Source organism: Streptomyces sp. ADI96-02, from assembly GCF_003846185.1.
Taxonomy (GTDB): domain Bacteria; phylum Actinomycetota; class Actinomycetes; order Streptomycetales; family Streptomycetaceae; genus Streptomyces.
The window spans coordinates 5678910-5787720 of the sequence record NZ_ML123034.1 but is presented as its reverse complement, the minus strand read 5'-3'; the positions used below and the strand labels follow the sequence as shown (position 1 = coordinate 5787720).

At 70.1% G+C, this 108811-nt stretch carries 136 protein-coding genes and 1 pseudogene (2 of these 137 only partly in view); 57 read left to right on the top strand and 80 right to left on the bottom strand.

What is annotated here, in order from left to right; genetic code table 11:
• Together EES43_RS25440 and EES43_RS25435 are read left to right on the top strand one after the other, a co-directional pair.
• Positions 1–121: the 3' end of a PucR family transcriptional regulator gene (locus EES43_RS25440; RefSeq protein WP_124270896.1), read on the top strand. Its footprint begins 1673 nt before the window's first position; the window shows 121 of its 1794 coding nt (coding positions 1674–1794); its start codon lies off the left edge, out of view; it ends in the stop codon at positions 119–121.
• Between the two features lie 163 nt (positions 122–284).
• The gene (locus tag EES43_RS25435; protein ID WP_206430120.1) at positions 285–1070 is read left to right on the top strand and encodes a hypothetical protein; all 786 of its coding nucleotides are present in this window, start codon (positions 285–287) and stop codon (positions 1068–1070) included.
• 79 nt (positions 1071–1149) lie between these two features.
• Here EES43_RS25435 and EES43_RS25430 read toward each other — a convergent pair whose 3' ends face one another.
• Positions 1150–1929 carry a GntR family transcriptional regulator gene (locus EES43_RS25430; RefSeq protein WP_124270894.1) on the bottom strand — a complete coding sequence of 260 codons (780 nt, stop codon included), beginning with the start codon at positions 1927–1929 and terminating at the stop codon, positions 1150–1152.
• Between the two features lie 145 nt (positions 1930–2074).
• Here EES43_RS25430 and EES43_RS25425 point away from each other — a divergent pair, with 145 nt between their 5' ends.
• Together EES43_RS25425 and EES43_RS25420 are read left to right on the top strand one after the other, a co-directional pair.
• Complete coding sequence (locus EES43_RS25425; protein ID WP_124270893.1) at positions 2075–2923, top strand: (2Fe-2S)-binding protein; 849 nt, start codon at positions 2075–2077, stop codon at positions 2921–2923.
• A 191-nt stretch (positions 2924–3114) separates the two neighbouring features.
• On the top strand, positions 3115–4215 hold the full coding sequence (locus EES43_RS25420) for a DUF2637 domain-containing protein (protein WP_124270892.1): 1101 nt from the start codon (positions 3115–3117) through the stop codon (positions 4213–4215).
• A 38-nt stretch (positions 4216–4253) separates the two neighbouring features.
• Here the strand turns inward: EES43_RS25420 and EES43_RS25415 are convergent, their stop codons facing one another.
• Positions 4254–4628, bottom strand: coding sequence for an ATP-binding protein (locus EES43_RS25415; protein WP_124272149.1), 375 nt, complete (start codon positions 4626–4628; stop codon positions 4254–4256).
• Positions 4629–4973: 345 nt separating this feature from the next.
• Here EES43_RS25415 and EES43_RS25410 point away from each other — a divergent pair, with 345 nt between their 5' ends.
• Together EES43_RS25410 and EES43_RS25405 are read left to right on the top strand one after the other, a co-directional pair.
• Positions 4974–5450, top strand: a complete 477-nt coding sequence (locus tag EES43_RS25410) for a guanyl-specific ribonuclease (protein WP_124270891.1) — start codon at positions 4974–4976, stop codon at positions 5448–5450.
• Positions 5451–5534: 84 nt separating this feature from the next.
• Positions 5535–8648 carry an alpha-mannosidase gene (locus EES43_RS25405; protein WP_124270890.1) on the top strand — a complete coding sequence of 1038 codons (3114 nt, stop codon included), beginning with the start codon at positions 5535–5537 and terminating at the stop codon, positions 8646–8648.
• Between the two features lie 64 nt (positions 8649–8712).
• Here the strand turns inward: EES43_RS25405 and EES43_RS25400 are convergent, their stop codons facing one another.
• Both EES43_RS25400 and EES43_RS25395 read right to left on the bottom strand, forming a co-directional pair.
• Entirely contained in the window at positions 8713–10455 is a 1743-nt protein-coding gene (locus tag EES43_RS25400; protein ID WP_124270889.1) for a pyruvate dehydrogenase, read from the bottom strand.
• Between the two features lie 112 nt (positions 10456–10567).
• Positions 10568–12319 (bottom strand): protein phosphatase 2C domain-containing protein, encoded by a 1752-nt coding sequence (locus EES43_RS25395; RefSeq protein ID WP_124270888.1) that lies wholly within the window; start codon positions 12317–12319, stop codon positions 10568–10570.
• 228 nt (positions 12320–12547) lie between these two features.
• On the opposite strand from EES43_RS25395, the gene EES43_RS25390 reads away from it, so the two are divergent.
• A complete protein-coding gene (locus EES43_RS25390) occupies positions 12548–13567 on the top strand; it encodes a helix-turn-helix transcriptional regulator (protein ID WP_124270887.1) in 1020 nt (339 codons plus the stop codon).
• A gap of 36 nt (positions 13568–13603) precedes the next feature.
• Positions 13604–14086 (top strand): DUF456 domain-containing protein, encoded by a 483-nt coding sequence (locus EES43_RS25385; RefSeq protein ID WP_124270886.1) that lies wholly within the window; start codon positions 13604–13606, stop codon positions 14084–14086.
• A gap of 97 nt (positions 14087–14183) precedes the next feature.
• Here EES43_RS25385 and rsgA read toward each other — a convergent pair whose 3' ends face one another.
• Positions 14184–15338 carry a ribosome small subunit-dependent GTPase A gene (gene rsgA / locus EES43_RS25380; protein WP_124270885.1) on the bottom strand — a complete coding sequence of 385 codons (1155 nt, stop codon included), beginning with the start codon at positions 15336–15338 and terminating at the stop codon, positions 14184–14186.
• Between the two features lie 372 nt (positions 15339–15710).
• On the opposite strand from rsgA, the gene EES43_RS25375 reads away from it, so the two are divergent.
• A complete protein-coding gene (locus EES43_RS25375) occupies positions 15711–16211 on the top strand; it encodes a DUF5949 family protein (protein ID WP_124270884.1) in 501 nt (166 codons plus the stop codon).
• Positions 16212–16337: 126 nt separating this feature from the next.
• On the opposite strand, the gene EES43_RS25370 is transcribed toward EES43_RS25375, so the two are convergent.
• From EES43_RS25370 to EES43_RS25345, 6 genes are all read right to left on the bottom strand, one after another.
• Positions 16338–16745, bottom strand: coding sequence for a rodlin (locus EES43_RS25370; protein WP_124270883.1), 408 nt, complete (start codon positions 16743–16745; stop codon positions 16338–16340).
• Positions 16746–16864: 119 nt separating this feature from the next.
• The gene (locus tag EES43_RS25365; protein ID WP_124270882.1) at positions 16865–17089 is read right to left on the bottom strand and encodes a hypothetical protein; all 225 of its coding nucleotides are present in this window, start codon (positions 17087–17089) and stop codon (positions 16865–16867) included.
• 252 nt (positions 17090–17341) lie between these two features.
• Complete coding sequence (locus EES43_RS25360; RefSeq protein WP_124270881.1) at positions 17342–17752, bottom strand: rodlin; 411 nt, start codon at positions 17750–17752, stop codon at positions 17342–17344.
• A gap of 190 nt (positions 17753–17942) precedes the next feature.
• Positions 17943–18233, bottom strand: coding sequence for a hypothetical protein (locus EES43_RS25355; protein ID WP_124272148.1), 291 nt, complete (start codon positions 18231–18233; stop codon positions 17943–17945).
• A 245-nt stretch (positions 18234–18478) separates the two neighbouring features.
• Entirely contained in the window at positions 18479–18712 is a 234-nt protein-coding gene (locus tag EES43_RS25350; RefSeq protein WP_124270880.1) for a chaplin, read from the bottom strand.
• 289 nt (positions 18713–19001) lie between these two features.
• Positions 19002–19403 carry a rodlin gene (locus tag EES43_RS25345; RefSeq protein ID WP_124270879.1) on the bottom strand — a complete coding sequence of 134 codons (402 nt, stop codon included), beginning with the start codon at positions 19401–19403 and terminating at the stop codon, positions 19002–19004.
• Positions 19404–19900: 497 nt separating this feature from the next.
• Between EES43_RS25345 and EES43_RS25340 the strand changes: the two genes are divergently transcribed.
• Positions 19901–20701, top strand: coding sequence for a chaplin (locus EES43_RS25340; RefSeq protein ID WP_124270878.1), 801 nt, complete (start codon positions 19901–19903; stop codon positions 20699–20701).
• 103 nt (positions 20702–20804) lie between these two features.
• Here EES43_RS25340 and EES43_RS25335 read toward each other — a convergent pair whose 3' ends face one another.
• On the bottom strand, positions 20805–22025 hold the full coding sequence (locus EES43_RS25335) for an acetyl-CoA C-acetyltransferase (RefSeq protein ID WP_206430119.1): 1221 nt from the start codon (positions 22023–22025) through the stop codon (positions 20805–20807).
• Positions 22026–22038: 13 nt separating this feature from the next.
• Entirely contained in the window at positions 22039–23046 is a 1008-nt protein-coding gene (locus EES43_RS25330) for a LysR family transcriptional regulator (protein WP_241192533.1), read from the bottom strand.
• A 198-nt stretch (positions 23047–23244) separates the two neighbouring features.
• Here EES43_RS25330 and EES43_RS25325 point away from each other — a divergent pair, with 198 nt between their 5' ends.
• The 4 genes from EES43_RS25325 (at position 23245) to EES43_RS25310 (ending at position 27182) form a co-directional block, all read left to right on the top strand.
• On the top strand, positions 23245–24156 hold the full coding sequence (locus tag EES43_RS25325; protein ID WP_124272147.1) for a CoA transferase subunit A: 912 nt from the start codon (positions 23245–23247) through the stop codon (positions 24154–24156).
• Positions 24153–24962, top strand: coding sequence for a CoA-transferase subunit beta (locus tag EES43_RS25320; RefSeq protein WP_124270876.1), 810 nt, complete (start codon positions 24153–24155; stop codon positions 24960–24962). The genes EES43_RS25325 and EES43_RS25320 overlap by 4 nt, the downstream gene beginning before the upstream one ends.
• Positions 24963–25063: 101 nt before the next feature.
• A complete protein-coding gene (locus EES43_RS25315; protein WP_124270875.1) occupies positions 25064–26611 on the top strand; it encodes a 3-hydroxyacyl-CoA dehydrogenase in 1548 nt (515 codons plus the stop codon).
• A 157-nt stretch (positions 26612–26768) separates the two neighbouring features.
• Positions 26769–27182: a VOC family protein gene (locus EES43_RS25310; protein WP_124270874.1), complete on the top strand. Its 414-nt coding sequence runs from the start codon at positions 26769–26771 to the stop codon at positions 27180–27182.
• Here EES43_RS25310 and EES43_RS25305 read toward each other — a convergent pair.
• The gene (locus tag EES43_RS25305; RefSeq protein ID WP_124270873.1) at positions 27101–27862 is read right to left on the bottom strand and encodes a DUF6597 domain-containing transcriptional factor; all 762 of its coding nucleotides are present in this window, start codon (positions 27860–27862) and stop codon (positions 27101–27103) included. The two genes, EES43_RS25310 and EES43_RS25305, sit on opposite strands and share 82 nt — an antisense overlap.
• Positions 27863–27899: 37 nt before the next feature.
• Entirely contained in the window at positions 27900–29159 is a 1260-nt protein-coding gene (locus EES43_RS25300; RefSeq protein WP_241192532.1) for a YihY/virulence factor BrkB family protein, read from the bottom strand.
• 17 nt (positions 29160–29176) lie between these two features.
• Between EES43_RS25300 and EES43_RS25295 the strand changes: the two genes are divergently transcribed.
• From EES43_RS25295 to EES43_RS25230, 15 genes are all read left to right on the top strand, one after another.
• On the top strand, positions 29177–30820 hold the full coding sequence (locus tag EES43_RS25295) for an acyl-CoA dehydrogenase family protein (protein ID WP_124270872.1): 1644 nt from the start codon (positions 29177–29179) through the stop codon (positions 30818–30820).
• A gap of 333 nt (positions 30821–31153) precedes the next feature.
• Positions 31154–32443, top strand: a complete 1290-nt coding sequence (locus EES43_RS25290; RefSeq protein WP_241192531.1) for a helix-turn-helix domain-containing protein — start codon at positions 31154–31156, stop codon at positions 32441–32443.
• Between the two features lie 91 nt (positions 32444–32534).
• Positions 32535–33131, top strand: a complete 597-nt coding sequence (locus EES43_RS25285) for a GNAT family N-acetyltransferase (RefSeq protein ID WP_124270871.1) — start codon at positions 32535–32537, stop codon at positions 33129–33131.
• Between the two features lie 187 nt (positions 33132–33318).
• Positions 33319–33402: a putative leader peptide gene (locus EES43_RS31885; RefSeq protein WP_346774365.1), complete on the top strand. Its 84-nt coding sequence runs from the start codon at positions 33319–33321 to the stop codon at positions 33400–33402.
• A gap of 115 nt (positions 33403–33517) precedes the next feature.
• Positions 33518–35215, top strand: a complete 1698-nt coding sequence (locus EES43_RS25280) for a nitrite/sulfite reductase (RefSeq protein ID WP_124270870.1) — start codon at positions 33518–33520, stop codon at positions 35213–35215.
• On the top strand, positions 35212–35391 hold the full coding sequence (locus EES43_RS25275) for a hypothetical protein (protein ID WP_124270869.1): 180 nt from the start codon (positions 35212–35214) through the stop codon (positions 35389–35391). Before EES43_RS25280 ends, EES43_RS25275 begins: the two co-directional genes overlap by 4 nt.
• Positions 35388–36104 carry a phosphoadenylyl-sulfate reductase gene (locus EES43_RS25270; RefSeq protein ID WP_124270868.1) on the top strand — a complete coding sequence of 239 codons (717 nt, stop codon included), beginning with the start codon at positions 35388–35390 and terminating at the stop codon, positions 36102–36104. The genes EES43_RS25275 and EES43_RS25270 overlap by 4 nt, the downstream gene beginning before the upstream one ends.
• Positions 36104–36673 carry an adenylyl-sulfate kinase gene (gene cysC / locus EES43_RS25265; protein WP_124270867.1) on the top strand — a complete coding sequence of 190 codons (570 nt, stop codon included), beginning with the start codon at positions 36104–36106 and terminating at the stop codon, positions 36671–36673. The genes EES43_RS25270 and cysC overlap by 1 nt, the downstream gene beginning before the upstream one ends.
• A complete protein-coding gene (gene cysD / locus EES43_RS25260; RefSeq protein WP_124270866.1) occupies positions 36670–37605 on the top strand; it encodes a sulfate adenylyltransferase subunit CysD in 936 nt (311 codons plus the stop codon). Before cysC ends, cysD begins: the two co-directional genes overlap by 4 nt.
• Positions 37606–37607: 2 nt before the next feature.
• Positions 37608–38951: a sulfate adenylyltransferase subunit 1 gene (locus EES43_RS25255; RefSeq protein ID WP_124270865.1), complete on the top strand. Its 1344-nt coding sequence runs from the start codon at positions 37608–37610 to the stop codon at positions 38949–38951.
• A gap of 235 nt (positions 38952–39186) precedes the next feature.
• The gene (locus EES43_RS25250) at positions 39187–40302 is read left to right on the top strand and encodes an aliphatic sulfonate ABC transporter substrate-binding protein (protein WP_124270864.1); all 1116 of its coding nucleotides are present in this window, start codon (positions 39187–39189) and stop codon (positions 40300–40302) included.
• Between the two features lie 39 nt (positions 40303–40341).
• Complete coding sequence (locus EES43_RS25245) at positions 40342–41133, top strand: ABC transporter ATP-binding protein (RefSeq protein ID WP_124270863.1); 792 nt, start codon at positions 40342–40344, stop codon at positions 41131–41133.
• Positions 41120–42046 (top strand): ABC transporter permease, encoded by a 927-nt coding sequence (locus tag EES43_RS25240; protein ID WP_124270862.1) that lies wholly within the window; start codon positions 41120–41122, stop codon positions 42044–42046. The genes EES43_RS25245 and EES43_RS25240 overlap by 14 nt, the downstream gene beginning before the upstream one ends.
• 9 nt (positions 42047–42055) lie before the next feature.
• Entirely contained in the window at positions 42056–42808 is a 753-nt protein-coding gene (locus EES43_RS25235) for a sirohydrochlorin chelatase (protein WP_124270861.1), read from the top strand.
• Between the two features lie 169 nt (positions 42809–42977).
• Complete coding sequence (locus tag EES43_RS25230) at positions 42978–43448, top strand: hypothetical protein (RefSeq protein WP_124270860.1); 471 nt, start codon at positions 42978–42980, stop codon at positions 43446–43448.
• Positions 43449–43503: 55 nt separating this feature from the next.
• Here EES43_RS25230 and EES43_RS25225 read toward each other — a convergent pair whose 3' ends face one another.
• From EES43_RS25225 to EES43_RS25195, 7 genes and pseudogenes are all read right to left on the bottom strand, one after another.
• Complete coding sequence (locus EES43_RS25225) at positions 43504–43887, bottom strand: nuclear transport factor 2 family protein (protein WP_124270859.1); 384 nt, start codon at positions 43885–43887, stop codon at positions 43504–43506.
• Positions 43880–44428 (bottom strand): DUF1697 domain-containing protein, encoded by a 549-nt coding sequence (locus EES43_RS25220; protein ID WP_124270858.1) that lies wholly within the window; start codon positions 44426–44428, stop codon positions 43880–43882. The genes EES43_RS25225 and EES43_RS25220 overlap by 8 nt, the downstream gene beginning before the upstream one ends.
• 139 nt (positions 44429–44567) lie before the next feature.
• Positions 44568–45767, bottom strand: coding sequence for a S8 family peptidase (locus EES43_RS25215; protein ID WP_124270857.1), 1200 nt, complete (start codon positions 45765–45767; stop codon positions 44568–44570).
• Positions 45768–46339: 572 nt separating this feature from the next.
• The gene (locus EES43_RS25210) at positions 46340–47533 is read right to left on the bottom strand and encodes a macrolide family glycosyltransferase (RefSeq protein WP_124270856.1); all 1194 of its coding nucleotides are present in this window, start codon (positions 47531–47533) and stop codon (positions 46340–46342) included.
• 54 nt (positions 47534–47587) lie between these two features.
• Positions 47588–48886 (bottom strand): ABC transporter substrate-binding protein, encoded by a 1299-nt coding sequence (locus EES43_RS25205; RefSeq protein ID WP_124270855.1) that lies wholly within the window; start codon positions 48884–48886, stop codon positions 47588–47590.
• A complete protein-coding gene (locus tag EES43_RS25200) occupies positions 48886–49725 on the bottom strand; it encodes a carbohydrate ABC transporter permease (protein WP_124270854.1) in 840 nt (279 codons plus the stop codon). Before EES43_RS25200 ends, EES43_RS25205 begins: the two co-directional genes overlap by 1 nt.
• Positions 49722–49946 (bottom strand): annotated as a pseudogene (locus tag EES43_RS25195) (sugar ABC transporter permease); the annotation flags it as partial. The pseudogene EES43_RS25195 and the gene EES43_RS25200, both read right to left, overlap by 4 nt.
• A 521-nt stretch (positions 49947–50467) precedes the next feature.
• Here EES43_RS25195 and EES43_RS25190 point away from each other — a divergent pair.
• Complete coding sequence (locus EES43_RS25190) at positions 50468–51085, top strand: GntR family transcriptional regulator (RefSeq protein ID WP_164493263.1); 618 nt, start codon at positions 50468–50470, stop codon at positions 51083–51085.
• Between the two features lie 904 nt (positions 51086–51989).
• The gene (locus EES43_RS25180; protein ID WP_124272144.1) at positions 51990–53225 is read left to right on the top strand and encodes a helix-turn-helix transcriptional regulator; all 1236 of its coding nucleotides are present in this window, start codon (positions 51990–51992) and stop codon (positions 53223–53225) included.
• Here the strand turns inward: EES43_RS25180 and EES43_RS25175 are convergent.
• Entirely contained in the window at positions 53206–53868 is a 663-nt protein-coding gene (locus EES43_RS25175) for an HAD family hydrolase (protein ID WP_124270852.1), read from the bottom strand. The genes EES43_RS25180 and EES43_RS25175 overlap by 20 nt on opposite strands.
• A 61-nt stretch (positions 53869–53929) precedes the next feature.
• Between EES43_RS25175 and EES43_RS30810 the strand changes: the two genes are divergently transcribed.
• On the top strand, positions 53930–54106 hold the full coding sequence (locus EES43_RS30810; protein WP_164493261.1) for a hypothetical protein: 177 nt from the start codon (positions 53930–53932) through the stop codon (positions 54104–54106).
• 328 nt (positions 54107–54434) lie between these two features.
• On the top strand, positions 54435–54659 hold the full coding sequence (locus EES43_RS25170) for a hypothetical protein (protein ID WP_124270851.1): 225 nt from the start codon (positions 54435–54437) through the stop codon (positions 54657–54659).
• Positions 54660–55221: 562 nt separating this feature from the next.
• Here EES43_RS25170 and EES43_RS25165 read toward each other — a convergent pair.
• The 3 genes from EES43_RS25165 to EES43_RS25160 are packed head-to-tail and all read right to left on the bottom strand — an operon-like array spanning position 55222 to position 56197.
• Positions 55222–55578: a hypothetical protein gene (locus tag EES43_RS25165; RefSeq protein WP_124270850.1), complete on the bottom strand. Its 357-nt coding sequence runs from the start codon at positions 55576–55578 to the stop codon at positions 55222–55224.
• Positions 55579–55589: 11 nt separating this feature from the next.
• Positions 55590–55763, bottom strand: coding sequence for a hypothetical protein (locus EES43_RS30805; protein ID WP_164493259.1), 174 nt, complete (start codon positions 55761–55763; stop codon positions 55590–55592).
• 11 nt (positions 55764–55774) lie between these two features.
• On the bottom strand, positions 55775–56197 hold the full coding sequence (locus EES43_RS25160) for a hypothetical protein (protein WP_124270849.1): 423 nt from the start codon (positions 56195–56197) through the stop codon (positions 55775–55777).
• Positions 56198–56545: 348 nt separating this feature from the next.
• Here EES43_RS25160 and EES43_RS31570 point away from each other — a divergent pair, with 348 nt between their 5' ends.
• From EES43_RS31570 to EES43_RS25145, 3 genes are all read left to right on the top strand, one after another.
• Positions 56546–56662, top strand: coding sequence for a DUF6233 domain-containing protein (locus EES43_RS31570; RefSeq protein ID WP_241192529.1), 117 nt, complete (start codon positions 56546–56548; stop codon positions 56660–56662).
• A 42-nt stretch (positions 56663–56704) separates the two neighbouring features.
• On the top strand, positions 56705–57574 hold the full coding sequence (locus EES43_RS25150; protein ID WP_124270848.1) for an ATP-dependent DNA ligase: 870 nt from the start codon (positions 56705–56707) through the stop codon (positions 57572–57574).
• Between the two features lie 215 nt (positions 57575–57789).
• Positions 57790–58059 carry a hypothetical protein gene (locus EES43_RS25145; RefSeq protein ID WP_124270847.1) on the top strand — a complete coding sequence of 90 codons (270 nt, stop codon included), beginning with the start codon at positions 57790–57792 and terminating at the stop codon, positions 58057–58059.
• A gap of 3 nt (positions 58060–58062) precedes the next feature.
• On the opposite strand, the gene EES43_RS25140 is transcribed toward EES43_RS25145, so the two are convergent.
• The 5 genes from EES43_RS25140 to EES43_RS25120 all read right to left on the bottom strand — a co-directional run bounded on the left by EES43_RS25140 (position 58063) and on the right by EES43_RS25120 (position 61167).
• Positions 58063–58347 carry a hypothetical protein gene (locus EES43_RS25140; protein WP_124270846.1) on the bottom strand — a complete coding sequence of 95 codons (285 nt, stop codon included), beginning with the start codon at positions 58345–58347 and terminating at the stop codon, positions 58063–58065.
• Between the two features lie 198 nt (positions 58348–58545).
• On the bottom strand, positions 58546–59721 hold the full coding sequence (locus EES43_RS25135) for a site-specific integrase (RefSeq protein WP_124270845.1): 1176 nt from the start codon (positions 59719–59721) through the stop codon (positions 58546–58548).
• Positions 59718–59993, bottom strand: a complete 276-nt coding sequence (locus EES43_RS25130) for a hypothetical protein (protein WP_124270844.1) — start codon at positions 59991–59993, stop codon at positions 59718–59720. Before EES43_RS25130 ends, EES43_RS25135 begins: the two co-directional genes overlap by 4 nt.
• Positions 59990–60379: a hypothetical protein gene (locus EES43_RS25125; protein ID WP_124270843.1), complete on the bottom strand. Its 390-nt coding sequence runs from the start codon at positions 60377–60379 to the stop codon at positions 59990–59992. The genes EES43_RS25130 and EES43_RS25125 overlap by 4 nt, the downstream gene beginning before the upstream one ends.
• A gap of 242 nt (positions 60380–60621) precedes the next feature.
• Entirely contained in the window at positions 60622–61167 is a 546-nt protein-coding gene (locus tag EES43_RS25120; protein ID WP_124270842.1) for a hypothetical protein, read from the bottom strand.
• Between the two features lie 199 nt (positions 61168–61366).
• Between EES43_RS25120 and EES43_RS25115 the strand changes: the two genes are divergently transcribed.
• On the top strand, positions 61367–62005 hold the full coding sequence (locus tag EES43_RS25115; RefSeq protein ID WP_124270841.1) for a hypothetical protein: 639 nt from the start codon (positions 61367–61369) through the stop codon (positions 62003–62005).
• Positions 62006–62037: 32 nt separating this feature from the next.
• On the opposite strand, the gene EES43_RS25110 is transcribed toward EES43_RS25115, so the two are convergent.
• The 5 genes from EES43_RS25110 to EES43_RS25085 form a co-directional block, all read right to left on the bottom strand.
• The gene (locus EES43_RS25110; RefSeq protein ID WP_124270840.1) at positions 62038–64212 is read right to left on the bottom strand and encodes a hypothetical protein; all 2175 of its coding nucleotides are present in this window, start codon (positions 64210–64212) and stop codon (positions 62038–62040) included.
• A gap of 95 nt (positions 64213–64307) precedes the next feature.
• Entirely contained in the window at positions 64308–64658 is a 351-nt protein-coding gene (locus tag EES43_RS25105; protein WP_124270839.1) for a hypothetical protein, read from the bottom strand.
• Between the two features lie 424 nt (positions 64659–65082).
• On the bottom strand, positions 65083–65427 hold the full coding sequence (locus EES43_RS25095) for a hypothetical protein (protein WP_124270837.1): 345 nt from the start codon (positions 65425–65427) through the stop codon (positions 65083–65085).
• 14 nt (positions 65428–65441) lie between these two features.
• Positions 65442–65783: a hypothetical protein gene (locus tag EES43_RS25090; RefSeq protein ID WP_124270836.1), complete on the bottom strand. Its 342-nt coding sequence runs from the start codon at positions 65781–65783 to the stop codon at positions 65442–65444.
• On the bottom strand, positions 65780–66589 hold the full coding sequence (locus EES43_RS25085) for a peptidoglycan-binding protein (protein ID WP_124270835.1): 810 nt from the start codon (positions 66587–66589) through the stop codon (positions 65780–65782). The genes EES43_RS25090 and EES43_RS25085 overlap by 4 nt, the downstream gene beginning before the upstream one ends.
• 447 nt (positions 66590–67036) lie before the next feature.
• Here EES43_RS25085 and EES43_RS30800 point away from each other — a divergent pair, with 447 nt between their 5' ends.
• From EES43_RS30800 to EES43_RS30795, 10 genes are read left to right on the top strand one after another with little or no spacing between them, the layout of a single operon-like run.
• The gene (locus tag EES43_RS30800; protein ID WP_164493258.1) at positions 67037–67588 is read left to right on the top strand and encodes a hypothetical protein; all 552 of its coding nucleotides are present in this window, start codon (positions 67037–67039) and stop codon (positions 67586–67588) included.
• On the top strand, positions 67578–67970 hold the full coding sequence (locus tag EES43_RS25075; protein ID WP_124270834.1) for a hypothetical protein: 393 nt from the start codon (positions 67578–67580) through the stop codon (positions 67968–67970). The genes EES43_RS30800 and EES43_RS25075 overlap by 11 nt, the downstream gene beginning before the upstream one ends.
• Positions 67963–68442, top strand: a complete 480-nt coding sequence (locus EES43_RS25070; RefSeq protein ID WP_124270833.1) for a hypothetical protein — start codon at positions 67963–67965, stop codon at positions 68440–68442. The genes EES43_RS25075 and EES43_RS25070 overlap by 8 nt, the downstream gene beginning before the upstream one ends.
• Positions 68435–68701, top strand: coding sequence for a hypothetical protein (locus tag EES43_RS25065; RefSeq protein ID WP_124270832.1), 267 nt, complete (start codon positions 68435–68437; stop codon positions 68699–68701). Before EES43_RS25070 ends, EES43_RS25065 begins: the two co-directional genes overlap by 8 nt.
• Positions 68691–68813 (top strand): hypothetical protein, encoded by a 123-nt coding sequence (locus EES43_RS31775; protein ID WP_277426079.1) that lies wholly within the window; start codon positions 68691–68693, stop codon positions 68811–68813. The genes EES43_RS25065 and EES43_RS31775 overlap by 11 nt, the downstream gene beginning before the upstream one ends.
• On the top strand, positions 68810–69202 hold the full coding sequence (locus EES43_RS25060; RefSeq protein ID WP_124270831.1) for a hypothetical protein: 393 nt from the start codon (positions 68810–68812) through the stop codon (positions 69200–69202). Before EES43_RS31775 ends, EES43_RS25060 begins: the two co-directional genes overlap by 4 nt.
• The gene (locus EES43_RS25055; protein ID WP_124270830.1) at positions 69199–69447 is read left to right on the top strand and encodes a hypothetical protein; all 249 of its coding nucleotides are present in this window, start codon (positions 69199–69201) and stop codon (positions 69445–69447) included. The genes EES43_RS25060 and EES43_RS25055 overlap by 4 nt, the downstream gene beginning before the upstream one ends.
• Entirely contained in the window at positions 69444–69764 is a 321-nt protein-coding gene (locus EES43_RS25050; protein ID WP_124270829.1) for a hypothetical protein, read from the top strand. The genes EES43_RS25055 and EES43_RS25050 overlap by 4 nt, the downstream gene beginning before the upstream one ends.
• Positions 69765–69766: 2 nt before the next feature.
• Positions 69767–69958, top strand: a complete 192-nt coding sequence (locus EES43_RS25045) for a hypothetical protein (RefSeq protein ID WP_124270828.1) — start codon at positions 69767–69769, stop codon at positions 69956–69958.
• Positions 69955–70275, top strand: a complete 321-nt coding sequence (locus EES43_RS30795; protein ID WP_164493256.1) for a hypothetical protein — start codon at positions 69955–69957, stop codon at positions 70273–70275. Before EES43_RS25045 ends, EES43_RS30795 begins: the two co-directional genes overlap by 4 nt.
• Positions 70276–70534: 259 nt before the next feature.
• Here the strand turns inward: EES43_RS30795 and EES43_RS25035 are convergent, their stop codons facing one another.
• The 18 genes from EES43_RS25035 to EES43_RS24950 form a co-directional block, all read right to left on the bottom strand.
• On the bottom strand, positions 70535–72310 hold the full coding sequence (locus EES43_RS25035; RefSeq protein ID WP_124270827.1) for a glycerophosphodiester phosphodiesterase: 1776 nt from the start codon (positions 72308–72310) through the stop codon (positions 70535–70537).
• Between the two features lie 21 nt (positions 72311–72331).
• A complete protein-coding gene (locus EES43_RS25030) occupies positions 72332–73345 on the bottom strand; it encodes a hypothetical protein (protein WP_124270826.1) in 1014 nt (337 codons plus the stop codon).
• A complete protein-coding gene (locus tag EES43_RS25025; RefSeq protein ID WP_124270825.1) occupies positions 73345–74514 on the bottom strand; it encodes a siphovirus ReqiPepy6 Gp37-like family protein in 1170 nt (389 codons plus the stop codon). Before EES43_RS25025 ends, EES43_RS25030 begins: the two co-directional genes overlap by 1 nt.
• A gap of 12 nt (positions 74515–74526) precedes the next feature.
• The gene (locus tag EES43_RS25020) at positions 74527–75390 is read right to left on the bottom strand and encodes a phage distal tail protein (protein WP_124270824.1); all 864 of its coding nucleotides are present in this window, start codon (positions 75388–75390) and stop codon (positions 74527–74529) included.
• A 71-nt stretch (positions 75391–75461) separates the two neighbouring features.
• Complete coding sequence (locus EES43_RS25015) at positions 75462–81326, bottom strand: peptidoglycan DD-metalloendopeptidase family protein (RefSeq protein WP_124270823.1); 5865 nt, start codon at positions 81324–81326, stop codon at positions 75462–75464.
• Between the two features lie 14 nt (positions 81327–81340).
• A complete protein-coding gene (locus tag EES43_RS25010) occupies positions 81341–81712 on the bottom strand; it encodes a hypothetical protein (RefSeq protein WP_241192528.1) in 372 nt (123 codons plus the stop codon).
• A gap of 35 nt (positions 81713–81747) precedes the next feature.
• Positions 81748–82176, bottom strand: coding sequence for a hypothetical protein (locus tag EES43_RS25005; protein WP_124270821.1), 429 nt, complete (start codon positions 82174–82176; stop codon positions 81748–81750).
• A gap of 102 nt (positions 82177–82278) precedes the next feature.
• Positions 82279–82866: a phage tail tube protein gene (locus EES43_RS25000; protein WP_124270820.1), complete on the bottom strand. Its 588-nt coding sequence runs from the start codon at positions 82864–82866 to the stop codon at positions 82279–82281.
• Positions 82867–82876: 10 nt separating this feature from the next.
• The gene (locus tag EES43_RS24995) at positions 82877–83308 is read right to left on the bottom strand and encodes a hypothetical protein (protein WP_124270819.1); all 432 of its coding nucleotides are present in this window, start codon (positions 83306–83308) and stop codon (positions 82877–82879) included.
• Between the two features lie 2 nt (positions 83309–83310).
• On the bottom strand, positions 83311–83526 hold the full coding sequence (locus tag EES43_RS24990; RefSeq protein WP_124270818.1) for a hypothetical protein: 216 nt from the start codon (positions 83524–83526) through the stop codon (positions 83311–83313).
• Entirely contained in the window at positions 83519–83818 is a 300-nt protein-coding gene (locus EES43_RS24985; RefSeq protein ID WP_124270817.1) for a hypothetical protein, read from the bottom strand. The genes EES43_RS24990 and EES43_RS24985 overlap by 8 nt, the downstream gene beginning before the upstream one ends.
• Positions 83818–84144, bottom strand: coding sequence for an HK97 gp10 family phage protein (locus tag EES43_RS24980; RefSeq protein ID WP_124270816.1), 327 nt, complete (start codon positions 84142–84144; stop codon positions 83818–83820). Before EES43_RS24980 ends, EES43_RS24985 begins: the two co-directional genes overlap by 1 nt.
• Positions 84141–84479, bottom strand: coding sequence for a hypothetical protein (locus tag EES43_RS24975; RefSeq protein ID WP_124270815.1), 339 nt, complete (start codon positions 84477–84479; stop codon positions 84141–84143). The genes EES43_RS24980 and EES43_RS24975 overlap by 4 nt, the downstream gene beginning before the upstream one ends.
• On the bottom strand, positions 84479–84850 hold the full coding sequence (locus EES43_RS24970; RefSeq protein ID WP_124270814.1) for a hypothetical protein: 372 nt from the start codon (positions 84848–84850) through the stop codon (positions 84479–84481). Before EES43_RS24970 ends, EES43_RS24975 begins: the two co-directional genes overlap by 1 nt.
• A gap of 3 nt (positions 84851–84853) precedes the next feature.
• On the bottom strand, positions 84854–85441 hold the full coding sequence (locus tag EES43_RS24965; RefSeq protein WP_124270813.1) for a hypothetical protein: 588 nt from the start codon (positions 85439–85441) through the stop codon (positions 84854–84856).
• 1 nt (position 85442) lies between these two features.
• Positions 85443–85820, bottom strand: a complete 378-nt coding sequence (locus tag EES43_RS24960; RefSeq protein ID WP_124270812.1) for a hypothetical protein — start codon at positions 85818–85820, stop codon at positions 85443–85445.
• A gap of 32 nt (positions 85821–85852) precedes the next feature.
• Complete coding sequence (locus EES43_RS24955) at positions 85853–86704, bottom strand: phage major capsid protein (RefSeq protein WP_124270811.1); 852 nt, start codon at positions 86702–86704, stop codon at positions 85853–85855.
• A gap of 20 nt (positions 86705–86724) precedes the next feature.
• Positions 86725–87498: a hypothetical protein gene (locus EES43_RS24950; RefSeq protein WP_124270810.1), complete on the bottom strand. Its 774-nt coding sequence runs from the start codon at positions 87496–87498 to the stop codon at positions 86725–86727.
• A 156-nt stretch (positions 87499–87654) separates the two neighbouring features.
• Here EES43_RS24950 and EES43_RS24945 point away from each other — a divergent pair, with 156 nt between their 5' ends.
• The 4 genes from EES43_RS24945 (at position 87655) to EES43_RS24925 (ending at position 93308) form a co-directional block, all read left to right on the top strand.
• Positions 87655–88524: a hypothetical protein gene (locus EES43_RS24945; protein WP_124270809.1), complete on the top strand. Its 870-nt coding sequence runs from the start codon at positions 87655–87657 to the stop codon at positions 88522–88524.
• Positions 88524–89045 carry a hypothetical protein gene (locus tag EES43_RS24940; RefSeq protein WP_124270808.1) on the top strand — a complete coding sequence of 174 codons (522 nt, stop codon included), beginning with the start codon at positions 88524–88526 and terminating at the stop codon, positions 89043–89045. The genes EES43_RS24945 and EES43_RS24940 overlap by 1 nt, the downstream gene beginning before the upstream one ends.
• Positions 89046–90344: 1299 nt before the next feature.
• The gene (locus tag EES43_RS24930) at positions 90345–91601 is read left to right on the top strand and encodes a PBSX family phage terminase large subunit (RefSeq protein ID WP_241192527.1); all 1257 of its coding nucleotides are present in this window, start codon (positions 90345–90347) and stop codon (positions 91599–91601) included.
• Positions 91602–91616: 15 nt separating this feature from the next.
• A complete protein-coding gene (locus tag EES43_RS24925; protein ID WP_124270806.1) occupies positions 91617–93308 on the top strand; it encodes a hypothetical protein in 1692 nt (563 codons plus the stop codon).
• Between the two features lie 70 nt (positions 93309–93378).
• Here EES43_RS24925 and EES43_RS24920 read toward each other — a convergent pair whose 3' ends face one another.
• From EES43_RS24920 to EES43_RS24875, 10 genes are all read right to left on the bottom strand, one after another.
• Entirely contained in the window at positions 93379–93618 is a 240-nt protein-coding gene (locus EES43_RS24920; protein ID WP_124270805.1) for a hypothetical protein, read from the bottom strand.
• The gene (locus EES43_RS24915) at positions 93615–93836 is read right to left on the bottom strand and encodes a hypothetical protein (RefSeq protein ID WP_124270804.1); all 222 of its coding nucleotides are present in this window, start codon (positions 93834–93836) and stop codon (positions 93615–93617) included. Before EES43_RS24915 ends, EES43_RS24920 begins: the two co-directional genes overlap by 4 nt.
• Positions 93833–94093 carry a hypothetical protein gene (locus EES43_RS24910; RefSeq protein ID WP_124270803.1) on the bottom strand — a complete coding sequence of 87 codons (261 nt, stop codon included), beginning with the start codon at positions 94091–94093 and terminating at the stop codon, positions 93833–93835. The genes EES43_RS24915 and EES43_RS24910 overlap by 4 nt, the downstream gene beginning before the upstream one ends.
• On the bottom strand, positions 94090–94335 hold the full coding sequence (locus EES43_RS24905; RefSeq protein WP_124270802.1) for a hypothetical protein: 246 nt from the start codon (positions 94333–94335) through the stop codon (positions 94090–94092). Before EES43_RS24905 ends, EES43_RS24910 begins: the two co-directional genes overlap by 4 nt.
• Before the next feature lie 54 nt (positions 94336–94389).
• Positions 94390–94605: a hypothetical protein gene (locus tag EES43_RS24900; RefSeq protein ID WP_124270801.1), complete on the bottom strand. Its 216-nt coding sequence runs from the start codon at positions 94603–94605 to the stop codon at positions 94390–94392.
• A 117-nt stretch (positions 94606–94722) separates the two neighbouring features.
• Positions 94723–95163, bottom strand: coding sequence for a hypothetical protein (locus EES43_RS24895; RefSeq protein WP_124270800.1), 441 nt, complete (start codon positions 95161–95163; stop codon positions 94723–94725).
• The gene (locus EES43_RS24890; protein WP_124270799.1) at positions 95160–95717 is read right to left on the bottom strand and encodes a hypothetical protein; all 558 of its coding nucleotides are present in this window, start codon (positions 95715–95717) and stop codon (positions 95160–95162) included. The genes EES43_RS24895 and EES43_RS24890 overlap by 4 nt, the downstream gene beginning before the upstream one ends.
• On the bottom strand, positions 95714–96076 hold the full coding sequence (locus EES43_RS24885; RefSeq protein ID WP_124270798.1) for a hypothetical protein: 363 nt from the start codon (positions 96074–96076) through the stop codon (positions 95714–95716). Before EES43_RS24885 ends, EES43_RS24890 begins: the two co-directional genes overlap by 4 nt.
• 70 nt (positions 96077–96146) lie before the next feature.
• On the bottom strand, positions 96147–96644 hold the full coding sequence (locus tag EES43_RS24880) for a hypothetical protein (protein WP_124270797.1): 498 nt from the start codon (positions 96642–96644) through the stop codon (positions 96147–96149).
• 57 nt (positions 96645–96701) lie between these two features.
• Entirely contained in the window at positions 96702–97106 is a 405-nt protein-coding gene (locus EES43_RS24875) for a hypothetical protein (RefSeq protein WP_124270796.1), read from the bottom strand.
• Positions 97107–97243: 137 nt separating this feature from the next.
• On the opposite strand from EES43_RS24875, the gene EES43_RS24870 reads away from it, so the two are divergent.
• Genes EES43_RS24870 through EES43_RS24855 form a run of 4 tightly spaced genes read left to right on the top strand, consistent with a single transcriptional unit; the run spans position 97244 to position 98756 of the window.
• On the top strand, positions 97244–97507 hold the full coding sequence (locus EES43_RS24870; protein WP_124270795.1) for a hypothetical protein: 264 nt from the start codon (positions 97244–97246) through the stop codon (positions 97505–97507).
• Positions 97504–98028, top strand: a complete 525-nt coding sequence (locus EES43_RS24865; protein ID WP_124270794.1) for an HD domain-containing protein — start codon at positions 97504–97506, stop codon at positions 98026–98028. The genes EES43_RS24870 and EES43_RS24865 overlap by 4 nt, the downstream gene beginning before the upstream one ends.
• The gene (locus EES43_RS24860; protein WP_124270793.1) at positions 98025–98522 is read left to right on the top strand and encodes a DUF6221 family protein; all 498 of its coding nucleotides are present in this window, start codon (positions 98025–98027) and stop codon (positions 98520–98522) included. Before EES43_RS24865 ends, EES43_RS24860 begins: the two co-directional genes overlap by 4 nt.
• Positions 98523–98570: 48 nt before the next feature.
• Entirely contained in the window at positions 98571–98756 is a 186-nt protein-coding gene (locus tag EES43_RS24855) for a hypothetical protein (RefSeq protein ID WP_124270792.1), read from the top strand.
• Here EES43_RS24855 and EES43_RS24850 read toward each other — a convergent pair whose 3' ends face one another.
• The 16 genes from EES43_RS24850 to EES43_RS24780 all read right to left on the bottom strand — a co-directional run bounded on the left by EES43_RS24850 (position 98757) and on the right by EES43_RS24780 (position 108128).
• The gene (locus tag EES43_RS24850; RefSeq protein ID WP_124270791.1) at positions 98757–98939 is read right to left on the bottom strand and encodes a hypothetical protein; all 183 of its coding nucleotides are present in this window, start codon (positions 98937–98939) and stop codon (positions 98757–98759) included. It lies immediately after the preceding gene.
• Between the two features lie 39 nt (positions 98940–98978).
• Positions 98979–99431 (bottom strand): hypothetical protein, encoded by a 453-nt coding sequence (locus EES43_RS24845; protein WP_124270790.1) that lies wholly within the window; start codon positions 99429–99431, stop codon positions 98979–98981.
• 66 nt (positions 99432–99497) lie between these two features.
• On the bottom strand, positions 99498–99797 hold the full coding sequence (locus EES43_RS24840) for a hypothetical protein (protein WP_124270789.1): 300 nt from the start codon (positions 99795–99797) through the stop codon (positions 99498–99500).
• Between the two features lie 140 nt (positions 99798–99937).
• Complete coding sequence (locus EES43_RS24835) at positions 99938–100414, bottom strand: hypothetical protein (protein WP_124270788.1); 477 nt, start codon at positions 100412–100414, stop codon at positions 99938–99940.
• 9 nt (positions 100415–100423) lie between these two features.
• Complete coding sequence (locus EES43_RS24830) at positions 100424–100618, bottom strand: hypothetical protein (protein ID WP_124270787.1); 195 nt, start codon at positions 100616–100618, stop codon at positions 100424–100426.
• A 9-nt stretch (positions 100619–100627) separates the two neighbouring features.
• The gene (locus tag EES43_RS31770; RefSeq protein WP_124270786.1) at positions 100628–101059 is read right to left on the bottom strand and encodes a hypothetical protein; all 432 of its coding nucleotides are present in this window, start codon (positions 101057–101059) and stop codon (positions 100628–100630) included.
• The gene (locus EES43_RS24820; RefSeq protein WP_124270785.1) at positions 101056–101502 is read right to left on the bottom strand and encodes a GIY-YIG nuclease family protein; all 447 of its coding nucleotides are present in this window, start codon (positions 101500–101502) and stop codon (positions 101056–101058) included. The genes EES43_RS31770 and EES43_RS24820 overlap by 4 nt, the downstream gene beginning before the upstream one ends.
• 593 nt (positions 101503–102095) lie before the next feature.
• Positions 102096–104099, bottom strand: a complete 2004-nt coding sequence (gene traB / locus EES43_RS24815) for a plasmid transfer protein TraB (RefSeq protein WP_124270784.1) — start codon at positions 104097–104099, stop codon at positions 102096–102098.
• A gap of 34 nt (positions 104100–104133) precedes the next feature.
• Positions 104134–104361 (bottom strand): hypothetical protein, encoded by a 228-nt coding sequence (locus EES43_RS24810; protein ID WP_124270783.1) that lies wholly within the window; start codon positions 104359–104361, stop codon positions 104134–104136.
• Positions 104362–104403: 42 nt separating this feature from the next.
• A complete protein-coding gene (gene traA, locus EES43_RS24805) occupies positions 104404–104916 on the bottom strand; it encodes a plasmid transfer protein TraA (RefSeq protein WP_124270782.1) in 513 nt (170 codons plus the stop codon).
• Complete coding sequence (locus EES43_RS24800; RefSeq protein WP_124270781.1) at positions 104913–106265, bottom strand: DUF2637 domain-containing protein; 1353 nt, start codon at positions 106263–106265, stop codon at positions 104913–104915. The genes traA and EES43_RS24800 overlap by 4 nt, the downstream gene beginning before the upstream one ends.
• 33 nt (positions 106266–106298) lie before the next feature.
• Complete coding sequence (locus tag EES43_RS30790; protein WP_164493254.1) at positions 106299–106469, bottom strand: hypothetical protein; 171 nt, start codon at positions 106467–106469, stop codon at positions 106299–106301.
• Between the two features lie 96 nt (positions 106470–106565).
• Positions 106566–106826, bottom strand: a complete 261-nt coding sequence (locus EES43_RS24795; RefSeq protein WP_124270780.1) for a hypothetical protein — start codon at positions 106824–106826, stop codon at positions 106566–106568.
• An 86-nt stretch (positions 106827–106912) separates the two neighbouring features.
• Positions 106913–107212 (bottom strand): hypothetical protein, encoded by a 300-nt coding sequence (locus tag EES43_RS24790; RefSeq protein ID WP_124270779.1) that lies wholly within the window; start codon positions 107210–107212, stop codon positions 106913–106915.
• A 43-nt stretch (positions 107213–107255) separates the two neighbouring features.
• Complete coding sequence (locus EES43_RS24785) at positions 107256–107495, bottom strand: hypothetical protein (protein WP_124270778.1); 240 nt, start codon at positions 107493–107495, stop codon at positions 107256–107258.
• Positions 107496–107858: 363 nt separating this feature from the next.
• Complete coding sequence (locus tag EES43_RS24780) at positions 107859–108128, bottom strand: hypothetical protein (protein ID WP_124270777.1); 270 nt, start codon at positions 108126–108128, stop codon at positions 107859–107861.
• A gap of 225 nt (positions 108129–108353) precedes the next feature.
• Here EES43_RS24780 and EES43_RS24775 point away from each other — a divergent pair, with 225 nt between their 5' ends.
• Both EES43_RS24775 and EES43_RS24770 read left to right on the top strand, forming a co-directional pair.
• Positions 108354–108593: a hypothetical protein gene (locus tag EES43_RS24775; protein ID WP_124270776.1), complete on the top strand. Its 240-nt coding sequence runs from the start codon at positions 108354–108356 to the stop codon at positions 108591–108593.
• 114 nt (positions 108594–108707) lie between these two features.
• Positions 108708–108811: the start of an NUDIX domain-containing protein gene (locus EES43_RS24770; RefSeq protein ID WP_124272142.1), read on the top strand. 574 nt of this gene lie beyond the right edge of the window; only the first 104 of its 678 coding nucleotides appear in the window; it begins with the start codon at positions 108708–108710; its stop codon lies off the right edge, out of view.

Here is a 108811-nt window from a genome sequence, read left to right as displayed (position 1 = left end):
GCTGCACCTGCACGTCAACACGCTGCGCTACCGGGTCGGGCGAATCGAGCAGTTGACGGGCCGTGACCTTTCCCGGCTGGAGGACAAGCTCGACTTCTTCCTCGCCCTGCGCATGAGCTGACCTCCGGGCCCGGCCGGGAGCGCGCCCGCCTCCGGCCGATTGTGAATTACTTCACCTGACATTGACCTGACCTCTTGGCCCGGCGTGCCGATCCGTGCTGAGATGCGGCCGTACTCGACAGCACAAGGGCGCGCTCGGGGAGGGCAATGTGGCGCATACCGCCATGTCTGGTTCCGGAACGACAGCAGATGACGATCCGCCGCTCCAGACAGCGGTATGGCGACTGCGCTCCCGCGCCTGCTGGTCCGACGCCGCCGCGCTGCTCGAACCGCACGCGGTGCGCGATCCGGCGGCGGCCCTCCAGCGCACGGCGCTGCTGACCGAGCGCTGCCTGTACACCGGCGAGGGCTGGACCGAGGCCGAGGACGCGCTGCGCACCGCCGAGGCGCTGGCCCGGAGCGACGACGAGCGGGGCTCCGCCGCCTGCGAGCGGGGCCATCTGGCCTACGCCTCGACCCTCCTGGGGGTACGGGACCGGGCCGACGAGGCGAGCGTCGCGCTGAGCCGGGCGGCGGCGCTGCTGGCGCCGGCCGCGGTCGGCCGGCCGCTGCTGGACTTCCGGCGCGGGCTGATCGCGCAGAACATCGCGGACTCGCCGCAGTCGGCCCGCGCCGCCTACCGCCGGGCGCACGCCGGGGCCGCCGCGCAGGGCGACGAGCTGCTGCTGTCGTTCACCTGGCGCCACCTGGCCTCCCTCGCCCTGGGCGAGGGAGAGCTGGCCGAGGCCCGGCACGGCTTCACCGAGTCGCTGCGGATCAGGGAGGAGCTGGGCTATCTGGTCGGCACGGCCCCGGCGCTGATCTCGCTCGCCGGGGCGGAGCCCGAGCCGGAGGCGGCCCGGCTGCGCGCCGAGGCGGGGCGGTTGTTCCGGCTGCTGGGCGGGGTGCCGACGTGGCTGGCTCCGCACCTCGGGGGTGTGCCGGGACCGCGGACGGCGGTGGCGCACTGACCCGCGCACCGCGGTCCGCCCGTACGACCAGCACGACCCGTACGGCCCGCACGACCCGTACGGCCCGCGCCCGGACGGGTCAGCCGTCGGACCCGGTGAAGTGCTCGCGCACCAGGGACTCGACGACGGCGAGGTCCTGGGCGACGAGCGCGTCGAGCAGGGCGGTGTGCTCGGCGGCGTCCGCGAGCAGGTCGGCGCGGCGGGTGGCCGGAAGGGAGGCCGGCGGCCACTGGGACCGGCGGTGCAGCCCCTCGGCGATCATCACCAGCTGGCTGTTGCCGGTCAGCGCGAGCACGGCGCGGTGGAAGGCCCGGTCGGACTCGGCGTAGCTCGCCCGGTCGCCCACCGCCGCCGCGGCCACCGTGGCGTCGGCCAGCGGGCGCAGCAGGTTCCACCGGTCGGCCGGGACCGTGCGGGCCAGCCGCAGCATCACCGGGACCTCGATCAGGGCGCGCACCTCGGCCAGCTCGGCCAGCTCGCGGGGGCCGCGCTCGCTGACCCGGAAGCCGCGGTTCGGCACGACCTCGACCGCGCCCTCCGCGGCGAGCTGCTGCATCGCCTCGCGGACGGGCGTGGCGGACACGCCGAAGCGGGCGCCGAGGGCGGGTGCGGAGTAGACCTGGCCGGGCAGCAGCTCGCCGTCGACGAGAGCGGCGCGCAGGGCGTCGAGGATCTGGCCCCGGACGGAGTGGCGCCGCACGGTGTGCGGGGCGGCCGGTCCGCCGTGCGCGGGTTCGCCGCGGGTCTGTTCCGGGCCGCGCGCCTGCTCGGGTATCCGGCCGGACGCCGGAGCGCCGCCGGAGTACGCGCCGGAGGCGTACGGCGGGCGCACGGCCCCGCGCGCGCTGCCCTGCTCCACCCGGACCTCCTCCGTCCGCCGCGGGCCGGCTCGCCTGCGCCGGGTCCCCCGTGCACGATAGAGGGACGAGGCTGCGGTTCAAACATCGATCGCGTCGGGTAAGGTAAGCCTTACCTGCAAACGATCCCGATTCGGTGGTCCCTGCATGACCCTCTCTCCGCTGCTCGCCGACACCGCGACGTCCCCCGTGACCGCCGCGTACGCACGCCTCACCGAGGTCTTCCCGGGGCTGCGCGCCGACGTGCTCGACGAGGGCGCGAGCGCTCCCGCCGGAGCGGGCTGGGTCGGCGCGGCGGAGCTGGCCGCGGGCGGACCGGCCGTGGACGCCTTCCTGGCCTGGGACAACGCCCAGGTGCTGCGGGACTACGGGCAGCAGGCCCGGCCCGACGTGGTGGCGAGCTTCGGCCTCCACCGCTACGCCTGGCCCGCCTGCCTGCTGGTCACGGTGCCGTGGTTCCTGCACCGCCGGGTGCCGCGGATCCCCGTCGAGGACGTGGCCTTCCAGCGGGCCCTGGGACATCTGACCGTACGGGTGCGGGAGTTCTCCTGCCTGCCGGGCGACCCGGCCGCGGACCTGCCCGGAGCCCGGGTGGTCGCGGACGAGGAGGCGCTGCGGGCCGAGGTCCTGGCCGCGCTCACCGAGCATCTGGCCCCGGTGCTGGAGGGGTTCGGGCCCCGTATGCGGCGTGGGAAGCGGGCGTTGTGGGGCATGGCGACGGACGAGATCGTCGAGGGCCTCTGGTACGTGGCGCACCTGCTCGGGGAGGAGCGCCGCGCGATGGCCGAGCTGGAGCTGCTGCTGCCCGGCACCGCGAAGCCGTACGTCGGCACCGCGGGGTTCCGTGAACTGACCGGCCCCGAGGGCCAGTCGCTGCCGACCCGGGACCGGGCGAGCTGCTGCCTCTTCTACACGCTGCGCCCCGAGGACACCTGTGTGACCTGCCCGCGTACCGGCGATGACGACCGGGTGCGGAAGCTCGCCGCCGCTTCGTGATCCACTCCGCCCGTCCGGATGACGCGAAATCGAACGCAACCTGCTTGAAGCGCGAGGCAGTTCGAGAAGATTCCACCCATCGATAGGGCCCGCCACCTCCATGGCGTGCTCTTGTCCCGAAACCCGCTGAGCGGGCCGGCGACTCCGTCACGATGGCGCTGAAACGCCCTACGTGACGCAAGGGACCGCGCATGAGACTGACCGACATATCGCTTGACTGGCTGCTTCCGGGCGCCGTGCTGCTCGTGGGGGTCATGGCGGCGGTGACGGTGGTCGCACGCGGCAGGCGTGCCGCCGGCAAGGCCGCGGCCGACGACACCTGGGAACGCAGCGAGGATCGCCGCAGGCGCAAGGAAGCGCTGTACGCAACCGCCTCGTACGTCCTGCTGTTCTGCTGCGCGGCGGTCGCCGCCGCGCTCTCCTTCCACGGGCTCGTCGGCTTCGGCCGGCAGAACCTCAGCCTCAGCGGAGGCTGGGAGTACCTCGTGCCGTTCGGACTGGACGGCGCCGCGATGTTCTGTTCCGTCCTGGCCGTACGGGAGGCGAGCCACGGAGACGCGGCACTCGGCTCCCGGCTGCTGGTGTGGACGTTCGCCGGGGCCGCCGCCTGGTTCAACTGGGTGCACGCTCCGCGGGGGATGGACCACGCGGGCGCTCCGCACTTCTTCGCGGGGATGTCCCTCTCGGCCGCGGTGCTCTTCGACCGCGCGCTGAAGCAGACCCGCCGGGCCGCGCTGCGCGAACAGGGCCTGGTGCCCCGTCCGTTGCCGCAGATCCGGATCGTCCGCTGGCTGCGGGCGCCCCGGGAGACGTTCGGCGCCTGGTCGCTGATGCTCCTCGAAGGCGTCCGCACGCTCGACGAGGCGGTCGACGAGGTGCGGGAGGACCGCAGGGAGCGGGAGCAGGACCGGCTGCGCCGACGGGACCAGGAGAAGCTGGACCGGGCCCGCATCAAGGCCCTGAACCGGCAGAACCGGGCCTGGGGACGCGGCCGGGTCGGCCACCAGGTGGACGTACCGGCCATCGCCCCGGCTTCGGGCGGCGCGGCGCCGCCCGTCGCGGAGCCTGCCATAGCAGAGCCGGGTCAGCTGCCTCTGCGACCCCGGCCATCCCTGCAAGCCGTCGGCCCGAAGCAATCGGCGGACGGTTCGACCCCGAAGATCCTCACCGCTCCCGACCAGGGAAGTGACCCGCACACCGTCGACCTCACCGCCGAGGACGACACCCAGGCGCTGCCCCGGCTGGACTCGCTGGAACAGAAACTCAAGGATCTGGAACAGCAGTTCGGCTGAGCGCGCGGGGACGAGGAGCCGCCGCGGCGGAGGGTCCGTCAGGCCCCTCCGCCGCGCAGCTCGAACCAGACCACCTTGCCCAGGACCCGCGCCTCCACCCCCCAGGCGTCGGCCAGGCTCCGCACCAGGATCAGGCCCCGTCCGTGCGTACCGTCGTCGGCGTTCGGTACGTACGGCGCGGGGAGGTCCGCCTCGAAGTCCTGGACCTCCACCCGCAGCGCGCCCGGCATCGCGGTGGCGGTGACCACGGCCCCGTGCCGGGTGTGGATCAGCGCGTTGGTGACCAGCTCGCTGAGCAGCAGCTCGGCGGCCTCGATCTGCTCGGTGCCGCAGAGGTGCCGCAGGAACTCCCGCAGCTCCCTGCGGACTTCACCGACCGCCGCCCTCTCGGTGTGGCCGACTCTCCGGCGCAACCGGACCGGCTGGTGCGCCTCGCCCGGTCTCCGGCCCCGGGGGGCGCGCCCCTCGATGACGCCGACCCTCTTCTGACGCTTCACCATTTCCCCCGCCCACACCGTGAACCGACCTCCCCTGACTCGACTGCCGTCGAACAGCTTCACGGGATGCATGCCCCTGTGCGCACACGGTCACGCTTGCCCGGCCCGGGGCGTCGGGAGCAGCACGGGGGCGCCGGGGGCGCACGGATCGACCACGGGTCACACACCTCGGACACACATGCGCTCCTCCGGTTAACTTCCTGGGAATTCCGAGGAGTTGGCGTTGACGCATCGCCTTCTACGCGCGTCATCATAAGGGCCATGCGCATCCCCCCACGGATCACCACGCTCGGCGGCTCCGTCGCCCTCCTGTCCCTCCTCCTCGCCTCCGGACCGCTCACGGCCCAGGCGGCCACCCCGGCCACCGCACCCCCGGCCCGGTCGGCGTCCTCCGTCTCCGCGCCCGCCTCCTCCCCCGCAGCCCTCTCGCCGGCCGCCCTCTCCGCCGCCGCGGTGGGCACCGTCTGCTACTCCGCCCTGCCCGCCCAGGCCCACGACACCCTCGACCTGATCGCGGCCGGCGGCCCGTACCCGTACGAACAGGACGGCACCGTCTTCCAGAACCGGGAAGGCATCCTGCCGAGCCAGGGATCGGGCTATTACCACGAGTACACGGTCGTCACCCCGGGCTCGCCCACCCGCGGCGCCCGCCGCGTCGTCACCGGTGAGCAGAGCCAGGAGGACTACTACACGGCCGACCACTACGAGTCCTTCGACCTGGTCGACCGCGACTGCTGACCCGTCCGGCAGGGGTGCCCCACGGGTCTCGGGGGAAGTGATCCGGAGCCGGACCAGCCTGGCGCCGACCCTCGAGGAGCCGTGATGCACGACGACCGCACGCTGGTGGAGGGCCGCCTCGAACGAGCCCTCCACCAGTTCATCCGCCCCGCCCGCTACGCCGCCCGCGCCCCGCTCGCCGTGTCCGTGTGGCACGTACCGGGCGAACCCGTGCCGGTCGCCGAGGCGCTGAAGGCCGCCTACGCGCCCTTCTCCGCCGGTACGGAGTGGGGAAGCCCCTGGTCCACCAGCTGGTTCCGGCTCGAAGGCGCGGTGCCACGGGAGTGGGCGGGCCGCCGGGTGGAGATGGTGGTCGACCCCGGGTTCACCGGCCAGGGGCCCGGCTTCCAGGCGGAGGGCATGCTCTACGACCGCCTGGGCGTCCCGCTCAAGGGGGTCCATCCGCGCAACCGCCACCTGCCCGTCGCCGATCCGGCCGAGGGCGGCGAACCGGTCGATGTGCTGCTGGAGGCGGCGGCCAATCCCGCCGTGCTGGAACACGGCTTCGAGCCGACCGCGCTCGGGGACGTGCTGACCGCCGGCGACCGGCCGCTGTACCGCTTCACCTCCGCCGACCTCGCGGTGCTGGACGAGGAGGTCTGGCATCTCGAACTCGACATCGAGGTGCTGTCCGAACTGATGGCGGAGCTGCCCGCCGACCGGTCGCGGCGGCACGAGATCCTGCGGGCACTCGAATCCATGCTCGACGCGCTCGACCTGCACGACGTGTCCGGGACCGCCGTCGCGGGCCGGGCCGCGCTGGCCGGTGTGCTGGCCCGCCCGGCTTCGGCGAGCGCCCACCGGATCTCGGCCGCCGCACACGCCCACATCGACTCGGCCTGGCTGTGGCCGCTGCGCGAGACCGTGCGCAAGGCGTCCCGTACGTTCGCCAACGTCACCGCGCTCGCGGAGGACTACCCGGAGCTGGTGTTCGCCTGCTCGCAGGCCCAGCAGTACGCCTGGGTGAAGGAGCACCAGCCGCACATCTGGCAGCGCATCCGGCAGGCGGTCGCGGCCGGCCGGTGGGCCCCGGTGGGCTCCATGTGGGTGGAGTCGGACGCCAACATGCCGGGCGGCGAGGCACTGGCCCGGCAACTCGTGCACGGCAAGCGCTTCTTCCGCGAGGAGCTGGGCGTCGAGACGGAGGAGATCTGGCTGCCCGACTCCTTCGGCTACACCGCCGCCTTCCCGCAGCTCGCCCGGCTGGCCGGGGTGCGGTGGTTCCTCACGCAGAAGCTGTCGTGGAACCAGCACAACAAGATGCCGCACCACACCTTCTGGTGGGAGGGCATCGACGGGACCCGGGTCTTCACGCACTTCCCGCCGGTCGACACGTACAACTCCCAGCTGCACGGCCGTGAACTGGCGCACGCCGAGCGCAACTTCGCCGACAAGGGCCGAGCCACCCGCTCGCTGGTCCCGTTCGGCTGGGGCGACGGCGGAGGCGGCCCGACCCGGGAGATGCTGGAGAAGGCCCGCCGGCTGAGGGACCTGGAGGGCTCGCCCCGGGTGGAGATCGAGAAGCCCTCGGCCTTCTTCGCGGCGGCGGAGGAGGAGTACGGACAGCAGGCTCCCGTCTGGTCGGGCGAGCTGTACCTGGAGCTGCACCGGGCCACCTACACCACCCAGGCGAAGACCAAGCAGGGCAATCGGCGCAGTGAACACCTCTTGCGGGAGGCCGAGTTGTGGTCCACCGCGGCGGCCCTGCGCTCCCCCGGCCACCGCTATCCGCACGAGCGGCTGGACCGGCTCTGGAAGACCGTGCTGCTGCACCAGTTCCACGACATCCTGCCCGGCTCGTCGATCGCCTGGGTGCACCGCGAGGCCGGCGACACCTATGAGGAGGTCCGGGCCGAGCTGGCGGACGTGGTGGCCGCGGCGGTGGCGGCTCTCGGAGCCCCGGACGGCCTGGTGGCCCTCAACGCCTCTCCGTACGGGCGCGAGCAGGTGGTCGAGCTGGACGCCGAGGCGGCCGGGGTACTGCCGTCGGGGGCGCGGACGCAGGAGCTGGGCGAGGGGCGCGTCGCCGTGTTCGCGCACAGCCCGGCACTGGGCGCGGGACTGCTCGACGGAGCGGCCCGGCCCGAGCACCCGGTCGCGGCGGAGACCGCCTCCGGCGACGGAATCGTCCTGGACAACGGGTTGTTGCGGGTGACCGTCGACCGGGACGGCCTCGTCGCGAGGGTGCGCGACCTGGTCGCCGGGCGCGAGGTGCTGGTCCCCGGCGCACGGGCCAACCTCCTGCAACTGCACCCGGACCACCCCAACCAGTGGGACGCGTGGGACATCGACGGGCACTACCGGCGCACCCGCACCGATCTCACCGGGGCGCAGGAGGTGACCCTGGTGGAGGACGGCCCGTTGCGGGCCGCCGTACGCGTGGTGCGCGTCTTCGGCAGGTCCACCGTCGTGCAGGAGCTGCGGCTCGCGGCGGGCAGCCGGCAGCTCGACATCGAGACGGAGGTGGACTGGCAGGAGTCGGAGAAGGTGCTCAAGGCCGCCTTCCCGCTCGACGTCCACGCCGAACGGTCCACCTCAGAGATCCAGTTCGGCCATGTCCACCGGCCGACGCACGACAACACCGGCTGGGACGCCGCCCGGTTCGAGATCTGCGCCCACCGCTGGCTGCGGGTCGCCGAGCCCGGATACGGCGTCGCGCTGCTCAACGACTCGACGTACGGCCACGATGTGACCAGGACCCCGCACCCGACGGGCCTGGGCACCACGGTCCGGCTGACGCTGCTGCGCGCTCCGCACAGCCCGGACCCGGACACCGACCTCGGCACGCACCGGTTCCGCTACTCCCTCGCGCCCGGGGCCGAGGTGACCGACGCGGTGCGCGAGGGGCTGGCGCTCAACCTGCCGTTGCGGGCGGCGGTGGCTCCCGCGGTGCCCTCGCTCGTGCGCACCGGCCACCCGGCGGTGACGGTCGAGTCGGTCAAGCAGGCCGACGACCGCAGCGGGGACGTGATCGTCCGCCTCTACGAATCGGCGGGCGGCCGGGCGCGGACCCGCCTCACCTCGTCCTTCCCGGCCGTCCGCGCACAGATCACCGATCTGCTGGAGCGCCCGCTGCACGAGGCCGTGACCGACGAGGACGGCGTCGTGCTGGAGCTGCGGCCGTTCCAGATCCTGACGGTGCGGCTGACCCCGGCCTGAGAGGCGTCCGGCGCCGGGCCCGGATCTCCCGGGCCCGGCGCCGGACGCGCTCAGGGGGCGGGGGTCAGGGGCGCGGCACGTTGCGGAGGTTGGAGCGGGCCATCTGGACCATCCGGCCCACTCCCCCGTCCAGCACGACCTTGCTGGCGGAGAGCGCGAAGCCGGCGACCATGTCCGCCTTGATCTTCGGCGGGATGGAGAGTGCGTTCGGGTCGGTCACCACGTCCACCAGGGCCGGGCCCTTGTGCCGGAAGGCGTCCTTGAGCGCGCTGTGGAGCTGCTTGGGCTTCTCCACTCGTACGCCGTACGCCCCGGCGGCGCGCGCGACGGCCGCGAAGTCCGGGTTCTTGTTGGTGGTGCCGTAGGCGGGCAGGCCGCCCACCATCATCTCCAACTCCACCATGCCGAGAGCTGAGTTGTTGAAGAGGACCACCTTCACCGGCAGGTCGTACTGGACCAGCGTGAGGAAGTCGCCCATCAGCATGGAGAAGCCGCCGTCGCCGGACATCGCCACGACCTGCCGGTTCAGGTCGGTGAACTGGGCTCCGATCGCCTGCGGCAGCGCGTTCGCCATCGACCCGTGAGTGAACGAACCGATCACCCGGCGCCTGCCGTTGGGCGTCAGATAGCGCGCGGCCCAGACGTTGTTCATGCCGGTGTCGACGGTGAACACGGCTTCGGGATCCGCCAGTTCGTCCAGTACGGAGGCGACGTACTCGGGGTGGATCGGAACGTGCTTCTCGACCTTGCGGGTGTACGCCTTGACGACGCCCTCCAGCGCGTCGGCGTGCTTCTTCAGCATCCGGTCGAGGAATTTCCGGTCGGTCTTGGGCTGCACCCTCGGGGTCAGGCAGCGCAGCGTCTCCCGCACGTCTCCCCACACCGCCAGGTCGAGCTTGCAGCGCCGGCCCAGGTTCTCGGGGCGCACGTCGACCTGGACGATCTTCACGTCGTCGGGCAGGAAGGCGTAGTAGGGGAAGTCGGTGCCGAGCAGGATGAGCAGGTCGCACTCGTGCGTCGCCTCGTACGCCGCGCCGTAGCCGAGCAGCCCGCTCATGCCGACGTCGTACGGGTTGTCGTACTGGATCCACTCCTTGCCGCGCAGCGCGTGCCCGACCGGGGCCTTCACCTTCTCGGCGAACTGCATGACCTCGGCGTGCGCACCCGCGGTGCCGCTGCCGCAGAACAGCGTCACCCGTCTGGCGTCGTCCACCAGCCGGCAGAACGTGTCGATCTCGTCGTCCCCGGGGCGCACGGTGGGCCGCGAGGCGACCAGCGCGTGTTCCACCGTCCGGTCCGGCGCGGGCTTGGACGCGATGTCGCCCGGCATCGTGACGACGCTGACCCCGCCCTGGCCGACCGCGCGCTGGATGGCCGTCTGGAGGAGCCGGGGCATCTGCTCCGGGTTGGAGATCATCTCGTTGTAGTGGCTGCACTCCTGGAACAGCAGCCCCGGGTGGGTCTCCTGGAAGTAGTTCAGGCCGATCTCGCCGGAGGGGATGTGCGAGGCCAGCGCCAGCACCGGCGCCATGGACCGGTGGGCGTCGTAGAGCCCGTTGATCAGGTGGAGGTTGCCCGGTCCGCAGGACCCGGCACAGGCCGCCAGGCCGCCGGTGACCTGGGCTTCCGCCCCGGCGGCGAAGGCCGCGGTCTCCTCGTGCCGGACGTGGATCCAGTCGATGGACGCGTTACGCCGGACGGCGTCCACGACGGGGTTCAGGCTGTCGCCGACGACGCCGTACAGACGTTTGACGCCCGCCCGGGCGAGAATGTCGACGAACTGCTCCGCCACGTTCTGCTTGGCCATGGCCGCGCACCCTTCCCTCGCCTGTGCTCCGTGCACTGTCGGTTGTCCGGACCTCGAAGGCCGAAACGCCGGCGGACGGCCTCCGGAGTCCATCAACACACGGGGTGCGCGGTTACGCCTCCCAGACGGCCGCGCACGTGCGGTCGTCGGCGTACCCCTTGATCCGGAGCTGCGTGTCGGCGAGGAAGGCGGGCAGGCCGGGCGGCGTCGCCGTTCCCCAGCGCCGCGCCAGCTCGGCCGGGAGTTCCGGTTCACCGCGCATCGGCTCGGCGAACCCGTTGCTGCACAGCAGCAGCGTGTCCCCCGGGCGCGCCGCCGAGGCACGGAAACGGAAGGCGCGGGCGGGCGGTGGGACGGGGCTGCCGGTGTGCGAGGGCGGGGGCGGGGCGATCTGGAGGTCCATGGTCAGCCGGTCGCCGTCGGGGCCCTCCTCGCTCATGGCCGCCGCCCGCGCCGTGCTCTCCTCCTCGGGATTCCACGGGTCCAGGTCGTGCCAGACGCCGTCGCGGAGGCGGAAGAGGCCGCCCGCGCCGACGCCGAAGAAGACCCGGGTGCGGCAGGCGGGATCGGCGGACAGCAGCAGGCAGCGCAGACCGGCGGTGTACTCGCCTGCTTCCAGGCCGAGTTCGGCGGCGCGGGCCCGCAGATTTCCGTACGTACGGTCGGTGAGGCGATGCAGTCCGGACGTGAGATCGGCCCGGCGTCCGGCCCTTATGTCCGCGGAGAGCCGCACGTGGCTGCGAGCGACGGCCCTGCCGATCCAGCGGACGGCGTCGGCCGCTGCCGGCTGGGCTCCTTCGCCGGATCGCGAACCGCCTGCCACGGCGATCAGGACCAGGGCGCTCTCGGCGGACCCGAAGCGGGCGGTGAGCAGCGCGTCGCGCCGGGGTTCGCCGCGGAAGCGGGCGGAGTCGCCACGGACGGAGGCGGCGCGCAGGGTGTACGTCCCGTACCGGGCGCCGTCCAGCACGGTGTCGGGGGCGAGTTCGTCCAGGTTCTGCGCGGTGGCGGCGGGCAGGGCGGCGGGCTCGGGGTCGTAGGTCGGCGGCCGGTCGCCGAGGTGTCCGACGACGGGCCGGGCTTCCGCCGCGGCGGGAGCCCCGTCGGCGCCGCCGGGCGGCACGGCCCCGGTCGCGGAGCGGGGGTCGGGTGGTGCGGCGGGCGCGGGGAACGTACGCGGACGGGAAGGGGCGGCGGGCGCGACCGGTGCCTCCCAGGGAGCCGGGAAGCCCGTGACGCGGGGCGGTTTCGGCGGCCGGGGCGGGGATGCCGGTGGGGCGGGGGCAGGAGGTGCCTGCGGGGGCGGCGGGGCCGGTGCGGCCTGCGGTAGCGGTGCGGCCTGCGGCGGCGGGGCGTGCGCGGGCCGGGGAGGCGCGGGCGGCGGGGCCGGTGCGGCGGGCGTCCCGGCCGTACCGGCGTCGCGCGGCTCGGGCACCACGCCCGCCGGGGCGGCGGCCTGAGGACCACGGCCCGACGGCGACCGCTCGGATCCCGTGAGCGGTTCGGATTCCGCATCCGGTTCGCGGCGGGCGTCCGGGACCGGGGCGGGCGGTGGATCCGCCCCGGGCGTCCCCGACTCACGATCCGGCCGCGGCTGCGGATTCGACTCCGTCCGCACTTCCGCCTCCGTTTCCGTTTCCGCTTCCGTCGGCGTGCGTGCCGCCGCGCGCGGCTCACGGCGCGCCTCCACGACGGTGTCACGGCGCGGGGAGACCGCCCGGCCCACCGTGTCCGACGCGGAGTCGAAGCGGTCGTCGAGGCTGTCGGCCGCCCTGCCGGGACCGGTGTCCGAGGCGGTCTCGTCGTACAGCTTCCGCCACCAGTCGTCCTCGTGGGCGGCGGGCTTCTCCCCCTGCTGACTCATGCCCCTTATTGTCCACCGCGGAGCCCGCGCGAAAACGGGACGCGCGCAAAAACCCCGCCGACCGGCTCGGTGCGGGCCGGTCGGCGCCATGGCGCGACAGTGGCAGAGGGACGGGGGGTACGGGGGATGATGTGCCCGGCGGGTTTGCGCCGTGGCCCTGTTCGCCGCGGCCACCGGTCGGAACGGGCGCCGCGATCGGCGGGCACCACATCCGAGGAGGGTCGGAACATGCTGGGGGCGATAGGTCTCGACGAGCGACAGGAAGCCGCGTACCGCGCGCTCGTCGCGGCCGGAGCGGCGGAACTCTCCGATCTGGCACACCGCCTGATGCGCCCCGAGGCGGACACCGAACGCGTGCTGCGCCGGCTGGAGCGGCAGGGGCTGGCCGCGCGGTCCTCGGCCCGGCCCGGCCGGTGGGTGGCGGCCCCGCCCGGCCTGGCGCTCGGCGCCCTGCTCATCCGGCAGCGGCACGAACTGGAGCAGGCGGAGCTGGCGTCGGCGCTGCTCGCCGCGGAGTACCGGTCGGAGGCCGGCGAGCCGGCCGTGCACGACCTGGTGGAGGTGGTGACCGGCGCGAGCGCCGTCGCGCACCGCTTCCACCAGCTCCGGCTGGGTGCGGTCACCGAGGTGTGCGCGCTGGTCACCGGGAAGCCGATCGCGGTGAGCGGGATGGAGAACGAGTCGGAGGAGCGGGCCGCCGCGCGCGGGGTGAGCCACCGGGTGGTGGTCGAGCGCGAGGTGCTCTCCCTGCCGTTCGGGATCACGGAGCTGTCGGCGGCGCTGGGCCGCGACGAGCAGTGCCGGGTGGTGGACCGGGTGCCGACGAAGCTGGTCGTCGCGGACGGGAGCCTGGCGATGGTGCCGCTGACCGGGCGCGGGGCGGAACCGGCCGCCCTGGTGGTGCACGCCAGCGGGCTCCTGGAATCGCTGACGGGCCTCTTCGAGGCGGTGTGGCGCGAGGCGGTGCCGTTGCGGCTGGGCGAGGGCGGCGCGGTCGGCGAGGACGCCGTCGGCCCCGACCCGACGGACCTGGAGGTGCTGTCCCTGCTGCTGGCCGGGCTGACCGACGCGAGCGTCGCCAAACAGCTCGACCTGGGGCTTCGGACCGTGCAGCGCCGGGTGAAGGGGCTGATGGAGCTGACCGGCGTCTCGACCCGGCTCCAGCTGGGCTGGCACGCCTACGAGCGGGGCTGGGTCGCCCGGGACACGGCCCGGCCCGCGACCGCACGGTCCGGCGGGGCGCGCTGACGGGCAGAGCGGTGCACTCTCCGGCAGGCTGGACAGATGAGTGTGTGGCAGCTCGTCGTCGTCGGCCTGGTCATGCTGCTGGGCCTGGTCGGGGTGCTGACGCCGGGGGTGCCGGGCCAGGCGATCGTCTGGGCGGCGGTGCTGTGGTGGGCCCTGACGGACGTGACGGCGACGGCGTGGGCCGTGCTGATCGGCGCGACCGTGCTCATGCTGGTGAACCAGGCGCTCAAACCGCTGCTGCCGCCGCGCCGCCCCGACGAGTCCGGCGCACCCCGGCGCACGTTGATGATCGGCGGGGTCGCCGGAATCGTGGGGTTCTTCGTGGTGCCCGTGGTGGGCGCGGTCCTCGGCTACATGGGCGCGATCTACGGGACCGAGCGGCTGCGGCTGGGCAGCGGCGGGGCGGGCTGGGCGTCGATGCGGTCGGTGATGCGGACGACCGGGTACGCGGTGCTCGTGGAGCTGTTCGCCTGCCTGCTGGTCGTCGGCGGCTGGCTCGGCGCGCTGATCTGGGCCTGACCGCCGCCTGATCCGGCCGCCCGCGCCGGGCGTCCGCGCGCCCCGGTAGCCGCCGCCCGCCGCCACCACCCGCCCCGTACCCGGTCCGGGACCGCCCCTACCGCGTCCGGCCCCGCTTGACCTCCAGCGCGGCCCGGCCCTCGGCGCCCTTGCGCTTCCAGTCCTTGCGGATCTCCGAGCGCAGCCGGGCATCCGTCCTGGCGGCGATGCGCTGGTTCTCGCGCAGGAGCTTGCGGTAGCTGTCGAAACGCCGCTCGGGCAGGCTGCCGTCCGCCAGTGCGCCCCGCACCGCGCACCCGGGCTCGGCCTCGTGGGCGCAGTCGTGGAACCGGCAGTCGGCCGCCAGCTCCTCGATCTCCGAGAAGACCTGCCCGACGCCCGCCTCCGCGTCGTACAACCCGACGCCGCGCAGTCCGGGGGTGTCGATGAGGACGCCGCCGTGCGGCAGCACGAGCAGGTTGCGGGTCGTGGTGGTGTGCCGGCCCTTGCCGTCGACGTCGCGCGCGGCCCGCACCTCCATCACGTCGAGTCCGAGCAGGGTGTTGGCCAGCGTGGACTTGCCCGCGCCGGAGACGCCGAGCAGCACGCTCGTACCGCCGGAGACGACGGCGGCGAACACGTCCAGGCCCTCGCCCGTGGTGGAGCTGACGGGCAGCACCTGGACGCCGGGGGCGACGGCTTCGACGTCCTGGACGAGATGAGACAGGGTGACGGCGTCGGGCACCAGGTCCGCCTTGGTGAGCAGCACGATCGGCTGGGGCGCCCGGTCTCCGGCCCCGAGCCCCTCGCCCAGCAGTGCGGCCCCGCTGGAGCTGGACATGGCGAGCGCGAGGAACCTCTCCAGCCGCCCGAGGTCGAGTTCGACGGCGAGCGAGACGCAGAGGGCGATGTGGTCGATGTTGGTGGCGAGCACCTGGCCCTCGGACCGCTGCGAGGAGGTCGACCGGACGAAGGCGGTGCGGCGCGGCAGCAGCGTGCGGACGAACCGCGGGTCGCCGTCCGCGTCGAGCGCCGCCCAGTCCCCGGTGCAGACGATGCGCATCGGGTCGCGCGGGACGACGAACGCGGTGTCGGCGCGGACGGTGCCGACGGCGGTGACGACGTCGCACCGACCGCGGTCGACGCGCACCACACGCCCCGGCACGAGCCCCTGCGCGGCGTACGGGGAGAAGGCCGCCGCCCAGTCGTCGTCCCAGCCGTACGGAGCGAGCGGGTGGGAGGAGGAGGAAGCCGGAGGAAACGGGAAAGACAAGGGAAACCCTTCACAGGGTGGCCCCGGCGGCGCGCGCTCGGCGCGGAGTCGTGAGAAGTGGTCAGCCGGTGGCCACGGGGATGAGAACGATGTTCTTCGGGTCGGGGGCAGCGCCCGTCGCAACGACAGTCATCAATGTCCTCACCTCCTGCTTCCTCTTGCTCGTCGGCCGCGCGCGGATCTCCGGCGCACGGAACGTCGGCCACTGTAGCCCTCCGCCCTCGGGCGGCGTCAACGGATTTTCCGGCGAGGGCCGGTGGAGGGTCCGAGCACCGGACACGTCCGCGGTTTCACCGGAGTTACCCTGTGATCTCCCTCGATCGGGTGATACGCATGCATAGCGACCGGTCCGTGGCCGTTAGGGTGCCGGACATGACCACACCTCAGACCTCGGCCGGCACCTTCACCCAGGCCCAGTTGGGCACGCAGATCCTCATCGGCTGGAGCAGCGAGCAGCCCGGTGCCGGGCACGACACCGCCTACCTCCTCGCCTACTCCCTCGGCGACGGCCAGGACGGGCCGGTGGTCGGGCAGTCCGCCATGCACGCCGCGCTGGAGCGTGCGGGCCTCCAGATCGGCGGCGCTCTTCAGGACGCGGCGGAGACCCCGGGCATCCAGGCCAAGCTGTTGGTCCAGGCGGGACAGGCCGTCCTGACGATGCCTCACCTCACCGCGCAGTACCCGGCACCCGCCGAGTGGCTGGCCGCCGCCCAGTCCCAGGGCCAGGTCTACGGCATGTTCGCCACCCGCCCGTGGCCGGAGGCCGTTCCCGGGCAGCCGGTGACCGAGGACCAGCTGCGGGCCTTCGCCGCGAACGAGGACGTCGTGCGCACCGCGGCCCACTGCCTTCTCCCGGTCCGCTCCCTGGGCTGACCCGACCGGAGCACGTCGATGCCCACCACCCCCCGTGGAGTGGTGGGCATCGACGTGTGCGCGGTGCCGCGAGGACGAGAACGGGCGGCCGGGAGACGAACTCCGGACCGCCCGCACTCGGTTGCGTCAGTTGTTGCCGGTGCCGTTGCCCGAGAGGACCGGGATGCCGTCCAGGATGTGCGACAGCGGCTCGTCGCCCTTGGCCTGGGTGGAGTTGTCGGCGCACTGCTGGTTCTGCGGGGAGGACAGGACGTCGACGTCCTGGACCGTGATCGGCACGAGGCCGATGAGCGAACCGAGGTTGGCCTTGACCGGCACACCGAGGCAGAGGTCGTTCAGCGTGCCCTGGATGAGCTGGTTCTGGGGGCTCCAGTTCCCCTCGGTCTCGGCGTTGCCGACCTCACGCTCGGCACCGTTGCCGTTGACCGTGGTGGTGCCACCGTCGTTGCCGATCGCCATGGCCGCGGGAGCCGCAGCCGCGGACAGACCGAGCAGGGACACGGCCACCGCAGCGCCGGCCATCATCTTCTTCATCAAGCTTCACCTTTCGGAACGTCCCGTTGTGGAACGAACTGATCAACCGTCGTCGAGGGCATTCGGTTGCGCAGTACCACTCAAATGGGTTCGATCCGGCGCAAGGTCGACGCCGCCGCTCATGTTCCGGCGGACTCCTGCGAGGTGCGCGCGGCGGGCACGAAGCCCGTCTCACACGGACGTACGGGCTCGTGCTCCGGTACGGGCTCGCGCGGGGCGTCCGGCCGGGGTTGGCGTCCTGCCGCCCGCCACTCGGCGAGGAGCCGGTCGAAGATCGGGGTGCCGCCGTCCGGTGCGGGCGGCACGCTGTTCCGCGGTTGCTGCTGCCTGTCGTACGGGTTCATACGACGGGCACTACCCGGTCGGACACGTTCCGTCCGCCCGTACTGCGGCATCCGGCCCAACGCCCCCACCAGGGCCGGCGGACGGCAGGGACACGGTGACGCGCACACGACGAAGGGCCAGTCCTTCCGGGCCGGCGAAGAACGGTCGCCTTGCGGAGGGACTGGCCCCACGGGTGAAGCGTGGTGGGAACGAGCGGGTCCGGGCGTCGCCGCGTCCGGTGAGCGGAGCGGCGACGACCCGGAGTCGCTCGGTCAGTTGTTGCCGGTGCCGTTGCCCGAGAGGATCGGGATGTTGTCCAGGATGTGCGACAGAGCCTCGTCGCCCTTGGCCTGGGTGGAGTTCTCGGTGCACTGCTGGTTCTGCGGGGAGGACAGGACGTTGATGTCCTGGACCGAGATCGGCACGAGGCCGATCAGCGAACCGAGGTTCGCCTTGGCCGGCAGGGCGATGCACGGCTTGTTCAGGGAGCCCTGGATGAGGGCGAACTGCGGGCTCCAGTCGCCGTGGGTGGCGGAGTTGCCGTAGACCTGCGAGGCGCCGTTGCCGTTGACCGACGTGGTGCCGCCGTCGTTGCCGATCGCCATCGCGGACGGGGCGGCGGCAGCGGAGACACCGACGACCGAGGCAGCGACAGCTGCCGAGGCCATAATCTTCTTGATCATGAAAAAGCCCTTCTGGGATGTTCTGATGCCCGCCTGTCCGGCAGCGTCTTGGTCAACCGGGCGTGGCGGGCGGTGGTTATGCTCATTCACCCGAACGATGCTTCTTCTTCCGCGTATACGCGGAGAATGCGGAACAGGCGTCGGAGAAGTGCGCATCGGTGAAGAACCGAGCGGCGCCGTGCCGGGACGATCAGCGGCCGAGCGCCATTCCGCCGAGCAGCGGAGCGGCGCTCTCGGCCACACCGGTGGCCTCGCCGGCCAGCTTGCCGACGGTGCCGTCCTTCGAGACCGTCTGGGTGGTGTTGGCGACGGTGTCGACCAGCGGGTCGACGACCTGCGGCGCACTGTCCATGACCTGGTTCAGGCCGTGGTCGAGGCTGAAGACGGGGGCCGTGACGTCAGTGGCCGCGAAGGCGGGAGCAACCGTTCCGAGGGCTGCCACGGAACCGGCTACGAGGGCGGCGGTCTTCGCGTACTTCACTTTTCTGGTTCCCTTCTGCGCGGCGTCTGCTTCGGCCACGTCTCCGTGCCGCACACAAGCTTTCTTTACCTGTGACTTCTGCCGCTTTCACCCGGGATAACGAACGGGCGACGGACGGGAAACTGCACGGCGGAGAATTTCTCGAAAGCGCGAGAAGCGCGAGCGGGCAACGGAGAGGCCCCGGACGGCAGATGCCGCCCGGGGCCTCGACCGGTCCGGGCGGAAGAGCCCGGCCGGTCTTGTCGTCACGCGTTGACGCAGGTGTTCCCGAAGGACGGGTTCAGCAGACCGACGACGTTGATGGTGTTGCCACAGACGTTGAGCGGGATGTGGACCGGGATCTGAACGACGTTGCCGGACAGCACGCCCGGGGAGCCTGCGGCAAGGCCCTCGGCGCCCGCGTCGGCCATGGCCGGCGCGGCGGCGCCCATCGCCATGAGGGTTCCGGCGGCGACTGCGGCAACCTTGGTGTACTTCACTGTGCGTCCCTTTCTTCGACGGAGTCCGTCACGGTCACGGCTTTCGTGTCCGCCCGAGCAGATCCTGCATCGCTCGTGACTCCGGCGCTGCTATGCATAACGATGAACGGCCGGGATCGAAACTCCTTGAGCACCGAATTCCCGGAGGTGCGCCCGAATGACGCAACGGTCATCGGACAGTCGAGCGGGAAGGGCGGCCCGTCGGCACGGCGGCCGTCCTTCCGGAGGTGACGGGTCCGGGCCGTCCGGGGAGGAACGCCGAAGGCCCGGACCCGGGTATGCGTCCGGATCAGCCGTTGCCGGCGCCGTTGCCGGAGAGGATCGGGATGTCGTCCAGGATGTGCGACAGAGCCTCGTCACCCTTGGCCTGGGTGGAGTTCTCGGTGCACTGCTGGTTCTGCGGGGAGGACAGGACGTTGACGTCCTGGACCGTGATCGGCACGAGGCCGATGAGCGAACCGGCGTTGGCCTTCAGCGGCAGACCGACGCAGGGCTTGTTCAGGGAGCCCTGGATCAGGCCGAACTGCGGGCTCCAGTCACCGTGGGTCTCGGCGTTGCCGTAGGACTGCGAAGCGCCGTTGCCGTTGACCGAGGTCGTGCCACCGTCGTCGCCGATCGCCATGGCCTGCGTCGTGCCGAGACCGAGGATGGAGGCGGCGACAGCGCCCGTCGCCAGAACCTTCTTGATCACGATTAACCCTTCTCGTACCGGTTGCCCCGTAGCGGAGCCCCCTGATCAACTCGGCACCGGGTGTTTGGTTTCGACCATTCACCCGAATGCCGAACTCGGGGCGCGCGGAGGCACTGGGGCGCGTACGGCAGGGGCTTGTTCGCGCCTCGCTCCCCGTCCGCGTTCGTACGACCACCTGTTCGTGGAGGAAGCGCGAGGGGGCCGTCCGCGCTGTTCGCCCGATCGGCCGGACGGAAAGGGGAAGCCCCGCGCGCGGGCCCGGAACAGGCCGGTGTGCGCGTCATCCGTTCGAGTGAATGCACACTTTCCCCTCATCTCCAAGTTTCCCGTGCAGCCTTCGGTCGTTATGGCTGTCGTCCAGCGCGTATGTGTAACGACTTTTCACCATGGCTTCCTTCGGGATCCAGGGACCCGGCACAGCAGCGGCACCGCCCGAGGCTCCGTGGGCGCGAATCCCCGCGCGAAGTCCTCGCGAATGTCCTAAGGAAGGGCAAGTAATGCGACAGGTCTTGAACAGAAGCATGATCGTCATGGCGGCGGCTTCGGGCCTCCTGGCCAGCGTCGGCGGCGGCGCGGCGTACGCCGACGCCTCGGCCGAGGGCGCGGCCGTCGGTTCGCCGGGCGTCGGCTCCGGCAACGCCGTGCAGGTGCCGGTGCACGTCCCGGTCAACGTCTGCGGCAACACCGTCAATGTGATCGCCCTGCTGAACCCGGCGTTCGGCAACGCGTGCGCGAACGTCGGCTCCGGCGGCAACGGCGCAGGCGGCGGTTCGAGCGCGGCGGGCCTGGCGGCCGACTCGCCCGGTGTCCTGTCGGGCAACGCCGTCCAGGCTCCTGTGGACGTCCCGGTCAACGCGTGCGGCAACACGATCAGCGTCGTGGGCCTGCTGAACCCGGCGTTCGGCAACAGGTGCGCCAACGTGAGCGGCCCGGGTACCGACGTCCCGCCCACGGTGCCGCCCGTCGAGGAGCCCCCGGTCGAGGAGCCCCCGGTCGTGGAGCCGCCCGTCGAGGAGCCCCCGGTCGAGGAGCCGCCGGTGAACGAGCCGCCGGTCGAGGAGCCGCCCGTCAACGAGCCGCCCGTCGACGAGCCGCCCGTGGACCAGCCCCCGGTCGACGAGCCCCCGGCCAACGAGCCGCCGGCGAACGAGCCCCCCGCCACTCCCGGCTCCGGCAACCCGGGCTCGCACCTCGCCGACACCGGTGCCGCCGACCTCGGCCTCGCCGCCGGCGCCAGCGCCGCCCTGCTGCTCGGCGGTGTGGTCCTGATGCGTCGTACCCGTGGAGCGCGCGACTGACGGCGCCTCCCGCAGAACGAGGTCCGGCCGGACAGCGGGGACTGTCCGGCCGGACCTTTCGCATGGCGGGCGCACCGGCGCGGCGGGCCGCCCGCCCGCCGCGTCAGCGCGCGATGCGTTCGAAGACGGCGGCGAGGCCCTGGCCGCCGCCGATGCACATCGTCTCCAGGCCGTAGCGCGCCTCGCGGCGGTGGAGTTCGCGGGTCAGGGTGGCGAGGATGCGGGCGCCGGTGGCGCCGACCGGGTGGCCCAGCGAGATGCCCGAGCCGTTGACGTTGATCCGCTGCTCGTGGTCGGTTTCGGTCAGGCCCAGCTCACGGGTGCAGGCCAGCACTTGGGCGGCGAATGCCTCGTTCAGCTCGATGAGGTCCAGGTCGGCGAGGGTGAGACCGGCCCGGTCGAGCGCCGTGCGGGTGGCGGCCACCGGCCCGATGCCCATGGTGGCGGCGGGCACTCCGGCGCGGGCGAAGGAGACCAGGCGCACGAGCGGGGTGAGGCCGAGGCGTTCGGCGGTGCGGGCGTCGGTGACCAGGCAGGCCGCGGCGGCGTCGTTCTGGCCGCTGGCGTTCCCCGCGGTGACGGTGGCCTCCGGGTCGGACTTCGCCAGGATCGGGCGCAGGGCCGCGAGTTGTTCGGCGGTGGTCTCGGGGCGGGGGTGTTCGTCGGCGGTGACGGTCGTCTCGCCCTTGCGGGTGCGTACGGTCACGGGCACGGTCTCGGCGTCGTAGCGTCCTTCGGCGGCGGCGCGGGCGGCGCGGACCTGGGAGCGCAGGGCCAGGGCGTCCTGGTCGGCGCGGCTGACGCCGTACTCCCGGCGCAGGTTCTCCGCCGTCTCGATCATGCCTCCGGGAACCGGGTGGTTGACGCCGCCGGCGGTGACGCGGCCCCGGGCGAGGGAGTCGTGCAGTTGGAGTCCGGGGCCCTTGATGCCCCAGCGGCCGTCGTGGGTGTAGTAGGGGGCGGCGCTCATGACGTCGACGCCGCCCGCGATCACGACCTCGCTGAAGCCCGCCCGGATCTGCATCGCCGCGTCGAGGACGGCCTGGAGCCCGGAGCCGCAGCGGCGGTCGGTCTGGGAACCGGTGACGGTGGCCGGCAGCCCGGCGTCCAGGGCCGCGACCCGGCCGATGGCGGGGGCCTCGGCGGACGGGTATGCGTGGCCGAGGATCACCTCGTCGACCCGGTCGGGGTCGATTCCGGTGCGGGCGACGACCTCCGCGACGACGCGTGCGGCGAGCCCGGCCGGCGTCTGCCCGGCGAAGGCTCCGCCGAAACGGCCGATGGGGGTGCGCAGCGGTTCGCAGATGACGACGTCGAGCGGCACGGCGGGCCTTCCTTCAGGGCGACGGGGACGTTGGGGTGACCCTCGCATCCGGCGACTGAGCCGGTCCAATACCGGATGGGCTCCCGGTCGAGACGGGGGCGGTCTCAATGGGCCGGCCGCTCGGACCGCGCACGGGTGTCGGCAGGGCCTCCTCGGCGGCGTCGAGCACCGCGCGCAGGGCCGCGGACTGGTTGTCGGCGCGCCAGGCGAGGGCCGCCTGGCGGCGGACGGGCGGCCCGGCGAGGGGGCGGTAGACCAGGCCGTTCTGCTGGATGTGCTGGACGGAGGTGACGGTCAGGGTGACGCCCACACCGGCCGCGACGAGCGCCATGATCGTGTACGAGTCGGGCGCCTCCTGGACGACGCGCGGGGTGAACCCGGCGCTCTCGCACGTCTCGGTCATCGCGTCGCGCACGGTGGAGCCCGCGTTGGCGGGGAAGGAGACGAAGGCTTCGCCGGCCAGGGCGGCGAGGGGCACCGCCGCGCGGCGGGCGAGCGGGTGGTCGAAGGGCAGGGCGCAGATCAGCTCCTCCTCGTCGATCACCCGGTGGGCGATCCCCGGCCGGTTCACGGGCAGCCGGACGAAGCCGAGGTCGAGCGAGCCGTCGGCCACCCGTGACAGGGCCACGTTGGCGTAGGTCTGGCCGGTCATGACGAGTTCGAGTCCGGGGTGGGCGGCGCGGACGGCCCGGGTGAGGCGGGGCAGGGTCTCGTGGCTGGAGGCTCCGGCGAAGCCGATGGTGACCCGGCCGTACTCGCCCCGGCCCGCCGCCCTGGCCGCCCGTACGGCGGTGTCGAGGTCGTCCAGGACGGCGCGCACCGGTTCGAGGAAGGACTCCCCCGCGCCGGTCAGCCTCACCGAGCGGGTGTTGCGGCGGAACAGCTCGACGCCCAGCTCCTTCTCCAGCTGCCGGATGCGCTGGCTCAGCGGCGGCTGGGCCATCTGGAGCCGCCGGGCCGCGCGGCCGAAGTGCAGTTCCTCGGCCACGGCGACGAAGGCCGCGAGATGGCGCAGCTCCATGCGGTCCTCCCGGTGCGGCTCGGCGGTTCCGCCGTTCCAGAGCGCGGCGGTCTCGATCCGACCTTAATTCGGTATTGGACAGCCATCAATGGGCACTGAGACGCTGAGGGCTGTCCCTTGATCACTCCGCACACCGAGCCGGGGAGCGCTGTGGAACGGACGACGCCCGGACGGCACGGGCCGGACAAGGTCACCTCGATGCGGGAGGCCGTCGCCGCCTTCGTGCACGACGGGGACACGGTGAGCCTCGAAGGGTTCACCCATCTCATCCCGACCGCCGCCGGACACGAGATCATCCGGCAGGGCCGCCGGGACCTGACCGTGGTGCGGATGACGGCCGACATCGTGGTCGACCAGATGCTGGCGGCGGGCTGCGTCTCGCGGCTGGTCTCCTCCTTCGTGGGCAACTCCTCGGCCGGTTCGCTCGGCGAGCTGCGGCGGCGGATCGAGCGCGCCGATCCCGAGCCGCTGGCGTTCGAGGAGTACAGCCACTACGGGATGGTCTGCCGGTACCTCGCCGGAGCGCAGCGGCTGCCGTTCTATCCGCTGCGGTCGTACGGGGGCAGTGATCTGCCGTCCGTCAACCCGGCGCTGCGCAAGGTCCTCTCGCCGTACCCGGGCCCGGACGGGGAGGCCGAGGAGATCTACGTCGTGCCGCCGGTCAACCCGGACGTCACGGTCATCCACGCGCAGCGGGCCGACCGGCGGGGCAACACCCAGATCTGGGGGCTGACCGGCGTCCAGGCCGAGGCGGTGTTCGCGGCGTCGAGGGCCATCGTCGTCGTGGAGGAACTGGTCGACGACGACGTGGTGCGCGCGGATCCGAACCGCACCGCCGTCCCGGCGCACGCGGTCGACGCGGTCGTCGTCGCTCCGCGCGGGGCGCACCCGTCGTTCGCGCAGGGCTACTACGACCGGGACAACGCGTTCTACCGGGCCTGGCCGGAGATCAGCGGGGATCCGGCGCGGCTGCGGGAGTGGTTGGCGGAGTGGGTGTACGGCACCGCCGACCACGCGGAGTACGCGGCGAAGCTGGGTGAGGAGTTCTGGGCGGGGCTCGCGGTCGGCGAGGCGCTGAGCGGGCCGGTGGACTACGGGCGGCGGCTGTGAGCGGCACGGAAGCGGAGCGTGGGGACGGGCGGGGATCGGGGCCCGGCGCGCCGGTCACCTCCGCGGAGCTGCTGGCCGTGGTGGCCTCGCGCGAACTGGCGTCCCGGCGCGCGGTGTTCGCGGGCATCGGACTGCCGACGCTCGCGACGGAGCTGGCGCGTCTGACGGTCGCGCCGGACATCGAGGTCGTGTACGAGTCCGGCGTCTGCGGGGCGCACCCCTCCCACCTGCCGGAGACCATCGCGGACGCGGTCCTGATCACGGGTGCGGAGGCGGTGCTGCCGATGCCCGCGCTGTTCGGCTCCGTCCTCCAGGGCGGGCGGATCGACGTCGGTTTTCTCGGGGCCGCCCAGATCGACCGGTGGGGCGGTCTCAACACCTCGGTGATCGGCCGGTGGGACCGGCCGTCGGTGCGGTTGCCGGGGTCGGGCGGCGCGGTGGAGGTGATGGCCAACGCACGTGAGGTGTTCGTGGTGATGCGCCGCCACACGCCGCGTTCGTTCGCCGAGGCGCTGGACTTCTGCACCACGCCGGGACCGGAACGGGCGCTGGCCGACGGCGTCCGGCCGCTCGGCGCCGGCGTCACCCGGGTCGTCACCGAACTGGGCGTCCTGGCGCGGGACGGGGTCGGCGACGAGCTGCGGCTGGTCGCCGTGCACCCCGGCGTCACCGTCGAGCAGGTCCGGGCCGCGACCGGCTGGGACCTGCGGACGGCCGGTACGGTCGCGACGGTGGAGCCGCCCGGGGAGGCGGAGCTGCGGCTCCTGCGCGAGGAGGTCGACCCGCGGCGCGTCTACCTCCGCTGAGCCCGTCCCTCCCGTCGTCTCCGCGCCGGTCTCCGTACCGTCGACGTCCTGTCCGCCTCTCACCATCCATGTTCGTCTTCTTCGAAAGGGCGCTCACTGCCATGCGCATCAGGATCATCGGAGCCGGGGCCATGGGCCGCGGCATCGCCCAGTGGGCGGCGAGTGCCGGGCACACCGTGGAGCTGGCGGACGTGCGGGCCGAAGCGGTGAGCGACGCCGTGGACTTCGTCGCCGCCATGCTGGACCGGGCGGTCGCCAAGGGCCGGTCGACCGCCGCCGAGCGGGACGCGGCGGTGGCCCGCGTGGTGCCGCTGGCCGATCCGTGGGCGGCGGGGCCGGAGGTGGAGCTGGTCGTCGAGGCGGTGCGGGAGGACCTGGGCACCAAGGCCGAGGTGTTCGGGAGGCTGGAGCGGGCGCTGCCCGCCTCCGCCGTGTTCGCGACGAACACCTCGTCCCTGTCGGTGACCCGGATCGCCGCGACGCTCCAGGACCCCTCGCGCCTGGCCGGGCTGCACTTCTTCAATCCGGTGCCGCTGATGCGGATCGTGGAGGTGGTGCCGGGCGCGGCGACCCGGCCGGAGATCCCGGGCGTGCTCACCGCGCTGGTGGAGAGCTGCGGGCACCGGGCGGTGACGGTCGCCGACACCCCCGGTTTCCTGGTCAACCACGCCGGGCGGGGCCTGGTGACGGAGGCGCTCGCGCTGCTGGAGGAGTCGGTGGCCGGCGTGGCGGACATCGACCGCGTCGCCCGGGACGTACTGGGCCTGCGGATGGGCCCGTTCGAGCTGATGGACCTGACCGGGCTGGACGTGACGGCCGCGGTGATCGACGCGATCTGGGAGGGCTTCCGCTACGAGGACCGGCTCCGGCCCTCGTACCTCACCGCGAACCGGGTGGCGGCCGGGCTCCTCGGGCGCAAGACGGGCCGGGGCTGGTACGCGTACGGGGAGGGGGCCGAGGGGCCCGCGCCGGAGGCGGCGGTGACCGGGGACGGCGAACGGCCGGTGTTCCTGGCGGGCGGTACGGCGGCGACCGCTCCGTACGAGGAGGCCCTGCGCGACGCCCTGTCGGCGGCGGGCGTCCGGCTGGAGCGGGGCTCCGCTCCGTCGCCGGATGCCGTGGTGCTGGTTCCGGTCTGGGGGACGGCGGCGTCCGGGGCGGTCGGGCGGGACGGGCTGCCGCCCGAGCGCACCCTCGGGGTGGAGGTGCTGCCGGCCGCCGGGCGGCGGCGCGTTCTGGCGGTGACGGCGGCGACGGCTCCGCGGGCGGCCCGGGACGCGCGGGCGGTGCTGGCGCGGGCCGCCGCGGGCGAGGAGCCGTACGCCGTGTCGGTGGTGCGGGACACGGCGGGGACGGTCGCCCAGCGGCTGCTCTCCTCCATCGTCTCGGTCGGCGCGTCGATCGCGGAGCGTTCCCTGGCCGCGCCGGGCGACATCGACGCGGCGGTGACCACCGGGCTCGGCTATCCGGCCGGTCCGCTGGCGTGGGGCGAGCGGATCGGGGCGGCCCGGCTGCTGGACCTCCAGCGCGCCCTGCACGCCACGACGGGCGACCAGCGCTACCGCCCGACGCGGTGGGTCGCCGAGCGGGCCGCGCTGGGCCTGGCGCTGACGGAGCCGGGTGTCTCCCCGGGCGACTGCCTGGGCTGACGGCGGACGGCCGTTCCGTGGACCGCGGCGGACGGCCGTTCCGTGGACCGCGGCGGACGGCCGTTCGGTGGACCGCGGCGGACGGCCGTTCCGGCGGTCTCGGCGGATGACCGTTTCGTACAAGACGGCCGCCGCCGCGCGTTCCTACGGTGGTCCCATGACTCCACGACTCGACGCGATCAGCATCATCACGGCGGACCTGGCCGCCTCGCTCGCCTTCTACCGCCGACTCGGCCTCGACATCCCCGCCGGCGCGGAATCCGCTCCCCATGTCGAAGCGGCGCTGCCGGGCGGTGGTCGCCTGCTGTGGGACACCGAGGAGGTCATCGCCTCCTTCGACCCGGGGTGGCGGCGGCCGGCGGGCGGTGAGCGGCTGGGCCTGGCGTTCGCCTGCGACGGTCCGCAGGAGGTGGACGCGCTCTACGCGGAGCTGACCGCCGCCGGGTATCCGGGGCACCTGGAGCCCTGGGACGCGGTGTGGGGGCAGCGCTACGCGGTCGTACGGGACCCGGACGGCTGCGGGGTGTCGCTGTTCGCACCGGCCGCGGCGTCCTCGCCGGGCGCGAAGTAGGCACCGAGCGTCGTCCCGGCCAGGTCGCGCATCTCGCGGGCGAGGTGCGCCTGGTCGGCGCAGCCCGCGACGGCGGCGGCCTCGGCGTACGGCAGTCCGGAGCGGACGAGGGCGAGGGCCCGCTGGAGCCGCAGCACCCGGGCCAGGGTCTTGGGCCCGTAGCCGAAGGCCGCGAGGGAGCGGCGGTGCAGTTGGCGGGGGCCGAGTCCGACCTGCGCTGCGGTCTGCCCGACGGTCCTGCCGCGCCGCAGCCCGTCGGCGACGGCGGCGGTGAGCGGGTCCGGCGGCGCGGTCTCGGCGGCCCGGTCCAGGGCGAGGCGTTCCAGGGCGGCGGCGGGGTCGGCGGCCCGGTCGATCCGCTCGGTGAGCCTGCGGACGAGGCCGCCGGGCCACAGCGCGGCGAGCTCCACCCGGTCGTCGCGCAGTTCGTGGGCCGGTACGCCGAGGAGGGCGGGTGCGGTGCCGGGCGCGAAGCGGATGGCCGCGCTGGGGCCGCGGTCGGAGGGGGCGACCCGGAAGGCGCGGGTGTCGGGGCCGGCGACGACGATCCGGCCACCGGTCCAGATCAGGTCCATGCAGCCGTCGGGCAGCACGGTGCGGGCGGGCCGCGCCGACGGGGTCCAGGTCCAGACGACGGCCCCGTCGAACCGTGATGGACGCTCCTCGTACCCCTGGCGCACGTCTACGACGACAGGGCCCCGCGACGACACGGGCAGGTCAGGGGGAGAACGGCGACGAGCCGTCGCGCGGGCGGCCGGAGTGCTTCGCGTGGCGGGGGCCCTTGGGCTGCTCGGGCTCCTTCGCGGACCGGTCCGCGTCCTTGGTGTCCTTCGCGTCCTTCGCGTCCTTCGCGTCCCTGGGTTCCTTCTCCCAGGTCGCGTGGAGCCGGGACTTCACGTCGTCGGGCGGCAGGAAGCGGGACCAGCGCTCCGGGAACTCGGAGGGCATGTCGGCCGGGTCGTCGTCCTCGTCGTCGTCCGTTCCGGCCGAGCGGGTCCGGGCGACGAACTCGGCGGCCTGCGCGGCCCGGACGCGCTCGGTGGCCTCGCGGGCGGCGGCGGTGGCGAGCGAGGGCCAGACGTGGTCGATGGCCGCGTTGACGGCGGCGCCGACCAGGACCGCGAAGGCGGAGATGCCGATCCAGAGGAGGACGGCGATGGGGGCCGCCAGGGAGCCGTAGATCGTGGGGCCTTCGACCGTGCTGGTCAGGTAGATCCGGAGCAGGAAACTGCCGAGCACCCACATCGCCAGCGCCACGAGCGCTCCGGGCACGTCCTCGATCCACGGGGAGCGCACCGGGACGGAGACGTGGTACAGCGTGGTGAGGAAGGCGATGGTCAGGACTATGACCACCGGCCAGTACAGGACGGCTATGACCTCGGTGCCCCAGGGCACGAACTCGACGACCCGGTCGGGTCCGACGACGAGCAGCGGCAGCACCACCGCGCCGAGCAGCAGGGCGATCACGTAGAGCAGGAAGGCGAGCAGCCGTGTCTTGACGATGCCGCGGTGGCCGTCGAGCCCGTACATGACGGTGATGGTGTCGATGAAGACGTTCACCGCGCGGGATCCGGACCACAGGGCGATCGCGAACCCGATCGAGATGACGTCGGGGCGGGCGCCGGCCGTCACGTCGTCCAGCAGCGGTTTGGCGAAGTCGTTGACCCCGCGCTGGGAGAGCACCGTCTGGGAGGCGCTGAGGATGTTGCGTTCGATGGAGGCGACGGTGGTGGTGGCCGTCCACTCGTCGACGTAGCCGAGCAGGCCGATCAGTCCGAGCAGCAGCGGCGGCAGGGAGAGCAGGGTGAAGAACGCCGCCTCGGCCGCGAGTCCGAGGATGCGGTACTCGACGCACGAGTTGACGGTGTCCTTGAGCAACTGCCACGCCATCTGCCGCTTGGAGACGTTGCGGTAGAGGACTCGGGCCCGGTGGAGCCGGCCCGATGGCCGCTCGGGTGTTTCCTTTGCTGCCTGCACCTCCTTACCGTATCGGCATGGCAGCCACCACCCACACAGTGACCAATCAGGTTCCGCCGCTGGTCGGCTACGACGTCTTCACCGCCGACCGGGCCCTGTCCGAGGCCGTCGAGCGGCACGTCGGGCCGGACGTCCTGCCCGCGGCCCTGGAGGAGCTCGGCGAGCTCGGCCGGTCCGCGGGCTCCGCGCAGGCCCAGGAGTGGGGGGCGCAGGCGAACGCGCATCCGCCGGTACTGCGCACCCATGACCGCTACGGGCACCGCATCGACGAAGTGGAGTTCCATCCGTCCTGGCACCGGCTGCTCGGCCACGCCGTCTCGGCCGGTCTGACCGACGCCTGGGGCCGCCCCTCGGGCCATGTGCGGCGCGCGGCCGGTTTCCTGGTCTGGACGCAGGCCGAGGCGGGGCACGGGTGCCCGCTGTCGATGACGCACGCCGCCGTGCCCGCGCTGCGGACCGACCCGGCGCTGGCCGCCGAGTGGGAGCCGCTGCTGACCTCGCACGTGTACGAGGAGGGGCTGCGGCCGGCGGGACGGAAGGCCGGGGTGCTCTTCGGGATGGGCATGACGGAGAAGCAGGGCGGCACCGACGTGCGGTCCAACACGACGCGCGCCGAGGCCGTCCCGGGCGACGGCGAGGGGGCGTACCTGCTCACCGGGCACAAGTGGTTCTGCTCGGCGCCGATGTCCGACGGCTTCCTGGTGCTGGCGCAGGCGCCGGGCGGGCTGAGCTGCTTCCTGGTGCCGCGGGTGCTGCCGGACGGCACGCGCAACGTGTTCGCGATCCAGCGGCTCAAGGACAAGCTGGGCAACCGGTCCAACGCGTCCGGCGAGATCGAGTTCGACGGGACGTGGGCCCGCCGGGTCGGCGAGGAGGGGCGCGGGGTGCGCACCATCATCGAGATGGTGGCGGCCACCCGGCTCGACTGCGTGGTGGGTTCGGCGGCGCTGATGCGGCAGGCGGTGGCACAGGCGGTCCACCACAGCGCCCACCGCAGCGTGTTCGGCGGGCCGCTGATCGACAAGCCGCTGATGCGCAACGTGCTGGCCGACCTGGCGCTGGAGTCGGAGGCGGCGACGGTCCTGGCGCTGCGGCTGGCCGCCGCGTACGACGCGGACACCGAGGAGGAGCGGGCCTTCCTGCGGCTCGCCGTGCCCGCCGCGAAGTACTGGGTGACCAAGCGGTGCACCCCGGTGGTCGGGGAGGCGCTGGAGTGCCTGGGCGGCAACGGGTACGTGGAGGAGTCGGGCATGCCGCGGCTGCTGCGCGAGGCGCCGCTCAACTCCATCTGGGAGGGCTCGGGCAACGTGCAGGCGCTGGACGTGCTCCGCGCCCTGCAACGGGAGCCGCGGGCGCTGGACGCGTTCCTGCGGGAGGTCGGCAGGGCGCGCGGGGCCGATCACCGGCTGGACGCGGCGATCAAGGATCTGCTGACCGAGCTGGCCGATCTGGCGGGCGTGGAGGGGCGGGCCCGACGGCTGGCGGAGCGGGTCGCGCTGGTGCTCCAGGGGTCGCTGCTGGTGCGCTGGGCGCCGCCGGAGGTGGCCGACGCGTTCTGCGCCTCGCGGCTGGGCGGCGATGGGGGCGCGGCGTTCGGGACGCTGCCGCACACGCTGGATCTGGCCTCGGTGGTGGAACGGGCGCGGCCGGCGGTCTTCTAGGGGACCGGCGGCCTCCCGGGAGGACCGGCGGACTCCGGGAGAAGAGGCGGTCTCCGGGGCGGGAGGCGATGGAGGGTGGTGCTGCGCCGACACGGCACCACCCTCCCCGCTGGTGCTGCACCGTCCGCCGGACACGGGCCCGGCGTACGGTGTCCTGCCACTCTCGTACGGTCCGGTGGAGCCCCGCCAGAGTTGCAGGGGGTTGCAACGGTGGGGAAACCGCACGTCGGGCGGACGGGGCGGCGGCAGAATGATGTGATGGACCCGGGGACCGGCGGCCAGGAGTGGTGGGCCGCAGGACCCGGAAGCGTTCGGGGGGGAACGGGGGGGACCATGACCGAGTCGCGTGCTGCCGGGATGGTGCGGGTGGTCGGCCGGGAGGCGGACCGGGCGACCCGGCTGCTCCACCGGGCGCGGGAGGCCCGGCTGTCCGGCGAACGGGCCTCCGTCGTGCCGCGGGCGGAGATCGACGCCTCCTGGAACCGGGCGGCGCGCAGCGGCGTCGATCCCGAGCAGTCGCCGGAGAGCGAGCTGCTGGGCGCGGACGAGATCGAACACCGGCGGCGCGGCACGGTGCTCGGCGAGGTGATGCCGCTGCTGCGGGCCGGGCTGGCGTCCATCGCCGACGCCTCGCAGCAGATCATGGTCGTCACGGACGGGGAGGGCCGGGTGCTGTGGCGGCAGGGCGACGCCGGGGTGCTGCGGCGGGCGCACGGCATCTGCCTGGAGGAGGGGGCCGCCTGGAGCGAGACGGCGACCGGCACGAACGCGATCGGCACGGCGCTGGCCACCCGCGCCCCCGTCCAGGTTCACTCGGCCGAGCACTTCGTCCGGGCGCTGCACGACTGGACGTGCGCGGCGGCTCCGGTCCGCGATCCGCGGGACGGGCGTCTGGTGGGCATCGTGGACGTCAGCGGTCCGGCGTCGACCTTCCACCCGGCGACCCTGGCCCTGGTGGACTCCGTCGCCCGGCTGGCCGAGGCCGAGATCCGCACCCGCCATCTGGCGGCGATCGAGCGGCTGCGTTCGGTGGCCGCGCCGATCCTGTGCCGGCTGGAGGGCCGGGCGCTGGCGGTGGACGCGCACGGCCGGCTGGCCGCGGTGACCGGGATGCCGCCGGTGGACCGGCTGCCGCTGCCGAAGTCGCTGCGGCCCGGCCCGGTGTGGCTGCCCTCGCTCGGCATGTGCCGGGTGGAGCCGCTGCCCGGGGGCTGGCTGGTGCGGGTGGCGGACGGCGGGGGCGAGGGACCGCCGCGCCGGGTGGAGCTCGACCTGAGCCGGCCGCGGGCGCTCGCCGTACGTCTGACCGGGCCGCTGGGCGCCTGTACGCAGCCCCTCTCGCCGCGCCACGCGGAGCTGCTGTACGCGCTGGCGGTGCACCGCGAGGGGCGTACGGCGTCCGAGCTGGCGCGGGACCTGTTCGGGGACGCGACCCGCACGGTGACGGTGCGGGCCGAGGTCTCCCGGCTGCGGCGGCATCTGGCGGAGGTGCTCGCCCACCGCCCGTACCGCTTCGGCGACGGGGTGGAGGTGGAGGTGGTCCATCCGGAGCACCCGGCCGACCTGCTGCCCTGGTCCACGGCCCCGGTGGTCACGGCGTCGCGGGCGGCGGCGGAGCCCTGACCGCGGCTGTGGGGGCGGCGTGGGCGGGGCGGGGCCGGGCGGGGCGGGGCCGCTGTGCGGGCGGCGGGCGCGGCATGGTTTTCTGGCCGCCATGAGCAACCCCGTGCCGTCCGCCCCGTCCGTCTCCGAGGTGACCGTGTGGTCGCTGGAGCAGACCTCGCCCGCCGACCTGCGGCCGGCCGCCGTCCCGGAGGGCGATCTGCGGATCGTCCGGTCCGAGATTCCGCTGCCGGAGTTCAGCCGGTTCCTGTACACGGCGGTCGGCGGCGACATCCGGTGGACCGACCGGCTGGGGATGACGCATGCCCAGTGGCGGGAGTCCCTGGAGCGGCCCGGCGTGGAGACCTGGGTGGCGTACGAGAAGGGGACGCCGGCCGGGTACGTCGAGCTGGACCCGCAGGACGACGGCGTCGTGGAGATCCTGTACTTCGGGCTGATCCCGGCCTTCCGGGGCCGGGGCGTCGGCGGCCACCTCCTGTCGTACGGAGCGGCGCGCGCCTGGGACCTGGCGGACCGCTGGCCCGGACGGACGGCGACGCGGCGGGTGTGGCTGCACACCTGCTCCGACGACGGGCCGCACGCGATGGACAACTACCTGCGGCGGGGCTTCCGGCTCTTCGACACGAGGACCGAGACGGCCCCGGACGTGGCGACGCCGGGGCCGTGGCCCGGGGCGTACTCCTCCTGATCGCCTCACCGTTCCGTCGGCGGAGCCTGCTGTCCACGGGCGTTCGGTCGGCGTAGGGTCGGTTTGGACCGGAATGCCGGGGTGGTGGTGGGTGACGGCCACCACAATGTCTCGCATGATGGGACCATGTCGTCCACATAATGGATCGTGGTGGACTGCCCGGAGATGCGCGTGACACGCTTCCGTCATGTTCGGACCTGGAATTGCCTTGGTGAGTCGACGCCACGTCGACCTCGGCCGCATGTCCAGCGCCATCTGTCCGGCGGGCTGAGAGTCCCAGCGCCGCCGCACCCGCACGTACCTCTGCACCGTCCGCGCACCGCCGCGCCTCAGCGCGAGTGTGCCGTTCAGAGCCGCCCTCCCGCAGTCCCGAAGGACGTATCGTCATGGCCGCCACCCCGGAACAGCCTGCGACCACCACGCCCCGCCGCAAGGCCGGACGCCATCGTGGCGAGGGGCAGTGGGCCGCGGGCCACCACACCCCGCTCAACGGGAACGAGCAGTTCAAGAAGGACGACGACGGTCTCAACGTACGGACACGTATTGAGACGATCTACTCCCAGCGCGGTTTCGACTCCATCGACCCGAACGACCTGCGCGGACGCATGCGCTGGTGGGGCCTGTACACCCAGCGCAAGCCCGGCATCGACGGCGGCAAGACCGCCGTGCTGGAGCCGGAGGAGCTGGACGACCGCTACTTCATGCTGCGCGTCCGCATCGACGGCGGCCGGCTGACCACCCAGCAGCTGCGGGTGATCGGCGAGGTCTCCCAGGAGTTCGCGCGCGGCACCGCCGACCTCACCGACCGGCAGAACGTGCAGTACCACTGGATCCGGATCGAGGACGTGCCGGAGATCTGGCGCCGCCTGGAGGAGGTGGGCCTGTCCACCACCGAGGCGTGCGGCGACACGCCCCGCGTGATCCTCGGCTCGCCCGTCGCGGGCATCGCGGAGAACGAGATCATCGACGGCACGCCCGCCATCGAGGAGATCCAGCGCCGGTTCATCGGCAACCCCGACTTCTCCAACCTGCCCCGCAAGTTCAAGTCCGCCGTCTCCGGCTCGCCGCAGCTGGACGTGGCGCACGAGATCAACGACATCGCGTTCGTCGGCGTGGACCACCCGGAGCACGGCCCGGGCTTCGACCTCTGGGTCGGCGGCGGGCTCTCCACCAACCCCAAGCTCGGGGTGCGGCTGGGCGCCTGGGTGCCGCTGGACGACGTGGCCGACGTGTACGGCGGCGTCATCGGCATCTTCCGCGACTACGGCTACCGCCGGCTGCGCACCCGCGCCCGGCTGAAGTTCCTCGTCGCGGACTGGGGCGCGGAGAAGTTCCGCCAGGTGCTGGAGGACGACTACCTGGGCCGCAAGCTGACCGACGGCCCCGCGCCGGAGCAGCCGGCGCAGACCTGGCGCGACCACCTCGGCGTGCACCGGCAGAAGGACGGCCGTTTCTACGTCGGTTTCGCCGCCCGCGTCGGCCGGGTCGACGGCGCCACCCTCACCAAGATCGCCGACCTGGCCGACGCGCACGGCTCGGGCCGGGTGCGGACCACCGCCGAGCAGAAGATGATCGTGCTCGACGTCGCCGAGGAGCAGGTGGAGTCCCTGGTCTCCGGCCTGGAGGCGCTCGACCTGCGGGTCACCCCGTCCCCGTTCCGGCGCGGCACGATGGCCTGCACCGGCATCGAGTTCTGCAAGCTGGCGATCGTCGAGACGAAGGCGCGCGGCGCCTCGCTCATCGACGAACTGGAGCGCCGCATCCCGGACTTCGACCACCCGATCACCATCAACATCAACGGCTGCCCGAACGCCTGCGCCCGCATCCAGGTCGCCGACATCGGCCTCAAGGGCCAGCTGATGCTGGACGAGAACGGCGAGCAGGTCGAGGGCTACCAGGTACACCTGGGCGGGGCGCTCGGCCTGGAGGCCGGGTTCGGCCGCAAGGTGCGCGGGCTGAAGGTCACCTCGGCCGAACTGCCGGACTACGTCGAGCGGGTGCTCGGCCGGTTCCAGGAGGAGCGCGAGGACGGCGAGCGCTTCGCCGCCTGGGCCGCGCGCGCCGGTTCGGAGTCGCTGTCATGAGCGAGCGCGCCGCCCCGTTCCACTGCCCGTACTGCGGCGACGAGGACCTGCGGCCCAACGAGACCGGCCACGGCGCGTGGGAATGCGCCTCCTGCAACCGCGCGTTCCAGCTCAAGTTCCTGGGCCTGCTGGCCCGGGGCGTGCGGCGCGACGACGGCGAAGGAGACCGGACATGACGGACACTCTGCGGGCAGGGGACCTCACCGACCAGGAGCTTTCGGAGCTGGCCGAGCGGATGGGCCGAGAGCTGGAGGACGCCTCGCCGGCCACCATCCTCACCTGGGCCGCCGACACGTTCGGCCCGCGCTTCTGCGTCACCTCCTCGATGGAGGACGCCGTCGTGGCGCACCTGGCGTCCCGGGTGATGCCCGGCGTCGACGTGGTCTTCCTCGACACCGGCTACCACTTCCCCGAGACCATCGGCACCCGGGACGCCGTGGACGCGGTGATGGACGTCAACGTCATCACCATCACGCCGCGGCGGACCGTCGCCGAGCAGGACGCCGAGCACGGCGAGAAGCTGCACGACCGCGACCCGGACCTGTGCTGCGCGCTGCGCAAGGTCAAGCCGTTGGAGGACGGCCTGGCCGGGTACGGCGCCTGGGCGACGGGGCTGCGCCGCGACGAGTCCCCGACCCGGGCGAACACCCCGGTCGTCGGCTGGGACGCCAAGCGCCGCAAGGTCAAGGTCTCGCCCATCGCGCGCTGGACCCAGGACGACGTGGACGCCTACGTCGCCGAGCACGGCGTGCTCACCAACCCTCTGCTGATGGACGGTTACGCCTCCGTCGGCTGCGCGCCCTGCACCCGCCGGGTGCTGGAGGGCGAGGACGCGCGGGCCGGCCGCTGGGCCGGGCGGGGCAAGACCGAATGCGGGCTGCACGGCTGATGACGACTGATCAGGAGACTTCGATGAGCGTGACGGAGACGGGAGCCACGATCTGGCTCACCGGTCTGCCGAGCGCGGGCAAGACCACCGTCGCGTACGAACTGGCGGGCCGGCTGCGGACCGAGGGCCACCGGGTGGAGGTGCTCGACGGCGACGAGATCCGGGAGTTCCTCTCGGCGGGCCTCGGCTTCTCCCGTGAGGACCGGCACACCAACGTGGCCCGGATCGGCTTCGTCGCCGAACTGCTGGCCGCCAACGGCGTAAAGGTGCTGGTCCCCGTCATCGCCCCGTTCGCCGACAGCCGCGAGGCGGTCCGCAAGCGGCACGCGGCCGAGTCCACCACCTACCTGGAGGTGCACGTGGCCACGCCTGTCGAGGTGTGCTCCGTACGGGATGTGAAGGGCCTGTACGCCAAGCAGGCGGCGGGCGAGATCAGCGGTCTCACCGGCGTCGACGATCCCTACGAGGCGCCCGAATCGCCCGACCTGCGGATCGAGTCGCACCGGCAGACCGTGCGGGAGTCAGCGGCGGCGCTCCACGCGCTGCTCACCGAGAGGGGCCTGGCGTGAGCACCGTCACCACCGTGCCGGAGGGCGCCGCCCACCCGTACGCGCTCAGCCACCTCGACTCCCTGGAGTCGGAGGCGGTCCACATCTTCCGCGAGGTGGCGGGCGAGTTCGAGCGGCCGGTGATCCTGTTCTCCGGCGGCAAGGACTCCATCGTGATGCTGCACCTGGCGCTCAAGGCGTTCGCGCCCGCGCCGGTGCCCTTCACGCTGCTGCACGTGGACACCGGCCACAACTTCCCCGAGGTGCTGGAGTACCGCGACCGCACGGTGAAGAAGCACGGGCTGCGGCTGCACGTCGCCTCCGTGCAGGAGTACATCGACGCCGGGAAGCTCCGCGAGCGGCCCGACGGCACCCGCAACCCGCTCCAGACCGTCCCGCTGACGGAGGCGATCCAGCGGCACCGCTTCGACGCGGTGTTCGGCGGCGGGCGGCGCGACGAGGAGAAGGCGCGCGCCAAGGAGCGGGTGTTCTCGCTGCGCGACGAGTTCTCGCAGTGGGACCCGCGCCGCCAGCGCCCCGAGCTGTGGCAGCTCTACAACGGCCGGCACGCGCCCGGCGAGCACGTCCGGGTCTTCCCGATCTCCAACTGGACCGAGCTGGACGTCTGGCAGTACATCGCGCGCGAGGGCATCGAGCTGCCGGAGATCTACTTCGCCCACGAGCGCGAGGTGTTCGACCGCGGCGGCATGTGGCTGACGGCCGGTCACTGGGGCGGCCCCAAGGACCACGAGCCCACCGAGACCCGTCTGGTGCGCTACCGCACGGTCGGCGACATGTCCTGCACCGGGGCCGTCGACTCCGACGCCACCACGCTGGACGCCGTGATCACCGAGATCGCCGCCTCCCGGCTCACCGAGCGGGGCGCGACCCGCGCCGACGACAAGATGTCCGAGGCAGCGATGGAAGACCGCAAGCGCGAGGGGTACTTCTAGCCATGACCACGACCACCGAGCAGTTGTCGGCCACCACCCTGCTGCGGTTCGCCACGGCCGGGTCGGTCGACGACGGCAAGTCGACCCTCGTGGGACGGCTGCTGCACGACTCCAAGTCGGTCCTCACCGACCAGCTGGAGGCCGTCGAGCAGGTGTCGCTGAGCCGCGGCCAGGACGCGCCGGACCTGGCGCTGCTGACCGACGGGCTGCGGGCCGAGCGCGAGCAGGGCATCACCATCGACGTCGCGTACCGCTACTTCGCCACCCCCCGCCGCCGGTTCATCCTCGCCGACACCCCGGGCCACGTGCAGTACACGCGCAACATGGTCACCGGCGCGTCCACCGCGGAACTGGCCGTGGTGCTGGTCGACGCCCGCAACGGCGTCGTCGAGCAGACCCGCCGGCACGCGGCGGTCGCCGCGCTGCTGCGCGTCCCGCACGTGGTGCTCGCGGTGAACAAGATGGACCTCGTCGACTACGCCGAGCCCGTCTTCGCGGCCATAGCCGAGGAGTTCACCGCCTACGCCGCCTCGCTCGGGGTCCCGGAGATCACCGCGATCCCGATCTCCGCGCTGGCCGGCGACAACGTGGTGGAGCCGTCCGCGCACATGGACTGGTACGGCGGGCCGACCGTGCTGGAGCACCTGGAGACGGTGCCCGTCAGCCACGACCTCACCGCGTGCCACGCGCGCTTCCCGGTGCAGTACGTGATCCGGCCGCAGACCGCCGAACACCCCGACTACCGGGGGTACGCCGGTCAGATCGCCGCCGGGGTGTTCCGGGTCGGCGAGGCCGTCTCCGTACTGCCCTCCGGACGCACCACGACGATCACCGGCATCGACGCGCTCGGCGCGAGCGTGGACACCGCCTGGGCCCCGCAGTCGGTGACCCTGCGGCTCGCCGACGACATCGACATCTCGCGCGGCGACCTCATCGCCCCGACCGACGACTCCCCCGCCGTCACGCGGGACGTCGAGGCGACCGTCTGCCACGTGGCGGACCAGCCGCTCTCGGTCGGGCAGCGGGTGCTACTCAAGCACACCACCCGCACCGTCAAGGCGATCGTGAAGGACATCCCGTCCCGGCTCACGCTCGACGACCTCTCCCAGCACCCGGCCCCCGGGCAGCTGGTGGCCAACGACATCGGGCGGGTCGTCGTGCGGACGGCCGAACCGCTCGCGCTGGACGCGTACGCCGACTCCCGGCGCACCGGATCGTTTCTGCTGATCGATCCGGCGGACGGGACGACGCTCTCGGCGGGCATGGCGGGGGCGTCCTTCGCCGAGGCCGCCGCGGTGGCCGAGGCCGCGGCCGACACCGCCGACGACGCCGCATGGGACTTCTGATGGGTACCGACTTCTTCTCCACGTTCGCGAAGGAGGGCGGCCGGGTGGGCAGCGGCGCCCTCGGCAGCGGCCAGGGCGGGGTCGGGCGATGTGCGTGATGACGTACGCGCACCGCTCGCGCGCCCACCTGCACCACCCGCACCGCCCGCACCGCCGAAGACCTGCCGATCTCCCGGACACGCCCCCTGACTGACTGCGGGACGTGAGCACCGGGCCGACGAGAGGAAAGCCTCCCGTGCCTGCCCCCCGTACCACCGTCCGCCGCTCCCTCGCGGCCGTCGCCGCGCTGCCCCTCCTCGCTCTCGCGGCCACCGCCTGCGGCTACGGCTCCGAGGCCAAGGACGAGGGCGCCGAGAAGTCGAACACCTCCGCCGGAGGCGAGAAGCTCTCCGCGGACACCGTGAAGATCGGCTACTTCCCGAACCTCACGCACGCCACCGCCCTGGTCGGCATCCAGGAAGGCACCATCCAGAAGGAGCTGGGCGGCACCGAGGTCGAGTCGACGACCTTCAACGCCGGCCCCTCCGAGATCGAGGCGCTCAACGCCGGTTCGATCGACATCGGCTTCATCGGCCCCTCGCCCTCGATCAACGGCTACACCAAGTCCCAGGGCAAGGGCCTGCGGATCATCGGCGGTTCCGCCTCCGGCGGTGTGAAGCTCGTCGTGAACCCGAAGAAGATCAAGACCCTGGACGACCTCAAGGGCAAGCGGATAGCCACCCCGCAGCTCGGCAACACCCAGGACGTGGCGTTCCTCAACTGGATCTCCGAGAAGGGCTGGAAGGTCGACGCCCAGAGCGGCAAGGGCGACGTCTCGGTGGTCCGCTCGGACAACAAGGTGACGCCGGACGCCTACAGGTCCGGTTCGCTGGACGGCGCGTGGGTCCCGGAGCCGACCGCCTCCAAGCTGGTCTCCGAGGGCGCGAAGGTGCTGCTGGACGAGACGGACCTGTGGCCGGAGAAGAAGTTCGTGATCACGAACATCATCGTGTCGCAGAAGTTCCTCGACGCCCACCCGGACGTGGTCGAGGCGGTCCTCAAGGGCTCGGTGAACACCAACAAGTGGATCAACGAGAACCCGGAGAAGGCCAAGACCTCCGCCAACAAGGCCCTGGAGAGCCTGAGCGGCAAGCCGCTGCCCGACGAGGTCCTGGACCCGGCGTGGGAGTCCATCCAGATCACCGACGACCCGCTGGCCGGAACGCTCGACGCGCAGGCCGACCACGCGGTGAAGGCGGGGCTGCTGGAGGAGCCGAACCTCCAGGGCATCTACGACCTGCGTCCGCTGAACAAGATCCTCAAGGCCGCGGGTGAGCCCGAGGTCGACGACGCCGGTCTCGGCGTCAAGTAGCCCGCCCATCCGCACCAGGATTCCCAGGAGGTGACGACCATGGCGACCACCACCCTCACCAAGGCCGAGGACCGTACGACGGTCGAGCACGCCGCCCGTCTCGCGCACGTCTCCAAGTCCTTCGCCGGACCCACGGGGCAGCAGCTCGTCCTGGACGACATCACCCTCGATGTCGCTCCGGGTGAGTTCGTCACCCTCCTGGGGGCGTCCGGGTGCGGAAAGTCGACGCTGCTCAACTTGGTGGCCGGACTCGACCGCCCGTCCGCGGGATCCATCGAGACCCCCGGCGGGCGGCCGGCCCTGATGTTCCAGGAGCACGCCCTCTTCCCGTGGCTCACCGCGGGCAAGAACATCGAACTGGCCCTGCGGCTGCGCGGGGTCGCCAAGTCCGACCGCCGCACCGAGGCGGAGCGGCTGCTGGAACTGGTCCGCCTCGGCGGGGCGTACGGCAAGCGGGTGCACGAACTCTCGGGCGGTATGCGGCAGCGGGTGGCGATGGCCCGCGCCCTCGCCCAGGACAGCCAACTGCTGCTGATGGACGAGCCGTTCGCGGCCCTGGACGCCATCACCCGCGATGTGCTGCACGACGAGCTGACCCGGATCTGGCGGGAGACGAACGCCTCGGTCCTCTTCGTCACGCACAACGTCCGCGAGGCCGTACGGCTCGCGCAGCGCGTCGTGCTGCTGTCGTCCCGGCCCGGCAGGATCGCCCGGGAGTGGACGGTCGACATCGAGCAGCCGCGCCGCATCGAGGACAAGGCGGTGGCGGAGCTGTCCGTCGAGATCACCGAACAACTGCGTGGGGAGATCCGCCGACATGGCCAGCACTGACATCACGTCCGACCGGAAACGGCCGGACGCGCCGGGCGGACCGGGCGGCGCGAAGCCGGACGACCTGGCCGGTCTGGAGGCCGGGCTCGACGCCCTGGACGCGGTGCAGGTGCGCCGTACGCCGCTGCGCGAGGTGCTGGTCTCCAAGGTGCTGCCGCCCCTGGTCGCGGTCGTCCTGGTGCTGGTGGCCTGGGAGCTGCTGGTGCGGGCCGAGGTCACCGAGGTCTACAAGCTGCCGCCGCCGTCCGCGGTGTGGGACAGCGCCGCGGACATGTGGCTGGCGGGCACGCTGCTGGAGGTCGTGTGGACCAGCGTCTCGCGCGGCCTGCTCGGCTTCCTGCTCGCCGTCGCCATCGGCACGCCGCTGGGGCTGCTGGTCGCCCGGGTGCGGCTGGTGCGCGCGGGGATCGGCCCGATCCTGTCGGGGCTCCAGTCGCTGCCGTCGGTGGCGTGGGTCGCCCCGGCGGTGATCTGGCTCGGGCTGAACGACAAGATGATGTTCGCGGTGATCCTGCTGGGCGCGGTGCCCTCGATCGCCAACGGGCTCGTCTCCGGCGTCGACCAGGTGCCGCCGCTGTTCCTGCGGGCGGGGCGGACGCTGGGCGCCACCGGGCTGCGCGGGACGTGGCACATCGTGCTGCCGGCCGCGCTGCCCGGCTACCTGGCCGGACTCAAGCAGGGCTGGGCCTTCTCCTGGCGCTCGCTGATGGCCGCCGAGATCATCGCGTCGTCGCCCGAACTGGGACTGGGTCTGGGACAGTTGCTGGAGAACGGGCGGAGCAACTTCGACATGCCCGGGATCTTCCTCTCGATCCTGCTCATCCTGTTCGTCGGCATCGCGATCGACCTGCTGATCTTCAGCCCGCTGGAGCGGTGGGTGCTGCGCAGCCGCGGCCTCCTCGTCAAGAACTGAAGGCTCCTGATGTCCCGTCCCGTCCTCCTCGTCATCGCCCACGGCAGCCGCGATCCGCGGCACGCCGCGACCGTGCACGCCCTCACCGAGCGGGTCCGGGCCGAGCGGCCCGGCCTGCGGGTGGAGACGGGCTTCCTGGACTTCAACGCCCCTTCCGTGCCCCGGGTGCTGGAGCGCCTGGCGGCGGAGGGGGCGGGCGAGGTCGTGGCCCTGCCGCTGCTGCTCACCCGGGCCTTCCACGCCAAGACCGACATCCCCTCGGTCCTGCGCGAGGCCGGCGCCCGGCTGCCGGGGCTGCGTATCCGCCGGGCCGAGGTGCTCGGCCCGTCCCCGCTGCTGAACGCCACGTTGGAGCGGCGGCTGCGGGAGGCCGGGGCCGTCCCCGGCGACCGTCCCCGTACCGGGCTCGTCCTGGCCTCGGCGGGGTCCTCGGACCCGGAGGCGATCGCAGTGATCGCTGAAATCGCGCGGGAGCTGCGGCACACCGGTTGGTGCGCCGTGCGGCCTGCGTTCGCCTCCGCATCCCTTCCCCGTACCGAGGACGCGGTACGGGCCCTGCGCGCCGAGGGCGTGCGCCGGGTGGCGGTGGCTCCGTACGTCATCGCGCCCGGCCGGCTCCCCGACCGCATCGCCGCGGGCGCCGAGGCGGCCGGGGCCGACGTGCTGGCCGACGTGCTGGGTCCGGCGCCGGAACTGGCCCGGCTGCTGCTGGACCGCTACGACGGGGCGCGGTCGGCCGCCCGTGTTCCGCTGTCCGCCTGAGCGCGGGCACCTCGTCGAACCGGACCGGGCCGGATCGCATCGATGTGGCCGGTACTCGACGGCCGATGAGGCGCCGTTGACGGGCAGGGGGCGGCGTGTCAGCGTCTCCTCGCGCGGAAGGACCGTGCGCGGTCCCGTCGGCACGGCGGGCGACCGGGAGGGGACGATCATGACAAGACGCGGTTCCGTGAGAGCCACGGCGACGGCGCTGGTGCTGGCCGGAGCGCTCCTCGGCGTGGGAGCGGGGGCTCCGGCGCAGGCGGCCGGCGGTGCGCCCGCCGCACCGGCCGCGGCCCCGCTCCGGCTCCAGGCGGACCCGACGCCCGAGGAGCAGGAGCGGCTGAGGGAGATCGCCGGGGCGATCTGGACCCCCGAGCTGGCGGCCGGCTGGAACATGAACGCCGACGTGGCGGGGGTGCTCTCCGAGGCGACCGACCGCATCCTTCGGTGCTCCGAGGCGTTCGCCCTCGTGCCGCGCCCGGCGGGCTTCATCCCCGGCCTCGGCTATCTCGTCCAGTACTGGAAGAACCTGCGGGACTACTTCCTGGTGGTGAAGGACAACCGGAGCTACCGCGCCTGCGTGGTGTCGACGGCGGCCTACTACCGCTCCATCATCGAGATGGCCTCGGCCGGCATCTGAGCCCGGCGGCGTCCGTACGGCGGGCGGCGCGGGCCGCGGGCCATGCGGACGCCGTTCAGATCTCGGCGGACGCGTCGTCGCTGAACGGGGTCGCCTGGTGGAAGTAGAGCCGCCAGCCCGGTTCGGTCAGCCGCCACAGCGAGCTCCGGTGCGAGCGGAGTCCTTTGGCCTCGGTGTCGAAGGTGAGGTGCACCAGGTCGGAGCAGAGCTGGACGCCCCGCATCCGCGAGGCGGTGAGCGGGCCGGGGCGCGGCGCGTCGTGCGAGATCAGTGACGCGATGACGGTGTCCCGGTCCCAGAGCCGCCCGCTGGTGCCGATCTCCCGGAACTCGGGGTGCAGCAGCCCGGCGAGGAGATCGGCGGAGGCCCGTACGACGGGGTCCAGGAGGCGCAGTTCGCCCTCGATGGCCGCGGCGACGGCGGGTGTCGGCTCAGACACGGGTCATCCTCACGAGTTCGGCCACGGTGTTCCAGTTCCGGGTGGTGGCGGTGAGGCCGCCGGTGGTACGGGGCCGGGCCAGCGCCTCGGCCAGCTTGGAGCGGCCGAGCCCGTCGGGTGCGTACAGGTAGAGGCAGCGGTCGCCGAGCCGGAACTCCTCGGGCAGGAAGGCCGGCGCGTCGAGTTCCGCGAAGCGGCCGGTCTCGGGGGCCCGGTCGAAGTAGGTGACGTGGAGTTGCCTGCCCTCCAGTTCGGCGGCGGGGAAGGGGCAGGCGTCGGCGACCTCGGCCAGGTAGGCGGCGTCGCGCACCAGGCAGTCGACGAAGAAGCCGAACCGTCTCTCGATCGCCGCCGCCAGGGCGGAGGCCAGTGCGTCCTCGTCCTCGATGCCGCTGCGGAACACGGCGTTGCCGCTCTGCAGGTAGGTCGCGATGCCGGTGTGCCCCAGCTCCGCGAGCACGGTGCGCAGTTCCGGCATCGGAACCCTCTTGCGTCCGCTCACGTTGATGCCGCGCAGGAGCGCCGCGTACGTCGTCGTCATGGATCCACACCATAGGACGATCTTTCCGGGCCGCGCAGCCGCCGCGCCCCGTGGGGGAGGGCGCGGCGGCTGCGGTACACGGGGGGAGGGGGGCGCCGGGCGGCGGCGGGGGTGTGCGCCGCCGCCCGGCGGCCGGCTGCTACTCGACGATCTTGAGCAGCTTGTTCGCCGTTCCTTCGGTCGCGTTGGAGATGGCGTCCGGGGTGGCTCCCTCGGTGAGCGCCGTGGCGACCTGCTCCGGGGTGGCGTCCGGGTTGCCTCCCAGGTAGATGGCGGCGGCGCCGACGACGTGCGGCGTCGCCATGGACGTGCCGGAGATGGTGCTGGTGCCGGTGTCGCTGTCGTTCCAGGCGGACGTGATGTCCGAGCCCGGGGCGTAGATGTCCACGACCGAGCCGTAGTTGGAGAAGTCCGACTGCTTGTCGTCGGCCGTGGAGGAGGCGACGGTGATCGCCTCGGGGACCCGGGAGGGCGAGCCCTCGCCGGCGTCGGCGGACTCGTTGCCCGCGGCCACGCCGAAGGTGACGCCTGCGGCGATGGCCTTCTTCACGGCCTCGTCGAGAGCCGGGTCGGCTCCGCCGCCGAGGCTCATGTTGGCGACGGACGGGCCCTTGGCGTTGGCGGCGACCCAGTCGATTCCGGCCACGACCTGCTCGGTGGTGCCCGAGCCGTTGTCGTCCAGGACGCGGACGGCGACGATCTTGGCCTTCTTGGCGACGCCGTGGGCGGCTCCGGCTATGGTGCCCGCCACGTGGGTGCCGTGGCCGTTGCCGTCGTTCGCGTCGTCGTCGTTGTCCACGGCGTCGAAGCCCGAGGTGGCCCGGCCCTCGAAGTCGCCGTGGGTGACGCGGACCCCGGTGTCGATGACGTACGCGGTGACGCCCTCGCCCGCGGCGTCGGGGTAGTTGTACGCCTTGTCGCCGGCGGTCTCGGCCTGGTCGATGCGGTCCAGGCCCCACGACGGCGGGTTGTCCTGGGTGGCGTTGATGCTGAACTTCTTGTTCTGCACCACCTTGGCGACGGCCGGGTCGGCGGCGAGGCGCTTGGCCTCGGTCTCCGAAAGGCCGCTGGCGGAGAAGCCGTTGATGCTGGAGGAGTAGTTCCGCTTGAGCTTGCCGCCGTACTCCTCGGCGAGCTTCGACTTGTCCGCCTTTTCGCCGAGCATCACGATGTAGCTGCCGGAGACCGCGGTCGCGGCGTCCGCGCCGTAGACCGTGCCCATGGGGGCCGGTGCCGCGCCGGCGAACGAGGTGCCGAGCAGGGTGACTCCGGCTGCGGCTGCCACGGCGGTGATCGCGGCGGTCAGCTTGGTCCGGCGGGTGCGCTGGTGCTTGGCCATGAAGAGGGTACTCCTCGTCACTCAATGTGGGGGGATTTGGCCCCCGGCCGGAAGATCTCCGGGGGCTGGCTCGAAACCCTGACCGATTGACGAGCACAGATCAAGACCTCCCCGCAGCGACCGCACGGCCGGTGACGCTGCGTCATAAGAAATCGGCCATGGCCGAACGTCGCCGCAAGAGTGCCTTCGGAGGCGGTGGCGAGCCGCCCGCCGCCAAGTCGGGACCAGCGCGCCGAGTGGATGCCATCGACACGTCGCGCCTGGTCAGAGAGGCGTCAGGGACATATCGCCGAGGTACGGCGGGCGACGGCACCCCGCTGCGGAACGCGCCCCGTACGCCGGCGGAGCGGGCGGGTCGACTCGTGAAGACACGTGAACGTGCGTGAAGGTGTGCGCGAGAGGGGTGAACTCCCGGGTCAGGTCTGTGGAATCGCGAGGAGATGCGTGCAGATGCTCGACCCGGATTCGCGCTACCGACGCCCCCACCGAGCGGCCCCGCCCCGCGAAACCGCTGCTCACAGCGGTGCGGGGCGGGTTTGCGGAACGTCCGGATAGCGGTTGGACAGGTCCGCTCAGCGCGGCAGTTCGGCCTCGATGAGATCCGCCGCCCGCCGGGTGCCGCCCTCCTTCACCGTCTGCTCGCGCACTCGTGCGCACCGCTCGGCCACCTCCTGATCGCCGACCAGGCCGAGCACGGCGGCTCGCAGCGTCGCCGCGTCGGCCTCCTCGAACGGGACGTGCCGGGCGACGCCGAGCGCCCTGAGCCGGTCGGCGTTGTTGAACTGGTCGACGCCGAGCGGGACCGCCACCATCGGCGTACCGGTGGCCAGGCCCTCCTGGCTGCCGCCCGCGCCCGCGTGGGTGACGAACGCGTCCGCCTGCCTGAGCACCGCCAGTTGCGGCACCCAGGGCAGCACCTCGATGTTGCCCGGCACCGCGCCGAGTTCGGCGGGGTCCACGTGCGCGCCGATCTGGAGCACCACGTGCCAGCCGGGCAGACCGCCGAAGGCCGCCACGCACTCCCGGTAGAACGCGGGCCGCTTGGTGTCGGCGGAGCCGAGGGAGACCAGGAGCACCTTCTCCGCCCCCGCCGGCCGCCGCCACTCCCCCTGCTCCGCGCGCTCGCCCTGGCAGGCGCCGACGAAGGTGTACACCTCGCGGTCGATCCGGTCGGCGTTCGGCTGGAGGGCCTCGGGGATCAGGGCGAGCGCGCGGCGCGGCCGGGCCACGTACGCGCCGACGGAGAGCCCGCCCAGGCCGTTCGCGGCGAGCCAGCCCTCGAAGCGGGCGAAGTAGGCACGACCGCGCTCGGTACGCATCAGCTCGGCGTCCGCCGCGTCGCCCACCTCCTCCTCGTACCCCTCCCACGGAACGAGGTTGGGCCACAGGGAGACGGCGGGGACGCCCCAGCGGTGGGCGAGGGCGCGGGCCGGGTAGGACGTGATGTCGTGCAGGACGAGGTCGGGCTCGTCTCCCGCGAAGGCGTCCGCGAGCCGCGGATGGGCTTGCAGGGCGTCGTCGAGGAACGGTTCGACGCAGTCGATCGGCTCGGGGCCCCAGGCGTCGGGGTCGGTGGGCAGGGTGGAGGTGTAGATCACGGGTTCGGCGCCGGTGGCGGCGACCTTCCCGGCGAACGCGGCGGGGATGGCGTAGCTGACGCGGTGCCCCCGGTCCACGAGCTCCCGGATGACGTCGAGGCTCGGGTTCACATGTCCGTGGGCGGCGATGGAGAACATGGCGATGTGGGCACGCGGGGTCGAGGTCATGGATGCACCGTAGACAAGACGATACGTCTCGTCCAATCATTTCCGCGGGCCGGATCAGCGCTGGTAGCGGGCCAGCACCCGGTTGCCGTCCTCGACGAGTCGACCGCGCAGTTCCTCGGCGTCGATCGCACCGCTGTAGTACTCCTGGAGGGCGGGTGTGGCCACCTTGTCCTTCCATTCCGGATAGCCGCGGACGCTCTGGGCGGGCGCGGGGCGCAGATGCCGGGCGAGCGCCGCACCGGTGGCCCAGCCGTGCTGGGCCGTGCGCAGCGAGGGGTCGGCGAGTGCCGCCGTCCCGGTGGGCAGCATCCAGTCGCCCCGGGCCAGGCGCACCATGTTCCGCGGGCGCAGCAGGAAGTCGATGAAGGCCACCGCCTCCTTCTTGTACGGGCTGTCCTCGGCGACGGAGAGCGTCTGCGGGCTGACCCCCTGCGCGAGCCCGCCGCTTCCGGCGGGCAGCGGCAGCACCGTCCAGTCGAACCCCTCCGGGGCCTGCTCGACGATCTGCTGGCGGTAGGCGAAGCCGAGCGGGACCATCGCGTACCGGCCGCCGAAGAACCCGGGCAGGGTGTCGGAGCCGCCCATCCCGAGCGCGGTCCGGGCGGCGCTGCGGTCGGTGTTCACCTGGTCGCGGATGGTCCCGGGCACCACCGCGTCGCCGGCCTCGAAGCGCAGGGCGGCCCGGCCGTCCGCCTCGCGGTGGAAGAGCCGCCCGCCGGCGGTCAGGCCCAGGTTGAGCGTGACGGACACCGGTTCCTTCAGCGGCCAGGCGACGCCGTAGCGCCCCCCGCCCGTCAGCTTCTTCGCGACCCGGCGGAACTCCGGCCAGCTCCACGGCCGTTCGGGCGTCGGGACGCGCGCGCCGGACGCCTTCAGGAGCGCGGTGTTGGCGATCAGGACGCGGGGCTCCTGGAGGAAGGGCACACCGTAGACGCCGCCGCCGAAGGTCGTCGTGCTCCAGGACCGCTCGGGGATGTCGTCGGAGAGCCGGCCGGGCAGGAGGCCGCGCAGGTCGGCGAGGTAGCCGCCGTAGGCGAAGTCGGCGAGGTCGTCGGAGGCATCGTGGATGACGTCGGGCGCCTCGCCGCCCTCGAAGGAGGTGAGGAGCTGGTCGTGGACGTTGTCCCAACTGCCCTGGACGTAGTCGACCTGGACGTCCGGGTGGGCGGCATTCCACTCCTTCACGAGCTGCCGGTTGGCGTCGACGGACTCCTTCTGCCAGGCCAGCGACTGGAACCTGAGCCGGACGGTCCCGGTGGCGTCCTCGCCGTCCTCGCCGTCGCCGCCGGAGCAGCCGGTGAGCAGCAGGGCGAGGACGGCGGCGACGGCGGCACGGCGGCCGGGAGCGCGCATCAGTCCTTCACCGCCCCGGCCGTCATTCCGCCGGTGATCCGCTTCTGGATGACGGCGAAGAGGAGGAGGGAGGGCAGGGTGGCGAGGAACGCGGCGGCGGCGAGCGGCCCGAGGTCGGCCACGCCCTCCGCGCCGAGGAAGTGGGTGAGGACGACCGGCAAGGTCTGCTTCTCCGGGGTCTTGAGCAGGACGAGCGCGAAGAAGAACTCGTTCCACGCGGTGATGAAGGTGAACAGGGCGGTGGCGACGATCCCCGGCGCGAGGAGCGGAGCGACGACCGAGACGAGGGTCCGCACCCGGCCCGCCCCGTCGACGGCGGCGGCCTCCTCCAGTTCGCCGGGCAGGGCACGGACGTATCCGGTGAGCATCCACAGCGCGAAGGGCAGCGACCAGACGACGTAGACCAGGATCAGGCCCCCCAGTGCGTTGATCAGATGCAGGTTCTTCAGGACCAGGAAGAGCGGGATGATCACCAGGACGAACGGGAACGCCTGGCTCACCACGACCCAGCCGGTCGCCGCGGCGGCGAGCCGGGAGCGGTGGCGGGCCATGACGTAGGCCATCGGGGTCGCGATGAGGACGGCGATCAGGGCCGCGGCGAGGGCGGCGGTCAACGAGTTTCCGGCGGCCCTGAGCAGCGGCTGTTCGTCGAACGCCTGGCGGAAGTTGTCCAGGGTGGGGTGCTCGGGGATCCAGGTCGGGTGGAGCGAGGCCAGTTCGCGGGCGGGCTTGAAGGCGGTGGAGAGCAGCCACAGGAACGGGAAGGCCAGGAAGACCAGGTACGCCAGGAGCGCGAGGTACTGGCCGATGCGGGCGGACCTGCTGGTGGGCAGGCTCATCGGTCCCCGCCTCCCCGGAGCCGGCCCGCGAGGTGGCAGGCGAGGATGACGGAGATCACCGCGACCATGACGCAGCCCATCGCGGCTGCGTAGCCGAACTGCCCGTAACGGAACGCCTCTTCGTACGCGAAGAGCATCGGCAGCCGGGTCCGGCCGCCAGGCCCGCCGCTGGTGAGGACGTAGACCAGGGCGAAGGAGTTGACGTTCCAGATGAAGTTCAAACAGATCATCTGACGCCCGCACAGCCTTGAACTTCATGGGGAATTCTCACTGGCAGCTTGGCCTACGCGTCCGAGTTGGCTCTGGGTTAACTGAAGGTAGACCCTTGGTTCACCAAGATCATCTCCCACTTGTTTCCCAGTTTCCCACCGGGAACCCGTGAACAGCAGGCCGGGGCCGGACCGCAGCACCCTTGGAGGCGACTGGAGCGGTCCGGCCCCGGCATCTATTCAACGAACTCCCCGCAACCGAGCTCAGTTTGCGGTTCACTCGCCCAGGTGGATACCCGGCGCGCCACGACGGGTACGCGAGGCCGCCCGCCAGTCGCCACAGGGGGTACTGCAGCTGGCGGGACGGCCTCATCACGACCAACGGGAACCTGAACCCCGTAGCCGAGTCTTGTTTTGTCAACTGCCGCTGGCATATCCCGAACCGCCCGTGGGGCCTTGATATATCAAAGCTCCGACGCAGTTCGTAGGTTCGAACCTCGCTCGATGATCATCAGCCGATGTCAGAGGTTCGCATGCCCGAAGCGGAGTACCGGCGTATCGCCGCTGACATCCGCCGGCGCATCAGGGCTGGCGAGTGGACCGTAGGCCAGCCCCTTCCCTCCCGCAGCGGCATGTCCGGCGACTACGGAGTCCACGAGCAGACGATCAGACTCGCCTACGACCTCCTCCGTCGGAGTGGAGTCCTCGACGGCGAGAGGCGGCGGCACGTCACCGTGGCGCATCCTCCTGCGGTGCGCACTCTCACGAACGCCGACCTGCCGTGGCCGTACAGCAGCGAGACGACCGACACCCGGCTGCGGCCTGCCACTGAAGATTTGGCCGCTCGGCTCGGCGTGCACCCTGGGGCGATGCTGCATCACGAGACGGTGGAGTGCCTTGATCCGGGCGGGCACTCGGCGATGATCGTCTCGTCGTGGTGGCGTGGCCAGCGCAGGCCACACGCCAGTCACGTAGTGGAGATCGGCACAGCGCCGCTGACCGCTGAGCAGGCCCATTCGCTCGGCCTCCTGGTGGACATGACGGCGTTTCGGCTGATTCGGACTCGCCTCGGCGAGGACGGCGGTCCGTTGGAGACGGCTGATCTCATCCTCCCCGTGGATCGCTGGCTGATCAGGTTGCGTAGCCAGTAACGCTTCCGATTTCTGACTTGTGAGTCAGGAATCTCATCGAGCCTTGCTCATGTTTGACCAAAAAACTAGTGCCGGGCGGAAACTGATGGGCCGTCTACATGCCTGCGTCACTGCCCGTATAACCCCTGGCTAGAGGCTGGATTCAGTTTCGGGCAGGGCGCAGCACGGGCCGGCCCAGACCTCGGTGTCCAGGACATGCACTCCATCGCACCCCTGGATGACCCCTGCCGGGAGGGCCCCGACAGTCAGGGGCCGCTTGCACCAGACGCAGGCCCGGCCGGCGGCCTGGTCCCACGTGAGGGATTCGAGTCCGGGGAGCTTCCGGATTGGTGACGGTTCAGGAGCATCTGTCATCGCCTGGCCGCCCCTGCGGATGCATCTTCGAGGGCTGCCCGCAGCGCTGCTGTGTCGGTAAGAAGCCCCTTGTCGCCGGGGCAAATACGCCAGTGCGGGCCGGGCCCTGTTGTGCGACGCGGGGGTGGGAGGACAATGTGCGAGCCCGCACCGAGGATCCGGGCGCCGGGTACATCCGAGTTGCCCCAGGAGTCTGCGGAGCCCGGGGTGATGAAGAAGTACAGGCACCCTTCACGGGGGTCCTGCAGGGCTGCCCCGGACCGGCTGCCGAGGATGGCGACCGCGTCGTAGCCGACGCTCCTCGGGACGCGGACCGCGTCCCAGGTGTCGCCTGCGCCGGCTAACCGGCAGTTCTTGATCGTGTTTGTTGAACTCATCGGGCCTCCTCTGATGCGCTGGTTGATCGTCACCCAAGATTGGCCCGCTGAACCAGGATTTCCGAGGGCCTTCAGAGGACTCTTTGCGGCACCAAAGAGGGCTTTTGTGCGGCCTTCCGGGCGACGACTGGCCTCGCGAGGGGCCTCCTGTGAGACTGGCCGCACACGTCGCGATGGAGGACAGCGTGCCGCTGAAGACAAGCAACACCCGACTCAAGTCCGCCCGACTCGCTGCGGGTTACCACTCCCAGCAGGCCCTCGCCGACGCCCTCGGTGTAGGAGTCCGCCAGGTTCGCCGGTGGGAGTCCGAGGCCCCGCCATGGCCGCACCCCGACCTGCAGCAGGCTCTCACACGGGTGCTCGGTCAAGACCTTGAAGCGCTCGGCTTCACCCCGCCTGCCGGGCATGATCCGGTGCGCCGCACTCTGATCACCGGCACCGCTGCCGCCGTCGGCCTGGCCGCTGTTCCCTCGCAGACCTCGGCGGTCATCCAGCCGGCGTCCGTCGCCACCGACTACGAGGCGGTCACCCGATCGCATCGGCGCCTGTATTGGTCCGTCGCCCCAGCTACCCTCCACCCGGCCGCAGTAGCGCACGCCACCCTCGGGTGTGCTCTACTCCCTGAGTCTGCGGGGCGTACCCGGCAGGCTGTCGCCGCTGCTCTTGCGGAAACGTGGCTGCTCGCCGGCCGTATCGAGTTCTTCGACCTATGCGAGGCTGACCGTGCTGGGGCCACCTGGCACCGGTCACTCCAGGCCGCAGGAGAGGCGGATGACAGCCTCCTCGGGGCGGCGGTCCTCGCCCACAGCGCGTTCATCCCCGCCTGGACGGGGCGCCGCGACAATGCTGTTGAGCGCATGACCGCGGCCCGCACCTACGCCCGCCGCGGCCCCGCCTCGGCGGAGCTGCTGGCGTGGCTGGACGCCGTCGAGGCCGAGTGCGAGACCCGGTGCGGGAACACGCAGACGGCCCTGCACCTGCTCGGGCACGGTGAGGATGTGCTGGCTGCGGGCGGCGATTACGAGTCGCCGGCTTGGCTGGACTGGTTCAGCCCCGTGAGGCTGGCGGCCTTCAAGGGGAACACCCAGTTGAAGGCCGGGCATCTTCCGCAGGCTAGGGCCACCCTCCAGGGCGTGTTGGACAGCCTGCCTGCGTCGGAGGAGAAGCAGAGGTCCGTCATCCTCGGGGACCTGTCGGCGGTCGAGGTGGCGGCCGGGAACCCGGAGGCGGCGTGCGGGTACGCGTGCGAGGCCCTTGATCAGCTGGAGGCGACCTGGTATGCGACCGGGATGGACCGCGTGAGGGATGTTCGTCGAGCGTTGGTCCCGCACCAGCATCAGCAGTGTGTGCGGGACCTGGACGAGCGCCTTTACGGCTGGTCGACGACCGTCAGCGCTCTTGCTCGTTGAACCTGGCGATGAGCGGGGATAGTTCGAGGAGGCTCTCCACCCGGAAGGTGGGGAGCTTCTTCGCTTCCTCGGTGTGCCACTGGATTGTGGCCCAGGGGCCGCGGTGGACGAGCGCGGTGTGCATGCCCGCAGCGACAGCGGGGCGGAGGTCGTTGTCGACGCGGTCGCCGACGTAGAGGATCTCGTCGGGCTCGGCGGGTACGACGTGGGCGACGCGGACGAAAAACTCGGGGTCGGGCTTGGAGGCGCCCCAGTCGTCGGACGTGCCGATGAGGTCGACGTCGTTCGTGAATAGCTCCCGGAGGATTCCGCCGGCGCGCACGGTCTGGTTGCCTGCGATGCCCAGCCAGAGGCCGTCAGCGCGAAGGGCCTTGAGGCTGTCGCGAACGTCGGGGTACAGGTCGGTTTCGTCGAAGTGTTCGGGCTGGCCGGCGGCGGCACGGGCGGCGCGCTGCTCGGCTAGGTCGAAGCCGGGCTGAAACTCTTGGAAGACCTCCCGGTAGTCGCGGCCTTGCGTGATGACGGCCCCGAACATGGCAGCGAACGTATGCCTCGGGACACCCAACCAGTCGGCCCAGGTGCCGTACTCCCGGGTTTCGTCTACTAGGCACTCACCGACGTCGAACACGACTGCACGAATCATGTGGGCATCCTACGAGCTGCGGGGCGGGCTGATTGTCGGTGCCCGCCCGTACACTTCTCGCATGCCCACTCCTCCTGCCTCGCTGCCGCATGTCCGTTCGCTGTCGGCTGTGAACGAGGAGATCCGGGCCCTGCTCTCGAACGGCGGGCTGCTGTCCGTGGAGGGCCGCCGCCGGTATGAGGAGCTGTTGGTGGAGTGGGCTGCGGCTGTGCGCGGCGACGTGTTCGAGGCGGCGTGATCGCCTTGCGGCTGACCGCAAAGTGACGCCCCGACCTGCTGGTTTCATCACTTTGCCACCACTGACTGAGTGATGCGTACAGGCTGTCGGTCGCCCCTCGACCATCTTTCCCAAGTGGGAAGGATGGTGGCGCGACGCACGAACGCCCGCCCTCACGTGGAGGGCGGGCGTAAGGCGAGCGTCTCCGGGGGCCGCTGTCCCGTTCGGTGGACGTCCCCCTGCTGGGGCACCTTACGGGTGGGTCTGGCAGCGGACCCGGCTGATCCCGGCAGACGGCATCAGCATGGCAGACGGCCCGTTGTCAGTGGTGGCGTTTAGGATCCGGCCCGTGGCGAATCCGAGTGAGAACCTGATCAACCTGTGCCGTGCCGCTGTCGACGCGCACCAGACCGTGACAGCCCAGCCGTACACCCCCGAGGGCTGGAAGCCGTGGCTGGAGGCAGCAGAAGCGTTCCAGCAGGCGGTGACCGAGGAGGCCGGGGACGGCAACCGGTTCAAGCTGGAGCAGGCGGCGAAGAAGGCCGTGCTGCACCCGGAACCTACCTCCGAGTAGCGGGCGGGTCGGGGGAAGGGCAGCCCGGACAAGAACGCATTCCCGTGCCACCGTCGAAGCATGGAAAACATCAAGCGGATCTACCGCAGTTCAGAGAGGCGCACCGCGCCCGTCAGAAGGTGCCCTGGGTGCGGGGCGGCAGTTCGCCCCCGATGGAGCAAGCCGCAGTGGGACATGGGTGGCGGCATCGACCCTGAGTACTCGGCCGCATGGCATTGCTTCACGTCAGGCTGCGCGCAGGAAGAGTTCTAAGCAGCCCCGCCCCCGTCCTGGGAGCAGCCAGGCGGGGGCGGGTTCAGAAGCAACACCCTGTTTCGCGGGCCCGTGGGCCCTGGGGTTGGTCTGACAAGCGTACCGATGGGCGCTGACAACCCGTGCTCGATCAGCCCCGGCGTGGCGGGCAACCTTATTGCGGGCCCGCGCAAAATGGTGCCCCCGTCGACGGGGGAGGCGACGGGGGCCCTGCCAGTGCGGCAGGGCAGGCGGGGGTGGGGTGGGCGATACGCTGACACGGCGACGCCCCGGCCAACTAGACCTTGGCCGGGGCGTCGTGCTGTGCGGGCTACTGCTCGAACGAGGCGTAGCCCGGGATCTCCTTCATCACGCTGGCGACGGGCGCCCAAGCGGACTCGTCTACGTCGCCGCGAAGGAGATCGATGTGCTGGTAGCCCCTGCGGGAGACGTACAAGGCGATGCCGCCTTCGGACCAGGCCGCAAGAGCCTGTAGGTCCTGGGGGGAGCGCGCCGCCGGGGACGGGACTGCATTCCTCTTCACCCACAGGTATCCCCGCTCGTCCTGGGACACGTGACCGGGGTTGATCCACCCCCAGGATCCGGCATGGGTGGCGATCTCGCCCACGCTGGGCGGGCAGGGGAAGTCCGGTAGATCCATAGCTCGCGCCTGCTTCCTGTCGCTCATGGTCGTGGTCCTCACTGTTCGGTGATGGGCTTGGCGTTCCGCTGCTCGTTCCAGTCGATCCGCAGGTTCCGCAGTTCCTCGCAGATGCCGTCATACACAGAGCGAGCGCGGTTCAGGGTCTTCTTGGCGTCCGCCACATCGGCTTCCAGGCGGCGACGCTTCTCCTCATGCTCCTCGGGAGTCATAGCTCTTCTCTCTACCAGTCTTGGCTGGGCTTGTTGGCGGCGCGCTTGAACACCTCGACGAGGTCTTCGAGGATGAGGTAGCCGACGACCTTGCCGAAGCCAGGGCCTTGAGCCTGGACCGGCGACTCAAGGGTGTCCGGCCACCAGCCTTCGCGTGCCCCACGGTCGACCGCCCGCTTGATGGCGGCGCTGTGGCCGCGCAGGCTGCTGTCCTCCCCGCTGCGCAGGTCGTCGGCGGAGACGTAGCCGCCACGGTTGGCAGCCTCCTTGATGATGCGGCGCGCATTTGGTGGCAGGGCCAAGTAGAGGCGCTCGGCTCGCTCCTTGGTCCAGGCGGTGTCGGGTTCGATGTCGGCAGCGTGGTCGGCGAGCAGGGCCAAGAGCTTCTTCTGGAAGTCCTCGGTGGGCTGCTCGACGGCGATCGTGATCTTCACCAGTCCTCGTTTCTGCAGACGTGAATTAACACCTGCCTAATGAGGGTAGCGCGACGCCACTCATCTGTCTGCCGTTAACTCACGTTAGTTTTGACTCCGCACGACCAACGGGGCCGACCGCACTAGACTCGAACGCATGTACGATCTGCCGCCCGACCTCGACCGCCTCCGAACCCTCCGCACCTGGTACGCCATGTGGCTCGGACGCATCGACCAAGCCATCCAGGCAGCCGAGCAACACGAACAGCAACGCCAACACAACCAACGCCCCGCCACCCCCGACTGGACCATGAACTCGGCATCGGCGACGGCGCACCACCAGCAGAAGTCCACGCAGGCGGATGCCGAATGGCAGGGAAACGACTCAGGCCCATCACCCGCGACCAAGCGGTCAACGCCATCGCAAACGGCACCCGAGCCTGCATCCACTGCCGACCCGACACAGACCTCGGCATCCTGGAGTAACCCAACAGGCAGCCCACCCCAACCCGGCGCACGATCGGACCCGTGGAGTACCCCATCCGACCCGCCCTCGCCCAAGCCGTCCCCGTCGTCCCCCACGGGCCGGACTGGTGGTACGAGCCCAAATTCGACGGGCACAGGACGATCCTCCGGCGCACCAAGGACACGGTCATCCTCTACGCCAGATCAGGCAGGGTCGTCACCAGCCACTGGATGGACCTCGCCGTCGCCGCCATGCAGCTGCCGGCCGGGACCACGCTCGACGGGGAAGCCGTCGTCTGGCGAAACGGGCGCATCGACTTCGCCGCAGCCCAATCCCGGGCCGCGTCCTCCATCACCCGAGCACGGGCACTCGCCGCACAGCACCCCGCCTCCTACGCCGCCTGGGACGTACTGGAGCACCCCGACTACGGGCAGACCACCGGACTCCCCTACACGGATAGGCGCCAGCTGCTCCTCGACCTGCTCCACGACATCCCGCCGCCCATCCAAGCCGTACCCGCCACCGATGACCGTGCGGTGGCCGTCGCCTGGTACGAAGGGCTCCAGGAGCAGGGGATCGAGGGCATCGTCTGCAAGAAGGGGACGGCCGGCTACCCCGCCGGCCGCCGCGGATGGACCAAGGTGAGGCATGCCGACACCGAGGACGCGCTCGTCGTCGGCTACCTCGGGCCCCGGCGTCGACCCCACCGGCTCGCGCTCGCAGTCGGGGACGAAGGCGGCCCCATTCGTCTCTCCGCGCGGCTCAACCCTGTACTCGCCGGCAGGATCGGCGACGCGCTCACCGCGGCCGACGTCGTTGGGGAGCGGCGGGCCGAAGGGGAGACGTACACCCGAGTCGACAGCGACCTCACTGTCGAAGTCCTCGCCGGCTCGGGCAGGCACGGGACACTCACCGTTAACCGCATGCGGTAAGCGCTGGCGCCCCCGGTACCGTCCACCCCCGCCGTCGTTGACCTGGCATGAGTCGAAAGAAGCGTCTAGAGAGCCGGATAGGAAAGCGGCTCCGGTGCAACCGGTGTGGCTGCTATGCGCCGAAAGACCTCACGTCCAGAGCCGCTGAGAACTGGACCGGAAAGTGGGAGGGGGGCCGGCTGGCGCTTATCCTGTGCCCGCAGTGCCAGACCCCGTTGGAGAACGCGGCAGCCGAGGCGAATGACGCCGAGCTGGCCGTGGCCCGTGCCGACGGCGGGCAGTTCCTGCCGGACCCCGTGCTGTGCATCACCGGCACCATGGAGGACCCCGGGTCCATCCTGTACGGCCGTGATCACCTCCAGCGCATCAGCGTGGCGGGGGAGGCGGAGAACCTGGGCGTCGTTCAACTTCCGCCCGACACACGGTGCGTACCGATCACCGGTGGGGTCATGGTCTATCTGCCTGGCCAGCAAGTCACCCCATAGCCGTCAGGTCTGCCCGTTGTCCGCTGCCGCGTGCCCGACCTGGAAGATTGCCAGCAGCTGATCGCGCTGGGACTCACTAATCACGTCGCACACTGCAGCCCCGTTGAGCAGGAGCGTCATCACGTCAACAGCGACGTGCAGCGACGCGGCAGTCTTCTCGTCAGAGAGCGTCTGCCCCTGCTTCAGGTACATGACCTCCCAGAGCTCCATCATCTGCTGCCGCCCCTCGGCTTGCTGCGCCTTGAAGAGGATCGGCACCACGTTGTCTGGAAGGTCATCGGAGCTCATCAGTAGTCCCTCTGAAGGTGAACGCGGGCAGCCGCTTGGCCTCCCGTGGACAGCCGGGAGGAGCGGCAGGCCCCGCCTGGAACGGGTGTCCAGACAGGCGGGGCCTGAGCAGATCCACACCCTCGGGATGGGGAGCTGCGAGAACCACGATGCACCCGAACCGGCCACAGGGATAGACGTGTGACCGGAAACGGTTGATCAGGCTTCGGCTTCCTTCGCCGCCTGCTCGGCCTTCTTGCGTCGCATGGCAGTGATGGTGTTGTCGGCTTCGCTCCGTGCTGGTTCGACGTAGTGCTTCTGGACGGTGAGGGAGCCGGGCTTCCAGCGCCCTTGCCCTGTGGGGTCTTCTCCGGCTTCGGCGATCTCCTGTGCGGGGCCGCGCCGGAGTCCGTGAGCAGTGATCTTCGATGGGTCGGGCAGGTCCGCGAGCTTGGCGCGGGCCTTGACGATGGCACCGATGGCGTCAGGGGTGAGGAAGTTCTCCTGCGGTCCGCCAGCCCTGTGGCGGATCTTTCCGCCTCGGTTGATGTGCCGGAAGAGCGGGCCGTCGGTGATGTCTTGTCGTCGGAGTTCTTCGAGCCAGGCGCGGACGCGGACTACGGGGCAGGTGGCCGGGTCGTCCGGGTTTGCGGGCACGAAGGTGGTTGCGCCCTTGGCGGACTGGTCGGTCTTGGAGAAGGCGACGAGGACGTGGATGCCGGTGGGTCCGATGGTGAGCTGCGGGATGAGCAGGTGGGCGAGTTCACTGCGGCGGGAGAGCATGCCCCAGCCGAGGGTGAGGAGCGCGGCGTCGCGGGTGGCCTTGGGGTAGTCGGCGTCGGTGTCGCTGGTGCAGGTGGCGGCCATGGCGGCGAGCATGTCGGTGCGGATCGCGGGGGCCTTCTTGGGGGTTCGGCGTTGCACCCATCCGCGCGCGTGTTTGCGGACGGCTTCGCTGGCTTCCTTGGTGCCGGGCTGCTGGCCGTCTTGGTGCCAGGAGCGGATGGCGGACATGGCGACTTGGATGGTGGACGGGGACTTGTCCTGCCGGATGAGGTGTCCGACGTATTCGACGAACGTGGCGGTGGTGCACGGCAGGTGGACGCGGCCGTTGTCGCGGCACCATGTCTCGAACCGGGTCCGTGCGGAGTTGTAGGTGCGGGACGTGTTCTCGGGTGGTGACTGGTCGAGGAGCTTGGCGGTTTCCTCGGTGATCCGGAAGTCGGCTTCGCTGTACGTGGGCTGGTCGGCGGTGGTGGGGATGGGCGCGTTGGGGCGGAGGATTGTGTGCCGGTCGACGAGCGGCCGGGCAGGGTCAACCTCGGGTAGCTGAACGGGGAGGTGGCCGTCGTCCACCAGCTCGGCGTCGACCACCTCATCGGGCTCGTAGGTCACAGGCGATACTCCTCCGAGACACCGAAGACGGCGGTGATCTGACGCCTCCACCGGCAGGGGAACTCGCCGGAGCCACAGGCGCAGCCCGTCGTGGCCTTCCAGAGCAGCTTGCCCGTTTCGGGGTCCTTGGTGACGTTGTCCGTCGCCCAGCCAAGTTCGGGTCGGTGCCAGTGCAGGGCGAGCCGGGCAACCTCCTTCAACTGGCTGATGCCGTCGTGGCGTTTCTCTGCGCGGTCGATGAGGTCCGGCAGAGGGTCGTAGGCCTCGTTCACGCCGCCGCCCGTGCTTGCTCGTAGCGGGCGCGGGCGGCGATGAATGCCTCGTGGCTACCGCTCTCGCGATCGGGGTGGGCGTCAGCCATGGCCCGCTTCAGCTCTGCTAGAGAGGCAGGCTTCGGTTGCTCAACGACGGGTTCGGACAGGTAGACGGTGAGGTCGCTCTCCCACCAGCCGCCCACCCGCTGGACCTTGCCGTCGGCTTCAAGGCGCTGACGGTCAACGAACCGGGTGCGGCCGTTGATCTCGTAGTAGACCCGCTTCGGGGTCTTCTTCACGACGGGGAACGCCACGGCGTGGGGCCGCTGATAGAACCGGGCGTCGTCATGCACGCTGGTGTCGATGCCGTACAGGTACTCGGTGGTCGTTACGTCTGCGCTCATCTACCCCTCCAAGTCTGTCTTGTATAAGGGAAATTATACGAGGCTACCCCCGGTAAGGCCCGCCGTTCAGGGGAAGTTGGTGCCCCCCCTCCACATGACAGCGGCCCCACTCCGAGAGGAGCAGGGCCCGTGATACGGCATATTATCGAGAGTCGAGACGGCCAAGAGGTCGCGCGCCCGCAGCCGTTGAACGACGAAGCGCCCCGCCCTCGGATGAGAGCGGGGCGCGGGTGCGCGGACGGTCAGCCCGCTTCGGGGACTTCGAGGTACCAGCGGCGCTCGAAGCCGACGTCCCCGCTGAAGAAGTAGGCGAAGTGTCGGAGCACGGCGTACCCGGCGGCCCGGTCTTCGCTCGCGCGGCCCGTCTGTAGTGCGGCCTCCGCCCGACCGACGATGTGGGTATAGCAGCGCTCCCAGCCGTCATGGTCAGGGAGTCCTACTCGCGCTGAACACTTCCTCTGGACGAAGGCAAGCAGCTCCGGCCAGTCTTCTGCTGCGTGCTCGTCGGCCCTCGCCGCCTTGTCGATTGCGTAGCCGGAGGTGATGAGCCGGTGCGATAGGGCCTTGGCGCCGGCAACCAGCTCTCGCTTCTCCTCTGGCAGAGCGGTCCGGTCGAAGTCCTTCAGGCGCCGGTAGGTGATGCGGGCGATCTCGGAGAAGGGCCCGTCTTCCAGGTACTTCATCTCGTGGTCCTGGAGTTGACCTGCGGCGAGGAGTGCCTGCTGGAACTCAACGCGGATGGCGTGGTCGCCGAAGAGGTCCGCGACGCGGTCGGAGATCTTGAACATGGTGCTCCTAGCTGTTCTGGCCCCGCGCTGGTTTCAGTGTACGGACTTGGGGCGCCCGGCACCCCACCATGCGGCAGGTCGCCCGCACCCCTCCCCCGCTGTTTGGTCACAACTCCGTCACCACCGGAACATGTGGCACCACGGGGTGTGCGGGGCTCGTTACGGTCGGGCCTCCACGAACCATCCCTGGGGGGACGAGTTGAACACCCGCACACTCACCGTCGCGCTCGCATGCATCGCCACCGTGGCCCTCGTCGGCTGCGACCCGGCAGCCACCGAGCCGACACCGGACGCGCCGGCCGCAACCGAGTCGGCAGCGAAGGCGCCCGCCCCGTCTGCCACCAAGGAGGAAAAGCCGGCGGAGAAGAAGGCGGTGCCGAACTTCGTCGGCATGGGCCTCCAGTCCGCCCAGGACGCAGCCCAGGCCGAGGGCTTCTTCGTCCTCACCTCCCACGACAGTGCAGGGCAAGGCCGGGCGCAGGCATTCGACCGGAACTGGAAGGTCTGCTCGCAGAACATGGCCGTCGGCAAGACCGTCCCGACGGACACCAAGCTGGACTTCGGGACGGTGAAGCTGGAGGAGGACTGCCCCGCCACCGAGGCGAAGGAGCCCGAGGCGGCGGGCGGGAAGATGCCGAACCTCGTCGGGAAAGCCGTGAAGGTCGCTCGGGACGCGCTCGACCCCAGCACCTCCATCACCGTCACCGACGCCGCCCAGGGCCGCATGGTGCTGATGGAGTCCAACTGGCAGGTGTGCACCGAGGACCCCGCCCCCGGGACCGCACTGAACGGGCAGCCGGTCGAGTTCACCGCGGTGAAGTTCGAGGAGAGCTGCTGAACCGGCGGTATCGCCAGAGCGGGCAGTCCCGTCTAGCTGGCCATTTGGATGGCGGTGACCTGCACGGTGACCGGCTGGGCCAGCGTGAGGAGGCCCGTGTTCTTGAGGGTCACCGTGCAGCCGGTCGGCGTTTCGTTGGAGAGCGGCGGTAGGAATGCGATGTTCCCGAGCAGGCTTTGTGCACCCTCGATCTGCACGATTGCCTGGTAGGTCGCGGATGGCATTGGCGAGTCGAAGGTGACGGCAACAGCGGTGGTGGCACCCGCTCCGAGGCTGAGCGCGGGCGTTGCCTTGCCGGTGACGCCGGTGAGTCTGCGGGATTCCAAGATCGTCGCCCGGGTTTCCAGTGCGGTGACCCGGGCTGCGAGCGCGGTCAGTGCGCTTGCCGATGCGGCCCCGATGTCGCCCGCGGTTAAGGCGTCGCTGCCGCCTACTGCGTGGCTGGTGGCGTGCGCAGTTGGATTGCGGGCGTTCGCAAGTCGAGGGTCTGCGGCCTTGACATAGGCTCCGTCAGCCCGGGCCTGCTCTCCGTTCAATGCCGTGGTGAGTGCCCCGTCGGCTCGATTTCTCTCGGCGGTCACAGCTGTATCCGTGTACGCCTTGCTTGCCGCGAGGGCCCCGGAGCCTTCGTAGACGTTGTCGGCTCGGGTCTTCTCGGCGGCGCTCTGCTGGTCGGTGTAGGTTTTCGCGGCGGCGAGCGCTGTTCCCGCTGCTCTGGTGGCCGCACCAGCTGCGTCGTAGGCGCCGTCGGCGCGTGTCATTTCCGTGATGGCTTGCTGGTCCGTGTACCCCTTGGCCGCGGTCAGCGCATCTGCGGCGACCCCCATCGGTTCGTAGCGGTCATTGGATACGGCACGTTCGGTCGCCGCCGAGGCGGCAACAGCCGCGGTTGCCTGTTCCCTGGCGGCGGACTGCACTGTTGCGGCTGCACCGGCGGGGTCGTACCGGTTGTCCGATGCTGCCCGTTCTGCCGCGGCGCTCGCCGTGACCCGATTGTCGATGTAGGTCTTCGCCTGGTCGACTGCGCTGCTTCCGGAGCCGGCCCGTTCGTAGGCGGCGTCGGCGCGTCGCCGCTCGGCGAGCACCTGCGCATCTGTGTAGGCTTCCGCCTCGGCGACGGCGTCCTGCTGGGCTTGAGGTGCTGAACCGACAGGTTCGTAGGCCTCGTTGGCACGCTGCCGTTCCTCCGCGATCATCCCCGCGGCGGCGCTTGTTGCGGACTGCCGTGCCGTCTCCGCCGCGCCAGCCGGATCGTAGGCGGTATCTGATCGGGCGCGCTCTTGGGCAACGGCGGTGTCGACGTAGGTAATGACCTCCGGGCCGGCCTCGCCGTCGGATAGACGCGGTTCGTATGCGGTGTCCGCGCGTACCCGTTCGGCGGCGATGGTCGTTTGTACCAGCGTCTGAATCTGCTGGAGGGCGTCCCCGGCCGCGCCTGCGGATTCGTATGCGGCGTCCGACCGGGCAATCACCCCGCTCACTTCGGCATCGGTGTACCTGCGGGCGGCATCCAGTGCGGCGTCTGCAGCTCCTGAGGTGTCGTATGCCTGGTCGGCTCGGGCTTTCTCGCTCGCTACGGCCTGCGCAATGGTGGCCTCGGCGGTGACGACAGCGTCATGCTGCGCAGCGTCGGCGGCGCCCTTGGCGTCGTAGGTGGTGTCGGAGCGTTCGACGACGGCGGCAATGGCGTCGGCCGTGTGGCCAACTGCGGTGGCGACCGCCGCGGTCTTGGCCTGGGTGGCGGAGCCGGCGGGGTCGGCTCCGATGGCCTGCGGGGTGACCATGGTCCAGTCGATGGGCTCGGCCGGGCCGGGGTCGCCTTGCGGGCCGGGCGGTCCGATGAGGCTGTTGAGGAAGTCGCTTTCGGTGCCGTCGTTGCCTGCTGTGATCCATGCGTCGTAGGCGGAGCCCCCGGGTACGGCCACGTACTGGGTGCGGTCAGGATCGAGCTGCTGAACGGCCCCGAGGTCGACCTCTTCCTGGTCGGCGTCGAGGGTGAAGTGGAAGTGGCGGGGCTGCTGGCCGTTGATCTGCTCGATGCCGAGCCACGCCCACACCGCAGGGTTGGCGCCGTCAACGTTGGTGGGAAGCAGGCGAACCTGCCCGCCGTCCCCGTTGTCAAGCTGCCCGTCGACGAACCGGTACGTGCCGCCACCGGTGAAAACGCCCTGGTGCCCAGGGATACGAATGGCGGGCACGGTCGGCATGAGCTGGAGGGTGCCCTCGCCGGGCCCGCCGTCGGCTGGGGACGTGATGCTGTAGCGGACGGGGACGGAAGGTACGCCCTGGGGGAACGGCATGGTCAGACTCCTGTCCGGTAGTAGTCGTCGACCCGCTCCGGCGGGGCCGGAGGTTCGATGTCCTGCAACCGCATGAGCGCGGTCAGCTCGCTGACGTAGCGCGCGAAGTCCCGGACGAGCGACCGCATTGACCGGTCGCTGTCTTCCACCTTGGCAAGGCGGGTTTCCAGCCCCGATCGGATCTCGCGGAATGCCTCCAGGTCCGCTGTTCTCTGGTTGGGTTCTGCTGACAGGCGGTTCGCTTCGCGGGTATCGGCCGCCGCGTGGCGGGCCGCTCGTGCGGCGATGATCGCGCAGACCACCGTCATGAGGCCGGTGAACAGCGTCCCCGCGAAAATCGCGTTCCCACTCATCTGGCACCGCTCTTTCTGCTGTGCGGCACGGAATGCTCTCGCGTCCTCGATGACTGGAGGACAGCGGCGACGATCGTTAGCCAGAGCAGGCCGGCGTAGAGGCCGCGCTGGTAGTCGCCGACAGCACCCGCTACGAAGTACGACATGGCCCAGCCGAGTGGGGGCAGCAGGGCGACGATGAAGCCTGGCCAGTCCCACGGCGGGCGCAGGAAGGAGCACCCGGCGCAGATGACTCCGGCGCTGATCCAGACCCAGGCCCGGCAGTGGAGGGGGGCGAACTGGAGGAGCAGTCGGAATGGCCGCTCATCGGGGAGAGGGGCGGCTACGACGCCGTACCCCCAGAAGATCCAGGCAAGGGCCCAGAGGAGGAGCCATTGCCCGCGGCGGCCCAGCCGTTGTCGGAGCCACCAGGCCGCCTGTCGCATCAGCCGGCCGCAGGGGTCGTCGACTTGGCGGGGGTTACCTGGCCGCGGGTCATGAGGCCGAGGACGGCGAGGGCGACGGCGTTGAGGGCGCCGACGGTTTCGGCGGAGACGCTGAGCCCGTAGGCGGCGAGGAGGGCGACTCCGGCGGCGACGAGTCCGGTGAACGCGGACGGGGCGATGGGGCGCGTTATGGCTGCGGTCGCCGCGGCGAACACGGCGCTGATGACGGCGACGATCGCAGCGGCCTGTTCGGCGTCGAGTCCGAACTGGAAGGAGACGAGGAGGGACAGGGCGGCGGAGAGGGTGGCGATGATCAGGGCGGGTTCGCGGCCGAAGAGCTTCATGGTGGTCTCGTTTCTCAGATGGGCTGCGCGAGTGCGCGGCAGCCGATGACGGTCCCGGAGGCGTTGCGGACCTCGCGGTAGGGGACGAGCAGGTCATTGCGTCGGCCTGCGAGGGCGAGGGCGACGACGAGGGACACGATGTACTGGTAGCCGTCTCGCTGGGGCGGGAGGTTCTGGACGTTCCCAAACTCGACTCGCTCGAAGGTGATGCTGCGGCTGAGCTCGATCGTGGCGAGGCGTGCGGGCGTCTCCTCCGGTTCGATGGCGAGCCGGAAGAACGGCTTGAGGTCGTCGCTGCCGTCTTCGCGTTCGTCCGCGTACAGGCGGATGGGGTGCGGCGTTAGGTTGAGGATCACTTCGGCACCTGAAGCTTGTCCCAGGTGGTCTTGCCGGGCGGCCACTTGGCGGCGGCCCCGGTGTAGCCGCACTTGCGCTGCCAGGCTTCGTAGGAGTTCACGTCGGCCTGGCCGAGCTTGGGGCCGGGGCCGTCGGTGTACCGGCCGCAGCCGACGGCGACGAGGCGTTTGCCCATGGCGGTGAAGATGGGGGACTTCTTGCCGAGGGCGGGCCGGCTGCCGTTGAGGAAGAAGCTGGCCCCGGGGTACGTCTCGTACTTCGGCGTGCCGGCGGGGGGCTTGGTGCTGGGCTCGTCGTCGCCGTTCGGGCGGGGTGCGCCCTTCTTCACCCAGGCGTAGAGGGGGCCGCCGGGGCAGGCGGTGGCGTACCCGTCGCGGTGTCCCTTGATCTCGTTGCCCGCTCCGTTGTCGCGGAGGAGGTCGATGCCGTCGCGGATCGCGGAGAGCATCGGGGCCGGCGGCTCCGTGAGGCCGCTGCTGCCGACGAGCCCGACTATCGCGTAGTGGGTTTGGTTGAGTGCCTGGTTGCCGTTCGCTCCGGTGCGCTTGCGGAGCCCGCGTCCTTCGAGGAGGTAGCCGTGGGGGCAGGCGGCGTAGTTGTAGGCAACGTCGCTGTAGCCCTCGGTCTTGTTCGCGAGGTGGGACTTGCGGATGTTCTTCCACTCGGTGATGCACGCGTTGTGGTCGGTGAGCAGCTTGGTGCTGACCGGTGTCCCCTCGTAGTGGACCTTCACGCCTCGGGCGGTGGACTGCGACGGCGCGGCGGAGGCGGGCCAGCCGAGTTGGGCTCTGGTGACGAGCTTCATGTGGGTCTCCTGCGTAGCGTCAGGCGTCAGCATGACCGTTGACCTTTGAATCATAGGCTTTCGATTCGCATATGCCTACGATTCCAAGGTTCAGGGGTTATGCTGGCCCCGGGTCGCCGCTTCACCGGTTCACCCAGCGGCGGGCTCCTTCTGGCAAGGGGCGAGCCCGCCGCCACCCTTGCCAATCCCCTTGCCGAGGAGGCACCTGTGCCTGATCCCATAACTGCCGGTGAGCGAGTCTCTGCCAACGTGCGGATGCTGCGAGCCCGACGCGGCTGGACCCAAAGCGAGCTAGCCGCCGAGATGGGGCAAAAGTTCTCGCTGGGTCGTTGCCCGGCGTGTGGTGCCGCCAGCCTGTTCCTCGGTGAGGGCGGTGGCGTCACCTGCGCCCGCATCGACTGCCCCGCGCCGGATGCCGCCGACGACATGCTCGGCCAGGGAGCACCGATGCTGCACCGCGTCGCTGTCCTCGCCAGCGACCTGTTCACCACAGGCGCGCCGGGTCCGGAACGGGAGACCGCACGGAAGTTCCTAGCCGCGCTCCAGCGTAAGGAACCCCGCCTGCTCGACTACGGTTTCTGCTACGAGGAGCAGGGCGAGGAGGTTCACCCGCACCCGGAGTGCGCCATCGGAAGCACCGCACGCCAGCAGCCGCCCGTGGTCGCCACGGCACGCATCCACGTGGACGTAGCCGCCCCCACGACGGCGAACCTGCCCGAGTTCGAGCGCGCCCAGGCCGTGGTCCGCGCCGAGGAGGCCGAGGCCACCATCCGGCGGGTACGTGACGCCTCCGCTTTCATCCGGGCCACCACCCGCACATGGGACCCCGTAGCCGACATCATCGACGCCGCCCTCGACGAGGACGGGGACCCCGTACACGCCCGCGTCGCCCTGGCCGTGCGCACCGTGCTGAACCAGGATCTCCCCAGCGACATGGGCGGGCACGTAGCCACAGCGGTACTGGCCGTGCTCCGCAAGGAGGCGCCCCATGAGTCCTAGGAAGATGCGCCTGGCCGACCTCCGGCGCCTCTCGGACGACGACCCCGACTTCGACTACGGGAAGGTGACGTTCGACGTTACGCCCGGCCTCCATGACTGGATCAACGGCCTACTCGACAAGGCGCAGGCCGCCGCCGAGATCGGATCCGTGGAGGACCGGTGGTGTGCCGCCCACCGCAAGATCCTCGAAGCGCACCCGTACACATCCGAAGTCGTCAGCCCCATCTATAGGGCTAAGGGAGCCGACTTCGGGTGCATCACCTGCCACGTCACCGCAGACGAATACGGCGGCACGGACACCGAAGGGCGCGGGAACTGTCCCACGATCCTCGCCCTCGCCGAAGGCTACGGACTCGACGACGAGGAGACCGACGATGCATGAGTCGACCGGGCGCGTGCCCACCACCTTCGAGGAGTTCCTGGCCCGCGCCGTCGCCCAGCAAGGCAACGGCTTCCGCCCTGCCGCAATGGAGTACGCCCGCCACTTCGCCGCGACCTGCCGCACCAGGAGCAAGGAAGAGAGCCCGGACGACTCCGCCCTGCTGCGCCGCCTCGCGGACCAGATGGACCCAGACCTGCGCCCGGTGCACGTCATCGCCGCGATGGTTCGGGACTTCGAAGCGTGGTGCCGGGACAACCAGCGGTGCCCACGCGACCCGAAGGTTCGCCACGTGACCCGACCGGAACAGCTCCGGGGGATCCGCCGCCAGCGCGTCGAGCTGGGCAGGGGGTACAGGCGTCTCCCCCACTGGCCCGAGCTGGCCAAGCTCATCCGCACCAACGAGATGCTCGCCGATACCGACGCGCTCGGGCTCGCGGGCATCACCAGCAGCAAGGGGGCCGACGATGGCTGACGACCGGGAGAAGGCCGCCTACCAGCGGCTCGAAACAGCGGTTGAGGAAGTCTGCCGCCTGGAGGGCTACCAGGGTGTCCTGACCGAGTGGGTGGTCATCGCCGCGTCCCAGCGGTACGACGAGGACGGCGACGGCATCACCCAGGTCGGCACCCTCCTCCCCAGCGGAGGCGGCGCGATCCCCCACCACCGGGTGATGGGGCTCCTCGACTTCGTGCAGACCCGCATGCGAGCCATGGCGGCAGCCGATGACGACTGACAACCTGCGCACCGTGTGGCTGTTCGGCAAGCAGTACTGGTGGGAGCGGCTGGCCGACGGGCGGCTGACCCTTCAGAAAGCGGCATGGCTCAGCACAGGAAGGAACCCATGAGCAGCAACTTCTACGTCCTCTGCGTGTCCCACGACCCGGCAATCCTGAGCACCGAGCACAGGGCAGGCGGAGACGCCGCCGACACCATCAAGACCGGAAGCACCCTCCACCCCGGATGCGACCTCGTCATCGAGGAAGTCTCCGGCGGACCAGTCGAGATCGGCTGCCCGCCAGCTACCTCTCGCGGATCCGGGCCGCGCTGCTACCACTCGGATGTGCGGTGGGTGGAGGTTCAGTGGCTGCGGATGCTGTCGCGGGCGTACACGTCGGCGGACCCGAAGGTTGCCGACGCGGTGCGGCAAGGCCGGTTCACTTGCTGGCCCCAGGAACGCCTCCACCGGCTCCGAGGCTCACTCGGCATCGAAGACGAAGCGAGGGAACGACCGTGAGCGGCACCTCCGCGCCCGACCCCCACCCGATTCTCGTGGGGCTCTTCTCCGTCCGTCATGCGCCGGAACAGGCCGAGCACGCGGCCAAAACTGTCCTCGAACAGCACGCCCGGTACCTCGCCAACAAGCAGCGAGCCCACTTCGGCGTCGGCAACGCACCCGTCAAAGCGCACTGCTCCGCAGGGTGCGACTTCTGCCGAGGCGTGGCTACCGCCGCCGACCTCATCGACCCGGAGGGAACATGAGCGGCGGCAGCTACAACTACCTGTGCCACTCGTCTGATCTTGAGGACATCAACTCGCACAGGTACGACCTCGAACAGATGGCGGCTCGCCTTGCGGGGCTTGGCTACGCCCAGGATGCAGCCCGTGAGACGGAGGAGCTCCTCCTCCTGCTGCGCCAGTGGGAGGTCCGGGCCGCCACGCGCATGCAGCGCCTCACCGCCGTGTGGAAAGCCGTCGAGTGGTGGGACTCCAGCGACTGGAGCGAAGACCGAGTCCGCGAAGCCCTCGCCGAGTACCGTGGCGAACCACCGACAGCAGCGACGGAGGAGACCCCGTGACCGTGAAGCCCGACTATGAGCGCATCGCCCACCTGGAGCGCGAACTTGGTCTCGCCGAAGCACCGCACAAGCCTCGCCTCCGCCCCGACAAGGTGTGCCTCTTGAAGGGCTGCACCGGCGAGTACGACGAGCTCACAGCCTGGGGATCAAACCTCGTCATCGCCAGGCTCCATCACCACGAGGAGGCCCCGTGAGCTTCCGCCTGGGCGACCCCATCCAGTCGGCCATCAGCTGCCCCAAGCCGGACTGCCAGCGGCTCCTGATCAACGGCGAGGTGTGCGACTGCACCTGGCGTGCCGAACCCGACCCTGACCCACTCGTCGGCCGACTCGTCGCCTTCACGGACCCGAACACCGGCAGAGTCCTCGCAGCAGGCAAGGTCACCGGCGTGGACCGCACCGGCGACGGCATGACGCTCACCGTCGTGCAGTACGAGACTCCGGACGTGCCCCGATCGGACGGAGACCCTGCGACACTCCCGCCCGGCCTGAACTGGCGGGACCACCTGTGACCGGCCTCGGGATCCTCCTCGCCCACCAGCACGCCGAGGCGCTGCCCGTGCTCCTGCCGGAACTGGTCCGGTGTCCACGCCCGACCCGCCGCGAGAGGATCGACCCGGGCTCCGCCTATCGCCTGCTCGTCCGTGACCAGCACCCAGCCCACCACCACTCCCCCGCCCGGCACCCCAGCCGTCTCCGAACCCCGGGCGGCCGTCACGTCCGCCCGCAGCCCAGCGAACGCCGGAACCATCCCCACGACAGCACCTGGGATCACAGCTGGGTCACCACCAGATTCCGCCAGTACGGGCGGGTCGCCACATCAGTGACCGACCCGTTGGACAGCCCAAAGTAGCCGCCCCGGAAAGCCGTATCGGCCACCGGACCCGTCGTCCACCCCGACCCATCCGTCCGCCGAACTTCCACCGTCGTCGGCGTCACATCCACCTGGAAACTCATCGCCGCGTCCGCGACCGGCACAGACGTTGCGATCGTCGACCCGATCTGCGTACCCGTCGTCGAGCCGGCCGCGTGCTTGTTCAGCTGCATCTGCCCATTCGCCCGCAGCACCAGGTGGTACCCGCCCGTGGCGTTCGCCGTCCCGAACCGGTAGGCGTCGTCGCTTTGCTTCCCGAAGTAGATGCCGCCGTGCAGCGTGCTCGCGGGCAGCACCTTGAACTTCATGTCGAACGAGATCCGGTACCCGCCCGCACCAGGACTGATCGGGCAGTACGTCCCCAGCCCGAACGACTGGTTCGGAACTGCGGCGATGCTCACCCAGCCAACGTCCGGGGCCGGGGCGAACGCCAGGGCATACGTGTTGTCGTAGTCGATCGTCGGCGTCCCCCCCGACTCCTTGATCTGCAGATCCCACCGGGACGCAGTGCGCTGCGGGGCCGACGTCGACACGTACCGCGGGTCAGAGGCCATGATGCCGACCACGCCGAGCCCGGTCACACGAGCAACCTGGGAACGCCGGTAGACGGGCCAGCAGAAGACGGGCTTCCCGCGGGCGACGATCTGCTGCACGCGCAGGTCCGTGAACGTGGTCTGGACCCCGTAGTAGTCGATGTACTGGTCCTTGGCGTCAATCGCCGCATCAGAGGTCCCGGCATCCAGGTAGACCCAGGTGCGATACCCGCGGCTCTTCGCCCACGGCAGGCTGGCCGTTCCGATGTGAGCTTTCCAGATCACCGACCTCGGCGCGTGCGGATATGAGGCGTCCAGCATCTGCTGAGTCGGCACTACAGAATCGTTGCCCTTGGGCTCCAGCAGAATCGGCACCTTACCCAGGAATTCGTCCAGAACTTGCCGGAGCGGTACCAGTCGCTGCTCAGCCCATCCCGCTCCGAGCATCGGCCGACTGTTCGTCAGAACCTGCTGCCCGACCTCCTCCGTCGTGTACGTATTGAGGGCGCCGGTGCGGTTCGTGGTGCGGTCCAGAGTGACGTCGTGTATGCACCACAGCTCGCCGCTGGCGTCGACGTTGACGGACACCTCCAGGGGGAAGCCCATGGCGGCCGAGTTTCGGTATCCGATGAGGGTGTGTTCAGGGCGGACCATTCCTCCCCCGCGGTGAGCAAAAAATCTCGGAGCGACCGGGGTTGCTGCGCCGATGAGGGAATCCACTGTCGTGATGGCGTTGGGTAGATACAAGGCTGCGGCGGAGACTGCGGCGCTCGCAATGGCGGCATCCTGCGCCGCGTTCGCCTTGGCTGTCGCGTCGTCGCCGGCGGCGGCGACGAGTCCGCTGAGTTTCGCCGAGACGGTGCTTGCGATGTCGGAGGCGATCATCGTGTATCGGCGTCCGAATCCGAAATCGACGTAACAGGCGGTGACTTCCTCCGGGCCGTAGAACGTGACGGACCCGTCGGAGGCTGAGACGACGCTCGTAATCGGCACGCCGCTGGTGTCGGTCAGATCGGTGAGTTGAACGCCGCCAACGACCGCGTCCCACACGGTGCCGTTGACCGCAGGGCGTAGCAGCAGTTGGTTTCCGACCTGCTGCATGGCGTAATCAGAGGTGGTGCCCCCGAAGAGGTGCCGCATGATGAATTCCTTTACTCGGGGTCAGGCCAGCCAGTAGGAGCCGTCGATGGTCAGAATGTCTCCGGCACGGATGTTCCACGGCTTGTTCGTGTATACGGAGAACGCGTTGGGGACGCCTGTGCTGGACACGCTGTTACTCATTGCGTACCGCAGACGGGCAATTTTCGTTGTGGACGATGTGGGGTAGATGACGGCGCTCCCGATCCCGCCGCCCTCCTCGTTGGCGCTGGTGTACGTCCAGTTGAGAATCGACCGGTGCGCAACTGCAGCAGGAAATCCCGGGGGCAGTGACACCATGATTGGGTCGCTGTAGGCCGGGGGGTTCGCTGTCGCCACAACATGAATGAGCAGATCGACGCGCTTACCACGGACGATGTACCGGCCGATATTGGTGGCCGCAGTTCCCCAGTGGAAGTTCGCGGAACCAGACGACCACTGAGGGGTGTAGGTCCCATCCTCAATCCCTGGTGACGCCAACCACTGCCACCCGATTCCGTCGCCCACATACAGGGTGGACCCCTCTACTAGGAGCTGGCCTGTGATGCTGGGCCTGCGCGTACCGGGGAGGCTAGGCATTGCGCCACGGTCGGTAAACCACCGGCGGTCCGCAACATTCACTGCAGTAACGACGGAGGATCCGGCGGCGATCGTGCACTGAGCGAGCGGCATCTCATATTCGCCGCTCTCGTCGGCGGAGAGGGTCGGGGCGCTGGTGCCGCCGGTCTTGTACACGGCGGTGACGGTTTTCGCGCTCATGCTTGCCCGGAGAACGACCATGTCGATTCGGGCTGCGGCTCCGCCGTTCGCGGTGATGGCGATGGTCTTCGTAGCGTCGTTCTTGTAGTAGAACCCGTTCACGAACGCCTCGCCGGCGGACAGGGTGACGTTGCCGCTGCCGTTTCCGGTGACCTTCAGTGCCGCGTCAGCGGGGTCGGAGGCGTGAACACCGTCGAGCCCCCACCGGCGGGCCATGCGGGACCACTGGGACTGCGTGGCGATCGGAGAGCCGTCGAACGGTGCGCTGAACTCGGCCATCAGGCGGCCTTCCTTGTCTTCAGGCGCCCAACGTCCTTCTTGACCTGGGCGAGGTACTTGTAGATGCGGGCCACGGTGCCGTCGCCGTCGCTCGACCCGACGGCAGCTTTCACGGTGGTGCCGTCACCGGCGGTGCAGGTGAGGGTGACCTCGCGGACGACGTCGGTCATCCACGATTCGCGGACCATCGCGGACACGGTGTCGCCGACCTGGTAGTCCCGCCCGTAGCGGAGCTGCGGAATATCGATCGGACTGATCGACAGCGAGCCTTGCCCGGCCCCCGACGTGAGGGCTTCCTCGGCGGCCTGGTCCATCTGTGCCACCAGGTCGACGGACGCGGTGTCGACGGAGGTGAGGTCGACGAACTGCTCGATGACCAGCCCGGGGAACAGGGGGTCGGCCCGGTCGACGGTTTTACAGGCCCGCGGCGTGGACTGCCCGCCGGCGACGACGAGGGCCCGGGTGCAGGTGGGTGGCGTGGTGGTGTAGCTGGCGTCGGTGAGGTTCCCCCGCCGGAAAGCGAACCGGGCGGTGCCGCTGCGGTCGGTGGGCTCGTACACCTGAAACTGCAGCCCTGAGCCCACCTGGACGACGCGGAAACCGAGCCCGGCCGTGTTGGCCAGCTCGGTGAGGACGGCGAGGAGACCCTCGAACTGGTTGAGCTGCCTGGTGACGGTCGGACCGTGCAGGCCGTTCGCTGCGAGGGTGAGCAGCGGGTTCCTCCGGGACGCCAGCGCCCCAGGACCGGCATTGACGTTGACGAGGGTGCGCATGGCGGTTTCGGTGACTGCGCCGCTGATCTTGTACACCGTGTCCGCCTGTGACCCGATGGCGCTGCCCGGGGCGGGCCAGCAGGTGTAGCGGGCCAGTAGCTCGGTGTCGGACACCCCGCCGACAGTGAGCTTGCCGGCGCCGGAGTCGTCCTTGGATCGGGACCAGTCGACGGTACGGATCGGCCCAGAGTCGACGAGTGTGCCGTCAGCGGTACGGATAATCAGTCCGTTGCCCTCGGCCAGCAAGTTCGCCTTCCCTGAGTCTGCGGAGATCTCCAGGACGAAGGACCCGATTGCGTTGTAGCGGGGGATGACGGTGAGGCTGGTGTAGTCGTCGATCTGCCCGATGCGTTCCAGGGCGGGGTTGCGGACGTAGACGCGAAGTGCGGTGCTCATGGGGTCCTCCTCTCAGGCGGCCAGGTAGCGGGGCTGGTACGTCATCCGCACTGAGGTGTCCGTGGTGGATCCGGCGACGGTGAGGGTGAGTTCGTTGATGCCGGTCTCCAGTGGCCACAGGGCGGAGTCGTCGGAGAGGTCCGGCCACAGGTTGGTGATCCCGTTGAGCAGGGCGGTCTGCTGCCGTTCCCGGGTGTCGATGACGATCGTGTCGACGCCGGTGATCGTGCGGGCCAGGACCAAGGTCTGCCCGGTCGTCACATTGGTGAGGGTGACGGTGGTGGCCGGCCCGGTGATGGTCCACACGGGGAAGGCGTCATCGTCTCCGTCGTTGTCGACGGTGACCGCACCGAGCACCTGGGAGTCGCCGACAACGAGCGGCAGGAACGGGAAGAAATCCCCGCCCGGGTCCGTCCTCCAGGTGGTGGTTACCTCTCCCCCGGACCAGTACGGGGACGGGACGGCGAACACCAGGGCGCTGATGCACCAGCGGGCGCCGGCGGCATCGCGGGACTCGTCCCCTTCCATCCCGTCCTGGTAGAGGACACCGATGCTGCGCTGCGCCCCGTCGGGCTCGGTAAGGGTGAGGGTCCCCTGGCCTCTCTTGGGGTTGAGGGAGCGGATGAACGCCCGACGGCGGGCTTTGTATGCGGCCCGGGAGTCGTTGGCCCAGAACGCGATCGGCAGGGTGATCGTCTTGCCTTCGGCGCGGACCTGCCGCACCTCGTACCCGTCGATCCCGGGGGACTCGTCGGTCGCCATGGCGTACCCAGGCATGTCCAGGCCCTTGGCGCCATGCTGGACTACCCAGCCGCGCTCCCAGTCGGTGAGGAGCGTCGTCACACCACCCGGGTCCGTGAAGGACACCAGGGGCATTTCGACAAGGCGTTGCGGCCACTCCCACGGCGGCTGCGGCTCTACTGGGGCTGAGGCTACGAGGATCGGCATCAGCCGGCTCCGCTCATGACGGGGGCGTGGAGCATTTCGTCAGCGGCGAGGGCGTCGAGGATGCTTCGCTTCGAGGCGACCTCGGTGACGCGGGCGTTGTAGTTGAGGACCCGGTCTCCGCTGGTGTTGTTGACGGTGCGGGTTTCGGTGCGTGACATGGTGGCCGCCGCAGACGAGCGGACGGTGCGGGCCATGGCTGCCGCCGCGTCGGCTGCCCCGGGGATGCTGGCCCGGATACCGCCCTCGAAGCCGCCGCCGAAGAACCGGCCCAACTGGTCGGCGACCTTCGACGGGCTGAAAATTTTCAGCTCGACCCGCAGGGTCTTCTGGATCTTCTTCGCCAGGTCAGCAAGAGCCTTGATGATCGATTTTTCTTGGGCGACCAGGCCGGTCAGGAACCCCTTGCCGGACATGGCCCCGGCGTCGTACATGACGTCAGCGGCAGACTGCCCGTAGGCGGTGGCAGCCTTCCCGATCTGGACCTGGGTGGCGTTGATGCTCTTGAGCTGGGCGTCGGTCGCCTTCACCAACGCTGCGGCGTAGGGTGCGCCCTGGTCCGGGCCTGCTTGGATGATCTGCCCGATCAGGTCCTTGGACAGGCCGCGCTTGCCCAGGATCTCCAGGTTCTTCGAGAACGCCTGGAGCTGACCGAGGCGAACCTGGAGCCCGTTGAGGATTCCGTCCGCACCGAAAGGCAGCCCACTGTTTGGCAGACCGGTCAGAGACGCGAAGCCGCTCGCGTTGGCGGTCGTCTCAGTGGCGAACGCCTTGGCCTGGGCGATCTTCGCGGCGATCATGCCTCGCTGCTTCGCCAGGGTCTGGAGTGCCTTGTTCTGTGTGGTGAGCTGTCGTATCAGCTTGTCGTCGAGAGTGGTCTTGACGCCCTTGAACGCGTTCTTCACGGCGGTGGCGACCTGGGTCATGGCCTTGTCGATCGCGGACGCCGTCCCGGCCAGGGCCTTCAGGAAGTTCGCCCCGACGCTGGCTGCTATGGGCCCGGTGTCGATATTCTTCCCGCCAACCCGGATGACGCCGCCGGTGGCATAGCCGGTGCTGCGGCGGAACCCGGTGTTGATCTGAACCCCGCCGCCGACGATGCCGCCTTGGGCGTAGCCTCCGATCCGGTTGTACGCCGCCGACAGCGAGCCGTAACGGCTGAGGGCGTATCGCATGGAGGCGTAGATGTTTGCCATCGGGTCCACGGACACCCCGTAGAGCTTGGGCCCGGTCTCGCGGTACTTCCCGGCGTAGGCGTCGAACGTGGGCCGGATGACCTGCATCAGCCCGACGGACGGGGTGCCGTTGATCCAGTTGATGTCGTTGCGGTTGACGGCCTTGGGGTTACCGCCACTCTCCTGGTTCATCCGGCGGAGCGTCGTGTTCACCAGGGACAGAGACTGGCCGACCTGCCCGAGGGCCTGAGTGACGACACCCCGGAACCGCTCGACGCCAGCACCGGCGTCCCCGCCGGTGCCCCCTTCGAGGTACCGCATCGGGTCGATGGTCTTGCCGTTGATGCGTGCTTCGAGGTGGAGGTGGGGGCCGGTGGTGTTGCCGGTGGCTCCGACGCGGCCGATCTGCTGGCCGCGCTTCACCGTGTCCGACGCCTTCGAGAGCATCGCCGACATGTGCGCGTACAGGGAGGACAGGCCGCTGCCGTGGTTGATCTCGATGTGCTTGCCGTAGGGCCCCGAGTCGATGGCCTGGCGGACGATGCCGGAGTCGACCGCCCGGATCGGCGTGCCGGTCTTCGCGGGGAAGTCCAGGCCTGTGTGCCGGCCGCTGGACCACATGAGCCCGGCCTTGCCGAACGGGGTGCCGTAGGAAGCGGACACGGGCTTGAGCCACTGGCCGGTGCCCTCGACGATGTCCTTGCCGCGGATGTAGTCGATGGCCTTGTTGATGAGCCCGATGGGTGCCTGCCCGATCATGCCGGGCCAGGTGCCCTTGTTCTTCCCAAGGGCTTTCGTGATGCCCTTCTTGACCGGGGAGAACGCCGATTCGGCAAGGTCGGCGAGTCCGCCCCGGGCGACGTCGGCGCCCTTGGAGAGGACGCTGCCGACGGCGCTGGTAATGCCGTCGAAGATGCCGCCCTCAGCGAAGCCGCGGAAGGCTCGGAGGGACTGGCCGCGCATGGCGGCCTGGTTCACAGCGTGGAGCCGAGCCCGCTCATACGGGTCCTGCATAGCCTCGGAGACGTACACGCCCTCGCCGCGGCGCATGGGGACAAGCTGGTCGTCGCCCTGCCGCCACGATGACTGGCCGGGGAGGATCCCGCCGCGGGCGAAACCCTTAGGCATGCCCATGGGCTTGAGGTCGGGGACCCCGGGGATTTTAGCGGCGGTCTTGTTCCAGACGGCGACGATGCCCTTGTTGTAGACGACGTCGATCCAGAACTTGATCGGGGCCTTCACCAAGTCCTTCAGGCCGGCCCAGATCTTCCCGAGGCCCTTCTTCAGGGTCTCGAACGCGCCGGACAGCTTCTCGGCGAAGTTGCTGAAGCCGCGGCGGACGGAACCCCAGGCGTCAGTCGCGGTGGACTTGACGTTCGTCCAGAGGCTGCTCCAGGCCCCGGATACCTTGTCCTTGATCCAGTTGAAGATCACGACAGCCCGGTCGCGGAGGCTGGTGAACCAGCGGATCGCCCCGTTGACGATGTCCGGGATGATGCTGTGTCCGAGGAGGACGTCGTACAGCCACCGGAAGGCCTTGGCGATGGCGTTGGTCAGCCACTTCACGGCGTCGACGCCGGGCTGGATGTCCTTGCGGAGATCCGTCATCGACTTGATGAACAGCTTCAGCGCCGGGATGACAACCCGCAAGATGATCGCCGTGGCCAACTGGGTCATCAGCATGGAGAACTGGATCAGCGGCGGCAGCAACGGCATAATCGCGGGCAGCAGCTGGATCAGGAACTCGGTGCCCAGTAGCGCCAACTGCGGCAGCAGCGGGGCCAGGGCGAGGAGGATGTCTCCGATGCTCTTCCCGAGCTGCATGAGCGGCGGCACGAGCATCGGGATGATCGGCAGCAGCTGCTGCAGGACCCGCATGAACGCCGCCGCGTACTGCCCGGCCAGCTCGGCTATGACGGCGGACAGGCCCTTGATGATGGGGCTGAGGACCGGGCCGAGGATCCCGGCGATCTGGGCGATGACCGGGGCCAACTGGTTGAAGACGATGATCAGCGTGTCGAAGATCGGTATGACCAGTGGCAGGAGGTCGGCGATCAGCTGGCCGAGAACTGGGAGGAGTGGCGACACGGCCTTGACTAGGGCGATGATCGCTTGGGCGGCCACCATCAGCACCGGGCCCAGGGCCTCCGCGACAGGGAGGAGCGCCTCCCCCAGTGTTGCGAACAGGTCGGAGACGGCGGGACCGAGAAGCTTCGCAACCTGCGTCACCGAGGGCGCCAGGGCGGCGAGGACCGGCAGGACTGCCTGTATGGCGTCGCCGAGTGCCCCAGCAAGGAGGCCGGCCACTGCCTGAACGGCGGAGAAGATCGCCTTCAGTGAGGCTTGCACCTCAGGCAGGGCGGTGACCCGGCGGATCTCTGCCAGGGCGGATCCGATGATGGCGAAGAAGTCGCCACCCCCGTCGGCGGCGGCCCCGAAGACGTTCTTGATGATGCCGCCAAGGTCCGCCAGCACCCCACCAAAGCTGACCGCGACGTCGAGGGCGGTGTTGATGGCCTCTTCGAGGCGCCCGTTCTCCAGGCTGGTGGCGAGCCGGCCCATGACCCGGTCCATGGCGTCGCCCGCACCGGCCGTGATGCGGTACCAGGCGGGACCGGCGGCGATGGTGAGCTGGGACAGGCCTGTGACGATCTGGCCCGGGACCTGTACAAGGGTCCCGAGCCCGTCACGGATGACGTCAAAGGTGCCCTTCAGCTGCCCGGTCCGCTCCAAGGTGTCGACCGCGGTAAGGGCGCTCTTCGCCATGGCGTTGAGCTCGATGGCGGCCCCGACGAAACCGGCCCGGACGGTGGGCAGGATGCGGCTACCGACCTCCTGGAGGCGGGTGCCGAGCCCGGCGAACAGGCTGTCCTGGACGTCCAGTTTCATGGCCCGCCACGCGGGTGCCATCTCCTGAAGGATGCCGACGAAGCCGCGGGCGTTCGGTGACAGCTTGCTGATGGCGTCGTTGAGCTTCGTGGTCTGCGTGGCAGCGTTCGTCTGGGCGTCCGCCACGGCACGGGCCGCGTCGGCGACCGCTCGGTGGGCGTCGGCGAGGCCGCGTTCCTGGTCGGCGACTTGCTCGCTTGCCGCCCGGATGCGTTCCTGTGCCTGCACGACCGCGTCGGATCCGGCGACCCCTGCCTTGTTCGCTGCTGCGGTTTCGACCTGCTGGCGCTTGTGCTGCCGGGCCTGCTCGTCGGCTGCTGCTCGCGCCCGCTGTACGGCAAGGTCTGCCTGCTGGATCTGGAGCTGGGTGGCGGTCGGGTCGGAACGGATCTTGGCGAGGTCGAGTTCGGCCTGCTCGATGTCAAGCGCGGCTTGCTTCTGGTCGAGGGCGCCTTGGCGGAGGCGCTGGTTCATGTCCTCCAGGTCGCGGATGGCCTGGCGTCGGGCGGCGGACAGCTCCTGCTGCGCTTGGCGGGCGGTCCGCTGAGCTTGGGACAGGTTCCGTTCGGCATCGGCGACACCCCGGTGGGCGTTGGCGAGGGACCGCTGCGCCGACTCCACCTGCCGCGCAGCGGTCACCGCCGCCTTCGCTTCCGCCGGTGCCGGGGTGAAGGCTGCCTTGATGGCGTCGCCGACCCCCGAGGTGCCGAGCTTGATCGCGGCGAACGCGGAAACGAGGGTGAGGATGCCGGGTGCTGCAACGGCGGCGAGCGGGCCGAGCTGCCCGATTGCCGAGCCCATCGCCGACAGCTGCGGTGTAGCCAGGAGCGCGGCGGCAGCAATCTTCGCTATCCGGCCGGAGAGAAGCCCGGCCTGGGCGGATGCGCTGCCGCCGCTGCCACCGAAACTTCCGAGCGCCGAGGTGATTCCGGCGAGTCCGGAAAGGCGGGTGCGGATGTTGACGGTTCGGTCGCGTGCCACATGATTGAGGGCGGTGTTCGCCGCGGTGGTGTCGGCTCGGGCTGCGACGCGGACGGTGCGCCTGCGGGTGAGGTTGTTGATGTCGTCGGCGGCGACCCGGGTGTCAACGTCGACACCGATGCGGACCCGCTGGCGTTGGGTGAGGCCGCGGAGTTCGTTGGCGGCAACGCGGGTGTCGAGGGTGGCGCGGAGCTGTACGAAGCGGTCGGCGGTGAGCTTGTCGAGGGCCTTCTCGACCCGCTTGTATGCCGCATCGTTGATCTTGGCGACGATGTCGACGGTGGTCTGCCCGAACCCGGCGAGCTTCGTCTTGGCCGCGGTGTCGTCGACCTGCGCTGTGATCTTCACGGTGCGGTCGGCGTTCAGCTTCCTGAGAGCCGTCTTCGCCGCGGTGTCATCGAGTTGAGCGGTGACCTTGACGGTGCGCTGGTCCGTGAGCCTGCCCAGCCCGGTGCGGGCTGCGGTGTCGTCCAGCTCGGCCCGGACCTTCACCGTGCGGTCGCGGGTGAGCCGGGCCAGGGCGGTGGTTGCGGCCTTCTCGTCGACTTCCGCTGTGAGCTTGATCGTGCGGGCCTTGGTGAGCTTGGTGAGCTTGGCCTCGGCGACCGTTGGCAGGAGGTCGACGCCGACCCGCACGGTGGGGGTGGCTGCGGCGAGCTTCCGGCGGATCCCGTCGAGGATCTGGTCGCCGGCGACTTCCCCGGCGAGCTTGGCGGGCTGGCGGATCGCGGAGGGCAGCTCGACGCGAAGCCGGTCGCCGAACTGGGTCGTGTCCGGGATGAGCGATACCCGGGTCGATCCGACAAGTGTCGGCTCGGCCATGCTGCCCTCCCCTCCTACGGTGCTGCTTCGAGTTCGCGGAGCTTGCTGGCCCAGTGGTCGATCTCCGCTTGATCGGTCTGGGTGGTGCTGGGTGAAAACTGGTTGAGGACTGCCTCGCTGTACGCAGCCCCGGCGGCTTCGAGTTCGGCTTGCCGCTCGTCGACCTCGGTGGCCGGGGATTCGACCGGGGGCATGTCCGGTGGTTCGCCCTTGAGATGGGCGGCCCACAGGACGCGGATCATGAGGAGGAGGGCGTTGTACTGGGCGGCCTGCAAGTAGGTGCCCTGCGTCCACCGCCTCCCGTCCACGTCCCCAGCCGTTGCCGCCTTCGTTGCGGAGTCCTCCGGCAGGTGCTCGACCAGGTCCCGGAGTTCAGCCCAGTTCATGGACCCCTCGCCCCAAGACATGGCCCAGAACTCGTCTAGGCGGCGACCGGGGTAGTAGCGGATGAGGTCGGCGCGGAGGGCTCCGGAGTGCTCTTCGAGGAGCTGGAGGAGCCGGAGCCTTCCCCCGTGTCGGTGCCCGCCTCCCCGCTGATGTCCTTGAGTAGTTCGGTGAGTTCACCGACGGTGAGCTGGGCGGTCTCGATGAGCTGGTCGAACGCCTCGGGCGGGGTCGCGATCTTCCGGAGGACGCCGAGGTTGTTGCTGTCGCCTTCCGCTTCGACGGCCTTGACAACGGCGAGGGGCCAGTAGTCCTGGGTGAGGAACGAGCAGGTGCGCTCGTTGACCTCGCCCTCGGTGTCGCCGGGGACCTCGAAGACGAGGTCGACGTGCTTGACCCCGGCCTTCTGCGCGATCTGGGCGCGCATCTCCTGGAGGCGGATAACCTTGCGGTTCGGCTTGGACATGGTCCGGGTTCCTTACTCAGGCGGGGGCAGGCGGGGGCTTTGCAGGTGATCCGCCGTGCCGCCCCCGCCAGGGATTGGGCGCGACGGATCACCAGTCAGGGGTCAGGCGGGGAGGGTGACCTCGGTGATCATGTGCTGGACGGACTGGGCTCCACCCGGTGCGGACAGGGCGGTGAAGGTCAGCTCGTAGTTCGAGCTGTCGTCCGCGCTGTGCTTGCGGGCGCCCCGGTCGGACACGCCACAGCGGGCGATCATGATGCGGTGGCGCTTCCCGCCGTAGATCACATCCAGACCCAGGGCGATCTCCACCGTGTCCTGGGTCGACCCGGACCCGAAGGACAGGAACTGCTTTGTCGCCGGCGGCCCCACCGCCGACGGGATGCTGGTCATGTTGTCCATCTGCACCTGGTAGTACAGGGACAGCAGCTGGGCAGTCGTCTCCCGGAAGACCAGCTTGAACGTCTGGGTGCGCTTCTTCGCCAAGTCGACGACGGGCGCGTCCTCACCCCACGCGTCGAGCTGGGTGCGCTCCTCCGCCAGGGCCTCTTCGAGACCGTCCGGGGTGATGAACCCCATGTCGGCGAACCCAGCCGGCCAGGCGACCTCCGGTCCGGTGGGGAACGTGGTCCCGACGGGGGCCGCATACGCCTTGCCCGCTGTGCCGACGATGATGTTCGCAGAGTCGCCCACGACGGGCCTCCTAGCTGTTCGGGAGGGGTGGGCGGACGCTCATCCCCAGGATCATGCCGACACGGGCGATGCCGGTGTTGGGCTCTTCTGGTCGGTCTTGCGGGCCGGTCTCCTGCGAGATGGCGCTGACGGTGGCGTCCCCCGTGGAGCGTCCAGGGAACAGTTCCCACGCGGCACACACCCGCAGCGCGAGGCGCATGGCCGCGCCCTCGTCGGGGGCGTAGCAGTCGATCGAGAACCGGGGCCGGTCGGTGGTGGCCGGGTCGGACCAGCCGCGCATGGTGCTGGTGCCGCCGATCCGCAGGACCCTGACCACGGGGAGCGCCGCGGTCAGCGCCTTGCCCTCGGGGAGCTTCGACGTCACAAGGACACCGGGCATGCCGGCGCTCAGCAGGTCGATGGCGACCTTCTTGCCGTCAGGGAGGACCAGCGGGGTGACCATGGCTACTTGCCTGCGGCCTTCTGCGGCACGCTGCCGGTCGTCGGGTTCTTGTCGCCTGCCGTCTTGACGACCTCGTCGGCCTTCGGGTCGTCCTTGACCAGCTCGGCGAAGCCCTTCCAGCGGTGGACCTCGTCGGAGGCGACCTCGACGATCTCGCCGGGCTGCTGCTTGCCCCGGGGGAACGTCAAGCGCATCTTCACGGTGCTGCAGTCAGACATTGGAAGCCTCCTCACTGGGGGCCTCGGCGCGGTGCCAGGTGCCCCGCCTCGGCGAATCCTCAGCGCACAAGACGTTGAGGAACGTGGTGGTCGGATCGGTCACCTCAAGGTCGGCCGCCCACTCGCCGTCGGTGCCGTTCAAGCTTCCGAAGTGGTCCCCGGCCAGGAGCTGCTCGGGCACGGCGCAGACGACGGCCCGGCGGCAGGTCAAGTGCTGCTCGTCGAGCACACCGTCCAGGTAGTGAACGGCCTCCCCGATCTCCGGTCGGTCCGGCGTCGAGTTTTCCTTCATCAGTGGTCGCCTCCTGCGGCGTCGAGAGCGTGGGACATCGTGTAGCGGGGCGGGTGAATCGAACGGCCGTTGCGGTCCGTCTGCCGGGTCCCGTGCTCCACGAAGTACGAGTGCGGGGCGTCCGCATCGACGTGCCAAGTGCCGTCCGCGTCGGAGTGGTCGACGAGGTGGATCGACTCCTGGAACTCGCCCGTGTAGACCGGGGCTGTCGCGATCGCGACCTCCTCGACCTTCTTCATTCGGCCTCGAAGATCGGTCTGCACATCGGGATGCAGTACCAGTCCGGCGATGGCGTCCTCATCGAGGTCAATGCGCATGTCGTTCATCCGGCCACCTCCAGCAGCCGCACCGTCTGCCCCGACAGCGGACCGGCCTCCTGAACGTCACGAGGCACCCCGTCGACCTCCCAGGTGCGGCCGTCCCACTCGACCCGGGACCACTCCGACACCCGGGGGGCGCGGCGCGGCATATCCAACTGGGCGGCTGTGACCGTCTGGTCGCGCGCCTCATGGGCCTCCGACGACGACACATAGTCGACGGTGCACCCGTACACGGGGGTACGAGTGACGTGCGCCCAGTCCCGAACCTCAGTGTTGTAGTCCCCGTTGACCAGCGGTGCGTCAACGAGCACAACCGTCTGGCGTCCGATGGGGCCCGGCATCAGCCCACCACCAGCGGATCGAACCGGAACAAGCCGCAGGTGCGCAGCAGGTCACCCACGGCCGAGGCGAGCCGCTGAGGCTGCTCCCCATCCCGGAGCGCCCGCTTCGAGAAAGACCGTTGCCCCGTCGACATCGACTGAAGATCCGACTCGGCCTCGGTCTCGTCACCGCGCTCCAGCATCCAATGCACCTGCTGGACCGTCGCCTGCCGCAGCACCTCCAGCACCTCGGCGTCGTCGCGGTCATACCACGCCCCGAGCAGGGCACGGTCGACACGCTGCGACGCCAACGTCAACAGGCGCACAGCGTTCGACGGGGCCGGCTCGGGGGCCAGCCACGCCGCGAGATCGGGGACAGTCGCGTAGGGCACCGGCTACTCCTGGCCCTCGGGGTCTACGGCGGACTCGCGGGAGTCCTCGACGACCTGGGCGTAGTCCTGGCAGTCGGACTTGGTGGCGTCCTTCGCCTGGTCCGGGTCCATGCCCAGGGCGATGGCGTACTCCCGCCAGTCGGCGACCTTCGCGTTCGCCGCAGGCCGGTCCGGCACCTCGGTGGCGGGTGTGGCCGGCGACTCCGGATCCAGGTTCGGAACCGGCGCCGGGGTGCCCTCGCCGAGCCCCTTCTCGTGGGCGGTCACCCACTCCTGAAGCTGGGTGAGCGTGAGGGAGTAGGCGTGGTCGGCGAGGAGGCCGAGGGTGACCGCGTAGGTCGCCCACTCCTTCGCCGTACCGTCGTCGCCCGGCTTCTCGCCCACCGGGGGCTTCGTACCGATACGGTCCGCCGTGGTCGCCTCAGCCCCGTCCACGACGACGAGCGACTTGTCGCCGTCCGGGACGTCTGGGGCGCTCCCGGAGACGGGGACCAGGTGGCCGCGGGCGACCTGCTTGGCCATCTCCCCGGTCGGCGGGTCGTCCAGGTGGAGCCGAAGCCCACCTGTGCCGATGTACTCGCGGCGCCCCATGTCAGTACGCCTTCGGGAGCTTGAACACCGTGATCGTGCCGGTGGTGCCGCTGGCGAAGTCGACGAAGAGCTTCGAACCGCGCTGCTGGAACCGGGCGGAAGTGAACGGGCCGAGCCACTCCACACCGCTGGTTGCCGCTGCGGTCGTCACGGAATCGCCCTGCCCAGCCATCCACGACTGCGTGCCGGTGCCCGCCTTCACGGTGATGGCCTTCGTAGCCCCGGCGGTGTTCGTGACGCGGATGAGGGTGCGCTCGGGGTCGACGTCGTTGATGACTACGCCGTTGGTCACGAGCGTGGAATCGATCGTGGTTCCGGCGACGTCGGTCAGGTGGCCGTTCGGAACGAACTGGGTGTACGGAACTGCGGTGCGAGGCATGGGGAAACTCCCAGGTCAGATGGGTCGACGGATCACGGAGTGACGAAGGCGACCGCGATCCCGGTGGGCCGCAGGAGCTTCGCGCCGTACACGTGGAGACCACGGATCGCGTCGGCGATCGTCGACTGGAGGCGCAGCGCCTCGGTCTCCAGGATCTGCTCGGCGTAGGTGATCGCACCCGGGTAGCCGGCCTGCATGACCTGCACGTTGCCGGTCGGGTTGGGGGTGTTGTTCGACTTCAGGATGTCGAAGCCGGCGGCCCGGCCGGTCATGCCGTTGCGGAGGCCCTGCTCGCCACCGGAGGCGTCGACGCGGACGAAGCGGTCGTCGCGGAGGAGGGCGCCCTCGAATTCCGGGGACCCGACGAAGTACCTGCCCTCGGTGGGGACGTTGGCCCGGTCGAGCTTGGTGCGGAGCGGCACGAGGACCTTGTCGTAGGCGTCCGTGGCGGTGCTCAGAGAGATCGGGGAGCCGGTCGACCCGACGGTGTTCGCACTGGCCACCCCGGTGTACAGGGAGGCGACGTAGGCGTCGGCCCGGTCCCGGAGGCCGTAGGCGGCGTTCTGCGCCATCTGCCCCATGGGGTTGACGAGGGCCTGCGCCTTGTCGACGTCGTCGAGCTTGAAGGCGAACGCCTTGCCCTGGTCGATGACCAGGTCCACGCCTGCGGTCTCGACGTCCTCGTAGTTGAGGGTGTCGCCCGCGTCATAGTCGAAGATCGTCGGGTCGCCGATGGTGGTGATGTGCAGCGACTGGCCGCGCGAGGAGATCTCGCCCTCGTAGTTGGTGTTGACGAGCTGCGGCTGGGCGTAGACGAGGGAGGCGCGGAGGGCGGTCAGCAGCTGCGCCGACCAGATCTCGGGCTTGAAGTTGTTGATGGACAACGGAGGCTCCTAGGGAGGCATCAGCCGCTGCCGAGGTAGGCGTTGAGCCTTCCCTCCTGCACGGCCTTGGTGATCTCTTCGGCGGTCATGCGCGCCACGTCCGCTGCACCCAGCTGCCGCTTGCCGTTCCCGGCCCCGTCCATCGGTGCGCCACCTGCGGGGGTGGGCTCCGGCTCCCGCTTCGGCGCCTTGGCCGCGAGCTTGGAGTTGCTGTCGACTGCCGCCTTCACCGCCTTGGCGACCGCTTCACCGAACCCGTCGTCGAACGGGTCGAGCTTTTCGATGGCCTTGGCGAAGGAGCGTGAGTCGAGGAGTGCGTCGGGGTCGCCGCCGTGCTTCCCGGCCGTCTTGTAGACGGCGAGCTCCACCTGCGTCTGGCGGGCGCGATCGTCGGACGCCTTGGTCCGGGTCTGCGCCTCAGCCAGCTGCGCGCTGAGCTCTTCAGGGGTGGGCGGCTTCTGCTCGTCGGTCTCGATGCCGAACGCTCCGGCGACCTTCTTCATGAAGGCGGCCTGATCGTCTGCGGCTTTCTTCTCTGCGGCGGTTCGCTTGGCCTTCTCGGCTTCGACGTCACCACGGAGGTTCTCGACGAGCTTCTGGAACTTGGCCGGGTCGAAGTCGCCTTCGAACGTCGGGGACTTCCCCTTGGGTTCGGTGGCGGGCTCTACCGGTTCGGTGGTGGGTGCGGCCGACTCTGGCGGAGTCGGTGCGGCCGGGGGTGCAGGCGGGGTGGCCGGCTGGGTGCCGGGGTCCGGTGTCGTTCCCTCGGGTGTGGCGGGGGCGGGGGTGCTCATCTCGGTGCCTCCTTGGGCGGCCTACACGCGTCGGCGGCGCCTTGTCCGCTGGCGTGTTAGCCCAGATGTTAACCCTGAACCCACCACAATGCTGCACAATCAAAGGCCATAGCGCAAGATGTCCTTAGAATCCAAGGATCAAGGGGGTGGGTGGTGATGGTCAGCAGCAACCGTATAGCCGACACGGCACGGCAACTCCCCGCCGCACTCCGCCGCATCGAACAGCAAGCCGCCCACGACGCAGCAGCCCCCCTCGCCCGCGCGCTCACCGGCGCCCAGCAGGTAGCCACCCGGCAATGGCTCCACGCCACCGACCGGCAAACCCTCCCGTCACCCAGCGCCCTGGACCGGCTCATCGCCGCTATCAAGCAGCTGCTGACCGAAGCGTTCCGCGGCAAGGGCAAGCTGGCGGCCGACAGCATCCGCATCGCCGCCTTCAACTCGGCGCAGCTCAGTACCCGGCAAGCGTCCGCGCTCGCCGCCGCGATGCGGGAAGCCCCGTCGCCACCGGTCCAGCCCGTCATCGGCCCCGAGGCCGCCGCCGCAGCAGACGCCGTACCCGCCGCTGTCGACGAGGAGCACCACCACGCGCTGGCGCTCCTTACCGCGGCCAGCCTCACCGCCCTCGGATTCGCAGGCGTCACAGGGGTGTTCAACCGGGCCCGGCGCGCCGTCACCCGCATCGCCCGCCATGCCGCCGTCGCCGTCACCAGCGCCGCCGCACACGCCGCTGCTGCAGTCGCCCGCGCCATCGGGCCCACCACCCGGCTCCTATGGGTCGCCGAACCCGGCGCCTGCGCTGCATGTGCCGCCTACGCCGGACGCAGCGTCGCCGCCGGCCGACGGTTTCCTGCCGCCCTCTCCCTCGACCCGCGACGCACCGTGTTCGCCACCGCCCTCAAAGGGCCCCCGCTGCACCCGTCCTGCAGGTGCTGGACCATCCCCTACGCCCCCACCTGGACCGTCGACGGCACGGCGTTGCCGCGACTCCTACGCCAGTACGCGCAAGCAGAACGGAGGGCCTGATGCCTAAAGGGACCATGGGCGAGGACAAGTTCGAGCGGTTCCTCGAACTCCACACGGAAGGGCTCGGCCGGAACGCGATCTGCCGCGAAATGGGGCTCACCGCCGCAGTCGTCTCCCGCACCGCCGAACACCTCGGCGTGACCTTCGACCGGTCGCGCATCGAAGCCGCCACAGCCGCGCGGCTCGCCGACCTTGCCGAGCGGCGCAGCATCCTCGCCGAACAGCTCACCAGCGACGCCGAACGCCTGCGGAAGAAGCTGTGGGAGCCGACCGTCGTTTACGCCTTCGGCGGGGCGCAGAACATCTACAACAGCGAGCCCGTCGACGAGCCGCCGCCCGCCGATAAACGCTCCCTCATGAGCACCGCCGGTATAGCCATCGACAAGTCACTCAAGCTCGCACCGGCGGAGAGTAGTGGTAGCGGAGCGGATGACGCCAAGTCGATGCTCGGGAAGCTCGCCCAGGGCATCGCAGAGATCGCCAACCAGCCCGACGAAACACCCCTTGAGAGCGAGCAGTGACGAGGCTCGCGACAGCCCCAAGTCGCCCCAAAATTGGTAGAATTAGCAGGTCAAGCTACATACAGGACCCCCGCGACGGCTGGAACCGTCCGGGGGCGCGGCCGACACTTACGAGGAGTGCCGACATGACCAAGCGTACCTGCGACGTGCCCGAATGCGCCAAGCCCGCCCGTGCCCGAAACCTGTGCACGATGCACTACCAGCGCGTGAAGAAATACGGGGGCACCGATCTCCCGGTCCACGTCAAGGCTTCCGACCTGAAGTGTTCAGTCGAAGACTGTTCGACCCCCGCAAAGGGTGGTCACGGTTGGTGCCACATGCACTACCGGCGGATGCGCCTCCACGGCTCTCTTGACCTCCCAGCTAGGTCGGCAAGCAGCGCAAGCTGCCGAGTCGACACCTGCTCAAAGGGCGGTCGACTCGTCCGCGGCCTGTGTGCAGCGCATTACGCCCGCGTCCGGACCTACGGAGATGTGCGTGCCGACATCCCCATCGAGGCCCGCGGCGTTACGACCGAGTGCCAAGTGCATGGCTGCGACCGCGGCGACAACCTGAAGCGCGGTTGGTGTGGAATGCACTACCAGCGCTGGGCGGCGCACGGTGATCCGCTCTGGGAGCCCGAGCGCCAGCCTGCGGTCTGCACCGTAGACGACTGTGGGTCCGAACTGACAGTCGGGAAGGGACTCTGCCGGAAGCACTACATGCGACTCCGAAGGACCGGCAGCACCGCAGACCCGGTCAAGGCAGTCCATGCGGATCGCGGATGCACAGTGGATGGCTGCGGCAAGCAGGTCGACCGGCGCGAGATGTGCACCACGCACTACACGCGCTGGAAGAGACACGGCGACCCTCGCACGGTGCTTCGAATCTGGACCCCACAACAGTCCTTGACTTGCAGCCACAACGGGTGCGAACTCGGGTCCGAGAGGAAGGGGTTGTGCCAACGCCACTGGGCTGCGGCGTACCACCTGAATAACAGAGCTGAGCGCAACGCCCGGATGCGGGAGCACTACCTCGCTAACCGCGAGGAGTACTACGCAAGGACGCATCGCCGTCGCCAACGCGTGGACGCGAACATGGACGCTCTCGATCGAGCCTTGTCTGCTGACTATCGTCGCGCCATTGCAAACGACCCGTGCTTCTACTGTGGGAGGGAAGCCGTAAGCGTTGACCACTTCTTCCCTCTCGCCAAGGGGGGCACGGATCACTGGTGGAACTTGGTGCGAGCCTGCGAGGCCTGCAACAAGTCCAAGTGGGCCCGCTGTGGAACCTGGTTCCAGTTGGTGAGCGGAGGTGGTCGTGAACCTGTCGTCGCTTCCGATGTCGCGTAAGCAGCTGCGCTCTATTGCACAGTCTGCACGGCACCGGATTGCGATCTGGTCGGGGGCGATTCGTTCAGGTAAGACGATCGCCTCCCTGGTCGCCTTCCTGATTGCTCTTTCTGTGGCTCCGTCTACGGGCCTTGTGATCATTGCGGGCCGATCGCTTCAGACGATCGAGCGGAACCTTATTGAGCCGCTCCAGGACCCCGCAATTTTTGGAGCGCTGTCCCTACAGGTGGTTCACACCAGAGGGTCGACGACTGCGGTCATCCTGGGGCGCACCGTGCACCTCATTGGCGCATCGGATGCCCGGGCAGAGGGGAGGCTACGTGGGGCCAGCGTGTGCCTGGCCGTGGCGGACGAGATCACTCTCCTTCCGGAGGCGTTCTTCAAGCAGCTCCTCGGCCGGCTCTCTGTGCCGGGCGCCCGCCTGCTTGGCACAACGAACCCTGATAGCTCTGCGCACTGGTTGAAGCGCGACTTCATCGATCGAGCTCTTGAGCTGGGCATCGGGCACTGGCACTTCACACTCGACGACAACCCGTCTCTCACTCTCGAATACACGGAGTCGATTAAGGCTGAGTACGGGGAAGGCACGCTCTTCTTTAAGCGGTTTATCGAGGGCAAGTGGATTGCCGCCGAGGGTGCCGTATTCGATATGTGGGATGACGAACGCCATGTTGTCGACGCCCTGCCGCGAATGCATCGCTGGCTCTCTGTGGGCGTTGACTATGGAACGAGTAACCCGTTCCACGCGACGCTGCTGGGGCTGGGAACGGATCGGCGCCTGTATGTGGCGTCGGAGTGGCGGTACGACGGACGGCACCAGCGCCGCCAGTTGACGGATGCCGAGTACTCGGAGCGGATGCGTGGCTGGCTTGGTGACGTGCCGGGGATTGGTCCGGTGCGTCCGCAGTTCGTGACGGTGGACCCGTCCGCGGCGAGCTTCAGTGCGCAGCTGCGCCGGGACAAGCTGACGCCGACGCCAGCGAAGAACGACGTCTTGGACGGCATCCGCACGATGGCAAGCCTCTTGGCATCCGGGAGGCTCCTCGTCCACGCATCGTGCAGGGCCCTGATCGGCGAGATGCCCGGCTACGCCTGGGACGACAAGGCGGCCGAGAAGGGCGAGGACCGCCCGATCAAGGTTGCCGATCATGGAATCGACTCGGCCCGCTATGCCCTATTCACGACCCGTGCCCTGTGGCAGCGCCAGCTCGCCCTGGCCGCCTGACCGAAAGGATCTGTCATGCCGCTGCCTCCGTCTGGGAACACCCCTTGGCCTCCGCCGAAGCTGAATATCCCGCACGCCGACATGGACATGTGGCGGGCCTGGTACGCGGGCGACACCGGACATTTGGCGCAGGTGTACGGCGGGCCGGCCAGCTACACCCGGAACGGCATCGCGCGCGCGTTCTTCGACGTCGACAAGCGGCGCGCGACCGGTGGTGATGAGCTGCGCATGTTCTGGGGGCAGGATCCGTCGCCGGGGCAGCAGGCGGCGAAACTCCATATCCCGATCGGCGGGGACATTGCGGAGATGTCCGCGAACCTGCTGTGGTCGGACGTTCCCACGGTGACGGTCGACGTGGACTCGACGGACAAGGCCACGGCCGCGTCGACGCAGGCGCAGATCGGCCGGTACCTGGACGACAGGGGCCACGCGAAGATGAGGGAGGCGGCCGAGCTGACGGCCGGGCTGTCCAACGTGTATCTGCGGGCTGTGTGGGACACGACGCTGCGCCCGCGCCCGTGGTCGGACGTGATCCTCGCGAACGCCGTGGTTCCCGAGTGGCGGTGGGGCATGCTGGCGGCGGCGACGGTGTGGCGGGAGCTGGAGCCGCTGGATGACGCTGGTGGGGTGTGGCGGCTTTTGGAGTACCACACTCCTGGGTTGATCGAGTACGGGGTGTACAAGGGCGATCACGCGACGCTCGGCATGCTGATGGAGTTCTCGGACCACCATGAGTCCGAGTTCCTGGCGAGTCGCACTGACAGCCGGGGGCGTCAGGCGACGGGCATAGACCGGCTGCTGATCACGCACCTGCCGAACGTCCTCCCGAACCGTGTGTGGGACGGGGTGCCGGACACGGCCCCGCTGGGGCGCTCCGACTTCGCGGGCATTGAGCCGATGATGGATGGGCTCGATGAGACGTGGTCGTCCTGGATGCGGGACCTACGTCTGGGGAAGGCCCGGGTGGTGGTGCCACAGGAGATGCTCGACACCAGCGGTCCGGGTGGTGGTTCCTCGTTCGACCTGGATAGGGAGCTGTTCGTGTCGGTGAGCGGGTTCCTGGGCGACGAGTCTTCTCTGAAGGACTCGATCACCGAGATTCAGTTCGCGATCCGTGTTGATGACCATGAGCGGACTGCGAAGGCGTTGCGTCGTCAAATCCTTGCGTCGGCCGGCTACTCCGCCCAGTCGTATGGCGAGGAGGGGGCGGTGGCGGTGACGGCTACGGAGGTAGCGGCCCGGAAGGAGGAGAGCCTCACGACCCGGGGCTTGAAGATCCTCTACCAGCGGCCGGCGCTGCTGGAGCATCTGACGACTCTGACGATGGTCGACGTGACGCACTGCGGGGCGAAGGGCGTGGACCCGGCGGCGGAGTTGACGGCGTCGTGGCCTCAGGCGGTGCAGCCGGATCCGGAGGCGACGGCGCGCTCGCTGTCGCTGCTGGAGTCGGCGGGGGCGATCAGCACGTACATGAAGGTGAAGATGCGGAGCCCTGAGCTGGACGAGCCGGAGGTCTTGGCGGAGGTGCGGCGGATTCGGGACGACAAGGCGCAGCAGATTCCGGCTGGGGATCCGTTCAACACGGGCGGCGTCGAGGAGCCCGAGGAGGTGGAGCCGGACGACGACGTTGAGCCGGGCTTCGATGAGGGCCAGGAGGTCGAGGAGGAGCCAGCGGGCGGGGCTTCGCGGCCCGAGTTGGCGGCTTAGCGGCGGCGAGCTGTCTCAACGCCTTGGGCCCGCCTGATGGTTCAGGACGGGCCCAGGGTGGGGGTTGGCGCTATCGGGGCGGCCCCCCAGTTCGGGCATCTGAGATCTCGATGACCTCGACCTGCTTCTCGACGGGGAGTTCGTCGAGGAACCGGGCGTCGCCGTAGGCGGCATGCTTGGCGGCCAGGGCGTCGGTTCTGGTGGTAGCGGTGAAGGCGATCCAGGTGGCGGTGCACCAGGGGGTATCGCCTTCACGGAAGGTGTGGATCACGCCGTGGTGGAAGCACCAGGCGTAGCGAGTGATCGTCACGTGTCCTCCAGGACGTATCCGGTGCGGCGGGGTGTCCCGCTTTTCGTGGTCGGGCTGGTGTGGAGGCTGTTGATGAGGATGGAGCGGGGCTTCTTGCCGCTGTAGGCGTCGACAACGTCGGCCCGGTTGGTGCCGTCGTAGGCGGTGATGCGGATGGGCTCACGGTGGGTGTCGCGGGGGTCTGCGGACCGGTAGATCTGTCCAGGTTGAATGGTCATGACTGGTGCTCCAGTACATATCCGGCACGGCGGGGTGTCCCGTCGCGGGTGGTGGCCGTGGCGTGGAGCCGGTCGGCCCGCATCCAGCGAGGGCGGATCTCGCGCCCGTCCCAAGTGAGAGTGACGACCTGCACTTTCCGCATGCCGTCCAGGTCGGCGGTGCCGAGCGGTGCCCTGGTGATCCGGATGCGGGTGGGCCCGTCGGCGGGGTGGTGGCGGTTGCTGAGGCTGCGGTAGGTCTGTCCGGGCTGGATCATCGCGGGGGCTCCTGGGTGGCGCGCTGCTCCCGGTGGAGGTTGAGGCAGTCGGTGCACCACGCCTCGTTCTCCCTGTCCAGCCGGATCGGAACGTCTTCCTTGGCCCGTGGGCTGAGGATTCCTTCGGTGGTGCTGCAGGCGATGTTCTGCCATTCGTCAACGATGCGGCCGACGGGCTTGTGCCAGACGGTCTGGTCGGGGGTGCCGTTGAGGCCAGAGACGCGTTCAGAAACGGCGAGCATGATGCTCCTTCGGGTTGTGGGCCGCCGTGCCGTACACAAGCAGCCCAGAGGCGGTCAGAGGTTGTTGGGCTGGATGTCGAAGGCGATGACGCACCCTCCTTGCGCCAGTGGGTTGCGCCGGGCGATCTCTTCCCGGATCTCGTTGAAGAAGCCCAGCCGCGTCGTGCCCGACACAAGCGGCATCTGCCCTTGGTAAGAGCTGATCAGGAAGCCTGCGCCGTTGGGGGTCTGGATGGTCATGAACCAGAAGTAGTTCTGCGTCTTCGCCATCGGTCTACTCCTCGTTGTCGTTGTCATAGTCCCGCTCGAACCATTCGCGGTCACGGCGGGCGACTTCGCGTGCGGTGTCCTCCCACGGCGGCAACGGGGCCGGGGCAGGCGGCGGGGTCACGGGGTGCCGCCGTGTTCGCGGGCGATGTGGCGGTACAGCTCCTGCTCGGCCGACCCGTCGTTGACGTGCCACACCGACGTGGTCCATCCGCACATGCCGCACTTCCGGGAGACCTCGGCACTGGCGACGTTGACCGACCGTGCGCCCGACCCGAAAGGGTTCAGCTCGGAGAAGGCGTGGGTGCAGTCGTCGGCCTCGCACGCATACGGGTCGAAGACCGGGGCGAACGGCGTCAGGTAGTCGCCCTGCGGGCAGCGGCACACGGCCTTCCGGGCTGCACGCCGGGCCCTCATGCGGGCGAGGCGTTGGGCGTTGGTGGGCTGCTCCCACTGGTGGCCGCCCTTGCCGGGCAGGTACTGCCAGCCGTGCGGGTTGTCGTAGCCGCACCACCGGCACCCGTCCGGGTTCGGGGCGGTCTGGTGACGGATGACCTTCACGTGCCCCCCTCGGCGCACCGGCAGGTGTGCGGGCTCCGGTCGCAGTCCTGGCAGATCTCGTGCGGGCAGTGGCCGCAGTCGAGGCGGCGGACCAGCGGGAGGTTGCAGTCGTGGGCGGTGTTCGTCTCCGGGCGCTCCTGCTCGATACGGCGCGCCTGTTCCGGGGAGAGGGCGCAGGGCAAGGCGTCCCTGATCCCGGCCTGCACGTCGGCCATCTGCTTCTTGAACTCGCAGGCCGAGCACGGGTGTCCGTACTCGTAGCTGGCCCCGCATGCCTGGCAGTCCTGGAACCGGGCCGGCTTCAACGCCTCCAGCTCGGCAACCCGGGCCTCGGCGGTCTCCCGGTGGCGGCAGAGCACGTTCATGGCTCGTGCGTTCTCCGCCAGCTCGGCCGTCGCGTCGGACAGCTCTCCACGGAGTCGGTCGACCTCGGCCAGCAGGTCTCCAAGGGCTTCGCGTCGCGCTACGGCGGTGCGATCCGTCAGGCCGTGCAGTTCCTCGTGCCAGATCCGGATGGTGCGCTCGCGCTCCGGGGTCATCGGGGTGTCGGTCATCGGGCACCGCCCCGCTGTGCGGCGGGGATGCCGCGCTCGGTGCGGAACTCGTCGAGCGCGGCCCGGCAGCACGTCGGCTCGCCCTCGATGCTGTGCTCGTCCGTGCGAGTCGAGAGGTCGGCCGCCTCGTCGGCGGTCAGCGCCTCGAACTCCGACCAGCAGAGCGTGCACAGCACGATGTCGTCGGCCGTAAACGCGGCGGAGAAGCCCGGCCAGTTCTCGGCAAGGAACTTCTGCACGGCGGGCCACACCTCGGTGCGGAGGACGTCCGTCTCGTGCGCGTAGTCCGCCGTTGTCCAGTACGGGCTGACGGGCGGGGTGATCGTGGCACGGCCGTTGATCTTCGCGGACTTCTTCATCGGGGTCCTTCCGGAGACAGGGCGGGGTCGGCCCGCCGCAGGATGGGCAGCGGCGGGCCGGTGGGCGTGGTCAGTACGCGGTGACCTGGATGCGGTAGGAGCGGATCGTCCGCCCCCAGATGCGGGCGTGACCGCCCGGGGCAATCACACCGGTCAGCAGCTCCCGCTCCACCGCCGCGACCTGGTCGGCCGGCACACGGCGACGGACGGTGCCGGGGACGGTGTAGCCACCTTCACGCTCGATCAGGCGTACCTCGTGCAGCGGCGGGACGGGCAGCACGGCCGGCCCGTAGACGACGTAGGCGATGAACCCGAGGTCGACGTCGCCGACGAGGCGGATCGCGGCGAGGAGCCTGTCGGTGTCCGCGTCGGCCACTGCGATCTCGGCGGAGAGCTGGTTCGCCCGGCCCTGAAGGTTGGCGAGCTGGGACTCGGTGTTGTATCGGGCCTCCCAGGAGTAAAAGTTCCCGATGTCGAGGCGGCCGACGAGGGCGGTGATCTCGCGGTTGATGGTGGCGAGTTCGGCGTGGAGGTCGTTGTCGGTGTGGAAGCCGAGGGTGTCGATCACGTGGTGCTCCCTGCTCGGGTTGCCGGTGATGGTTGCCTGGTGCGCCGTGAAGTTGGTCTAGGCGACCTCCGCGAAGTCGGCCTGGGAGAGGTACCGGGTGGCCTTGTAGGCGGTGAGCGCGGCGTACAGGGCGGGGTCGGTCGGGGCGTAGACGTGGACGTGGATCCACTTGCCGGTGGTGCGGTGCTGCGCCCACACCTTGACGGCGTCGGCACCAAGGTGGGCGGCCCGGTATGCCTTGGCGGTGTGCCGGCCGTACCAGGAGCGCTGCCCGTCCTTCAGGTCGGCGCCGAGCCGGTCGAGGAGGTCGCCGGTGCGGATGAGGGTGCCCTGGTCGACGGCGGCGGCGATGAGGCCGGAGCGGGTGCGGTAGGCGAGGGCCTTGCTGACCCGGCGGGCGGCCTGGTGGATGCGGGCGATGGTGCGAAGTGCGGCGCGGCGGGTGCGGTTGCTGGCGATCACGGGTCCCCCTCGGGTGGTGCTGTGCGGCTTGGCGATGACTCCATCATGTAGCCCTACGCGTAGCCCTGTCAATAGGGCTACGTGCAGGGCATACGGTTGGCCTTACCGTAGGGCTACTCGTGTGTCAAAATGAGGGCATGGCCACCGACTACCGACCCAGCCCAGACGCAGCCGACGTCTTCGCCCAGTACAAGGAGCACTACGAAGGCGAGCGGGAACTCAAGCCCGCCATGCGCGAACACGCCGCCAACGAACTCAAGGCCGGTGCCACCGTTGGTCAGCTCGCCAAAGCCACCGGGCTCACCCCGGAGGTCTTTCGACGCATGGCCCGCGACCTCGGTGTCGAACGCCTTCGCCCACCCACCGTCGGCAAGCTCAAGCCCGAAGGAGACGCCTCATGAACGTCGCCGAGGTGGACGTTCTCGCTACCGCCGTGCACGCCAGCCAGTTCGACAAGATTGGCGTCCCGTACATCGAGCACGTGCGTGCCGTGGCTGCCGGGCTGGCCCCGTTCGGGGACGAGCTGGTGATGGCGGGGCTGCTGCATGACGTCACCGAGGACACCGACTGGACCGCAGACCAGCTGCGTGGAGCTGGCGTCCCGGACTACGTCGTCGCGCTTGTCGAGGCGGTCACGAACGAGCGGGGCGTCCCCTACGAGGAGAAGATCGCCCGCATCGCCGGGCAAGGGCGTGACGCGGTCCTCCTCAAGATCGCGGACAACGCGCACAACAGCCACCCCGACCGGGCAGCACAGCTGTCCGAGGAGCAGCGCACCCGGCTGGCCGCGAAGTACCGGGCGGCCCGGGACATCCTGCGGCCCGCCGCCGAAGACCGTGACATCGAGACCATCGTCAGGATCGTCAACCCGTCGCTGCTCGACGAACTCCGCGAACGGCAGAAACAAGGGAACCCCTCATGACCGACGCCTTGGTGGCCTTCCTCAAGGCCCGCCTCGATGACGACGCCCAGGCCGCGCGCAAGGCAGCCAGCCGCGAGCAAGGTGGCGCCTCTTGGAGGCTGGAAGGGGCGTCTGTTCGCGCTGGCGACGGAGCTCCCGTAGCGCGGCACACCTGGGCAGACGAGGGAGCCCACATCGCCCGCCAGGACCCGGCCCGCACCCTGCGGGAAGTCGAAGCGAAACGGCAGCTGATCGACGGCGCGCTGTCTGACCGGCATCACGTGAGCGCCGACCAGTACGAGACGTGCCCTCGCGCAACAGCAGTCGACGGGCTCGATGCGAGCACCGCAGCCGCGCTCGAAGATCTCAACGAGGAGCGCCGCCACGAGGACGGCGTCGAGCCGGAGTGCTGGGAGTCCTGTGGCCGGGACGCCCGGGTTCGCCGCACCCTGGAACTCCTCGCCCTGCCGTACAGCGACCACCCCGGATACGAGGAGGCGCTGACCGGGGGCTAGTTCCACCGATCTCCCCCACCATCCCGACTCCCCCGGCAGAATGCCTGCATGGCGAGGTACACGGTCCACGGCGCGTCCCGGCAGGAGTGCCAGGACGCCCTGGATGAGCTGCGCCGGCTGCTGGACGTCACGGTGACTCTGCTCCCGACGGATCGACTGGGCGGATCCTGGATCGCGCGCGTGGAACATAGAAAAGCCCCGGACCACCAGGTCCGGGGCTTCGTCGTGCGGTGACTAATCGTCGCCTTCTTCACCAAGCCGCACCCGCATCTCCTTCACCTTCCCCGAGCTGCTGAGCTCCGCGTACACGTTACGGTCCCCCTGTACCCCGCCTTCGCGGGCCTGCCTGACGAACTCTTCGAGCTCGTCGAACGTCATGTCCTTGCCTTCACCAGTGAAGCTCAAGCTGAGTGCCATGCGATCATCTTGCCGGAGCTCAGGCGCCCAGTCAGGCGTTCACTGCGACGTGCGCCGTTCGGCGAGGTCGGCGAGCCGGGCGGCCACGTTGAGCGCTGTCCGTGCGGCGACGTGGCCGAGGGCGGCGTCGTACCTGCTGAGTGCCGCGGCCAGAACGTCGGCCCTGGCGCGGCCGGCAGGATCTTCGCCAACGGTCGGGCCATAGGAGTACCGGGCGGCATCGGACGGTACAGGGTCATTGCCGTGCGGGTCTCGGTCGGACACCCAGGGGATCAGGTGATCGTCTGCGGCGTTGAACGGCGAATCTTTGATCCACACCCAGATGTCCACCGCCCCAACATCAGGGTGCTCCTTACGGAAGCTGGCCACGATCGGCCCGGCCGCATCCCACTCGGCCAAGGGCTCGTCGAACGACGTGAAACCTGCGGCCAGAACTGCACGTTCCGGGGTCTGGTCGGTGATTCGCCACGCATAGGTTCGATCATCGGTCACTGGTAGGCCCTCTCAGGTCGGCTGGTGCACGGGGTTCGGATGGCGACTGCGGTGGGCGTTCAGCGTTCAGCGTGCACCCCACGCCCGCTTGAACTCAGCGAAACAGGCGGGCAGAGTCCAGCCGGTAACACACAGGTACGAGGGCATGCCGGGTGACCGATTCCAGTGGTGCTCCACGTCAGGCTGCCCGTCGTCGAGGATGTAGGCGCACTCGATCTCCGCGTCGCCGAGCATGTGCCGGCGTTGACCGACAACGCCCCAGCGCCGTCGCAGGACACGGCCGTTCACAATCTTCGTCGGAGGTGAGGGCAGTCGGCGGCCATACGGGCCGATCCAGGCATCATCGGTCTCGGTCTCGGTCGGCATTCTCGTCCCCTTCAGCGGCCAAGGCGCTTGGCCTTGTTCGTGGTGGTCGCCTTACTTCCGCCCAGACCAGTGGAGTCCAGACGAGTGCAGGCGCGTAGCGGATTGTCGAAACTTGAGGCTGGTGTGACTGGTGGGGCGGTCTAGAGATTGTTAGAGGTGCGGGCCCAAACCCCGCGGGCGTCGGCGTTGATGGTCCGCTCGTCGTGGGTGACGGGCCCGTGGTAGTGCTGAACGACGGGCTGGGCGTCCCGGTTGGCGTCCTTGACCTTCGCAACCAGACGGGCCACGGCGAGGGCTACGGCAGTCGGCGATCCGAGGATGATGCCGAGGGTCAGCGGGTCGACCTGGCCGACGAGCCACACCGCAACCCCGACCGGGAGGGACGCGACGCTGAGGCCTTTGAGAACTCCGCTGCTGTCGATGGCCCACTGCGACATCGGGGGCGGGCCCGGCTGCGGCACGGGCGGGGTGAGGCCGACCGCGGGGAGCGGGGTGTCGTCTCGGTACGAGGTGGCCTCCTCGACCTGGATCTCGTTGATGGCGGCCATGAGTTGGTCGGCGTTGCGGCGGATGGCGGGGTCGGGCTGCCCGGCGACGGGCTGCTCGGGCAGCTGCACGGTGAACTCCTAGTGGTTGTCGACGGCCCAGCGGCCGTTCACGGGGCGGATGGTGAAGCCGGGGCCAATGACCCGGTTCGACGCGGGAACGATCACGCCGATGCCTAGGTCGCCGATGGCGTTGAGCAGCTCGGCAACCTGGGCGGCGTGCTCGGCAGCCCGTGTCTCACGGCGGCGAAGCTCGGCAGGGGTTCCGGTGAACACGAGGGCCTCCTAGTTGATGCGGAAGGTGTCGGGGCGCCGGGTTTCATGGAGCACCCCGGCGTCGATGAGGTCGGTGACGTGGGCTGCAATCCAGGTGCGGGAGCGGCCGATCCGGGGTGCGGCTTCGGTGAGATCGGCAGTGGTGATGCGGTCACGGCCGGCCGCGGCATGCTCGGCGAGGAGGCCGTGGATGACGGCGGAGGCGCGTTCGGGGGTGGAGTGGGAGGGCCGGTTCTCGGCGAGGTCGTCGCGAAGGAACGCGAGAAGGCGGCCCTGCTGCCTGGCGGTGATGTTGTTGGTGGAGGTGAACGCCCAGTGGGGTGGGTAGCGGATTTCGAGGCGTGCAACGGTGGGTTCGGGGTCGTTGTCGACGGTGGTCCAGGTGCGGAGTGCGGCGGCTAGAACTTTCGCTCGACCTCCGTCCGCTTCGGGTCTTTTCACGAGTTTGTCCTTTCTGGGGTGAAGGAGTAGATGCCAGCTTCTTCTGTCCGGCAGATAACTCCCTCGTCGGCCAGTCGGGAGAGCTCGGCGCTCACCCACGGGCGGCTTCGGCGCAGGGTGTGCTGATGTTTCCCCCAGAGGTGACGTGGGCTGACGCAGTCCTGCCCCTCTGCTTGGGCTTGGTCAATGAGGCGCAGGAGCGCTTGTCGCGCATCGTTCATCTGTGGTCGGGGAGAATTTTTGGCCTTGAGGTCAGGTTCCTCGTTGGTGGCCGCACTTGAAGCAATCGCCTGAACACTCACCGCCGGCCGGGCCAGCCGATCCCCGATGTATCGCAGAAGGTCGGCAGTGATCTCGAACCACTCGGTTCCCTTGACCCGAGACGCAGCGAACTTGACGTGCAGCGCCCTTTCCAGGAGCCTTCCTCCGCTCAGGAGGAGCACGACTGCCGTGTCGCTCAGGGCAAGGGCGCGAAGGCGTGCGGTGAGTGACTGGATAGCCGATCTTCACGCGACTTCCGTTGAGGAGGAAGTAGACGACGGCTTCGTGCCGCCCGCGTATGAAGCCTTCGTTGAATGTCGCGGGCGGTGCGTTCAGCACCCGTCCGGTCTCCATATTGAGGTCAAGGCCAGCGACGGGGCTTGCCACGCTCCCCAACGCGCGTCCGAGCACAGCCGGGACTGCGTCGAGGGCGACTCGAAGGCGGTGCGGTTCGCACAGAGGCACCGGGTAGCCGATCGAGGGTGCCTCGCGGCATGGCTTCTCGCCTGCGGTGGCCGCGCACTGCGGTGCGAAGGAGGACGAGCCGAGAGGCTGACCCATTTGAGAACTTCCTTACCTTTTATGCAGATTGACAGAGCCAAGGTGCCAGAAGGTGCCAACTTCGCGCGCGCACGCGCATGACCTAAGAGATCGACCCTCGCGAGGGCGCTAACACCCCGGATTCACACCTCCATCGACAAATGATCATGGAATTCAGGTGTGAATCCGGTGTTACCGCAGGTCAGAAGGGGTGTTAGCTTCTGACACCTAGGTGTCAGACCGCCGCCAGCTCCGGGTAGAGCAGCCGGTAGACGCCCGGCTGCTCGGTCTCCTGGAGGTGAACTCCAGCGTCTGATAGGTCTCCCAGCTGCATTGACACCCAGGATCGGGACCTTCCGATGCGCTCCCCCTTGCCGAACGGGCCGAAGTCCCGCGGCCCGATGAACTCCTTCTCCTCGGTCCGGAACTCGTCGAGCATGGCCATCAGCGCCTCCATGCCAGCCTGCGGCGTGTTCTCTACAGACGGCGCCGGTGCCTGCCCGAACGACCATGTCTCGGTCGGGGCGGGAATCTCCTGTTCGGCGTCGACGTCGGGTACGGACCCGTCGTCGTCGGGGTCGTCGCCGACCATGGCGTCGATCTCCCGGTCGACCTGCTTTTCCAGCAGCGCCTTCTCGGCCTGTTCGTTCTCGTTGTTCGACATGACGGTTGTCTCCTGTCGGGTGCTGTCACTGCTGGTCAGGGGCGTGTCAGCGTCGTATCGGGTGCGGTTGGCGTAGGCGTCACCGGCTGCGGCGGCGGTGACGGGGTCGATGGGGGTGCGGGGCAGGATGGAAAGGGCCCCGGTGATCTGGTCGTCGTCGATGAGGTAGGTGCGCAGGGGGGTGGCGTAGCGCTCCTCGTCGACGCCGGGGGCGACGAGGTAGGCGTAGCCGGGCTTGCGGTTCTCCCATGCCTCAGGGCGGGCCCCGGCGTCGCGGACGTCGTCAGGGAGGGCCATGTCGGCGGTGGTGGAGCCCTTCACGCCGAAGCACAGGACGCCGCCGAGCTGCTCGCGGACGTCGGTGGGCATGCTGGTGGCGGAGGGGCGTTGGAGGCTGATGATGACGCTGATCCCGGCGGATCGGGCCTCCATGACCAGACCTTCCATTTCGGTGCCGTTGCGGAAGAATTTCGCGGCTTCCTCGATCCACACGATCATGTAAGGCATGCCGAGCTGGTCGAACGCGTCCGGGGTCCAGTTCTTGTAGCCGTGTTGGCCAAGGTGGTTGGCGCGGGCGGTGATGACCTGGGACAGGGCGTCGATCATCTCGTTGCCGCCGGCTTCGGTCATCTCGACCCAGTCGAGGTGGGGCAGGAACGGGGCGAAGGTCTGCTGCCCCTTGGAGGGGTCGACGGCCCAAACAATGGCGTCGGGCTTGGTCAGCACTTCGGCCATGGCGACGCTGATGCCGGTGGACTTCGCGGAGCCGTTCATGCCCGCGGCCAGAAAGTGGGTGGCGTTCCTCTTGGTGTGCGAGTCGAAGGGGAACCACAGGACGGCCACTTCGCCGTCCTCGTAGATCCCGATGGCGATCGGGTCAGTGATGCTGCCGCCCGGGTTGGACGGGCCAGGCCAGATGGTGCTGGTCTTCAGTTCGTCCTTGGGTACAACGACGAGGGTGGCGCGGGCTGCGTCGTCGGGGTCGGGGATGACGCGGATGCTGTTCGGGGAGACGCCGAGCTCGCCGGCGATGTGCTTGATGCGGTTGCCGAGGTCGTCGGAGGTGACCTGCCCGGCGGCCAGTTGCAGGGGCACGGTGACCTTGTTGGGTTCGATTTTCGGCTTGCCGCGGAGGGCGACCTTGGCGTCGCCGATGGCCTTGACGAGGATCCCGGTCTCGGCGCTGCCGCCGGACTTCTGGGGGTCGACGTTGACGCGCAGCGCCTGGCGGATGTTCCACGACCCTGCGGCCACGGCGCCGCCGATGACGAGGGTTGAGGCCAGGGCGGGGTCGAACGGGCCGACGGCGGTTCCGACGACGAGGTAGGAGGTGCCGAGGCCGGTGGACAGGGTGGCGTGGATCCGGCGTCCGGGCCGGGTCCCCTCCCCCGCCCACCAGGTTGCGGCGGTCAGTACTCCGGCTGCGACGGTGAGGCCGATTGCTGCGGGTACGGAGTCGCCCCAGTAGTGGTGGGCGGCGAAGGTGGCGGGGACCTCGGCGGCGACTGTCAGCCAGGGCCTCATGCGGGGGTGCGTGGTGGCCTTCCACAGGTTGGCCTTGGGGCTGTCAGCCACGGGGGTGTTCTCCTAATTTCTTCGAGTTGGGCGATCAGCCGTGGCTGGTCTGTCGGGTCAAGTGCTTGTCGGTGGTCCGCTGGATGAGGTCGGTGAGGTCGAAGTCGATGACGAGGTGGATCGGGGTGGCGCGCTCGGCTTCCTTACGCTCGTGGAAGCTGCCGGGCTCCAGGGCGAGCGCCTGCGCTTCGAGCTGCTTCGTCGCCGCGTCGAGGAGGTTGAGGGCTTCGGCGATGGTTGTTGCGGTCCAGGTCTGCTTCATGGGTGTGGCCTTTCAGCGGGTGATGGGGTGTACGGGTGGGGTTTAGCGCCAGCCGAACTTGCTGGTGCGCGGGGGCTGGTTGCGGCCCTTGCCGACCTTTCGCAGGTCGGACTCGTACTCGCGCTCGAACGTGCCGTACACCATCGCGGAGTACTTCTGGATTGCTTTCTCCGCAGCGGCGACCTTCTTCAGCCACCGGGACACACGGCGGGCCCGGGCCCGGGAGCCGTGGAGGCTGCCGCCGGCGTCGGGGATGGTGCGGAGGACGGCTTCGAGGTGGTCGGCGTCCATGGCCCGCTCGGTGGCCCGGTTCCGGGACTCCTTGCGGAGGTACTCGCAGAACGCACGGATGTCCTCGTTGGACATGAAGTCGGAGCCGGGGACCTTCCCGCCGGTTTTGCCGGCAGCTCCTGCGCCAGCCCCCGTACCGCCCTGCATGACGGTCTTGTTCACGGAAAATCCGAGCGACGGGTTGAAGCCTCCGCCGGTGCGCGTCTTGCTGTTGTGGACGGCACCGTTCGTGGGTGCGGTGCGGGGACGGGGCGGGGTGTTCATCGGTTCTCCTCATCGTTGATGCGGACAGTCATGGACCGGCGTGCGGTGTCGGCCGCAAGACGCTTCGCGGCCGGATGGAACGGGGTGCTGTCGCCACGCTTCCGGCGGGGGGGAATGGGCTTCGGGCGGGGCTTCGTGGAGGCAGGGGGGAGATGGGCGGCACGCTGCGCATTCGTGGTCTTGCTGAGGGTGCTGACGGGCTTCTTGAGACGGGCGGCTTCGACCCTCATCTCGGCCGCGTTGCGCATGCGGATCGTGTCGGCTGACTCGCCCGGGTCGGTGCCCTCAACGTTGCGCTTAGCCTGCCGCCAGATCGCCGGGGTGATGGCCGTCTCGCCGAGGTCCGCGGCGAGCTTCAGGGCGTGCTCGTGGACCTGGGGGAACATCTGCTTGCGGTCGGCGTCCAGCTTGCTGGCGGTTTTGCGTGCGGCGTTCTCCAGATGGGCCTGCCGCTCGGCTTCGTGCAGCTTCGCCGTGACCTGCTCGGCAGCCGCTCGCTTCGCGGCCTTCTTCGCCGCGCGACGCTCCCGCCGGGTGAGCACCCCGTCACGCCGCCGGATCCGCCCGTGCTCGTGAAGGTCCCACACACCGGGGCCGGCGAGCGATGCGAAAGCGGTGCCGATCGCGGTGGCCGGGTCGAAGGCGTCCAACCCGTGCTTGAGGTTGATCCCGGCGGCGATGGCCGCGAACAGCCAGGCGACGGTGCGGTAGTGCCAGTGCGGCCGGTTCGCCGCGACAGCTGCGGCGGCGCCCTTGGTGACGACGAGCGCGGCGCCTTCGAGCATGAGCGGGGCGATCACCAGCCACCAGGCGTTCGGGTCCCAGAACGCAGCGATCTGAACCGGCAGGGCAACGACCGCGCACACGGCGTAGAACATGACCGCGTAGAACCGCCAGGTGCTGGCCGCCTTAGCAATCTCGGCTTCGGCGGTGGCCTCGTTCTGCTGCTGCTCGCAGTGGGCGCGCTCGTCGTCCTGCTGGCCGCGCTCGGCTGCTGCCCTCTTCCGCTCGGACTCGGCGATGCGGGCATCCCGGGCAGCCTGCTCTTCGATGGCGCGGGCTTCGGCTTTGTCGTTGGCCAGCTTGAGCTTCCGGGCCTCCTCGGCGGCCTTGATGCGTACCGCTTCGGCTTCGGCTTGGGCCTTGAGGCGGCGCTCTTCCGCCTCGGCGTGCGCCCTGGCCCTTACCGCTTCGGCTTCGGCTTCGGCGATCAGGTCCGACTTCGGCCCGGCAGGTTCGGCCGGCTCGGTGAGGGCGGGCCATTCGGTGGCTTTGGTGATGGCCTGCCACTCCCCCAGGACGGGCAGAGTGCGGGGGCGGCCGTTCACCTGGGGCGGGCTGGTCGTCACGGTGCGGTCCCTTCTGGATCAGCGAGTGGTTGGTCAGCGGCCGGTGAGGGGCTTGCCGGACTCCAGGTACGCCTTCGCGCGCTGCATCTCCTCGCGGGTGAGGGATTCGGCGACGGCCCGCTCGGTGCCGGTCTGGGTGCCGGTGACGATCGCGGCGGCAACGGCCTGCTGGGCGCACTGCTTGTCCGTCTTGCGTCCGAACACGGGGGTCCTCCATGGGTATGGGCTCGGGCTGTTCCGGGCCTCTCCACCGCCACCAGCCACCGAGGTCCGGGGCTGGGGCGACAGGGCGGGCCGGGGTCAGCAGGTGCGGAGCACGAGACGGGCGACCTGCGCCTCGGGGACGCGCAGGGCGTAGCCGTCGGACAGGCCGATCTCGACCCAGTCGCCGCGGTGGCGGTAGTCCTGGACCCTGAGGGGCATGTTCGTGCCGGAGTACGTGGTGAGGGTGCCGTGCGGGGCGGGCTCGCCCTTGGTGTAGCGGGTGCCGTCGATGGTGACGAGCTCGACGAACACCTCCTGCGGCTCGGCGGCGGTGGCGGTCTCGGTCTGCGTGGTCATGGCGGGTCCTTTCGGAGTGGGGCGGGGTCCGGTCTGTCGGCTCGGCCGAACCTCGCAGGGATGGTGCTCCGGGACGGCTGCGCGGGTCAGGCCGCGGCCGGGGTGTTCAGCCCGCGAATCTCATCCATCAACCGCGGCGAACCCGGGGCGGCCTGATCCAGGTCAATCGCGGCAAGCACCACAGCCGTCATCTGGTCGTGGTCACCGACCGACCACGCCGCCCGGAACTCCGACAACAGGGACACTGCGAGGCGGTCAGCAGCCAGCTGCTCGGCCTGAGCAACGGTGATCTGCGACCGGCGGCGGGCAGCCAGCGAGGAAACGGTCGCCGTGTCCGCATCAGACAAGACAGCGAGGTCAGCAGCGTTCATCAGGTACGGAGACATGGAGGTGCCCTTCGAGTGGTGAAGTGGGGTGTTGGGGTGGGGGTTACTTCAGGTCGTTGGCGATGCTGCGGAGCAGGTGGAACGCCATGTCGAGGCCGTCAACCGTGTCGTCCTCGTCGTCACCACCGGCGTGGGCGTAAGCAACCCGGTACGCCTGGGTCACCGCCTCCAGCGCCTGGGCGACTGCGGCCGACACGTCGGCTTCACTCTGCGGGCGATCGAGGAGCAGAGTCCCCTCGGCGGCCAGCAGCACGTGCACGTCAGGAATGTCGAGACTGGGCATGACTGTCCTTCCAGGGTGGGTGAGGGTGGAGAGCCGCACCCCGGCCGACCGGGGGAGTTCGCCGACAGGGGCGCGGAAGTCAGTGGGCGGTACGCGCCTTCGCGGCGGCTTCCCGCTTCGCCTTCGCAGCCTCGGCAGCCACCGCAGCCCGATTGATGCGGTCCAAGCGGAGACGAGTGTCACGGTCAGCGGAACACAAGTCAGCAGACCCGAACACAGCCAGTCACCACTGCCGCTGCGCGATGAACCGGCGGCGAGCAGCCGGATCCGAGGGCGGGGTCGGGGACTCCTGGGAAACCCGGGCCAGGCGGCGGTGCGACGCCTTCACGTGAGCCTTGCGGTCCGCCGCAGACATCGGGGCGATCACCGGATGCTCCCGGCGATCACACGCTGGAGGCCGAGCTGCTGGCGGTCGCGGCGACGAATGGACTCGCCGTAAGCCGCAGCGCGGGCGTCGCTCTCCTCGGTGAGAGTGCGGCACCGGGCGCAGTCCTGGTCGTGCCGAGCACGGGCGAGGTCGGTGTACGAGACTGTCTCGCGGCGGACATACGAGCCAGCCTCGTGGGCGGCGATGTCGGCCGGGGATAGGTCGCTGAGCGCGGGGCGCTCGACGGTAGAGTTCTGCACAGCCATCGGGGTCTCCTTCATAGACCTTGGCGGTGAGGGTCGGATGCTGCGCGATGTAGGAGTCGCTGGCATCCGGCCCGTTTTCGTTGTCGCACCGTTCGCGGGCATGCCCGGTAGGAGTGAACGGCGCTTCAAGCGGTGCTTGGAGTGCTGAGTTAGACAGTAGACCTGCACCCGGCCCGCGTCAAGCAACTGCTTGAAGTGGCCCGGATCGGCCCCTACTCTCATTCCATGACCGACACCCTGGAAGCCCGCGCGACGTCGCTGATCGCGGCCATCAAAGAGATCAGCGACGACGTCGAGCGGTACCAGGCGGTCAAGAACCTCGAAGCGCAACTCGACGCCAATCTCAAGGACGTCAAAGCCGAGATCGCCCGGAACCTCCACGAAGGACGCTCCTGGCAACAGGTCGGCGACCTGCTTGGCGTGACCGGCTCCAGAGCGGAGCAAATCTCGCGGGCTTCCAGGTGAACGGCTGATCTCCATGCCTTCAAGTCAACCGGCGGCCGGCTTACCGGGCGATGAGCTTCCAGTGCGGTGGCAGTGCACCGGATCGGCCCGCAGTGCAGTAGCAGTGCAGCAGTGATGCAGAACCCGCAACGCCACGACCCGGGGAGCCGGATAGTGAACGTCACCACGTGGACCGGCCGCACCGCCTGCGCGTTGCAGGCCGCACTCCGCATGACGAA

Bases quoted from the DNA above. Each gene is read 5' to 3' on its own strand.
- EES43_RS25435 (WP_206430120.1), top strand. From the start codon at position 285: ATGTCTGGTTCCGGAACGACAGCAGATGACGATCCGCCGCTCCAGACA.
- EES43_RS25425 (WP_124270893.1), top strand. From the start codon at position 2,075: ATGACCCTCTCTCCGCTGCTCGCCGACACCGCGACGTCCCCCGTGACC.
- EES43_RS25420 (WP_124270892.1), top strand. From the start codon at position 3,115: ATGAGACTGACCGACATATCGCTTGACTGGCTGCTTCCGGGCGCCGTG.
- EES43_RS25410 (WP_124270891.1), top strand. From the start codon at position 4,974: ATGCGCATCCCCCCACGGATCACCACGCTCGGCGGCTCCGTCGCCCTC.
- EES43_RS25405 (WP_124270890.1), top strand. From the start codon at position 5,535: ATGCACGACGACCGCACGCTGGTGGAGGGCCGCCTCGAACGAGCCCTC.
- EES43_RS25400 (WP_124270889.1), bottom strand. From the start codon at position 10,455: ATGGCCAAGCAGAACGTGGCGGAGCAGTTCGTCGACATTCTCGCCCGG.
- EES43_RS25395 (WP_124270888.1), bottom strand. From the start codon at position 12,319: ATGAGTCAGCAGGGGGAGAAGCCCGCCGCCCACGAGGACGACTGGTGG.
- EES43_RS25390 (WP_124270887.1), top strand. From the start codon at position 12,548: ATGCTGGGGGCGATAGGTCTCGACGAGCGACAGGAAGCCGCGTACCGC.
- EES43_RS25385 (WP_124270886.1), top strand. From the start codon at position 13,604: ATGAGTGTGTGGCAGCTCGTCGTCGTCGGCCTGGTCATGCTGCTGGGC.
- EES43_RS25375 (WP_124270884.1), top strand. From the start codon at position 15,711: ATGACCACACCTCAGACCTCGGCCGGCACCTTCACCCAGGCCCAGTTG.
- EES43_RS25370 (WP_124270883.1), bottom strand. From the start codon at position 16,745: ATGAAGAAGATGATGGCCGGCGCTGCGGTGGCCGTGTCCCTGCTCGGT.
- EES43_RS25365 (WP_124270882.1), bottom strand. From the start codon at position 17,089: ATGAACCCGTACGACAGGCAGCAGCAACCGCGGAACAGCGTGCCGCCC.
- EES43_RS25360 (WP_124270881.1), bottom strand. From the start codon at position 17,752: ATGATCAAGAAGATTATGGCCTCGGCAGCTGTCGCTGCCTCGGTCGTC.
- EES43_RS25340 (WP_124270878.1), top strand. From the start codon at position 19,901: ATGCGACAGGTCTTGAACAGAAGCATGATCGTCATGGCGGCGGCTTCG.
- EES43_RS25330 (WP_241192533.1), bottom strand. From the start codon at position 23,046: ATGGAGCTGCGCCATCTCGCGGCCTTCGTCGCCGTGGCCGAGGAACTG.
- EES43_RS25325 (WP_124272147.1), top strand. From the start codon at position 23,245: ATGCGGGAGGCCGTCGCCGCCTTCGTGCACGACGGGGACACGGTGAGC.
- EES43_RS25315 (WP_124270875.1), top strand. From the start codon at position 25,064: ATGCGCATCAGGATCATCGGAGCCGGGGCCATGGGCCGCGGCATCGCC.
- EES43_RS25310 (WP_124270874.1), top strand. From the start codon at position 26,769: ATGACTCCACGACTCGACGCGATCAGCATCATCACGGCGGACCTGGCC.
- EES43_RS25295 (WP_124270872.1), top strand. From the start codon at position 29,177: ATGGCAGCCACCACCCACACAGTGACCAATCAGGTTCCGCCGCTGGTC.
- EES43_RS25290 (WP_241192531.1), top strand. From the start codon at position 31,154: ATGACCGAGTCGCGTGCTGCCGGGATGGTGCGGGTGGTCGGCCGGGAG.
- EES43_RS25285 (WP_124270871.1), top strand. From the start codon at position 32,535: ATGAGCAACCCCGTGCCGTCCGCCCCGTCCGTCTCCGAGGTGACCGTG.
- EES43_RS31885 (WP_346774365.1), top strand. From the start codon at position 33,319: ATGTTCGGACCTGGAATTGCCTTGGTGAGTCGACGCCACGTCGACCTC.
- EES43_RS25280 (WP_124270870.1), top strand. From the start codon at position 33,518: ATGGCCGCCACCCCGGAACAGCCTGCGACCACCACGCCCCGCCGCAAG.
- EES43_RS25275 (WP_124270869.1), top strand. From the start codon at position 35,212: ATGAGCGAGCGCGCCGCCCCGTTCCACTGCCCGTACTGCGGCGACGAG.
- EES43_RS25270 (WP_124270868.1), top strand. From the start codon at position 35,388: ATGACGGACACTCTGCGGGCAGGGGACCTCACCGACCAGGAGCTTTCG.
- cysC (WP_124270867.1), top strand. From the start codon at position 36,104: ATGACGACTGATCAGGAGACTTCGATGAGCGTGACGGAGACGGGAGCC.
- EES43_RS25255 (WP_124270865.1), top strand. From the start codon at position 37,608: ATGACCACGACCACCGAGCAGTTGTCGGCCACCACCCTGCTGCGGTTC.
- EES43_RS25245 (WP_124270863.1), top strand. From the start codon at position 40,342: ATGGCGACCACCACCCTCACCAAGGCCGAGGACCGTACGACGGTCGAG.
- EES43_RS25240 (WP_124270862.1), top strand. From the start codon at position 41,120: ATGGCCAGCACTGACATCACGTCCGACCGGAAACGGCCGGACGCGCCG.
- EES43_RS25235 (WP_124270861.1), top strand. From the start codon at position 42,056: ATGTCCCGTCCCGTCCTCCTCGTCATCGCCCACGGCAGCCGCGATCCG.
- EES43_RS25230 (WP_124270860.1), top strand. From the start codon at position 42,978: ATGACAAGACGCGGTTCCGTGAGAGCCACGGCGACGGCGCTGGTGCTG.
- EES43_RS25220 (WP_124270858.1), bottom strand. From the start codon at position 44,428: ATGACGACGACGTACGCGGCGCTCCTGCGCGGCATCAACGTGAGCGGA.
- EES43_RS25215 (WP_124270857.1), bottom strand. From the start codon at position 45,767: ATGGCCAAGCACCAGCGCACCCGCCGGACCAAGCTGACCGCCGCGATC.
- EES43_RS25210 (WP_124270856.1), bottom strand. From the start codon at position 47,533: ATGACCTCGACCCCGCGTGCCCACATCGCCATGTTCTCCATCGCCGCC.
- EES43_RS25205 (WP_124270855.1), bottom strand. From the start codon at position 48,886: ATGCGCGCTCCCGGCCGCCGTGCCGCCGTCGCCGCCGTCCTCGCCCTG.
- EES43_RS25200 (WP_124270854.1), bottom strand. From the start codon at position 49,725: ATGAGCCTGCCCACCAGCAGGTCCGCCCGCATCGGCCAGTACCTCGCG.
- EES43_RS25190 (WP_164493263.1), top strand. From the start codon at position 50,468: ATGCCCGAAGCGGAGTACCGGCGTATCGCCGCTGACATCCGCCGGCGC.
- EES43_RS25180 (WP_124272144.1), top strand. From the start codon at position 51,990: ATGGAGGACAGCGTGCCGCTGAAGACAAGCAACACCCGACTCAAGTCC.
- EES43_RS25175 (WP_124270852.1), bottom strand. From the start codon at position 53,868: ATGATTCGTGCAGTCGTGTTCGACGTCGGTGAGTGCCTAGTAGACGAA.
- EES43_RS30810 (WP_164493261.1), top strand. From the start codon at position 53,930: ATGCCCACTCCTCCTGCCTCGCTGCCGCATGTCCGTTCGCTGTCGGCT.
- EES43_RS25165 (WP_124270850.1), bottom strand. From the start codon at position 55,578: ATGAGCGACAGGAAGCAGGCGCGAGCTATGGATCTACCGGACTTCCCC.
- EES43_RS30805 (WP_164493259.1), bottom strand. From the start codon at position 55,763: ATGACTCCCGAGGAGCATGAGGAGAAGCGTCGCCGCCTGGAAGCCGAT.
- EES43_RS31570 (WP_241192529.1), top strand. From the start codon at position 56,546: ATGGCAGGGAAACGACTCAGGCCCATCACCCGCGACCAAGCGGTCAAC.
- EES43_RS25140 (WP_124270846.1), bottom strand. From the start codon at position 58,347: ATGAGCTCCGATGACCTTCCAGACAACGTGGTGCCGATCCTCTTCAAG.
- EES43_RS25125 (WP_124270843.1), bottom strand. From the start codon at position 60,379: ATGAGCGCAGACGTAACGACCACCGAGTACCTGTACGGCATCGACACC.
- EES43_RS25120 (WP_124270842.1), bottom strand. From the start codon at position 61,167: ATGTTCAAGATCTCCGACCGCGTCGCGGACCTCTTCGGCGACCACGCC.
- EES43_RS25110 (WP_124270840.1), bottom strand. From the start codon at position 64,212: ATGCCGACCGTGCCCGCCATTCGTATCCCTGGGCACCAGGGCGTTTTC.
- EES43_RS25105 (WP_124270839.1), bottom strand. From the start codon at position 64,658: ATGAGTGGGAACGCGATTTTCGCGGGGACGCTGTTCACCGGCCTCATG.
- EES43_RS25095 (WP_124270837.1), bottom strand. From the start codon at position 65,427: ATGAAGCTCTTCGGCCGCGAACCCGCCCTGATCATCGCCACCCTCTCC.
- EES43_RS25085 (WP_124270835.1), bottom strand. From the start codon at position 66,589: ATGAAGCTCGTCACCAGAGCCCAACTCGGCTGGCCCGCCTCCGCCGCG.
- EES43_RS30800 (WP_164493258.1), top strand. From the start codon at position 67,037: ATGCTGCACCGCGTCGCTGTCCTCGCCAGCGACCTGTTCACCACAGGC.
- EES43_RS25075 (WP_124270834.1), top strand. From the start codon at position 67,578: ATGAGTCCTAGGAAGATGCGCCTGGCCGACCTCCGGCGCCTCTCGGAC.
- EES43_RS25070 (WP_124270833.1), top strand. From the start codon at position 67,963: ATGCATGAGTCGACCGGGCGCGTGCCCACCACCTTCGAGGAGTTCCTG.
- EES43_RS25065 (WP_124270832.1), top strand. From the start codon at position 68,435: ATGGCTGACGACCGGGAGAAGGCCGCCTACCAGCGGCTCGAAACAGCG.
- EES43_RS31775 (WP_277426079.1), top strand. From the start codon at position 68,691: ATGACGACTGACAACCTGCGCACCGTGTGGCTGTTCGGCAAGCAGTAC.
- EES43_RS25060 (WP_124270831.1), top strand. From the start codon at position 68,810: ATGAGCAGCAACTTCTACGTCCTCTGCGTGTCCCACGACCCGGCAATC.
- EES43_RS25050 (WP_124270829.1), top strand. From the start codon at position 69,444: ATGAGCGGCGGCAGCTACAACTACCTGTGCCACTCGTCTGATCTTGAG.
- EES43_RS25035 (WP_124270827.1), bottom strand. From the start codon at position 72,310: ATGCGGCACCTCTTCGGGGGCACCACCTCTGATTACGCCATGCAGCAG.
- EES43_RS25030 (WP_124270826.1), bottom strand. From the start codon at position 73,345: ATGGCCGAGTTCAGCGCACCGTTCGACGGCTCTCCGATCGCCACGCAG.
- EES43_RS25025 (WP_124270825.1), bottom strand. From the start codon at position 74,514: ATGAGCACCGCACTTCGCGTCTACGTCCGCAACCCCGCCCTGGAACGC.
- EES43_RS25020 (WP_124270824.1), bottom strand. From the start codon at position 75,390: ATGCCCCTGGTGTCCTTCACGGACCCGGGTGGTGTGACGACGCTCCTC.
- EES43_RS25015 (WP_124270823.1), bottom strand. From the start codon at position 81,326: ATGGCCGAGCCGACACTTGTCGGATCGACCCGGGTATCGCTCATCCCG.
- EES43_RS25010 (WP_241192528.1), bottom strand. From the start codon at position 81,712: ATGAACTGGGCTGAACTCCGGGACCTGGTCGAGCACCTGCCGGAGGAC.
- EES43_RS25005 (WP_124270821.1), bottom strand. From the start codon at position 82,176: ATGTCCAAGCCGAACCGCAAGGTTATCCGCCTCCAGGAGATGCGCGCC.
- EES43_RS24995 (WP_124270819.1), bottom strand. From the start codon at position 83,308: ATGGTCACCCCGCTGGTCCTCCCTGACGGCAAGAAGGTCGCCATCGAC.
- EES43_RS24990 (WP_124270818.1), bottom strand. From the start codon at position 83,526: ATGTCTGACTGCAGCACCGTGAAGATGCGCTTGACGTTCCCCCGGGGC.
- EES43_RS24985 (WP_124270817.1), bottom strand. From the start codon at position 83,818: ATGAAGGAAAACTCGACGCCGGACCGACCGGAGATCGGGGAGGCCGTT.
- EES43_RS24980 (WP_124270816.1), bottom strand. From the start codon at position 84,144: ATGAACGACATGCGCATTGACCTCGATGAGGACGCCATCGCCGGACTG.
- EES43_RS24975 (WP_124270815.1), bottom strand. From the start codon at position 84,479: ATGCCGGGCCCCATCGGACGCCAGACGGTTGTGCTCGTTGACGCACCG.
- EES43_RS24965 (WP_124270813.1), bottom strand. From the start codon at position 85,441: ATGGGGCGCCGCGAGTACATCGGCACAGGTGGGCTTCGGCTCCACCTG.
- EES43_RS24960 (WP_124270812.1), bottom strand. From the start codon at position 85,820: ATGCCTCGCACCGCAGTTCCGTACACCCAGTTCGTTCCGAACGGCCAC.
- EES43_RS24950 (WP_124270810.1), bottom strand. From the start codon at position 87,498: ATGAGCACCCCCGCCCCCGCCACACCCGAGGGAACGACACCGGACCCC.
- EES43_RS24945 (WP_124270809.1), top strand. From the start codon at position 87,655: ATGGTCAGCAGCAACCGTATAGCCGACACGGCACGGCAACTCCCCGCC.
- EES43_RS24940 (WP_124270808.1), top strand. From the start codon at position 88,524: ATGCCTAAAGGGACCATGGGCGAGGACAAGTTCGAGCGGTTCCTCGAA.
- EES43_RS24925 (WP_124270806.1), top strand. From the start codon at position 91,617: ATGCCGCTGCCTCCGTCTGGGAACACCCCTTGGCCTCCGCCGAAGCTG.
- EES43_RS24915 (WP_124270804.1), bottom strand. From the start codon at position 93,836: ATGACCATTCAACCTGGACAGATCTACCGGTCCGCAGACCCCCGCGAC.
- EES43_RS24910 (WP_124270803.1), bottom strand. From the start codon at position 94,093: ATGATCCAGCCCGGACAGACCTACCGCAGCCTCAGCAACCGCCACCAC.
- EES43_RS24905 (WP_124270802.1), bottom strand. From the start codon at position 94,335: ATGCTCGCCGTTTCTGAACGCGTCTCTGGCCTCAACGGCACCCCCGAC.
- EES43_RS24900 (WP_124270801.1), bottom strand. From the start codon at position 94,605: ATGGCGAAGACGCAGAACTACTTCTGGTTCATGACCATCCAGACCCCC.
- EES43_RS24890 (WP_124270799.1), bottom strand. From the start codon at position 95,717: ATGACCGACACCCCGATGACCCCGGAGCGCGAGCGCACCATCCGGATC.
- EES43_RS24885 (WP_124270798.1), bottom strand. From the start codon at position 96,076: ATGAAGAAGTCCGCGAAGATCAACGGCCGTGCCACGATCACCCCGCCC.
- EES43_RS24870 (WP_124270795.1), top strand. From the start codon at position 97,244: ATGGCCACCGACTACCGACCCAGCCCAGACGCAGCCGACGTCTTCGCC.
- EES43_RS24865 (WP_124270794.1), top strand. From the start codon at position 97,504: ATGAACGTCGCCGAGGTGGACGTTCTCGCTACCGCCGTGCACGCCAGC.
- EES43_RS24860 (WP_124270793.1), top strand. From the start codon at position 98,025: ATGACCGACGCCTTGGTGGCCTTCCTCAAGGCCCGCCTCGATGACGAC.
- EES43_RS24855 (WP_124270792.1), top strand. From the start codon at position 98,571: ATGGCGAGGTACACGGTCCACGGCGCGTCCCGGCAGGAGTGCCAGGAC.
- EES43_RS24850 (WP_124270791.1), bottom strand. From the start codon at position 98,939: ATGGCACTCAGCTTGAGCTTCACTGGTGAAGGCAAGGACATGACGTTC.
- EES43_RS24840 (WP_124270789.1), bottom strand. From the start codon at position 99,797: ATGCCGACCGAGACCGAGACCGATGATGCCTGGATCGGCCCGTATGGC.
- EES43_RS24810 (WP_124270783.1), bottom strand. From the start codon at position 104,361: ATGAAGCAGACCTGGACCGCAACAACCATCGCCGAAGCCCTCAACCTC.
- traA (WP_124270782.1), bottom strand. From the start codon at position 104,916: ATGAACACCCCGCCCCGTCCCCGCACCGCACCCACGAACGGTGCCGTC.
- EES43_RS24795 (WP_124270780.1), bottom strand. From the start codon at position 106,826: ATGACCACGCAGACCGAGACCGCCACCGCCGCCGAGCCGCAGGAGGTG.
- EES43_RS24790 (WP_124270779.1), bottom strand. From the start codon at position 107,212: ATGTCTCCGTACCTGATGAACGCTGCTGACCTCGCTGTCTTGTCTGAT.
- EES43_RS24785 (WP_124270778.1), bottom strand. From the start codon at position 107,495: ATGCCCAGTCTCGACATTCCTGACGTGCACGTGCTGCTGGCCGCCGAG.
- EES43_RS24780 (WP_124270777.1), bottom strand. From the start codon at position 108,128: ATGGCTGTGCAGAACTCTACCGTCGAGCGCCCCGCGCTCAGCGACCTA.
- EES43_RS24775 (WP_124270776.1), top strand. From the start codon at position 108,354: ATGACCGACACCCTGGAAGCCCGCGCGACGTCGCTGATCGCGGCCATC.